The sequence below is a fragment of the Pseudomonas sp. TMW22089 genome (genome assembly GCF_022496645.1).
GTDB lineage: Bacteria > Pseudomonadota > Gammaproteobacteria > Pseudomonadales > Pseudomonadaceae > Aquipseudomonas > Aquipseudomonas paraversuta.
This window is the reverse complement of the sequence record NZ_SCFG01000004.1, coordinates 115,344-230,686: the sequence shown is the minus strand read 5'-3', so window position 1 is coordinate 230,686 and position 115,343 is coordinate 115,344. Positions and strand designations below refer to the sequence as shown.

The 115,343-nt window shown below is 60.3% G+C and carries 88 protein-coding genes and 1 riboswitch (2 of these 89 cut by a window edge); of the genes, 48 read left to right on the top strand and 40 right to left on the bottom strand.

The window, feature by feature from the left end; all coding sequences use genetic code 11:
• From EQV90_RS06505 to EQV90_RS06470, 8 genes are all read left to right on the top strand, one after another.
• Window positions 1–707, top strand: the 3' portion of a protein-coding gene (locus tag EQV90_RS06505; RefSeq protein WP_240877907.1) for a coniferyl aldehyde dehydrogenase. 730 nt of this gene lie to the left of the window's left edge; 707 of the gene's 1,437 nt are visible here — the last part of the coding sequence; its start codon lies off the left edge, out of view; its stop codon occupies window positions 705–707.
• A gap of 156 nt (window positions 708–863) precedes the next feature.
• Window positions 864–2,438, top strand: a complete 1,575-nt coding sequence (locus EQV90_RS06500) for an amidase (protein WP_240877906.1) — start codon at window positions 864–866, stop codon at window positions 2,436–2,438.
• A 244-nt stretch (window positions 2,439–2,682) separates the two neighbouring features.
• Entirely contained in the window at window positions 2,683–3,870 is a 1,188-nt protein-coding gene (locus tag EQV90_RS06495; RefSeq protein WP_003447746.1) for an acyl-CoA dehydrogenase family protein, read from the top strand.
• Window positions 3,871–3,912: 42 nt separating this feature from the next.
• On the top strand, window positions 3,913–5,661 hold the full coding sequence (locus tag EQV90_RS06490) for an FAD-binding protein (RefSeq protein WP_240877905.1): 1,749 nt from the start codon (window positions 3,913–3,915) through the stop codon (window positions 5,659–5,661).
• Window positions 5,658–7,403 carry an FAD-binding protein gene (locus EQV90_RS06485; RefSeq protein ID WP_240877904.1) on the top strand — a complete coding sequence of 582 codons (1,746 nt, stop codon included), beginning with the start codon at window positions 5,658–5,660 and terminating at the stop codon, window positions 7,401–7,403. Before EQV90_RS06490 ends, EQV90_RS06485 begins: the two co-directional genes overlap by 4 nt.
• Window positions 7,387–8,148: an SDR family oxidoreductase gene (locus EQV90_RS06480; protein WP_003447740.1), complete on the top strand. Its 762-nt coding sequence runs from the start codon at window positions 7,387–7,389 to the stop codon at window positions 8,146–8,148. The genes EQV90_RS06485 and EQV90_RS06480 overlap by 17 nt, the downstream gene beginning before the upstream one ends.
• 1 nt (window position 8,149) lies before the next feature.
• Window positions 8,150–9,181, top strand: a complete 1,032-nt coding sequence (locus EQV90_RS06475; protein ID WP_010657404.1) for a ferredoxin--NADP reductase — start codon at window positions 8,150–8,152, stop codon at window positions 9,179–9,181.
• 19 nt (window positions 9,182–9,200) lie between these two features.
• A complete protein-coding gene (locus tag EQV90_RS06470; RefSeq protein ID WP_127195626.1) occupies window positions 9,201–10,751 on the top strand; it encodes a FadD3 family acyl-CoA ligase in 1,551 nt (516 codons plus the stop codon).
• Window positions 10,752–10,952: 201 nt separating this feature from the next.
• Here EQV90_RS06470 and EQV90_RS06465 read toward each other — a convergent pair whose 3' ends face one another.
• Window positions 10,953–11,531 (bottom strand): putative adhesin, encoded by a 579-nt coding sequence (locus EQV90_RS06465; protein ID WP_127195625.1) that lies wholly within the window; start codon window positions 11,529–11,531, stop codon window positions 10,953–10,955.
• 358 nt (window positions 11,532–11,889) lie between these two features.
• On the opposite strand from EQV90_RS06465, the gene EQV90_RS06460 reads away from it, so the two are divergent.
• On the top strand, window positions 11,890–16,983 hold the full coding sequence (locus tag EQV90_RS06460) for an RHS repeat-associated core domain-containing protein (protein WP_240877903.1): 5,094 nt from the start codon (window positions 11,890–11,892) through the stop codon (window positions 16,981–16,983).
• A 137-nt stretch (window positions 16,984–17,120) separates the two neighbouring features.
• On the opposite strand, the gene EQV90_RS06455 is transcribed toward EQV90_RS06460, so the two are convergent.
• Window positions 17,121–17,906, bottom strand: a complete 786-nt coding sequence (locus tag EQV90_RS06455; RefSeq protein ID WP_003445069.1) for an enoyl-CoA hydratase — start codon at window positions 17,904–17,906, stop codon at window positions 17,121–17,123.
• A 144-nt stretch (window positions 17,907–18,050) separates the two neighbouring features.
• Between EQV90_RS06455 and EQV90_RS06450 the strand changes: the two genes are divergently transcribed.
• The 10 genes from EQV90_RS06450 (at window position 18,051) to EQV90_RS06405 (ending at window position 29,414) form a co-directional block, all read left to right on the top strand.
• Window positions 18,051–18,836, top strand: coding sequence for an SDR family oxidoreductase (locus EQV90_RS06450; RefSeq protein WP_010656632.1), 786 nt, complete (start codon window positions 18,051–18,053; stop codon window positions 18,834–18,836).
• 54 nt (window positions 18,837–18,890) lie between these two features.
• On the top strand, window positions 18,891–19,880 hold the full coding sequence (locus EQV90_RS06445) for an OB-fold domain-containing protein (protein WP_003445073.1): 990 nt from the start codon (window positions 18,891–18,893) through the stop codon (window positions 19,878–19,880).
• A 9-nt stretch (window positions 19,881–19,889) separates the two neighbouring features.
• Window positions 19,890–21,023 (top strand): acyl-CoA dehydrogenase family protein, encoded by a 1,134-nt coding sequence (locus EQV90_RS06440; protein ID WP_160627472.1) that lies wholly within the window; start codon window positions 19,890–19,892, stop codon window positions 21,021–21,023.
• Window positions 20,995–21,414, top strand: coding sequence for a MaoC family dehydratase (locus EQV90_RS06435; protein WP_003445078.1), 420 nt, complete (start codon window positions 20,995–20,997; stop codon window positions 21,412–21,414). The genes EQV90_RS06440 and EQV90_RS06435 overlap by 29 nt, the downstream gene beginning before the upstream one ends.
• Before the next feature lie 18 nt (window positions 21,415–21,432).
• Entirely contained in the window at window positions 21,433–22,611 is a 1,179-nt protein-coding gene (locus EQV90_RS06430; protein ID WP_003445091.1) for a lipid-transfer protein, read from the top strand.
• Between the two features lie 9 nt (window positions 22,612–22,620).
• Window positions 22,621–23,790 (top strand): acyl-CoA dehydrogenase family protein, encoded by a 1,170-nt coding sequence (locus EQV90_RS06425; RefSeq protein ID WP_003445092.1) that lies wholly within the window; start codon window positions 22,621–22,623, stop codon window positions 23,788–23,790.
• Window positions 23,791–23,885: 95 nt separating this feature from the next.
• Window positions 23,886–25,076, top strand: a complete 1,191-nt coding sequence (locus tag EQV90_RS06420) for an acyl-CoA dehydrogenase family protein (RefSeq protein WP_003445093.1) — start codon at window positions 23,886–23,888, stop codon at window positions 25,074–25,076.
• A gap of 10 nt (window positions 25,077–25,086) precedes the next feature.
• Window positions 25,087–26,226: an acyl-CoA dehydrogenase family protein gene (locus EQV90_RS06415; protein WP_003445094.1), complete on the top strand. Its 1,140-nt coding sequence runs from the start codon at window positions 25,087–25,089 to the stop codon at window positions 26,224–26,226.
• Between the two features lie 28 nt (window positions 26,227–26,254).
• Window positions 26,255–27,943: a class I adenylate-forming enzyme family protein gene (locus EQV90_RS06410; RefSeq protein ID WP_240877902.1), complete on the top strand. Its 1,689-nt coding sequence runs from the start codon at window positions 26,255–26,257 to the stop codon at window positions 27,941–27,943.
• A gap of 112 nt (window positions 27,944–28,055) precedes the next feature.
• The gene (locus EQV90_RS06405) at window positions 28,056–29,414 is read left to right on the top strand and encodes a DUF1329 domain-containing protein (RefSeq protein WP_003445096.1); all 1,359 of its coding nucleotides are present in this window, start codon (window positions 28,056–28,058) and stop codon (window positions 29,412–29,414) included.
• A 565-nt stretch (window positions 29,415–29,979) separates the two neighbouring features.
• Here the strand turns inward: EQV90_RS06405 and EQV90_RS06400 are convergent.
• The 4 genes from EQV90_RS06400 to EQV90_RS06385 all read right to left on the bottom strand — a co-directional run bounded on the left by EQV90_RS06400 (window position 29,980) and on the right by EQV90_RS06385 (window position 34,796).
• Window positions 29,980–30,333: a VOC family protein gene (locus tag EQV90_RS06400; RefSeq protein ID WP_160627478.1), complete on the bottom strand. Its 354-nt coding sequence runs from the start codon at window positions 30,331–30,333 to the stop codon at window positions 29,980–29,982.
• Window positions 30,334–30,420: 87 nt separating this feature from the next.
• Window positions 30,421–32,550 (bottom strand): FAD-dependent oxidoreductase, encoded by a 2,130-nt coding sequence (locus EQV90_RS06395; protein WP_240877901.1) that lies wholly within the window; start codon window positions 32,548–32,550, stop codon window positions 30,421–30,423.
• Between the two features lie 71 nt (window positions 32,551–32,621).
• On the bottom strand, window positions 32,622–33,449 hold the full coding sequence (locus EQV90_RS06390; protein ID WP_003445107.1) for an alpha/beta hydrolase: 828 nt from the start codon (window positions 33,447–33,449) through the stop codon (window positions 32,622–32,624).
• Window positions 33,450–33,467: 18 nt separating this feature from the next.
• Window positions 33,468–34,796 carry an MFS transporter gene (locus tag EQV90_RS06385; RefSeq protein ID WP_240877900.1) on the bottom strand — a complete coding sequence of 443 codons (1,329 nt, stop codon included), beginning with the start codon at window positions 34,794–34,796 and terminating at the stop codon, window positions 33,468–33,470.
• Window positions 34,797–35,071: 275 nt separating this feature from the next.
• On the opposite strand from EQV90_RS06385, the gene EQV90_RS06380 reads away from it, so the two are divergent.
• The 14 genes from EQV90_RS06380 to EQV90_RS06315 all read left to right on the top strand — a co-directional run bounded on the left by EQV90_RS06380 (window position 35,072) and on the right by EQV90_RS06315 (window position 50,136).
• Complete coding sequence (locus tag EQV90_RS06380) at window positions 35,072–35,806, top strand: 3-oxoacyl-ACP reductase family protein (RefSeq protein WP_003445112.1); 735 nt, start codon at window positions 35,072–35,074, stop codon at window positions 35,804–35,806.
• 30 nt (window positions 35,807–35,836) lie between these two features.
• Window positions 35,837–36,610 (top strand): SDR family NAD(P)-dependent oxidoreductase, encoded by a 774-nt coding sequence (locus EQV90_RS06375; protein WP_003445115.1) that lies wholly within the window; start codon window positions 35,837–35,839, stop codon window positions 36,608–36,610.
• Window positions 36,611–36,619: 9 nt separating this feature from the next.
• Window positions 36,620–37,249, top strand: coding sequence for a nuclear transport factor 2 family protein (locus EQV90_RS06370; protein ID WP_003445116.1), 630 nt, complete (start codon window positions 36,620–36,622; stop codon window positions 37,247–37,249).
• A 10-nt stretch (window positions 37,250–37,259) separates the two neighbouring features.
• Window positions 37,260–38,333, top strand: coding sequence for an alkene reductase (locus EQV90_RS06365; protein WP_003445118.1), 1,074 nt, complete (start codon window positions 37,260–37,262; stop codon window positions 38,331–38,333).
• Entirely contained in the window at window positions 38,330–40,192 is a 1,863-nt protein-coding gene (locus tag EQV90_RS06360) for a long-chain-acyl-CoA synthetase (protein WP_003445121.1), read from the top strand. Before EQV90_RS06365 ends, EQV90_RS06360 begins: the two co-directional genes overlap by 4 nt.
• Complete coding sequence (locus EQV90_RS06355) at window positions 40,185–41,270, top strand: MBL fold metallo-hydrolase (RefSeq protein WP_240877899.1); 1,086 nt, start codon at window positions 40,185–40,187, stop codon at window positions 41,268–41,270. The genes EQV90_RS06360 and EQV90_RS06355 overlap by 8 nt, the downstream gene beginning before the upstream one ends.
• Before the next feature lie 80 nt (window positions 41,271–41,350).
• Window positions 41,351–43,012 carry a DUF1302 family protein gene (locus tag EQV90_RS06350; protein WP_010656625.1) on the top strand — a complete coding sequence of 554 codons (1,662 nt, stop codon included), beginning with the start codon at window positions 41,351–41,353 and terminating at the stop codon, window positions 43,010–43,012.
• Between the two features lie 137 nt (window positions 43,013–43,149).
• Window positions 43,150–44,361: a thiolase family protein gene (locus EQV90_RS06345; protein WP_010656624.1), complete on the top strand. Its 1,212-nt coding sequence runs from the start codon at window positions 43,150–43,152 to the stop codon at window positions 44,359–44,361.
• A 5-nt stretch (window positions 44,362–44,366) separates the two neighbouring features.
• Entirely contained in the window at window positions 44,367–45,305 is a 939-nt protein-coding gene (locus EQV90_RS06340; RefSeq protein WP_003445128.1) for an OB-fold domain-containing protein, read from the top strand.
• A gap of 248 nt (window positions 45,306–45,553) precedes the next feature.
• Window positions 45,554–46,444 carry a VOC family protein gene (locus tag EQV90_RS06335; protein WP_003445129.1) on the top strand — a complete coding sequence of 297 codons (891 nt, stop codon included), beginning with the start codon at window positions 45,554–45,556 and terminating at the stop codon, window positions 46,442–46,444.
• Window positions 46,445–46,466: 22 nt separating this feature from the next.
• Window positions 46,467–47,342 (top strand): CoA-transferase, encoded by an 876-nt coding sequence (locus tag EQV90_RS06330; protein ID WP_003445131.1) that lies wholly within the window; start codon window positions 46,467–46,469, stop codon window positions 47,340–47,342.
• A gap of 11 nt (window positions 47,343–47,353) precedes the next feature.
• Window positions 47,354–48,151: a ketoacid CoA transferase gene (locus tag EQV90_RS06325; RefSeq protein WP_160627486.1), complete on the top strand. Its 798-nt coding sequence runs from the start codon at window positions 47,354–47,356 to the stop codon at window positions 48,149–48,151.
• A 15-nt stretch (window positions 48,152–48,166) separates the two neighbouring features.
• On the top strand, window positions 48,167–49,072 hold the full coding sequence (locus EQV90_RS06320) for an enoyl-CoA hydratase (RefSeq protein WP_240877898.1): 906 nt from the start codon (window positions 48,167–48,169) through the stop codon (window positions 49,070–49,072).
• On the top strand, window positions 49,069–50,136 hold the full coding sequence (locus EQV90_RS06315) for a nitronate monooxygenase (protein ID WP_003445134.1): 1,068 nt from the start codon (window positions 49,069–49,071) through the stop codon (window positions 50,134–50,136). Before EQV90_RS06320 ends, EQV90_RS06315 begins: the two co-directional genes overlap by 4 nt.
• A 93-nt stretch (window positions 50,137–50,229) precedes the next feature.
• Here the strand turns inward: EQV90_RS06315 and EQV90_RS06310 are convergent, their stop codons facing one another.
• The 5 genes from EQV90_RS06310 to EQV90_RS06290 form a co-directional block, all read right to left on the bottom strand.
• On the bottom strand, window positions 50,230–51,336 hold the full coding sequence (locus tag EQV90_RS06310; protein ID WP_240877897.1) for a Gfo/Idh/MocA family oxidoreductase: 1,107 nt from the start codon (window positions 51,334–51,336) through the stop codon (window positions 50,230–50,232).
• A 186-nt stretch (window positions 51,337–51,522) separates the two neighbouring features.
• Window positions 51,523–52,290, bottom strand: a complete 768-nt coding sequence (locus EQV90_RS06305) for an SDR family oxidoreductase (protein WP_240877896.1) — start codon at window positions 52,288–52,290, stop codon at window positions 51,523–51,525.
• A 24-nt stretch (window positions 52,291–52,314) separates the two neighbouring features.
• Entirely contained in the window at window positions 52,315–53,382 is a 1,068-nt protein-coding gene (locus tag EQV90_RS06300) for a phosphotransferase family protein (RefSeq protein WP_240877895.1), read from the bottom strand.
• A gap of 198 nt (window positions 53,383–53,580) precedes the next feature.
• Window positions 53,581–53,895, bottom strand: a complete 315-nt coding sequence (locus EQV90_RS06295; protein WP_003445138.1) for an SCP2 sterol-binding domain-containing protein — start codon at window positions 53,893–53,895, stop codon at window positions 53,581–53,583.
• 55 nt (window positions 53,896–53,950) lie between these two features.
• The gene (locus tag EQV90_RS06290) at window positions 53,951–54,661 is read right to left on the bottom strand and encodes a histidine phosphatase family protein (protein ID WP_127195612.1); all 711 of its coding nucleotides are present in this window, start codon (window positions 54,659–54,661) and stop codon (window positions 53,951–53,953) included.
• Between the two features lie 207 nt (window positions 54,662–54,868).
• Here EQV90_RS06290 and sohB point away from each other — a divergent pair, with 207 nt between their 5' ends.
• Entirely contained in the window at window positions 54,869–55,891 is a 1,023-nt protein-coding gene (gene sohB, locus EQV90_RS06285) for a protease SohB (RefSeq protein WP_003445142.1), read from the top strand.
• 92 nt (window positions 55,892–55,983) lie between these two features.
• On the opposite strand, the gene EQV90_RS06280 is transcribed toward sohB, so the two are convergent.
• The 4 genes from EQV90_RS06280 to metH form a co-directional block, all read right to left on the bottom strand.
• Window positions 55,984–56,478 carry a DUF934 domain-containing protein gene (locus EQV90_RS06280; protein WP_003445144.1) on the bottom strand — a complete coding sequence of 165 codons (495 nt, stop codon included), beginning with the start codon at window positions 56,476–56,478 and terminating at the stop codon, window positions 55,984–55,986.
• The gene (locus tag EQV90_RS06275) at window positions 56,462–58,120 is read right to left on the bottom strand and encodes a nitrite/sulfite reductase (RefSeq protein ID WP_003445145.1); all 1,659 of its coding nucleotides are present in this window, start codon (window positions 58,118–58,120) and stop codon (window positions 56,462–56,464) included. Before EQV90_RS06275 ends, EQV90_RS06280 begins: the two co-directional genes overlap by 17 nt.
• A gap of 355 nt (window positions 58,121–58,475) precedes the next feature.
• On the bottom strand, window positions 58,476–58,694 hold the full coding sequence (locus EQV90_RS06270; protein WP_003445148.1) for a DUF2970 domain-containing protein: 219 nt from the start codon (window positions 58,692–58,694) through the stop codon (window positions 58,476–58,478).
• A gap of 134 nt (window positions 58,695–58,828) precedes the next feature.
• Complete coding sequence (gene metH / locus EQV90_RS06265) at window positions 58,829–62,539, bottom strand: methionine synthase (RefSeq protein ID WP_060781776.1); 3,711 nt, start codon at window positions 62,537–62,539, stop codon at window positions 58,829–58,831.
• 153 nt (window positions 62,540–62,692) lie between these two features.
• Between metH and EQV90_RS06260 the strand changes: the two genes are divergently transcribed.
• Both EQV90_RS06260 and nfuA read left to right on the top strand, forming a co-directional pair.
• Window positions 62,693–64,990, top strand: a complete 2,298-nt coding sequence (locus EQV90_RS06260) for a fatty acid cis/trans isomerase (RefSeq protein ID WP_003445152.1) — start codon at window positions 62,693–62,695, stop codon at window positions 64,988–64,990.
• A gap of 111 nt (window positions 64,991–65,101) precedes the next feature.
• Complete coding sequence (nfuA, locus tag EQV90_RS06255; protein ID WP_003445154.1) at window positions 65,102–65,686, top strand: Fe-S biogenesis protein NfuA; 585 nt, start codon at window positions 65,102–65,104, stop codon at window positions 65,684–65,686.
• 96 nt (window positions 65,687–65,782) lie between these two features.
• Here nfuA and cobM read toward each other — a convergent pair whose 3' ends face one another.
• The 5 genes from cobM to EQV90_RS06230 all read right to left on the bottom strand — a co-directional run bounded on the left by cobM (window position 65,783) and on the right by EQV90_RS06230 (window position 68,657).
• Window positions 65,783–66,529, bottom strand: a complete 747-nt coding sequence (cobM, locus tag EQV90_RS06250) for a precorrin-4 C(11)-methyltransferase (protein ID WP_003445156.1) — start codon at window positions 66,527–66,529, stop codon at window positions 65,783–65,785.
• Window positions 66,530–66,605: 76 nt separating this feature from the next.
• Window positions 66,606–67,019, bottom strand: a complete 414-nt coding sequence (locus EQV90_RS06245; RefSeq protein ID WP_240877894.1) for a cobalamin biosynthesis protein — start codon at window positions 67,017–67,019, stop codon at window positions 66,606–66,608.
• Window positions 67,016–67,717 (bottom strand): CbtA family protein, encoded by a 702-nt coding sequence (locus tag EQV90_RS06240; RefSeq protein ID WP_003445160.1) that lies wholly within the window; start codon window positions 67,715–67,717, stop codon window positions 67,016–67,018. The genes EQV90_RS06245 and EQV90_RS06240 overlap by 4 nt, the downstream gene beginning before the upstream one ends.
• An 11-nt stretch (window positions 67,718–67,728) precedes the next feature.
• Window positions 67,729–67,917 carry a CbtB domain-containing protein gene (locus tag EQV90_RS06235; RefSeq protein ID WP_003445163.1) on the bottom strand — a complete coding sequence of 63 codons (189 nt, stop codon included), beginning with the start codon at window positions 67,915–67,917 and terminating at the stop codon, window positions 67,729–67,731.
• Between the two features lie 95 nt (window positions 67,918–68,012).
• Window positions 68,013–68,228: riboswitch (cobalamin riboswitch) on the bottom strand.
• A 66-nt stretch (window positions 68,229–68,294) separates the two neighbouring features.
• Window positions 68,295–68,657 (bottom strand): response regulator, encoded by a 363-nt coding sequence (locus EQV90_RS06230; RefSeq protein ID WP_003445165.1) that lies wholly within the window; start codon window positions 68,655–68,657, stop codon window positions 68,295–68,297.
• Between the two features lie 257 nt (window positions 68,658–68,914).
• Here EQV90_RS06230 and EQV90_RS06225 point away from each other — a divergent pair, with 257 nt between their 5' ends.
• The 5 genes from EQV90_RS06225 (at window position 68,915) to EQV90_RS06205 (ending at window position 75,473) form a co-directional block, all read left to right on the top strand.
• A complete protein-coding gene (locus tag EQV90_RS06225) occupies window positions 68,915–72,412 on the top strand; it encodes a response regulator (RefSeq protein ID WP_240877893.1) in 3,498 nt (1,165 codons plus the stop codon).
• A complete protein-coding gene (locus EQV90_RS06220) occupies window positions 72,413–73,237 on the top strand; it encodes a protein-glutamate O-methyltransferase CheR (protein ID WP_003445169.1) in 825 nt (274 codons plus the stop codon).
• Window positions 73,234–73,839 (top strand): chemotaxis protein CheB, encoded by a 606-nt coding sequence (locus EQV90_RS06215; protein ID WP_029612660.1) that lies wholly within the window; start codon window positions 73,234–73,236, stop codon window positions 73,837–73,839. The genes EQV90_RS06220 and EQV90_RS06215 overlap by 4 nt, the downstream gene beginning before the upstream one ends.
• The gene (locus EQV90_RS06210) at window positions 73,836–75,017 is read left to right on the top strand and encodes a hybrid sensor histidine kinase/response regulator (RefSeq protein WP_240877915.1); all 1,182 of its coding nucleotides are present in this window, start codon (window positions 73,836–73,838) and stop codon (window positions 75,015–75,017) included. Before EQV90_RS06215 ends, EQV90_RS06210 begins: the two co-directional genes overlap by 4 nt.
• 78 nt (window positions 75,018–75,095) lie before the next feature.
• Window positions 75,096–75,473: a response regulator gene (locus EQV90_RS06205; RefSeq protein WP_240877892.1), complete on the top strand. Its 378-nt coding sequence runs from the start codon at window positions 75,096–75,098 to the stop codon at window positions 75,471–75,473.
• An 80-nt stretch (window positions 75,474–75,553) separates the two neighbouring features.
• On the opposite strand, the gene EQV90_RS06200 is transcribed toward EQV90_RS06205, so the two are convergent.
• The 5 genes from EQV90_RS06200 to EQV90_RS06180 form a co-directional block, all read right to left on the bottom strand.
• Window positions 75,554–76,609: a tetratricopeptide repeat protein gene (locus EQV90_RS06200; RefSeq protein ID WP_010656613.1), complete on the bottom strand. Its 1,056-nt coding sequence runs from the start codon at window positions 76,607–76,609 to the stop codon at window positions 75,554–75,556.
• A 239-nt stretch (window positions 76,610–76,848) separates the two neighbouring features.
• On the bottom strand, window positions 76,849–78,258 hold the full coding sequence (locus EQV90_RS06195) for a TolC family protein (protein WP_240877891.1): 1,410 nt from the start codon (window positions 78,256–78,258) through the stop codon (window positions 76,849–76,851).
• A complete protein-coding gene (locus tag EQV90_RS06190; protein WP_003445180.1) occupies window positions 78,255–81,434 on the bottom strand; it encodes an efflux RND transporter permease subunit in 3,180 nt (1,059 codons plus the stop codon). Before EQV90_RS06190 ends, EQV90_RS06195 begins: the two co-directional genes overlap by 4 nt.
• A gap of 15 nt (window positions 81,435–81,449) precedes the next feature.
• A complete protein-coding gene (gene mexE / locus EQV90_RS06185; protein ID WP_010656612.1) occupies window positions 81,450–82,694 on the bottom strand; it encodes a multidrug efflux RND transporter periplasmic adaptor subunit MexE in 1,245 nt (414 codons plus the stop codon).
• 267 nt (window positions 82,695–82,961) lie between these two features.
• Window positions 82,962–85,154 (bottom strand): TonB-dependent siderophore receptor, encoded by a 2,193-nt coding sequence (locus EQV90_RS06180; RefSeq protein ID WP_240877890.1) that lies wholly within the window; start codon window positions 85,152–85,154, stop codon window positions 82,962–82,964.
• A 127-nt stretch (window positions 85,155–85,281) separates the two neighbouring features.
• On the opposite strand from EQV90_RS06180, the gene EQV90_RS06175 reads away from it, so the two are divergent.
• From EQV90_RS06175 to EQV90_RS06165, 3 genes are all read left to right on the top strand, one after another.
• Window positions 85,282–86,301 carry an alpha/beta hydrolase gene (locus tag EQV90_RS06175; RefSeq protein WP_003445185.1) on the top strand — a complete coding sequence of 340 codons (1,020 nt, stop codon included), beginning with the start codon at window positions 85,282–85,284 and terminating at the stop codon, window positions 86,299–86,301.
• A 568-nt stretch (window positions 86,302–86,869) separates the two neighbouring features.
• Window positions 86,870–89,011 carry an HAD family hydrolase gene (locus tag EQV90_RS06170; protein WP_003445187.1) on the top strand — a complete coding sequence of 714 codons (2,142 nt, stop codon included), beginning with the start codon at window positions 86,870–86,872 and terminating at the stop codon, window positions 89,009–89,011.
• Window positions 89,012–89,073: 62 nt separating this feature from the next.
• Window positions 89,074–90,081: an Ldh family oxidoreductase gene (locus EQV90_RS06165; protein ID WP_010656608.1), complete on the top strand. Its 1,008-nt coding sequence runs from the start codon at window positions 89,074–89,076 to the stop codon at window positions 90,079–90,081.
• Between the two features lie 775 nt (window positions 90,082–90,856).
• On the opposite strand, the gene abaF is transcribed toward EQV90_RS06165, so the two are convergent.
• The 13 genes from abaF to EQV90_RS06100 all read right to left on the bottom strand — a co-directional run bounded on the left by abaF (window position 90,857) and on the right by EQV90_RS06100 (window position 109,006).
• On the bottom strand, window positions 90,857–92,251 hold the full coding sequence (gene abaF / locus EQV90_RS06160; RefSeq protein ID WP_240877889.1) for a fosfomycin efflux MFS transporter AbaF: 1,395 nt from the start codon (window positions 92,249–92,251) through the stop codon (window positions 90,857–90,859).
• Between the two features lie 68 nt (window positions 92,252–92,319).
• The gene (locus tag EQV90_RS06155; protein ID WP_003445196.1) at window positions 92,320–93,237 is read right to left on the bottom strand and encodes a dihydrodipicolinate synthase family protein; all 918 of its coding nucleotides are present in this window, start codon (window positions 93,235–93,237) and stop codon (window positions 92,320–92,322) included.
• Window positions 93,238–93,372: 135 nt separating this feature from the next.
• Window positions 93,373–94,401, bottom strand: a complete 1,029-nt coding sequence (locus tag EQV90_RS06150) for a proline racemase family protein (protein WP_010656606.1) — start codon at window positions 94,399–94,401, stop codon at window positions 93,373–93,375.
• Window positions 94,402–94,410: 9 nt separating this feature from the next.
• Window positions 94,411–95,133 (bottom strand): amino acid ABC transporter ATP-binding protein, encoded by a 723-nt coding sequence (locus EQV90_RS06145; RefSeq protein ID WP_240877888.1) that lies wholly within the window; start codon window positions 95,131–95,133, stop codon window positions 94,411–94,413.
• Complete coding sequence (locus tag EQV90_RS06140; protein WP_003445205.1) at window positions 95,126–95,776, bottom strand: amino acid ABC transporter permease; 651 nt, start codon at window positions 95,774–95,776, stop codon at window positions 95,126–95,128. The genes EQV90_RS06145 and EQV90_RS06140 overlap by 8 nt, the downstream gene beginning before the upstream one ends.
• 10 nt (window positions 95,777–95,786) lie before the next feature.
• Window positions 95,787–96,452, bottom strand: a complete 666-nt coding sequence (locus EQV90_RS06135; protein WP_003445208.1) for an amino acid ABC transporter permease — start codon at window positions 96,450–96,452, stop codon at window positions 95,787–95,789.
• Window positions 96,445–98,217, bottom strand: coding sequence for an aconitase family protein (locus EQV90_RS06130; RefSeq protein ID WP_240877887.1), 1,773 nt, complete (start codon window positions 98,215–98,217; stop codon window positions 96,445–96,447). The genes EQV90_RS06135 and EQV90_RS06130 overlap by 8 nt, the downstream gene beginning before the upstream one ends.
• Window positions 98,218–98,228: 11 nt before the next feature.
• The gene (locus EQV90_RS06125; RefSeq protein ID WP_003445213.1) at window positions 98,229–99,047 is read right to left on the bottom strand and encodes a transporter substrate-binding domain-containing protein; all 819 of its coding nucleotides are present in this window, start codon (window positions 99,045–99,047) and stop codon (window positions 98,229–98,231) included.
• Window positions 99,048–99,465: 418 nt separating this feature from the next.
• The gene (locus EQV90_RS21740; RefSeq protein ID WP_240877886.1) at window positions 99,466–104,535 is read right to left on the bottom strand and encodes an RHS repeat-associated core domain-containing protein; all 5,070 of its coding nucleotides are present in this window, start codon (window positions 104,533–104,535) and stop codon (window positions 99,466–99,468) included.
• A gap of 83 nt (window positions 104,536–104,618) precedes the next feature.
• Window positions 104,619–105,602, bottom strand: a complete 984-nt coding sequence (locus EQV90_RS06115) for a hypothetical protein (RefSeq protein WP_240877885.1) — start codon at window positions 105,600–105,602, stop codon at window positions 104,619–104,621.
• 696 nt (window positions 105,603–106,298) lie between these two features.
• Complete coding sequence (locus EQV90_RS06110; RefSeq protein ID WP_003445228.1) at window positions 106,299–106,979, bottom strand: GntR family transcriptional regulator; 681 nt, start codon at window positions 106,977–106,979, stop codon at window positions 106,299–106,301.
• 150 nt (window positions 106,980–107,129) lie between these two features.
• On the bottom strand, window positions 107,130–107,549 hold the full coding sequence (locus tag EQV90_RS06105; protein ID WP_010656600.1) for a hypothetical protein: 420 nt from the start codon (window positions 107,547–107,549) through the stop codon (window positions 107,130–107,132).
• 191 nt (window positions 107,550–107,740) lie between these two features.
• Window positions 107,741–109,006 (bottom strand): MFS transporter, encoded by a 1,266-nt coding sequence (locus tag EQV90_RS06100; RefSeq protein ID WP_240877884.1) that lies wholly within the window; start codon window positions 109,004–109,006, stop codon window positions 107,741–107,743.
• 116 nt (window positions 109,007–109,122) lie between these two features.
• On the opposite strand from EQV90_RS06100, the gene EQV90_RS06095 reads away from it, so the two are divergent.
• Window positions 109,123–109,569, top strand: a complete 447-nt coding sequence (locus tag EQV90_RS06095) for a helix-turn-helix domain-containing protein (protein ID WP_003445233.1) — start codon at window positions 109,123–109,125, stop codon at window positions 109,567–109,569.
• A 33-nt stretch (window positions 109,570–109,602) separates the two neighbouring features.
• On the opposite strand, the gene EQV90_RS06090 is transcribed toward EQV90_RS06095, so the two are convergent.
• Complete coding sequence (locus EQV90_RS06090; RefSeq protein ID WP_240877883.1) at window positions 109,603–110,103, bottom strand: GNAT family N-acetyltransferase; 501 nt, start codon at window positions 110,101–110,103, stop codon at window positions 109,603–109,605.
• Window positions 110,104–110,197: 94 nt separating this feature from the next.
• Complete coding sequence (locus EQV90_RS06085; RefSeq protein WP_003445237.1) at window positions 110,198–110,839, bottom strand: TetR/AcrR family transcriptional regulator; 642 nt, start codon at window positions 110,837–110,839, stop codon at window positions 110,198–110,200.
• Window positions 110,840–111,029: 190 nt separating this feature from the next.
• On the opposite strand from EQV90_RS06085, the gene EQV90_RS06080 reads away from it, so the two are divergent.
• The 3 genes in view from EQV90_RS06080 to EQV90_RS06070 are tightly spaced (each overlapping or abutting the next) and all read left to right on the top strand, a layout consistent with a single transcriptional unit that may run on beyond the window.
• Window positions 111,030–112,817, top strand: a complete 1,788-nt coding sequence (locus tag EQV90_RS06080; protein WP_240877882.1) for an ABC transporter ATP-binding protein — start codon at window positions 111,030–111,032, stop codon at window positions 112,815–112,817.
• The gene (locus EQV90_RS06075) at window positions 112,811–114,577 is read left to right on the top strand and encodes an ABC transporter ATP-binding protein (protein ID WP_240877881.1); all 1,767 of its coding nucleotides are present in this window, start codon (window positions 112,811–112,813) and stop codon (window positions 114,575–114,577) included. Before EQV90_RS06080 ends, EQV90_RS06075 begins: the two co-directional genes overlap by 7 nt.
• Window positions 114,577–115,343: the 5' portion of an iron chelate uptake ABC transporter family permease subunit gene (locus EQV90_RS06070; protein WP_160627522.1), read on the top strand. It continues 175 nt past the right edge of the window; only the first 767 of its 942 coding nucleotides appear in the window; its start codon is at window positions 114,577–114,579; its stop codon lies off the right edge, out of view. Before EQV90_RS06075 ends, EQV90_RS06070 begins: the two co-directional genes overlap by 1 nt.

Genomic DNA, 115,343 nt, shown 5'->3' with positions numbered 1-115,343 from the left:
TGGCCAAAGCCAACAACGGCGGGCAGATTTGTATCAATCCGGACGTGGTGTACGTGCCCCGAGAGCAATTGGGGGACTTTATCGGCGCCCTTGGTGCGGCTTACAACGAGCTGTTGCCGACCGTGGCCGACAATCCGGATGTGGTGGCCGTGGTCAATGCCCGGCACTTGCAGCGCATAGAAAGCTACGTGCAGGACGCCCGACAGCGGGGCGCCCGGGTGGAGAGCTTCCCGCGGGAGCTGGAGGCTGATCCCAAGGCGCGGCGTCGCCCCCTGCAAGTGGTGATCGATCCGCCCCGTGACAGCCTGATCATGCAGGAAGAAATCTTTGGGCCGGCGCTGGTGGTGCTGCCCTACGATGAGATCGACCGGGCGCTGGCGGACATCAATTCACGGGATCGACCGTTGGCCCTGTATTACTTTGGCCAGAGCGAAGAAGAGCGGCGTCATGTACTGCAGCGCACTATCTCGGGCGGCGTGACCATCAACGACGTGATGATGCACGCGGCCATGCACGACGCGCCGTTTGGTGGCATTGGTGCCTCCGGCATGGGGCATTACCACGGCCGTGAAGGCTTCCTCGAGTTCAGCCACATGCGCACCGTTTTCAAGGCTGCGGCCCATGATCCGCGCCGCGAGTGGGGCATGTTGCCGCCCTATGGCGAACACTTCCAGGCGACCATGCAGTCGATGGTCACCCCTGACTGATTCCACCCAGAAATAAATCAACCCTGCAGGAGCGTGCTTGCTCGCGATGCCGGCAACCCGGCGGTTCAGACCGGTCGGGGTGTCGCAATCGCGGGCAATCCAGTGTCGAGCGGTTGCTCCTGCCCATAACAACAAGATGTGATCCGGAGAGATATTTTGCCAATCCCTGCTGCTACCCCAGAAGACACCCAGACCCCGGCCGGCTGGCAACGCCGCCACGTACTCAAGGCCGGTGTCCTGGCCGCAGGCGCCGGTCTGCTCGGCCGCTATGCCGGTGCGGCGGGTTCGAGCGCCGTATCATCCAACGAATATCTGGCGATGGACGCCACCGACATGGCCCGGGCCGTGCAAAAGGGTGAGCTCACTCCCGAGCACCTGCTGGCTGCGGCCATGGCCCGTTGTGATGCGGTCAACCCCAAGGTCAATGCGGTCAACATGCGTCACGACGAGTACGCCCGGGCGCTGCTCCAGACCCGTCGCGCCGCAGGGGCATCTGCCACCGGCGCGCTGGCTGGCGTGCCCATCCTGATCAAGGACCTCAACACCTACCTTGAAGGCACCCGCACCACCAATGGTTGCCGTCTGTTCAAGGATGCACCGCCGGCGCCACAAACCAGCACCCTGATTGCCCGCTATCAGGCGGCTGGCGCTGTACCCTTCGGCAAAACCGCGTGCCCGGAGTTTGGTCTTACCACCACCACCGAATCCCTGCTCTGGGGGCAAACCCGCAACCCGTGGAACCTGGGCAGAAGCGCAGGGGGCTCCTCCGGTGGTGCGGCTTCGGCAGTGGCGGCCGGCATTGTGCCGGTGGCCCATGCCACTGACGGCGGTGGCTCGATCCGTATTCCGGCCTCCTATTGCGGTGTGGTTGGCCTCAAGCCCACCCGTTACCGTACCCCCAGCGGCCCGGGCAAATATGAAGGGTGGTTCGGTGCCAGCGTCGGCAACGTGGTGTCGCGCAATATCCGCGACATGGCATTGTTTATGGATGTCGGCCAGGGTCATGAACCAGGCAGCCCGTACTGGGCAAAGCCGCTGGTACGCCCGTATATCGAAGAGCTGCGCACCGCCCCCGGGCGTTTGCGCATCGGCCTGGTACGGGATTCACTGACCGGTTCGCCACTGGACCCTGCAGTTGCAAAGGTGCTGGACGATACGGCCAGACGCCTGAGCGCGATGGGGCACAACGTTGAAGAGTTGCGTTTGAATATCGACCCGCGCCAGTTGTTCGGAGCCCACGGATCGGTGATCGGCGACGCCTTGCTGACCCTGGTTCACGACCGCGAACAGGCGATGGGCCGGCCGGCCACTGCCGATGACTTTGAACGCATCACCCAGGTGGTACTGGACAATGGCAAGAAAGTCACGGGCGAGGGCCTGTACCGGGCCCGGCAGTCGTTTGAAAGCATTGGTGGCTACATGGAGCAGCAGTTCGACACCTACGACGTGATCCTGTCGCCGGTCACCGCCAACGTCACCCCGGAACTGGGCCTGCTCAGCCTCAACCAGCCCTGGGAAAGCTACGCCCACAACGCCATGGGCAGCGCGGCGTTTACCGTACTGGCCAACGTCAGCGGGCAGCCGGCGATCTCGTTGCCGGTGGGCATGAGCGACAACGGCTTGCCGATCGGCATGATGTTTACCGGGCCATTGGGCGGCGAAGACGTGCTGTTGCGTCTGAGCGCACAAATCGAGCAGGACCGGCCGTGGGCGAAATTGCCCACTGTTTGATAACCCATTGCAGTGTCTGTAGTCGCTGACAAGCAGCGCGAGGCTGCGATCGGTAACCCCGGCTGGCAGGGTCCGCCATCGCTGCGCAATCGATCGCAGCCTCGCGCAGTTCTTCAACCCCTGCGGGGGTTGGTGGCGTAACGCCTAGTCCGCTTTGACGATGATCAGCAGCGCGCCAGGCCGGATTATTCGTCATACAGCGCCCGCGCATTCGCGCAGCGAGAGACTGACGGAGAACAGACGGATGGATCAGATACGAGAGAAAAGTCCGATAGAGCTTGAGCTGCTGGAACGGGCGCGCAATCTGATACCTGCGCTAAAAAGCCGTTCAGCCCAGGCGGACAAGGATTGCAAACTGCCCGACGATACCGTTCGCGACATGCAGGAGGCCGGCTTGTTTCGTGCCCTGCAGCCGAAGATGTGGGGCGGTCATGAAGTGGATCTGCGCACCTTCTTTGAAATTCAGATGATCCTGGCCGAGGGCTGCATGTCCACTGCCTGGGTCTTTGGTGTGGTCGGTGTTCACCCGTGGCAACTGGCGCGTTACCCGGTAGAAGCACAACGCGATGTCTGGGGCGAAGACAGCTCCACGCTGGTGGCTTCGACCTATATGCCTGTGGCCAAAGTGACTCCGGTCAAGGGCGGATACCGGGTCAGCGGGCGCTGGGGTTTCTCCAGTGGCAGCCAGCATGCGCAATGGTGCCTGCTGGGCGGCATCGTGCCGCAAGATGAAACCGGACCGACCGAGCACGGCACCTTCCTGATCCCGGCTTCTGACTATCGGATTGAACAGAACTGGGACGTACTGGGCCTGCGCGGCAGCGGCAGTCACGACATCATCGTTGAAGATGCCTTTGTCCCTGCACACCGGGTGCAACGCACCAACAACTACAGCATCGAAGCCACCCCGGGACGGCTGGTCAACACCAACCCGATGTACTCCATCCCGTTTGCCCAGGTATTTGCCCGCGCGGTATCCACCTCGGCGCTGGGTGCATTGCAAGGGGCGATCAACGAGTTCCGGACCAACGCCGCTGCGCATATCGGCAAGCATGGCGCCAAAACCGCCGAAGACCCGGCAGCCCAGGCGGCAGTCGCCGAGGCCACCATCACCGTTGATTCGCTCAAGCTGGTGCTGATGCGCAATTACGCACACCTCATGGCGCTGGCCGCTGCAGGCGAGTATCCGGACGTTGAAACCCGCCTGTTGTATCGCTACCAGTCATCCCATGTGACCAATGTCTGCGCCGACCGGGTCAGCGACCTGCTGCGTTGCATGGCAGCCTCGGGTTTGTACAACACCAACCCGGTGGCCCGTTATTTCCGCGACCTGCATCAGGCGCGCGGGCATATCGCCAACAACGAGGCGGCCTATCGCCGCAGCTATGGCGTGGTGCAATTGGGTTTACCCAACTCGGACCCTTTTGTTTGATCGAGTAATGACTTTCTGACCTCAGCGGATGGCATAACAATAATGACGGCTCAAGTTCAGTCTCAGTCCAGCTATGACGTAATCGTGGTCGGCTCCGGTGCGGGGGCGATGACCTCGGCCCTGTTTGCTGCCGATCAGGGCCTTTCAGTTCTGATTGTCGAGAAGAGCGACAAATACGGCGGTACTTCGGCAATTTCCGGCGGCGGTATCTGGATTCCGAACAACCATTACTTCGCTGCCATCGGCGGGCGGGACAGCGCTGAGCTGTCAATGCAATACCTCAAGGCCGCTACCGGCGAACACGGCGATCCGGTGCGCCTGCAGGCGTATCTGGATAACGCTGCGCCGATGATCAAAAAGCTCACCGCCAATAGCCGGGTGCGCTATGCCGTGGCCGACAAATATCCGGATTATTACCCGCAACTGCCCGGCGCCTTGCCGGGCGGGCGGACCCTTGACCCCGAGCTGTTCGACACCAGTTTGCTCGAAGAAGAACTGCCCAACCTGCGCAAGCCTTCGCCCTCGACCCTGCTGATGGGGCGTATTGCCTGGACTGCCCGCGATGCGCACAAGGCCATGGCCCGCAGCTTCGGTTGGCAATGGCTGATCTTCAGGCTGATGGCCCGCTACAAGATGGACTTCAAGTGGCGGCGCAAGAGCAAGTACGACCGTCGTGCGGCACTGGGCAGTTCCCTGGTGGCGTCCCTGCGCCGCTCGCTGATGGATCGCAATGTGCCGTTGTGGCTCAACACCGATTTCCAGGACGTGCTGCTGGACGGTGATCGCGTTTGCGGGATCAAGGTGGCCACGGGGGGCAAGATTCTCGAACTCAAGGCCCGGCGCGGGGTGATCTTTGGCTCGGGCGGTTTCGAGCAGAATCAGACCCTGCGGGAAAAATTCCTGCCGCAACCCACCAAGGCCGGCTGGAGTGCCACGCCACCGGGCAACAACACCGGTGCCGCACTGGAAGCGGGGCTCAATATCGGCGCGGCCACGGCGTTGATGGACTGGGCGTGGTGGGCGCCGACCATTGCCGTGCCCGGTGAAGAAAAACCCCGCGGCGTGTTTGCCGAGCGTGCGTTTCCGGGGGCCATTGTGGTCAACAGCCTGGGCCATCGCTTTGTGAACGAAGCTGCGCCGTATCTTGAATTCGTTGATGCCATGTACAAGGACAACCAGAAAACCGGCGGCCGCACGGTGCCGTCATGGGTGATCTTTGATGGCCATTTCCGTTTCCATTACGCCATGGGCCCGCTGATGCCGGCCCAGGTGATGCCAGACAGCCGTCTGCGCAAAGAATGGCTCAATACCCTGTACTGGAAGGCCGACAGCCTTGAGCAACTGGCCTTGCAGATTGGCGTTGATGATGCCGGCTTGACCAGCACCGTAAACAAGGTCAATGAATACGCAAAAACCGGTGTCGACCTTGACTTCGAGCGCGGCGCCAATGTGTTTGACCGTTACTACGGTGACAGCAATATCAAGCCCAATCCGTGCCTGGCGCCGCTGCGCAAAGGTCCGTATTACGCCATGCGCCTGGATGCCGGAGACATTGGCACCAAGGGCGGATTGCTGACCAACCGCTACGCCCAGGTGGTACGTGAAGACGGCCAGCCCATCAGCGGCCTGTATGCCATTGGCAACTGCTCCGCTTCGGTCATGGGTACCAGCTACCCCGGTGCCGGCGGCACCCTTGGCCCGGCCATGACCTTTGGCTATATCGCCGCCAACCATATTGCCAGCAGCAACGTACCGGTGGCGGCGGGCGCCATCGCCGAGGCGCTGTCATGAGCCGGCCCCGTTCCGGCAGCAATACCAAAATCCTGGCCCCGTTACAGGCCGACCGCCTGGATGGCCGGGGCTGGGACTACAGCTGCGATGTCCTGGTTATCGGTTGGGGCGCCGCCGGTGCCTGTGCTGCGCTGGAAGCGCGCAGCCAGGGGGCTGAAGTGATTGTTGCCGACCGTTTTACCGGCGGCGGTGCCAGCGCCAAAAGTGGCGGGGTGGTGTATGCCGGTGGCGGTACCCGCCAACAGCAGGACGCCGGGTTCAGCGATACCCCGCAAGCGATGTTTGACTACCTCAAGCACGAAACCCGGGGCGTGATCAGCGACGACACCCTGCGCAAGTTTTGCGATGACAGTGCCGACAACCTGCGCTGGCTCGAAAGCCATGGCGCACGCTATGCCCACAGCCTGCCTCCGGGTGGCAAAACCTCATATCCGACCGATGGCTATTTTCTGTATTACTCCGGCAACGAACTGGTGCCGTCCCATAGTGGCGAGCATCCCGCGGCACCCCGCGGGCATCGCACCGTTGGCAAGGGGCAATGCGGTGCCGTGCTCTATGGCCATTTGCAAGCCGCCTGCCTGCGCGCCGGGGTACAACCCTTGTTGCAATCGGCGGCGCGCCGCCTGGTGGTGGATGACAACGGGCGCGTGCTGGGTGCCGAGCTTTGGCGTTTGCCCGAGGGCACCCGCGAAGCCCGTGTACATGCGCGTCTGGCAGCCCGCGCCGAGCGCTGGCAAAACTTTGCCCCCGGTTATTGCGATCGCCTGCGGCAAAAGATCAGCCGCCTTGAACGTGACCATGGGCAACCTGTGCTGGTCCGGGCCCGGCGCGGAGTGATTCTGAGCACCGGCGGTTTTATCTTCAATCGCGATTTGATCCGTGAACATGCCCCCAAATTCCGCCGTAATTTCAAGGTCGGTGCCACCGGTTGCGATGGTAGCGGCCTGCGCCTCGGACAGTCAGTGGGGGGCAAAAGCGAACGCCTGAGCCGGGTATCGGCCTGGCGCTTTATCAACCCGCCGTTTTGCTGGCCCAAGGGGATTGTGGTCAACGCCCAGGGGCAGCGTTTCTGCAATGAGGAAGTTTATGGCGCCACCCTGGGCCAGCCGTTGTGCGAAGAGCAGGGCGGTCAGGCATGGCTGGTGCTGGATGCGCGCTTGCGCAAGCAGGCGATCCGCCAGGCCCTGTTCGGTGGTTACTGGTGGTTTCAGAGCCTGCCGGCACTGGCCCTGATGCTGCTGCGCGTGCGCAAGGGCGATAACCCTGACCGGCTGGCCCAGGTCTGCGGCATGCAGTCCGGTGAATTGAGCAGCTCGCTGCGGGGGTATAACGCCGCTGCCCGGGGCGAAGTGGCGGACCCCTTCGGCAAGTCTGAAGGCAGTCGCCAGGTGCTGGATAAAGGCCCCTTCTACGCCTGCAATATCAGCGTCGACAACCCGGTATTTCCGCTGGGGGCCTTGACCCTGGGCGGGCTTAAAGTCGATGAAAACACGGGCGCGGTGCTGGATGACAACAGCCAGCCGATTGCCGGGTTGTACAGCGCCGGGCGTACCGCAATAGGCGTGGCCTCACACCTGTATATCAGTGGCCTGTCCCTTGCCGACTGCGTGTTTTCGGGACGCCGGGCAGGGCGGGCCAGCACCGCTGGCAGTGATCTCGAACGCGATGAACCGGTGGCGGGCCAGCGGGCGTCCACCGGCACTTCTATCCAACAAGGACTGCAGCATGAGCACACGAGTTGAAGGCAAGGTTGCCCTGATCACTGGCGGCGCCAGTGGCGTGGGCAGGGCCAGCGCGCTGCTCCTGGCCCGCGAAGGCGCGCGCGTGGTGATCAGTGATATCGATGTGGCGTCAGGCCTGGCCCTGGCTGAAGAAATCGGCCCCCAGGCGCTGTTCATCGAGCACGATGCGGCCTGTGAAGCGCAGTGGACGCGGGTCATCGAAACCATTGGCCAGCGCCATGGCCAGCTGGACATCCTGTTCAACAATGCCGGAATCCTGCTCAAGGGCGACATTGAAAACACCAGCCTGAGCGACTGGCAGCGGGTGCAGCGGATCAACTCCGACAGCGTATTTCTGGGGTGTCGCGCCGCCATTGGCCTGATGAAACAGGGGGCCGGCGGTTCGATCATCAATATGTCCTCCATCGCCGGTGTGGCCGGGCGTGATGACTACGCCGCCTATAGCGCCTCCAAAGGTGCCGTAGCAGCGCTGTCGCGCACCGTGGCGGTGATGTGCCGGCGTCGCAAATATCGCATCCGCTGCAACTCCCTGCACCCGGACGGCATTCTCACCCCCATGACCACGGCCACCCTGCCGGCGGGCCTGGATCCCTGGAGCCTGACCATCGATGCCGACCCCATGGGACGCATGTGCCTGCCTGAAGATGTCGCTGCCAGTGTGCTGTTTCTTGCCAGCGACGAGTCACGTGCAATCAACGGTATCGAACTGCGGATCGACAGTGGCCAGTTTGTAATGAGTATTTGATATGAATTCACCTGCCTATATTTCTCTGCGCGTGGCACAAATCGTCACTGAAACCGCGGACTCCAGATCGCTGGTGTTTGAGGTGCCCCAGGACTTGCGCGAGCAGTTTGCCTATAAGAGCGGCCAGTTTCTGACCCTGCGGGTGCCGTTTGAAGGCGGCTGGTTGCCGCGCTGCTATTCGTTGTCGAGCACGCCGCTGGTGGATGAACCGCTGCGGGTCACGATCAAGCAGGTGCGTGACGGTCGCGCTTCCAACTGGTTATGCCAGCAGTTGCGCGAAGGCGACCAACTGCAGGTGCTGGTTCCGGCCGGGGTCTTTGTGCCGCGCCATTTCGATGATGATTTCCTGTTGTTTGGCGGCGGTAGCGGGGTAACCCCGGTGCTGTCGATTTTGCGTTCGGCGTTGATCGCCGGCAGCGGTCGGGTCCTGCTGATCTATGCCAACCGCGACGAGGCCTCGGTGATTTTTGCCGACGAACTCAAGGCCTTGGCCAGCGCCTACCCGCAGCGCCTGCAGGTGATCCACTGGCTGGACTCGGTACAAGGGATTCCTTCGGTTGCGCAACTGGCGCAAATGGCCAGGCCGTTTGTGCATGCCCAGGCCTTTATCTGTGGTCCGGGGCCGTTCATGGATGCCGCTGTCAGTGCTTTGCATGACATCGGCATGGAACATGGGCGCATCCACGTCGAACGTTTTGTTTCGTTGCCGCAAGAGGGCAGCATCGCAGCCCCGGCCCCGGTCAACACTGATGTAATCGGCAGCCAGCTCTCGGTGCGCCTGGATGGCGAGGAGTTCGAAGTGCCCTGCGCCGAAGGCGAAACGGTGCTCAATGCCATGCTGCGCGCCGGGTTGAAACCCCCCAGTTCCTGTCTGGTGGGGTCCTGCGCCACCTGCATGTGCACCGTGGAGCGGGGCAGTGTCGAGATGCTGCGCAACGATGCCCTTGACCAACAGGAACTCAATGACGGCTGGGTCCTGGCATGCCAGTCCGTGCCCAACAGCGAACACCTGCGGGTGTGCTTCCCCGAATAATCAGCCGGACGAGTGATCGATGACTTTCAGCCCTACGACTATTCCCGAGTTACTGCTTGGCGCCGCGCAGCAACACGCAGGACGCACCGCCATTGAAGAAAACGGCGTGTGCACCGACTACCGCGATTTGCCGCGCCTGGCCCTGGCCGTGACCCGCAGCCTGATGGCCCGGGGCATCGGCAAGGGTGACCGGGTGGCCATCTGGGCCCCCAATGGCCGGGACTGGATCATTGCGGCACTGGGCATTCATTGCGCAGGGGCGGTAATGGTGCCGGTCAACACCCGGATGAAAGGCAACGAGGCAGCGGATATTCTGCAGCGCAGTTCCAGCCGGTTGTTATTCGTCCAGCCGAAGTTTTTAGGCACCGACTACCTGGCCTTGCTCGCCCCGCATCGCCCGGATAGCCTTGAGGGGCTGGTGCTGCTGGGAGATGCCCCGGCCTGGAATGAATTTCTGGCATCGGGGGCCGGCGTCAGCGAAACCGACGCCAGGCAGCGGGCCGCCGGGGTCAGTGCCGATGATTTGAGCGACCTGCTGTTTACCTCGGGCACCACCGGTAAACCCAAAGGGGTAATGAGTGCCCACGGGCAGAACATCCGGGCATTCAGCGAATACGTGAAGGTGATTGGTTTGCGGGCCGGTGACCGTTATTTGGTGATCAATCCGTTTTTCCATGCTTTCGGCTACAAGGCGGGCTGGTTGACGTGCCTGCTGGCCGGGGCAACCATTTTGCCGCACCCGGTGTTTGACGCCGAAGCCGTCTTCCAGCGCATTGCGGCCGAGAATATCAACGTACTGCCGGGGCCGCCGACCCTGTATCTGTCGATGCTGGCGCACCCCAAACTGGCGCAAACCGACCTCTCGAGCTTGCGCATTGCCGTCACAGGGGCGGCGACCATTGCCCCGAGCCTGATCGAACGGATGCGTCGCGAACTGGGCTTTGCGGTGGTCACCACGGCCTACGGCCTCACCGAGTGCGGCGGCCTGGCCACCATTTGCAACCCGGATGACCCGGCGCAGACCATTGCCAGCACCAGCGGGCGGGCCATTGCCGGCACCGAAGTGAGCATCCGTGATCCGCAAAACCGGGCCCTGGCAGCGGGGGATACCGGAGAAATCTGCCTGCGAGGTTTTCACGTGATGCAGGGTTACTTTGAAGATCCCCGGGCCACAGCCGAAACCATCGACAGTGAAGGCTGGTTGCACACCGGCGACATTGGCCAGCTGGATACTGCGGGCAACTTGCGCATCACCGATCGCCTCAAGGACATGTTTATCGTCGGGGGTTTCAACTGCTACCCGGCGGAAATTGAAGCGGGCCTGATCGAACACCCGGCCATCGCCCAGGTGGCGGTGATTGGCGTGCCGGACGAGCGCATGGGCGAAGTGGGCTGTGCCTGTGTGGTGCTGCGCCATGAACAGCGGCTGGACGAAGCGGGTCTGATTCTGTGGGCCCGGGAACATATGGCCAACTACAAAGTGCCGCGCATGGTGAGGTTCTACGAGGCGTTGCCGGTCAATGCATCGAACAAGGTGGCGAAGAATGAGCTGCGGTCCCTGATTGTTTAGGAACCGCATTTCGATTGCCCGTTACGCTGTTGCGTGCAACTGCCGGGCCGGTTGGCAGGCAGGTGTTTGGGGCTAACCACCACAGCACCTGCGCTCTGCTCCCAAGCGCCTGTCCCCCCGCTTGAAACCGCAGGGTCAATAATCAGCTCTGGCAGAAATACATGTCCGGGTCATGGCAGCAGAACCTTCGATCGGTTTTTATTAACCGAACAGGTACTCCCAGGCTCGGTCGTAATACCCTTTTTGCGTTTGAGTACTTCGAACCACCTCGTCATAAATCTGAGGTTGTTCGAAATACAGTCGCTCACTGCCACGGTGCCTGTAAACGGCCCTGCAATGTATGCAGTGAATATATTTAATGGCTGGCCGGTAAATTGATATCGCTTCAAAAACCTCTTGCATATAGGTTCTTGTGATGACACCGATCACATCATGATGAGCAGTGGGTAATGCCAGCTCTGATTCGAATGCGTTGCTCAGTGTGTAGTTAAACGTGGTGTTGTCTGCGTGGATGAATTCTTTAGGATTAATGTTTTTAGGTTCGCGTGCGGGGTTGTAAGTACTGTTATTCAATAGCAGGCGCCACCCCACGTCGGTGTTTGTATCTTCAGAGTGGTAGGCGTAATAAACCAGTTTTCTTCCTTTAGGCACAATCACCGGTGTCGCATAGGCCTTCTGAGAGCGTCTGATGCCTCCGTGAGCGAAGAGAATGGCATGCTCCGCCGCAGGGTTGATCGACTTGATGAAAACAAATTTATGCCTGTAAATGATGCCGCCCATCCCCGTCTCCCTGGGTAATATATCGGTCATTGTTTAGTTGTGGTGAGTGGCAGGTGGCCGTTCATTGGATGCCATGGGCAAATTTCAATAGGGTTATTGGCAAGTCTATAAATGAACGGTTGCTGTTCAATGTAGCAAGTCTGCAGCCTGGTAAGTTAGCGAGTAAGGAAATGTGCTTATATAGGATTACTCTCAAAGTTTGTGTGGGTGCAGCGTTCTGAACTCTGCTGTCGTTGAGGAACTGATCCGGCTCTCATTTCTTTCTGTAGCGGCATCACTTACAGCCCTTGCTCATTGTTACCCTCAAGTCAGAGATTCTATTTTGCGACTCCTTTCAGCGAACCAAGGAGTAGCGAACATGCCTGATTTATCTGAGCACACCCCCGATATCCAGTCCGCCGCCAGCCTGCTCAGCAGTGGCGACGTATATTCCGGGGCCTACAACTTTATGAGCAGCATCAGTGCCGGCGTCGATCCGCGCACCGGTGCGTTCTCGGCCTCGATAACCCTGCCCACCGGCGCCGCCAACGATTTGCGCGGGCCCATCAGCCAGTTGCGCCTGAGCCATAGCCCGCTGATGGGCGAAGATCAGGGCTTCGGTCTGGGCTGGATGCTCGGCACCACCTCCTGGGATGGCGCCAGCCAGCAGTTGCAACTCAATTCCGGCGAGCGTTTTCGCGGTGAGATTGTTGGCCAGAACATGCGCTTTCCCGATGTGCGTTTGCCGGTAGTCGCAGTGGCCGTTCAGCGTCAGGAAATGTGGGTCCGGCATAACGACGGCAGCTGTGAGCGCCTGATTCCTTTGCCGGGGCATGCCAGCCTGTGGGTGGTCAGCACTTTGGTGGGGGCCGATGGCAGCGCCCTGAATTTTGACTGGCGCTCGGTTGGCAATGGGGCGTACCTGCAAAAGGTCAGCGATGCCCGGGGCCGTACGGTGCTGGCGCTTTCCTACGAAGGCCAGCAAACCCGTCTGACCTTACAGCCGGACACCCCCGCACAGGTGGTGATGTCATTTCACCGGGTCTCCGGGCAGTTGCGCCGGGTGACGGTGGACGGACTTCCCGACAGTGGCTGGCAGTTTGAATACAGCCGCAGTGATTCAGGTCTGTTGCTGCTGAGCAAATGCACCCAGCCCACCGGCAGCACCGAAGAGGTGACCTATAGCGACGCCAACGGGCTCAACCTGCCTGCAGGGGCGCCGTTTGCGCGGATGCCGGTGGTCAGTCAGACCCGCAAAGACCCGGGGGACGGCCAACCGGTGCAGCTGGTGCGTTATGACTACGGCCTGTACGGCAGCAATAACTATTTTGGTTGGCCGGCAGTGCGCCAGTGGCGCAACCGCGAGGACAATCTCTACCACCTGACCGGGGGCGGCGATTTCCTTTATGGCTCCACCGAAACCCTGATGGATGCCCGGGGTACTGTTTTGCAAACAGTGTCCCGCACCTTTAACCGCTTTCACCTGCTGACCCGTGAACGCACGCTACAGGGCCAGACCCTGCAAGAAACTGAAACCACCTATTACGACGAGCCGTGGCTGCCCATTGCCCGGCAACTGCCGTATTTCCAGTTCCCGCACAAGGTCATTACCCGTAAGGCGCAGCTGGATGGCCAACGGGTACTGCGAGAACTTGTTACCGAGGAAGAAACCCGCTACGACGAACTGGGTAACCCGGTGTGGCATCGCAATGCCCTGGGTGGAATAGAAGAGTCAGAGTACTACCCGGTAACCGGTGAGACCGGCAACTGCCCGGCCGACCCACTGGGCCGCATCACCCGCCTGAAAAGTCGTACCGTCAGTCCGCCACCCGGCACCGAAGGCCCGGTCAAGCAGACCCGCTACCGTTATCAGGCGCTGCCGGTACGTCAGGATGCTCCGGGGTTTGCATTGCCTACCTTTGTTCAAAGCAGCGAGGAACAGCTACTGCTGGTCGAAGGTGAAAAATTTAGTGAGCTGGGCCGCTCGACGCAAAATTTCATTAACGATCCGACCTCGCCCCATCACGCTCGCATGCTTAGCGAAACCAGAACCGTAGAGGGTAAAGGCACCACCCGGGCCTACAGCTACACCCTGAATCTGGCCCGCAACGCTCGATCAAAGGAGCGGGCGGTGCTGCAGGAAAACGTCACGATCACCAGCCACGACGGACATAAATCCAGCTCCCAATCCTCCCAGGATCTGTACTCGGGCCTGATGGTCACCGAGCAGACCGACGAGCAGCTGCGCCTGGCCTTTGCCCACGATCCCCTGGGCCGTGTGACTCAGGAAGTCGCGGCTCCGGATTCAGCCTTCGAGGCCAAGGTCAACTGGGTCTATTCGTTGTCAGCGAACGAGCGCTGCCAGACCCGAATCGGCGCTTCCGGGCGTAAGGAAACTGTCTGGCTCGATGGCATGGCCAGGGAAATCCGCCGTGAAAAACAAACCGACAGCGGTGAGACCTATACCGCCTGGACCGCCGAATATGACGTGCTGGGCCGGGTGTTCCGTGAAACGACTTACGATCCCGGTAACGAAGACGTCCCGGCCCTGAGCCTGACCACCGAACGCACCTTTGATGACTGGGGCAATGTGCTGACCGAAACCGGCGCGGACGGTGTCACCCAGCACACCCTGGCCGACCCGGTAGCCCTGACCGGCAGCAGTTGGCAGACCGATGCCAAGGGTGTGGCCGGGGCCAAAACCGTGACCAGCCATAGCCTCGATGGACGCCCCCTTAAAGAACAACTCTATTGCGCCGATGGCGTACTTCAGCACGAACTGAGCTGGACCTATGACGGCCTTGGCCGCTGCATCAGCCAGTCCGATGCCATGGGCCTGGAGACCCGACAGCAGTGGGATGCGCGGGACCGACTACTGTCCACCACCCTGCCCGACGGCAGTGTCATCAAGCGCACCTACGCCGAAGGCCATGACGGTGATTTACCGGCCACGGTCTCGATCACTCATCCGTCGTTGGGCACTAATGAAGTACTGCTGGGCGAGCGTAAATATGACGGCCTGGGCCGACTGGTGTGGGAAAAGGTCGGGCAGGGTGTCTCCAAATGGGAATATGCCGAAGGACAAATCCACGCCCATACCCGGATTCTGCCAGATGGAACCCGAGTGCAGAGTGAGCGCCAACCGGAACTGGGCGACGCATTGCTGTCGCTGCAAGCGCCCGGGATCAGCGTATTCAATAAATACGATCCGCTAAGCGGCCGTTTGCTGGAATCCCGGGGCAATCTGGGTCTGCAAAAAGATCACTGGTCGCCCTCAGGCCAACTGAGCAAAGCCGACTACGCCTGGCACGGCGACCAGCCGCGCTCGCAACAGCAAAGCACTACACCGGCGGGCAAAGTCACGCGCCTGACCGATGCCGACGGTGCCGAACAACGCTGCCAGTACGATGAATTCGGGCGTTTGAGCGTGCAGCAAGGTCCCGACGTCACTATTAGCGTCACCTACGATGCAGCCTCGCGGATTCACCAGCAACGCACGCAATCTATAGACGGCTCGCGAGACATGACCGTAACCCTTGGCTATGACAGCCTGGGCCGCCCGGCCCGCCGAGAAACGGCTACCCGCACGCCCACCCGACAGTCCCTTGAAATCCAGACCCAGCAATGGCGCAAAGACGGCGAGCTGACCCAGCGCGAACTGACCCGTGACGGTGTTCTGGTGCGTAGTGAAAGCTTCGACTACGACCTGCGCGGACGGGTGATTGCCCATCGCCTTGCAGGCCCGTCGTTGCCCGACGATGCCCACGGCAAAACCTACCGCGAGCAACACTTCCAGTACGACGCCCTCGATAATATTCGTCGACTGGAAACGGTGTTTGCCGACGCCAGCGCCAGCAATATCAGTACATTTACCTATAACCCCGCCGATCTCACCCAGCTGCTTAGCCTCAGCCACAGCCGAAGCGATTACCCGGCACCGGTAACCCTGGAGTACGACGCGCTGGGCAATCTCAAACGCGACGAGCGCGGCAATCCACTGCGCTACGACGCCCTGGGCCGACTGATCGGGGTTACTCTGCCTACAGGCCTGCGTCGTTGGTACTACGGCCCGGCGGGCAACATCATCAAGACCGAAGACTCTACCGGCCCGCGTTGGCGTTACCACACCGGCGGTCAACTCAGTTGCGAGGTGGGTGAAAACACCCAGATCCGCTGGGTGCGGGCCGGTGACGTCCCGGTGGCTGAAAGCCGTCTTGCATCGGCGGTGCGCGAAGTGATGCTCTTGGGCACCGACGCCCAGGGTTCGATAACCACTGAGGCCAATGACGGGATTAACACCCCGGTCTACGGCGCCTACGGCCAAAGCCAGCCCGGTGCCAGCCGACTGGGTTACGCCGGCACCTTGCGCGAGCAAGACAGCGGCTGGTATTTCCTCGGTGATTACCGCATCTACAACCCCGCACTGATGCGCTTCCACAGCCGTGACAGCCTCAGCCCCTTCGGCGAAGGCGGCCTCAATGGCTATGCCTACTGCGCCGGGGATCCAGTCAACCGCATCGATCCGTCGGGCCACTCGTGGCTGGACTGGCTGTTGCCGGCGGCCGGTCTCGCGCTGGCACTGGTCGGCACCGTGGCCTCCCTGGGTGCGTTGGCGGCGCCTACGGCGGCGCTGACCGCCAGCTATGTAACGGCCGTCACCACCGCGACCTTGAGTGTGGTGTCACTGGCAGCGGACGTGGCCTCGATAGCCTTGCTGGCTAGTGGCAATGAAAACGCCGGACGGATTCTGGGCTGGGTGGGCATGGCAACCGGGCTGGCCTCGGCGGCTCCATCGATGGCCGGGGCTGCGGCCAAGGGAGTCAAAAAGGCCGGCAAGTTCGTGGGCAGCTGGCAGTACAAACTGCAACATGCAGGGGGCAGGGGCCAGGGGTTTCCACCCGGTAGATTCCAGCCCTTGAGCCTGCGAACTCTGGCTTTCCAGGCCGTGGATCAGGGCGAGGCATGGCGCGCAATTCGCCATATGGACATTGCCGGATCAGCAGACCCATTGAGCCGTGCGGCTCCTGTTTCGGCCTATAACCACAGTATCAGCAGCATGGAGGCATTCAACGAAGTGCGAGCCTATTATCAAGGCGCACATCCAAGGCCAACATTACCCTTGCCACTCAATACTGTACCCGGTCACACCGTTACCAGCGGCGGTGTCAATTTCCCTGTGTTCGCCAACAATCCATCTTATGTCCGTGAGGTCAGGGTAATCGCAACCCATGGCCGGGCCAGAAACCTGCCGGTGGATTTGCACCTCAACGGGATCGATCCTGAGAGATTGAGAACCTTCACCCCGGAATTCAGAAGGCATGCAGCAGGTATCAGTTTTCAAACTATGCAGAATCCGGTCAACAGGGCGTTTTTTGATTATGTGGTTCCTGTTGCTGCAGACGAAGTCGCCTGGACCATAGGCGGAGCGTTCAGGACAAATTACTTTAATAATTTCATGAATGTACGACGTTAGGTCAGCTCTGGAATAAAGCGGCTGGTGCGTGCCGGGCTAACCTGCCGCAGTTCATGAGACTGCGGCGGGTTTCCTGCAGCGACCTGGCTGATTGCGTGGATCATCGCCAGCATTGTCTTCGAAGCGCGCGCGCGCCCTTACTTGCCTTCAAACACCGCCGCACGTTTTTCAATAAACGCCTGCATGCCTTCCTTCTGGTCCCGCGAAGCAAACAGCAACGCATTGGCTTTACGCTCCAGGGCCAGGCCGGTCTCCAGCGGGGCATCGACCCCGGCCAGAATCACTTCCTTGATTTGCTCGGCAGCCAGTGGCGGCATCGCAGCGATCAACGTCGCCATCTTCAGTGCCTGGGCCTGCACCTGGTCATCATCCACGAGGTCGCTGACCAGCCCGGAGATCCAGGCTTCCTCGGCGGTGATCGGCTGCCCGGTCAATGCCATGCGCATGGCTTTGGCCTTGCCCACGGCGCGCACCAGACGCTGGGTGCCACCGATTCCCGGCATGATCCCGATGCGGATTTCCGGCTGGCAAAATTTCGCGCTGCGCCCGGCCACAATAATGTCGGCCAGCATCGCCAGTTCACAGCCGCCGCCGTAGGCGTAACCGCACACCGCCGCGATCACCGGCTTGGGGCAGTGCTGGATGGGGGCCCAGACCCGCTCGGTATGGCGCTGGTAAATATCGATCGGGCCGACACCGGCCATGCTGTTGATATCGCCGCCCGCAGCAAACACCTTGTCGCCGCCAGTCAGCAGGATGCAGCGCACTTCGGGGTTTTCGGCCAGCTCTGTGAAATAGCGTGACAGCAAGGCTTGCAGCTCAAGGCTCAGGGCGTTAGTGGCCTGGGGGCGATTAAGCCGCAGCAAAGCGACGCCCGGGGCCGGGAATTCAAGCAGTACCGGCGCGGCAGATGGGTCTGACATGGGGTTCCTCATTAACAGGGGCTGTCACCACAGCGTGCGCTGGATTGTTGCGTTCGCAAGAGGGCGCTTCATCGTCCGTTCAGACGACGAGCAGCCCCCGGATTGCCCCTAGAGTGGCTCCATCAGTAGAAAAAGGAGCTCGTCATGGGCCAACTCTCAGGGCTGGACTACAGCGGCAAAGTGGTGCTGGTCACCGGCGGTACCAAAGGCATCGGTGCAGGCATTGCCCGCAGCTTTCTGGAGGCCGGGGCGCAGGTGATCGTGTGCGGCAGGACTGCACCTGAGGCGTTGCCGCAGGCAGGTTCTGCGCAAGCGCTGTTCATGGCTTGCGACGTGCGTGATGTGGATTCGCTTAAAGCCATGTTTGCGGGGATTGCTGCCGACTTCGGTCGCCTCGATGTGGTCATCAACAACGCCGGTGGCAGTCCGTCCGCCGATGCCGGCAGCGCTTCGCCACGTTTTCACGAAGGCATTATCCGCCTCAACCTGATCGCCCCGCTGAATGTCGCGCAACAGGCCAATGCCTTGATGCAGCAACAGGATGGCGGCGGTTGCATTGTGTTTATCGGCAGTATCAGCGCCTTGCGCGCTTCCCCGGGGACCGCGGCCTATGGCGCGGCCAAGGCCGGGATACTGGCACTGGTGCAATCGCTGGCGGTGGAGTGGGCGCCCAAAGTGCGCGTGGTGGCGGTCAGCCCGGGGCTGGTACGCACCGAGCAGGCGCATCTGCATTACGGCGATGAACACGGCATTGCCGCAGTCAGCGCCGGGATCCCGGCAGGGCGCATGGCGCTGCCCGAGGACATCGGTAACGCCTGTCTGTTTATCGCCTCGCCCATGGCGGGGTATGCCAGCGGCTGCAATCTGCTGCTGCACGGCGGCGGCGAACGTCCGGCATTTTTGGGTGCGGCGCAAAGCGCTGCTCACTGATCGACCTTCAGCGGCGGCCAGTGGGTTGCCGCTCTCAATTTGCAGGAGACGAACTTGGCTGATTCTCAATTGCTAACCGACGTGCGCGCCCTGGTGGGGCGTGAATATGGTCGCGTCTACGCCTGGGACGAAGTCAACGCCCCGATGATCCGCCAGTGGTGCGAGATCATGGGCGTGGACAACCCGCTTTATACCGACCCGTTGTTTGCCGCCAACAGCGTGCAGGACGGGCTGGTGGCGCCACCTGCAATGCTGCAGGTGTGGTGCATGGAAGGCTTTCACCTGAACAACTATGCACCGGGCTCGACCACCGAAAACCCCTACGAAGTGCTCAAGCTGATTGAGTCGTATGGCTATGGCTCGGTGGTGGCGGTCAACTCCGAACTGACGTTCAAGCGCAACGTCCGTCCGGGGGAAAAGCTCTACTACACCACCCGGCTGGACTCGGTGGGCGACGAAAAAACCACCGGTCTTGGTACCGGATTTTTTGTCACCCTGGTGATGAGCTACTTCGTTGAGCACAAAAGCGGTGACGAGGAAGTCGGCGAGTTGCTGTTCCGGGTATTCAAATTCCGTCCGGCCAACCCCAAGGCGGCTGAAGCGGCCCCGGCAAAAGTTGAAACCGCCCCTGTGGTCAAGCGCCCCAAGCCGGGCATGAGCGATGACACGCGGTTTTTCTGGGAAGGCTGCGATGCGGGCAAGTTGTTGATCCAGCGCTGTACCCAGTGCCAGACCCTGCGCCATCCACCGGCGCCGGTATGCATCGAGTGCCATTCGTTCGACTGGGACAGCGTGCAGGCCAGCGGCCGCGCCAGCCTGTATTCGTTCGTGATCATGCATTACCCCGAAGTCGCGCCGTTCGACCATCCCAACCCGATCGGCTTGATCGAGCTGGAAGAGGGCGTACGCCTGGTGGCCGGACTGGTGGGGGTCAAGCGCGAAGAGCTGAGCATCGGCATGCCCTTGCAACTTGAGTTCAAGACCTTCGACGGCGAACTGACGTTGCCGTTGTTCCGGGCACTTTCTTTACCGGCAGCCGAGTAAGGAGCGAGCATGGATTTCGAATTCACCGAAGATCAACACGCTATCGCCGAAATGGCCGGTAGCGTATTTGCCGACTACTGCACCGATGACCGCTTGCGTCAGTTCGACACCAGCGAACATGCCTTTATGGAGCCGCTGTGGCAACTGTGCACAGAGACCGGGCTGCAGGCCCTGGCCATCCCTGAAAGCCATGGCGGCAGCGGGCTGGGCATGACCGAGTTGCTGACGGTGCTCGAGGCCCAGGGCAGGGCTCTGGGGCAAGTGCCGTTGTGGCGCCATCAACTGGCCGCAGCAACCCTGGCCGCTTGGGCTGATCCGGTCTTGCAGGCATGGGCCACGGATGCGGCTGCCGGTCGCGTCTTGTTGACCCTCGACCTTGGGGGCTTGAGCGGTGCCCGGGGCCTGCAATTACAGGCCACTGCGCAGGGCCAGGGCTGGAGCCTTGACGGTCGGGTGGCCGGCCTGGCTCTGGCCGGACAGTCACAGGCGGCCTTGCTGCTGGTGAGCGTCGAGGGTCAGCCGCGGCTGGCATTTGTCGAGCTGGGCGCTGCGGCGATCAGCCATGTGCCGGGCCGTATGACCCATGGCGAAGCGGTGGCTGACTTGTCCATCGACGGGCTGTTTATCACTTCGCAACAGTTGCTGCCGGCCTGCGCCCTGGACTGGCTGGAACCACGCAGCATCGCGGCACTGGCGGCATTGCAGCTGGGGGTCAGCGCCGAGCAGATCCGTCGCACCGTGGAGTATGTCAGCGAGCGACGTCAGTTCGAACGCAGCATCGGCAGTTTTCAGGCGGTGCAAATGAGCATGGCCAACGCGCACATCGCCCTTGAGGCATTGCGCAGCAATCTGTGGCAGTTGTGCTATCGCCTGGATGCCGGCTTGCCCGCGCCGTCCGAGGCCCTGGCCACCGCCTGGCATGCCTGCGAAGCAGGTCATCTGATCGGGCACAACGCCCAGCACGTACACGGCGGCATTGGCGTCGATCTGACGTACCCGATGCATCGCTTTCTCTACTGGAGCCGCGCTTTGGGCTGTGCCCTGGGTGGATCGGCAGCATGCCTGGAACGCCTCGGCGACTGGCTGAGCCATAACGACAAGCTGGGATGGAAATATGACCTTGCAGAACACCAAGCGCTTTGACGATGTGCGCCCCGGCGAAACCTTGCCGGCCCTGGCGATCCCGATCACCGTGGGTCTGGTTACCGGCGGCGCCATTGCCACCCGTGACTACTTCCCGGGTCACCATGATTTGAACGCTGCCCAGGCCCTGGGCTCGCCGCACATTTTTATGAACATCCTTACCACCAACGGTCTGGTGCAGCGTTATGTCGAAGAGTGGGCGGGCCCCGAGGCGCGTTTTGCCTCGCTGAAGATCAAGCTCGGCGCGCCGAATTACCCCGGCGACAGCATGACCTTCAATGGCGCAGTCACCGGACTGGATGCTGCCACCCGCACGGTGGAAATAACCCTTGGCGGCAAAAATTCGATGGGCAACCACGTGACCGGTACGGTCACGCTGGTTCTGCCCTGATAGCGGGAGACAGCACACATGACGCAATCGTCACTTTCCGGTAGCGCCGCCATTGTTGGCCTGGGTGCGACCGAATTCTCGAAAAATTCAGGGCGCACCGAGCTGCGCCTGGCACTTGAAGCGACCCTGGCCGCCCTTAAAGACGCCGGAATCGACCCGTCCGAAGTTGAAGGTTTCAGCTCTTACTCGGTGGATAAAGTCCCTGAATACGAAATCGCCCGCTTGCTGGGCTGCAAGGACGTCAAGTTCTTCTCCCAGGTGCCCCATGGCGGGGGGGCCGCCTGTGCGCCGATCATGCACGCGGCCATGGCCGTGGCCACCGGTGTGGCCAAGGTTGTGGTGGTGTACCGCGCCATGAACGAGCGTTCGTGGTATCGCTTCGGCAGCGGCAGCTATGGTTTCGCCTCGACGCCGATTTTCGAAAACGTCAACTACGGCTGGTACATGCCCCACGGCCTGCATACCCCGGCGTCATGGGTGGGCATGTTTGCCCAGCGCTACATGCACACCTATGGCGCCACCTCCGAAGACTTCGGTCGGGTTGCGGTGGCGGTACGTGATTTTGCCGCGACCAACCCGGCCGCATTCTTTTACGGCAAGCCGATCACCCTTGAAGAACACCAGGCTTCACGCTGGATTTGCGAGCCGCTGCATTTGCTCGACTGCTGCCAGGAATCCGACGGTGCCGTGGCCATGGTGATCACCTCGGCCGAGCGGGCCAAAGACCTGCGCCAGAAGCCGGTGACGATCAAGGCCGGTTCGCAGGGGATTACCTCGGGCCAGCAAATCATGACCTCGTTCTACCGCGACGACATTACCGGCCTGCCGGAAATGGGCGTGGTTGCCAAAGAGTTGTATCGCCAGTCGGGTCTTGGGCCCGAGGCGCTGCAAACGGCGATCATTTACGACCATTTCACGCCGTTTGTACTGCCCCAGCTCGAAGAGTTCGGCCTGTGCGAACGCGGTGAAGCCAAGGAATTCATCCGCGCCGGGCACCATGCCCGCGGCGGCAAGTTTCCGATCAATACCCACGGCGGACAATTGGGCGAGGCCTACATCCACGGCATGAACGGCGTGGCTGAAGCCGTACGCCAGGTGCGTGGCACTGCGGTCAACCAGGTCGACAGCGTGGAGAACGTGCTGGTGACCGCCGGTACCGGCGTACCCACCAGCGGCCTGATTCTTGGTACGGCCTAAGGAGCTCACATGTTCGTCGACCTCACACCCGAACAACACGCCCTGCGCCTCAAGGTGCGGGACTATTTCCAGAACCTGATGACCCCGCAGCTGCGTGAACAATTGCGCGGCAAAGAGGGCGGCGAGCTATACCGCGACACCATCCGCCAGATGGGCCGTGACGGCTGGCTGGCGGTGGGCTGGCCCAAGGAACACGGCGGCCAGGGTTATGGTCCTACCGAGCAATTCATCTTCTTTGAAGAAGCCAATATTGCCGGTGCGCCGCTGCCGTTCGTGACCATCAGCACCGTGGGGCCGGCGCTGATGGCCCACGGTACCGAGCTGCAAAAAGCCAAATTCCTGCCGGGCATCGCCGCGGGCGAAATCATTTTTGCCATCGGCTATTCCGAGCCGGATGCCGGCAGCGACCTGGCGGTGCTGAAAACCACCGCCCGGCTGCAAGGCGACGAGTTTGTGGTCAATGGCACCAAGCTCTGGACCTCGGGCGCCGAGTCGGCCGATTACATCTGGCTGGCGGCCCGTACCGACCCTGAGCGCCCACGGCACAAGGGCGTATCGATCCTGATTCTGGACACAGCGGCTGAAGGTTTTACGACCACTGTGATCCCGACCACCAGCAACCCGACCGCCGCCACTTACTACGACAACGTGCAGGTGCCCCGGGACATGCTGGTGGGCGAGTTGCACGGTGGCTGGAAGTTGATCACGGCGCAGCTCAACCATGAGCGGCTGGGGCTGGGGGCATGGTCCGACAAGGTGGCAGGGCTGTTTCGCAAGGTCTTCATGTGGGCCCGTGAGGCCGACGAGCAAGGTGTTCGCGCCACCGACAAAGCGTGGGTGCGGGCCGGTCTGGCGCAATGTTATGCGCGGCTTGAAGCCATGCGCCTGATCAACCTGCGGATTGCCGCTGACCTGGAGCGTGAGCGCATGGACGTTGCGCTGGCGTCGACCACCAAGGTTTACGGCTCGGAGTCGGCGATCGAGATTCTGCGGCTGCTGAGCAACATCGTCGGGGCCAACGGACTGATTCAAGGCGGCTCGGCGGCGTCGTTGTTGCAAGGCGAGCTGGAGTACGAAGTACGTGCCTCGGTGACCCTGACCTTTGGTGGCGGCACCAACGAGATTCAGCGCGAGTTGATTGCCCAGTTCGGCCTGGGCATGCCGCGTACCCAACGCTGACCCCCATCACCTAACCGCAGGAGCGAGCTGTTCTCGACAAATAGCTCGTTCCTGCAGGTGTTGTGTCAGCAGGTGACCATTTACAGGTGAAACCCATGAACGCCATTGATCAGTTCAGAGAGCAAACCCGCAGCTGGCTTGAGGCCAACTGTCCGCCCTCGCAGCGTAAAGCCATTCCTGAAGGCGAGCTGGTGTGGGGTGCGAACGAGGTCGAGTTTCCCAATGCCGACGCCCGGCTGTGGTTCGAACGCATGCGCGACAAGGGCTGGTTCTGTCCGGACTGGCCACAGGCGTATGGCGGCGCCGGGCTGAGCGAGGAATACAACGCGGTGCTGGAAAGCGAGCTGCGCCGTCTTAAATGCCGGCCGCCGCAAATCAATCTGGGCATCTGGATGCTTGGCCCGGTATTGCTGGAATTCGGCACTGAAGAACAAAAGAAAAACCTCCTGACCCCGATGACCCGTGGCGAAGTGCGCTGGTGTCAGGGTTTTTCCGAGCCCAATGCCGGCTCGGATCTGGCGAGCCTGAAAACCTCGGCCCGGGATGCCGGCGATCACTTCGTGGTGGATGGCAGCAAGATCTGGACCTCCTATGGTGACAAGTCGGACTGGATGTACGCCCTGGTGCGCACTGATCCTGCGGCCAGCAAGCACACGGGGATCAGCCTGATTGTTCTGGACATGAAGAGCCCCGGGGTCAGCGTTGCGCCCATTGATTTGATCAGTGGCAAATCGGCGTTCTGCCAGGTGTTTTTCGACTCCGTCAAAGTGCCTAAAAGCCAGCTCATCGGTCCGTTGCACGGTGGCTGGAACCTGGCCAAGCGCCTGTTGCAACACGAACGCAAAGCCATGTCCAAATTCGGCGAGTTCAGCCTGCCGACGCATTTCCACTTGCTGCCACTGGTCAACGAGTACTTGCCCGAGCCATCCGGCCAGGGCGAGTTGGCCCTTGCAGCCCGTGCCGTGGCCTGCGCCATGAACGAGCAAAGCTACAACCTGACAGTCCAGCGCATGGGCCAGGAGGCCCGTGCCGGGCAGGACGTCAGCGGGCTGATGTCGATCATGAAACTGGTGCACACCGAACAGGAACGCGACAAGTTCGAGGTGTTGCTGGACGTGATGGGGTATCACGCTCTGGGCTGGGACAAGGGCGCTTTCAGCCCCCAGGAACAGGCCATCACCCGCGGCTGGTTAAACAGCTTTGCCCTGACGATTTCCGGCGGTGCGTCGGAAATCCAGCTCAATGTTATCGCCAAGCGGGTCCTTGGCCTGCCTGACGTGAAGTAAGGAACTCAGCATGAACCTGGTTTATAGCGAAGATCACCGGTTGTTGGCCGACAGCGCCCGAGAGTTCCTGGCCGCGCGCAGCCCCGTATCGCGCCAGCGCGCACTGCGCGATGAGGGCGGTGTCAACGGTTTTGACCCGCAACTGTGGCAGGACGCTGTGGCGCTGGGCTGGAGCGCGATTCCGTTCCCGGAAAATCTCGGCGGCCTGGATTTCGGCTGCATGGGCCTGGGGCCGATATTTGAGTCCATTGGCAGCAACCTCAGTGCCTCGCCGCTGCTTTCAAGCGTGGTGCTCAGCGGCTCGTTGCTGCACCTGCAGGGTAACGCCGGGCAACAGGATCGCTGGTTATCGGCGTCTATCAGCGGCGAGCGCCGCCTGGCCCTGGCCCTGGACGAAGGCTCACGCCACAACCCGGCGAACGTGGCGTTGCAGGCGGTGCCGAATGCAAACGGCTACAGCTTGAGCGGCAACAAATATTTTGTCATCGACGGCGTGGGTGCGGATGCCTACCTGGTGGTCGCCAAGGGCGCAGGAGCGGGCCTTAGTCTGTTTCTGGTGGCCGCTGATGCGCCGGGCCTGAGCGTCCAGGCGCTGCCGCTGATCGACTCGCGCAATCATGCGCGACTGCAGCTGGACCAGGTCCAGGTCGGGCATGACGCGCTGCTGGGTGAGCCCGGATCCGCAGGCCCGGCGCTCGAGATTGCCCTGGACCGCGGCCGCGTGTGCCTGGCTGGCGAAATGCTGGGCATGGCCGAGAAGCTCTTCGCCATGACCCTCGACTACCTGAAAACCCGGGTTCAGTTTGACGTCAAGATCGGCTCCTTTCAGTCACTGCAGCATCGCTCTGCCGAGCTGTACGTGCAGATACAACTGGCGCGCAGTGCGGTGATGGCCGGGCTTGCGGCGCTGGACGACAGCCGTCTGAGCGCCGCCGAGCGCCAGCGCTTTGCCAGTCTGGCGAAGTGGAAAGCGGGGCAGATGGCCCTCAATGTCGCCAATGAAGCGGTGCAAATGCACGGCGGGATTGGCGTAACCGATGAGCTGGACGTGGGGCTGTTTCTGAAACGCATACGGGTAGCCCAGGCGAGTCTGGGGGATGCCGATTACCACTGCGAGCGCTACGCAGATCTGATGCCCGCGCACGCCTAGGCCGATTGCCAGTCAGGAGAATAATAAGATGAAGCTTGAACAGTGGCAGAGCGCCTGGCAGCAATTGACTGGTGCCGGCTCACCTTTTGAAGTGGTCACCCAGCCGGGGAGCGGATCGAAACATTTTCGGCATACCGCTGCCCACGTCTGGGCTGCAATCGACAGTGGCCGGGTGCATGGCGAGCGCGAGTTTCTGGTGTGGGAACAACAGCGTCTGACCTTCAACCAGTTTTTCGATCAGGTGGACAGGCTGGCCGGCCAGCTGGTGCATCGTTTCGGCGTGCGTCAGGGCGACCGGGTGGCGATTGCCATGCGCAATCAGCCCGCGTGGCTGGTGGCGTTTGCGGCCATTCAGCGTTGCGGCGGGGTGTGCGTCCCCCTCAACAGCTGGGGCCTGCGCGATGAGCTGTTTCATGGTCTGCAGGACAGCGGTGCACGGCTGTTGCTGTGTGACGAGCCGCGCCTGCACTTGCTCGATGGCGACTTGCGCGAACAGGGGCTGGCGACGATTGTGGTCGGTCTGTCCGCCGGCCAGTTGCTGGCTGAACACTGCCAGCGTCTGGAAGATCTGCTGGCGGCCCCGGTGCTGACTGCACCGGCCCTGAAAGTGACGGCCGATGACCCGGCCATGATCCTCTATACCTCAGGCACCACCAGCTTGGCCAAGGGCGTGCTGTCGACCCATGGCGCGGTGTGCCAGGCCCTGGTGGCACTGGAGTTTCAGGGGGCGTTCTGTGCCCTGAGCTCGCCGGAGCGTATCAGCGTGGTGATCAACTGCGGCTATGCCCCAACCACCTTGATGGCAGTGCCGTTGTTCCATGTCAGCGGCCTGCATGCGCAATTCCTGCTGGCCTTGCGCAGCGGTCGCCGCTTGTTGCTGATGTACAAGTGGGACGTGGAAAAGGCTCTGGACCTGATCCGCGATGAACATTGCACCCAGTTCAACGGCGCGCCGGTGATGATGCAGCAACTGCTGACCTCGCCACGTTTCGGCACGGCCGACACCAAGAGCCTGTTCGGCCTGGGGCTGGGGGGCGCGGCGCCGTCCAGCAGTCTGTTGGCGCATCTGACCCAGCGCAAACCGGAAGCGGTGGGTGGCAGTGGTTACGGCCTGACCGAAAGCAACGGGATTTGCGCGGCCATCGGCGGTGATCAGTTTGTTTACAAACCGGCTGCTGCCGGCTGGCCATTGCCAATCGTCGATGTGCGTATCGGTGACAGTCCGGACCGGCCACTGCCCAATGGCGTCAGCGGGCTGATCTGGATCCGTTCACCGACCTTGATGAGCGGTTACTGGAACCTGCCCCAGGCCAGCGCCCAGACCTTGCGCGATGGCTGGCTCGACACCGGTGACATCGGCCTGCTGGATGACGAAGGATTTCTCTATATCACCGACCGGGCCAAGGACTTGATCAACCGTGGCGGGGAGAAAATATCCGCAGCCGAAGTGGAGTCCTGTGCCTGTGAAATGCCTGGCGTGATCGAAGCCGCCGCCTTTTCGGTGCCGGACGATGTGCTGGGGGAAGTGGTGTTCCTGGTGGTGCGCGGTGACCCGTCCGACACCCCGGACAGCGAGGCGGTGCGCAGCTTTATCGCCCAGCGTCTGGCGAGTTTCAAAGTGCCGGCGCAGATCCATGTCCAGCACACCCCTTTTGCCCGCAATGCGTCGGGCAAGATGCTCAAAGGTTTGCTTAAAGAGTTGTTGGTAACGCCCTGAGTAGTCTTTGTGGACGATGTAGTCGCCGGCAAATGGCGAAGAATGGACGCATACCCCTTAGCAAGCTTTTACGCGTAGGAGGCAATACATGAAAATAACAAGAACAGGCGTAATGCTCGCAGCCGCCATGTCCGTCAACGTACTGGCCATCGGTCCGGCTTTTGCCCAGGTGTCTGGCGCAGAGGCAGCCAAACTGGGCAAGGAGCTGACCTGTGTCGGTGCTGAGCAGGCCGGTAATGCGGCGGGCACCATCCCGCCGTACACCGGCAAATACCTGGGCGAAGTACCGGGTTGGAACCACGTTAAATTCTCCGGTGACCAGCCAGTGGATCCCTATGCCGCTGAAAAGCCGATTGTGGTGATCACCGCGCAAAACATGGCCCAGTACGAAGACAAACTCACCGAAGGCCAGAAAGCGCTGTTCAAGCGTTATCCGACCACTTACAAGATGAACATCTACCCGGGCCACCGTGATTTCCGCTACCCGGACTACGTGTGCCGGCGCGCCATGAGCAACGCCCTGAACGCCAAGCTGGTGAACGATGGCATGGGCATTGAAGGTTTGGGCCAGGTCCCGTTCCCTATCCCTAAAAGCGGTATGGAAGTGTTGTGGAACCACCAGTTGCCGGCCCGTGCCTGGACCGAAGAAAAAACCAGTGATCTGGCCTCGGTTCTGCCCAATGGCAGCATTGGCTGGGGGCGTGCCTATGCCCGGGGCCTGTCGCAGGCCAACTCACCGATTGTTGAACCCAAAACCGAAGACAAAATTCAGGCCATGGGCAACAACACCACCCTTAAACCGGCGCGTGACAACGGTGTGATCAGCATCTCCCACGAACCCTACGACTTTCAGACCAACCCGCGTCAGGCCTGGAGCTACAGCCCCTCGACCCGCCGCGTGCGCTTGCTGCCCGGCTATGGCTATGACCAGCCGATGATCGGCACCAACGGCACCATGACAGTGGATGAAGACCGTCTGTTCAACGGCTCGCCGGAGCGCTACACCTGGAAGCTGCTGGGCAAGCGTGAAATCTACAGCCCGGCCAACGCCTACAAGCCGAACGCGGGGACGGTGAAATACGCCGACATGCTGACCCCCAACCATCCCAACCCGGACCTGATGCGTTATGAACTGCGTCGTGTGTGGGTGGTGGAAGCCGATCTGAAAGAAGGCTATCGCCACCTGTACGGCAAGCGCGTGCTGTTCATCGACGAAGACACCTGGAACGCGGTGATGGCGGACAACTACGATGCCCGTGGGCAATTGTGGAAGCACGCGATGGTCAACTACTACTACCACCCTGACATGAGTGGCTGGCAGGCGGGTTCCCAGTTCTTCATGGACTTGAACTCGGGGCAATACACCGGCTACGGCATGACCAACGAAGCCAAGAAAGGCCCGATTCTCAATGAAGGCAAATTCACTCCCGACCAATACACCGCCGATGCTGCGCGGGCGATGGGGCGTTAAGCAAGTGGTCATAAGCTAACAGCTGCAAGTAACAGCAAAAGCCCTGTCGGTTAACGACGGGGCTTTTTGTTTTTACCGCTGTAACGGGTTGCCGGGTTGTCTTTATCGCTGGCAAGCCAGCTCCCACAATGGGATGTGATCGGGGTTGCAGAACCTGTGGGAGCGAGCTTGCTCGCTAGCTTTTTATCGGCCTCATACTGAACACCTGGTGACTGTGGACTGCTTGAGAAGCTCGCGAGCAAGCTCGCTCCTACAGATGAAATTATCTGTCTGTCGGGTTGCCTTTATCGCTGGCAAGCCAGCTCCCACAATGGGATGTGATCGGGGTTGCAGAACCTGTGGGAGCGAGCTTGCTCGCGAGCTTTTTAGCGGCCTTATATTGAAAACCGGGTGACTGTGGACTGCTTGAGAAGCTCGCGAGCAAGCTCGCTCCTACAGATGTAATTACCGGTATGTCGGGTTGCCTTTATCGCTGGCAAGCCAGCTCCCACAATGGGATGTGATCGGGGTTACAGAACCTGTGGGAGCTGGCTTGCCAGCGATGGTCATGGCGCAGTTTTATATTCTAGCCCTGGGTCCAGACCGCCAGTTCATAGCCATCCGGGTCGGTGAAATGCAGGCGGCTGCCGCCCGGGAAGGAGAATTCGGGGCGGGAGATGCTGCCTCCGGCCTGGAGGATGGCCTGTCGGGCAAGGGCCAGGTCGTCGGCGTACAGAATGATCAGCGGGCCACCCGGGCGCACCGGCTCGCCAGTGGTGAAGCCGCCGCTCAAACGGCCGTCGCTGAATTCGGTGTAGGCAGGGCCATAGTCAGTGAACGTCCAGCCAAACACGGCGCCATAGAAGGCTTTGCTGCGCGCTATGTCGTGGACGTTGAATTCGATGTTGTCGATTCGATAATGGCGGGGGTCGGTAGTCATGGTTATCTCCTTGAAACTCAGCACTATAGCTGCACTCAGGAAGTAACACAGGTCAACGCCGGGGGCGGGATGCCGCCCCCGGCGGGTTCAGGCCTCGCGTCCTGCTTTGTGGCCGGCGCTGATTGCCCCTTCGATGTAGCCAATGCTCTGACAGTCACCAATGCTGCTGGCCGATAACCCTGCGCGGGTCAGTTCATCCAGCAAACGGGTGTCGGGTTGCGCGCCAATGGCCAGTACCACGGAGTCTGCTTCGCTCTGTCCTGAACTGCCATCTGCCAGTTGATAGCGCACGCGATTGCCTTCAATGGCTATCACACTGGCACCGGTGATCAGCTGTCCGCCATGCACGCGTATTTCATGCAGCACCCGCCAGCGGCGCACGATGGCCAGTTCGCGGCCAAGATGGCTACCGCTTTCCAGTACGGTCACCTGGCGCCCGCGGGCGATCAGGAACTCCGCCAGTTCCAGGCCAACCAGGCCGCCACCGATGATGGTCACGCGCTTGCCCAGGGGCATCCATACCCGTGACAGTTTTTGCATGGCCTCGCTGCTGTCGGTGACCCCCGCCAGGTTGCCGGCTTTCATCAGGGTGCGCTGGGTGAAGGACAATTTACGCTTGGCAATTTCCTCCGCCCGGTCGCCGGTCATCAGGCGCCGCAGTTCATCACCGCTCCAGACATGGTCCTGATCTGCACCGGGGATGTCGGGGGCCGCACGCTCGGCACCGACGGCCACCAGCACCTGGTCTGCGCCCAGGTCGCGGAGCAGGGCAGGGCTGGCCTCAGTATTGAGGCGCAGATCAATCGAAGATTGCTGCACCTGAACCTTGAGGTTGTCCAGCAAGCGGGCGTTTTCGGCATAGGCCAGCCCGGCAAAGAACAGGGTCCCGCCGAGGCGGTCGCTGCGTTCGATCAGGGTCACCCGATGCCCGCGCAGGGCAGCTATTCTTGCGGCCTCCATGCCGGCAGGCCCGGCACCGATGACCGCAATATGTCTGGGGCTGGCGGTGGGGCTGATGACGTATTCGAATTCGTGGCCGGTCATGGGGTTGACCGCACACTTGACCCGCTCGTTGACGAAGATCTGGCTCACGCACACGTAGCAGTAGATGCACGGGCGGATGCTGCTTTCCTGATCGTTGAGCAATTTGTTCGGCAGTTCGGGATCGGCCAGCAGCTTGCGGGCCATGGCGATAAAGTCGCAATCACCACGCTTCAGGGCGGCTTCACCGGCCTGGGGTTCGATACGGCCTACGGCGATTACCGGCACCTGCACGCTGCGCTTGATCGCCGCAGTCCATTCCATGAAGCCGCCGGCTTGATGCACCAGCGGTGCTTCGGTAAACACCACGCCGCTGGTGATCCGCGCACTGGCCGACACACTGACCGCATCCACGCCTGCCGCTTCGGCCATGCGTGCCACCGCCTTGGCGTCGTCCAGGCTGATGCCGCCGGGGGTATGCAGTTCTTCGGCGTCCAGACGCAGCCATACGGCAAATTGCGAGCCGACTTTGGCCCGCACGGCAGCGATGATCTGCAGCAGCAGGCGGGCGCGGTTTTCCAGCGAACCGCCGTACTCATCCTCACGCTGGTTGTAATAGCCGGACAGAAAACCGGCAATGATATAGCCGTGGGCGGCGTGCAGTTCGACACCGTCGAAACCGGCGCGCTGGGTACGCTCGGCGGCGCAGGCAAACCAGTCGATCATTTGCCCGATGTCGGCACTGTCCATCACGCGGATGGGCGAGCCTTCGGCGCGGCGCTTCATGGAACTGACGAAGTTGGCCAGTTCCTCAGGGGTCAGGGCCGCCATCATGTCGCTTTGCAGTACCGGGGGCACTGACGGTACCCACAGTTGCCGTCCTTCAGCCATATCCCGTACCGAGGTCTTGCCCGCGTGTTGCAGCTGCATGGCAATTTTTGCACCGTGGCGGTGAACGCGCTCGGCGAGCTGGCTCAGGCCCGGGATAAAGTCATCGCTGGACACGCCGACCTGGAACGGCTCGGCGGTGCCCGCCGGGAACGCCACTGAACAGACCCCCATGATCAGCAGCCCGGCGCCGCCACGGGCGCGGGCTTCGTAATAGGCTTGAATCCGTTCGCCACAGTGGCCATCGGCTTCGGCAAAGTTGGAGCCCATGGGCGCCATGATGATGCGGTTGCGCAGCTCGATTGAGCCAATGCGACCGGGTGCCAGCAACTGAGAGAATTTTGTCATTGTTGTTTTTCAGTCCGAGCAGGATAAGAAGGGCTGAGGGCGACCCGCAGGCCGCCGTCAATGTTGCCTGTTCAGTTTTTGAGGAAGTCCAGGCACGCCTTGTTGAATAGCTCCCGGTGTTCAACCTGGACCCAGTGGCCGCAGCGGTTGAGCATGATAAAACGCGCATCCGGTGCATGCTTGAGCACTTTGAGGGCGCCGCTGGCCGGGTTGAAGTTGTCGTCGGTGCCCCAGAAACCGAGGATCGGTACTTGCAGCTCTTCAAGGCGCTCGGTCATGTTCGGCACCATCATGGTGGTGAACAGATTGCGCGGTTGGTGCACGGCCACCGCCACTCGCTCGGCCAGCAGGCTGTCTTCGAGCTGGGAGCTGTCGAACAGTTGCAGGCTCATGATCCGGCGCATCTGCTCGATGCCCAGGGGCCCGGCGTTGTACAGCTCGACCATGCGCTGAATGCCAACCATCTTGAAGTAGGTTTCGCGATCTTCAACGCCGCCGGGGGCCATCAGAATCAGCTTCTCCACGCGCTCGGGCTCGGCCAGTGCCAGCCCTAGGGCAATGGCGCCGCCCAGGGAGTTGCCCAGCAGGGTGGCGCGCTTGACCCCCACCGCCTTGAGAAACCCGGACATGGCGTTAACGAAGAAGTCCAGGTTGTACTGCGCGTCTTCGGGTTTGTCGGAGCGGCCGAAGCCCGGCAGATCCACCACCAGATTGCGAAAGCCGGCGGCGACGAACTGCGGGTAGTTGCCTTTGAAGTTGCTGTAGCCGCTGGCACCCGGGCCGCTGCCGTGCAGCCACAGGACTACCGGGCCGCTGCCCTCATCGAGAAAGTGCAGGCGCAGGCCGCAGTCCAGTGTCACGAAATGGCCGACGGGCAGCGGAAGGTCTTGTTCAGTCATCACTCAATCTCCGGAATATCAGGCACTGACCGCTTCAGCCAGGGGCGCTGGGGCAGGGGTGTTGTTCAAATGGTTGCGATAGCGCGGCAAGGCCATGGCCAAAAATACCGAGGCCAGCACCAGCAGCGAGATACAGTACGCCAGTGCGTAGCGCAGGCCTTCGTTACCCAAGGTGTGGGCAAAGCCGTCGCTGAGCATGCCGATCAGCAGCGGGCCGACACCCACCCCGAGCAGGGTCATGGCCATCACGAAAATCGCCGTGGCCTGGGCCAGGCGTGTGGCCGGGAACAGGTGCGAGATGGCGCCCAGGCAGGGTGTTGCCCACCAGGTGCCGAAGAAACTGAACACGCAATAGAACAGGAATGCGCTGGGTACCGGGGTGCTGCCGACATGGAATGCCGTGCCGGTTGGCCAGAGAAAATAGGCCAGGCCAAAGGGGATACTGATCAGGGTGCCGAGCAGCGGCACTCCGATTTGCCAGCCTTTGTCACGACGCGCCAGGCGGTCGCACAGGATGCCGCAGGTCAGGGTGCCCAAGGTAGCCCCGACACCGCCGGCGACGCCCGCCAGCAACCCGGCGTCCTGCAGGCTGAGGCCGTGGGAGCGGATCAGAAAGCTGGGGCTCCAGGTGCCGATGGCGTAGCCGGCAATGGCCGCGGAACCGCCGGTGAGCACGATCCAGAGGAAGGACGGGGTCTGGAACAGTTCGCGTACCGTCACCGCCCAGTGGGCTTGCGCCACTTGATTGGGGCTGACCAGCATTGCAGGTTTCGGTGCCCGTACGGTGAGCAGTAATAGCAGACCGAGAAAAATCCCCGGCGCACCGATCACCACGAATGCAAAACGCCAGCCGTAATGCTGGGCGATCCAGCCGCCCAGGCCGAGGCCGAAAATCGCCCCCAGGCTTGAGCCCAGCATCAGCACCGAGAGTGCGGTGGAGCGGCGTTCCGGTGGGTACAGATCCGAGACCATGGCCATCGACGGGGCAGTGCCGCCGGCTTCGCCGATGGCCACGCCGATCCGGGCCACCACCAGCATCGCAAAGCTGGCCGCGAAACCGCAGAAAATGGTCATCACGCTCCAGGCAATACAACTGAATGCGATGACTTTCTTGCGTCCGATACGGTCAGACAATCGCCCCAAAGGAAAGCCGAACAGGGTGTAGAAAACCGCAAAGGTCACACCTGAAAGCAGGCCGATACCGGTATCGGAAATACCGAATTCAGCCTTTACCGGCTCGATCAGAATTGCCATCAGCAACCGATCGATATAGTTGAAAACATAGATGGCAGCCAGTACGCCTAACGCGTAGTGAGTTCGCCAGGTGGGACGTAAAGTTATCGACACGACGGGTTCTCCCGGTTTTGTTCTAGTGAGCGATTTATTCCACGAACCCTGCGCCATGGACATCGTCCATTCAGACCAGCTTTGGCTCAGGGGGCCTGATCACTGAAGCGGTATTTGTTGCAGTCCATTGCTGCCATCCCGGACAAGCTTGCTGCCTGCGGTTCGGTGCTTAGTCCCATCGGACGATGTTCAGCTTTTTCCTCCAGTCAATGATTGTCCCCATGCACCGCCCACGGCTTACGGGCGGCCGACATCTGGCAGGTGGGAGAAACACCATGAAGTTGCTGAATAAAGTTGCGTTTGTGACCGGTGCAGGGCAAGGCATGGGCCGGGCGATTGTGCGCCATTTCGCCGAGCAGGGCGCAGTGGTAGTGGCGGCCGATATCAACCTCGATGCGGCCAACCAGACCATTGAAGGGCTGGGCGACAAGGCGCTGGCCGTGATCTGCAACGTCGCCGACAGTGATTCGGTGGCGACCGCCATGGCCGCTGTACAGGCGCGCTTCGGCAGCCTCGACATTCTGGTCAACAACGCCGGCATCGGCTCCATTGATGCATTCGCCGAGACACCGGACGAGAACTGGCAGCGGGTGATCGGGGTGAATCTCACCGGCACTTTTTTCTGCAGCCGTGAAGCCGTGAAGTTGATGCTCAAGGCCGCCACCCCGGGTGTGGTGATCAATATTTCCAGCACCTCGGCCCTGACCGGCGAAGGTCCAAGCCACTACTGCGCGGCCAAGGCCGGCGTAATGGGGCTGACCCGCAGCATGGCCCGTGAGCTGGCCGCCAACGGCATTCGCGTCAACACCATTGTTCCGGGCCCGACCAACACTCCGATGATGGCCGACATCCCGGATGACTGGATGCAAAGCATGCTCAAGGCCATCCCTCTGGGACGCATGGGTGAAACCGAAGAAATCGCCCGCGTCGCTGCCTTTCTGGCCAGCGAAGACGCCGGCTTCATCACCGGGCAAAACCTCGCGGTCAACGGCGGCATGGCGTTTATCTGACCCCGGGGCACCGACAGGAGAGAGCAGAGCATGGGTACTCGTTTACAAGGCAAGGTTGCATTTATCACCGGCGCAGGCTCGGGCATTGGCGCGGCTACCGCCCTGCGGTTTGCCCAGGAGGGTGCGTTGGTGGTGCTCTGCGGTCGCCGCATCGAGCCGCTGGAAGCCGTAGCGGCACAGATTCGCGATGCCGGTGGCCGTGCTGAATGTGCGGTGGCCGATGTCAGCAATGAAGCCGCCTATGTCGGTGCCATCGGCGCTGCCGCTGAGCGCAATGGCCGCCTCGACATTCTGGTGAATAACGCCATGGCCTACAGCTGGGGCGCAATTGACAGCACTAGCACCGCCGACTGGCATTCCAACTTTTCAACCACGGTCGACGGCACGTTCTGGGGCACCCGCACGGCAATGGGCCTGATGCGGGTCCAGGGCAGCGGTTCGATCATCAATATTGCCTCGATCTGCGGGCTGTTCGGCACGCCTTGGATGGCCGGATATTCCGCTGCCAAGGCGGCGGTGATCAACTTCAGCCGCGCGGCCGCCAGTGAAGGTGCCAGCCACAACATCCGCTGCAACGTGGTGATCCCCGGCATCGTCGAGACCCCGGCCACCGCCGGCATGCTGACCGACGACAAGACCCGGCTCAATACCGAAAAACTGATCCCGCTCAAGCGCGTCGGCCAGCCCCTGGAAGTGGCCAACGCCATTCTGTTTCTGGCCAGCGACGAAGCCTCGTACATCACCGGTGCCAGCTTGCCGGTAGATGGCGGGCGCAGCAGCGAGTTGTACACGGTACTGGAATAAGGACTTTTTATGGAACAGAACGCCTTGCTTGCCCGGCTTGACCGCCTGGAATCGATTGAAGAAATCCGTCAGCTGGCCGGTAAATATTCGTTGTCGCTGGACATGCGCGACCTCGATGCCCACGTCAATCTGTTTGCCGAAGACATCCGCGTCGGTCGCGAAAAAACCGGACGCGCGCACCTTAAAGCCTGGGTCGATGACACCCTGCGCGACCAGTTCCATGGCACCTCGCACCACCTGGGTCAGCACCTGATCGAGTTCACCGATCCGGACCATGCGGTGGGCGTGGTGTATTCCAAGAACGAGCACGAGACCGGTCCTGAGTGGGTGACCATGCAAATGCTCTATTGGGATGACTACGAGCGCATGCAGGGGCGCTGGTATTTCCGTCGTCGCTTGCCGTGCTACTGGTACGCCAGCGACCTCAACAAGCCGCCGATCGGCACGCAAAAAATGCGTTGGCCGGGGCGCGAACCCTATGCCGGGACCTTCCACGACCTGTTCCCGTCCTGGACCGAATTCTGGGCCAGACGCCCGGACAAGGATCAGTTGCCGCAAGTGGCCAGCGCCGCTCCGGTGGAACACTTTCTTGCCACCCTGCGCCGTGGGGCTGGCGCACCGAAAATACGCGTGCGCTAAGGAGCCCGTTATGAGCATTTTGTTTGAACCCGTACGCCTGGGTGACCTTGAACTGGCCAACCGGATCGTCATGGCGCCCATGACCCGCAGCCGTGCCGATCAGCACGGGGTACCTACCGCGGAAATGGTCGAGTACTACCGTCAACGGGCCTCGGCGGGTCTGATTGTGGCCGAAGGCACTTCACCTTCGGCCAATGGTCTGGGCTATTGCCGGACCCCGGCCATCTACAACGCCGAACAGATTCGCGCCTGGAAGGCCGTGACCGATGCGGTGCACGCCGAAGGCGGCCTGATCGTGCTGCAGTTGATGCACGTAGGCCGTGCTTCCTGCGCCCAGAACAAACCCGCAGGCGCTGCAACCGTTGCTCCTTCGGCGTTGCGCGCGCGCACCCAGTTGTTTACCGATCAGGCCGGGCTGGTGGACAGCGACGAGCCACAGGCTTTGTCGCTGCAAGACATTGCCGGGGTGATCGATGAGTATCGCCAGGCGGCCCTGAATGCCCGTGAAGCGGGTTTTGACGGGGTTGAGTTGCACTGCACCAGCGGTTACCTGCCCATGCAGTTCATGGCTTCGGGCAGCAACCTGCGTGAAGACCGCTATGGCGGCAGTGTCGAAAACCGCGTGCGTTTCCCTGCTGAAGTACTGACCGCCATGGCTGCGGCCATCGGTGCCGGGCGTGTGGCGTTGCGCCTGTGCCCGGGCAACCCGTTCAATGACATCAGCGACGAAGATCCGCTGGCCACCGCCGAAGCCCTGTGCCGGGCCGCCGAGCCGTTGGGTCTGGCCTACGTGCATATCATGCGCTCGCCCCTGGCCGAGCTGGATGCCTTCGCCCTGGCGCAGCGCCATTGCAGCAGCGGACTTATTTTGAACGACGGTTTTGACGGCGCATCGGCCGAGGTTGCCTTGCAGGCCGGTCAGGGCGAGGCAGTGTCGTTCGCCCGGCATTTTATTGCCAACCCGGATCTGGTGGAGCGCCTGCGCCGGGGCTTGCCTCTGGCCCGCTTCGATCGCAAAACCCTGTATTCGCCAGGTCCTGAAGGCTACAGCGATTACCCGCAGAGCGAGACGGTGACGCCATGAACGATATGTCGCGTTTCAGCACGCCCGTGGCACCCCGGCAACAGCCAGTGCCCCGCGAGCAGACTCAGGAGCTGCTGGACCTGCGTTCGGCAGCCAGCGCGCAGATCAAGCCGGCGGACCTGTACACCCTGGCCGATCGTCTTGAGGCGCAGGCCCGCAGCTTTCCCCAACGACCATTTTTGATCTACGGCACTGATGTATATAGCTATGCCCAGGTCGACGCCCAGGCCAATCGCATGGCCCGGGTGTTTTACGACAAGGGTCTGCGCCCCGGTGATGTGTGCGCGATTGCCATGGAAAACCGCCCGCAGTTCTTTTTCTGCTGGTTTGGCCTGGTCAAGCTTGGCGCCGTGGTGGCGTTTATCAATACCCAGGTCAATGGCAAGCCGCTGGTGCACGCACTGCAGACCACTGAGGCCAAGGCCGTGGTGGTCGGTGAGGAATGCCTGGACAACCTGTTGTCCACCGAAGGCTTGCCGGATGTGCCGTGGTGGTTGATTGAAGATCCGGAAAACCCCCACGACCGCGTGTTGCCGGCCTGCGTCGACCAGAGCTTTAGCGAGCAGATTGCCCGCGCTGCGGACACAGCTTTTGCCCGTGAAGTGCGCGCTGCCATTACGGCTGAAAGCACCACTTTGCTGATTTTCACCTCGGGCACCACCGGTTTGCCCAAGGCTGCGCGCTACAGCCATATGCGCTGGATGTCTTCGGGTGACGTGATGGAAGTCACCATGGGGGCCACTGCCCAGGACGTTTTTTATTGCTGCCTGCCGCTGTACCACGGAGCTGCCGCGACTTCGGTGACCTCTACCGCATTGCGTGTCGGTGCCAGCATTGTGGTGCGGCGCAAGTTCAGTGTGCGTGAGTTCTGGCAGGACGTACGCCGCAATAACATCACGGTGTTCCAGTACATCGGTGAAATTTGCCGCTACTTGCTCAACCAGCCCGTAGTGGCCGGGGAGCGGGAGCACAGTTTGCGTTACATGCTCGGCGCCGGCCTGACGTCCGAGTCGTGGCAGCGCTGGCTTGAGCGCTTCGGCCCGATCCAGGTGTTCGAAGGCTGGGGCGCCACCGAGGCCAACGCGAATCTGATCAACGTCGACAACTATGTGGGCTCGTGCGGCCGGGTACCGGACTGGAGCCGGACCAATCTGCGGCTGGTGCGCTACGACGTTGAAAGTGACACCCATCCACGGGACGAACAGGGTTTCTATCAGCTCTGTCAGCCGGGTGAAGTGGGTGAAGCGATGGGTTTCATCGTCAATCATCCGCAGATCGGCGGGGGGCGTTTCGAGGGCTATACCAGCGCCGCTGCCAGCGAAAGCAAGATCCGCCGCAACGTGTTCCAGGCCGGAGATGCGTACTGGAGTTCCGGCGATCTGTTGCGCTATGACGACGACGGTTATTTCTATTTCGTCGACCGTATCGGCGATACCTTTCGCTGGAAAAGCGAAAACGTTTCCACCCTGGAAGTCGCCGATACCCTCAGTGACTTGCCGGGACTGGAACTGATCAATGTGTATGGCGTGCAAGTGCCGGAACACGAAGGCCGGGCGGGCATGGCGGCGATCCTGATGCAGGCCGGCCACACCTTTGATCCCCAGGCGTTCTATGACCTGACCGAAGCGCGCTTGCCACGTTATGCGGCGCCGATGTTTGTGCGGGTGTCGGCGACGGCTGACATGACCAGCACCTTCAAGTTGCGCAAGGTCGATTTGCAGCGTCAGGGCTACGCCCCGGGCCTGTTTGCCGATCCGCTGTTCGTGCGTGACGAAAGCACCCGTACCTATCAGCCGTACTCGCTGCAAGTACTGGCCCGGGCCGGGCTGGCACCTTTTGTGGGCAGCAGTCATGAGTGAAATCGACGCCCGGGGCCATGAATGGCGTGACGGCCTGCGCTACCCGTGGCCTCAGGCGCCGGCCAGCGGGCAGGTGCAAGAGGTGGCCGAGGGTGTGTTGTGGCTGCGCATGCCGCTGCCCTTTGGCCTGGACCATATCAACCTGTACCTGCTGCGCCATGGCGACGGCTGGGTGGCGGTGGATACGGGCCTCAACAGTGACCAGTGTCGTGAGGTATGGGAGCAGGTATTTGTCGACGTGTTCCAGGGCCTGGCGCTCAAAGCGGTGATCTGTACCCATTTTCACAGCGATCACACCGGTGTGGTGGGGTGGCTGGCCGAGCGTTTTCGGTGTCCGGTGCTGATGACCCATGGTGAGTTTGAAGCTCTGCACCATGGCCCGCCGATGGCGAAGACACCTGATTGGGCTTTTGTCGATTTTTATCAGAAAGCCGGTTTCAGTCCCGAGCGCACGGCAGCCTTGTTGCCGCTGATCCAGGGTGAGCATTTTCGGCCGCAGTTGGTGGCCGGGTTTATCCGGTTGCAGCATGGCAGCGAGCTGACCATTGGCGGCAGGCGCTGGCAGGTGGTGATGGGCAATGGTCATTCACCCGAGCATGCATGTCTGTATGCCGCTGATGACGGCTTGCTGATTTCTGGCGATCAAGTGTTGCCGTGCATCACTTCAACCATCGCCGTCTATGTCACGGAGCCCGAGGCCAATCCATTGCGCGACTGGCTGGCATCCATCGAGCGGCTGCGGGTCATTCCCGACAGCGTGTTGGTGCTGCCGGCCCATGAACGGCCGTTCTGCAATTTGCATCTGCGCCTGGACCAGTTGCGTGACCACCATCTGAACCATTTGCAGCAACTGCACCAGGCCTGTGCGCAACCGCTCACGGCGCTGGAAATGATGGCGGTGTTGTTTAAAAAACTGTCAGGTCGTTTTGACGAGCTGATGGCGGTTGGGGAGACGTTGGCTCACGCCAATTACCTCATGGCCGAGGGGGCGCTCGTTCGTGAGGTTCAGGGAGGGCTGCATCGCTATTCGCAGGCCGGGACAGGAGTCGTGAAGTTCGACCCGCTTCAGTTGTCATGAGCAGGGTATATGCGCTGCAGAACGCAATGACGCTTGAACCCATCGAGGCGGCCAGAAGGTCGCTAATCAGGAGAGGCAGAGTGATCAATAAAAACAACAATAAATGTCTTGGGCACAACTTTCAGGTCACGGGCCTGGCAGTCGCCGTTGCGCTGGTAACCAGCCCGGTGTGGGCGGGGGACACTATTGAGTTTGATGACGGCACCACCATCGATTGGTCGGTGACCACCAGTTACGGCATCGGTATGCGCCTGGGTGACCCCAGTAACAGGTTGATGGGCATCAACGTCGATGATCCGAACCGCAACTTCGATCAGCACAGTCTCACCACCAACCGCGTGGGTGCCCTGGGCGAAATGATTTTGCGCAAGGACAACTACGGCGCTGTGGTCCGTGCCAGTACCTTCTATGACGATGTTTACCACCGCTCAAACGACAACAACTCGCCGTCGACGGTCAACAAGACCGGGAGCAACGATGAGTTCACCAGCGACACCAAGTATTACAGCGGTGGCCGCACCCGCTTGCTCGACGCCTATGTGTTTGGCGGCTGGCGCTTTGACAATGACACCATGCTCGACGTCAAGGCCGGTCGGCATATCGAGTCCTGGGGCGAAAGCCTTTACTACCCGGGCGTGAACGGGGTACAGAACCCGTCCGATGCGGTCAAGGCTGCGCAGCCCGGGGTTGAGGTCAAGGAAGTGCTGTTGCCGGTGGGCCAGTTCTCGGCGTCTTACCGCATCAACCCGGAAATTACCCTGGGCGGCTACGTGCAGTACGAGTGGAAGGGCACCGAGCTGCCGCCAGTGGGCAGCTATCTGTCGACCTCTGACGTGATCGGCCCTGGACGCGAATTCATTCTCGGGGCCAACGGCTCGCGGATCAATTACATGGGCACCGACGAACCCCGTGACAGCGGCCAGTGGGGTGCGCAAATCCGCTACCGCCCGACTACCGACCTGGAACTGTCGCTGTTCCATGTGGTGTACCACGATAAAAACCCAGCCACAGCGCTGGTTGGCTATCAACCCCTGGCCCTGGGCAATGGGCAGTATGCCTACACCACCAACGGCTACAAGGTTGAGTATTTCGAAGATATCAAGCTGACCGGTATCAGTGCCGCCACCAAGTTGGGTGAATACCAGCTGGGGGCTGAATGGTCTTACCGCGACGGAGCCCCGGTGATGGTCAATACCGGTCTGGGTCCGGTGCCGACCCGCGGCAAAGGCCAGCAATTGCAGCTCTCGGCCATGCGAATCCTGGGTGACAGGCCATGGGCCAGCCAGACCACGCTGACCGGTGAGATCGTCACCGTACGCGTGGATGATGTGGACGATGTGTCAGGTGCGCCGAATCTGTTGGGCCTGCCTGTTGCTCCTCCGTATGCAGGGGCGATTCAGCCGTCCAATGATTACACCTACAAAACCTCCTCGGCCTGGAGAACCCGTTCTTCAAGCGCTTATACCGTGGGTGCATCGTTCAGTTACCCGGGTGTGTTTCAGGGCTGGGACCTTGAGGTGCCGTTTACCTTCTCCAACGTGTTCAGCGGTGCTGCACCGATGTCCGGGACCATCGCCGGGGTGGCCGGTGACCGCCGTCTGAGTGCGGGCACTACGTTCAAGTACCTGAGCAACCTGGAAATGTCGTTCAAGTACATCGCGTACCTGGGCTCGCCGGACCCGATCTACCGTCCGCTGGCAGACCGTGACTACGCCACGTTCTCGATGAAGTACACGTTCTAATCAAGGTATGCCCCTGTGGGAGCGGGCTTGCCCGCGATTGGATCGCTGCAGCATGTATGGTTGGGCGCAGGGTCTGCATCGCTGGCAAGCCGGCTCCCCCAACGGGGCAAATGTGAACCGATAAAAGAGAGAAACCTATGGGTCTTAAAGGTCACGCGGCCATTGTCGGCAGCGCTCAGTACAAACCGGAAAAATACGCAACGGCGCCGCGCATGTTCCATCTGGAGCAGGTTGCAGATCTGGCCGCGCAAGCTTTGCGCGATGCCGGTTTGCAAGCCTCGGACCTGGACGGGCTGGTAATCAACGGCCCGCAATTTCATGAAGCTTCGGTGTTCGTGCCTGCCATGGCCGCCGAATACCTGGGCTTGCGCCTGAACTTTGCCGAAGTGGTCGACCTTGGCGGCTGTACCTCGGTGGGCATGGTCTGGCGCGCGGCGGCAGCCATCGAGCTGGGTCTGTGCCAGGCGGTGCTCTGCGTATTGCCTGCACGCATGGCGCCGCTGGGGCCGGACGAAGACCCGAGCTGGATGGCCCGGGCCATGCGCTTCGGTGGCCACAGCACCGCCTTCGGGGCACCCGAAGCCGAATTCGATTTGCCCTACGGCCACATGGGCCAGAACACCGGCTACGCCATGATTGCCCAGCGTTACGCTGCGCAATATGGCTATGACCCGCGGGCACTGGCAAAAATCGCTGTGGATCAGCGCACTAACGCGCAGTACAACCCCCAAGCGATGTTTTACGGCCAGCCGTTGACCATCGAGCAAGTGCTGGCGAGCAAGAAAGTTGCCGATCCGTTGCATGTACTGGAGATCGTGATGCCGGTGGCCGGCGGTGCAGCGCTGATTATTGCTTCGAAGGAAGTGGCTGCCCGTGCCCGCAAGCGGCCGTCGTATATCACCGGTTTCGGTGAGCATCTGGCGTTCAAGTCGCCGTCCTATGCCGCCGACATGGTGCAAACCCCGATTGGTCCTGCTTCGCGCCGGGCGTTCGACATGGCCGGGCTCAAGCCCGGGGATGTGGATGCTGCACAAATCTACGATTGCTACACCATTACTGCCTTGCTGACCCTGGAAGACGCAGGCTTCTGCGCCAAGGGTGAAGGCATGAGTTTTGTCCGTGAACACGACCTGACCTGGCGTGGCGATTTCCCGATGAACACCCATGGCGGCCAGCTCAGCTTTGGCCAGGCCGGTTCCGCCGGCGGCATGTCGCAGGTGATCGAGGCAGTAACCCAGATCGCCGGCGAGGCGGGCGAGCGTCAGCTTGCGCAGTGCGACACGGTGTATGTCTCAGGCACCGGTGGGGTGATGAGTGAGCAGGGCGCATTGATACTTCAGGGAGCATGAATCCGATGTCGAACAACAAACCAATGCCGGTCCCGACCGAGATTTCTGCACCGTTCTGGGAAGGCCTGAAGGCCGAGCGCCTGCTGATCCAGCAGTGCAATCAATGCAGTCACTGGGTGTTTTACCCGCGTCGGCATTGCCCCGGCTGCCTGGCCCACGAGCTTGCCTGGCGTGAAGTCAGCGGCGGGGCGAGCTTGTACAGCTTCACTGTGACCCGGATTGCCACCATGCCGGATTTTGCCGATGAAATGCCGCAGATGCTGGCGGTGATCGAGCTGGATCAAGGGGTACGGATCAACAGCAATCTGGTGGGCCTGGACGAGTCCGAGGTCAAGGTCGGGATGCGCCTGCAGCCGGTGTTTGCCGAGGTGGACGCAAAGGGTACGCGGCTGTTGCGTTTTACCGGGATGGACAAGGACCCGCAGGCTTTGAAGAGCTTGCCGGCAGCAGTGCAGCAGCCGGCGGTTGCAGCGCCCCGGGTACGCCAGATTGCACTGGATGACGAGGCCGCGTTGCAGTCGCTGGTCAGCGACACGTTCAGCCCCTGGAGCAACCGGATTGTGGTTGATCAGGGCCTGATCGACGCTTTTGCCGCGTTGTCGGGGGATGATTACTGGATTCACACCGATCCGGAACGGGCCCGTAAACAAAGCCCCTTTGGCGGCACCATTGCCCATGGTGCGCTGGTGCAGATCCTGCAGTCGCGCATGCAGTTGAACCTGGATTACGAGATCACCGGTTTCAGCAATATGGTCAATTACGGTTCGGACCGTTTGCGCTTTCCGGCGCCGGTACCGGCCGGTTCGACCATCCATTCGCGGGCCCGGGTAAAGCGTGTGGAACGGGTTAAAAGCGGTACCCAGCTGACCCTGGAGCTCAACATCCACGTGCTGGGCAGCGAGCGGCCTTCAGTGATCAATGAGCTGGTGATTCTCTATATGTAATCCTCGCGTTACCTGTGACCTGTGACCTGTCATCTGTAGGAGCGAGCTTGCCTCGCGAGCTTTTCTATCGCTAAAAGCTCGCGAGGCAAGCTCGCTCCTACAGAAGCTCGCTCCTACAGTTATGAGGTATGAAGCGTTGAGGTTATTCAGTGTCCTCAAGGGCTTTAGTCTCAACGGACGATGAGCCCGGCAACCTTCCTTCCCATACTGCCCCAAGCCAATAAATACAGGCATTGAGGAGCAGGCACATGATCGACATTCGTGGTTTGAGCTACTTCGTTGCAGAGTCCGCCGACCCGGTGCAGTGGCAGCGTTACGCCGAAGATGTACTCGGGATGATGGTCACTGCGGCACCCGCCGGCGGGTTGTATGTGAAGATGGACCAACGCCCGTTCCGGATGTTGATCGTGCCTGGCGGTGAGTCACGCTATCTGGCATCGGGCTGGGAGCTGGCCAGTGAGAAGGCGTTCAATGCCGCCATCGAAACCCTGGATCAGGCCGATGTCAGCTGGCGCCCGGGTACTCCCGAGCAGTGCGATCAGCGCGGTGTACAGGCGTTGCTGCACGTCACCGATCCTTCGGGCAACCGCCATGAACTGAGCTGGGGCCATCGCTCCGATTGCCAGCCCTTTGTTTCCCCGCAAGGTGTTCCGGGGTTCGTCACCGGTGAGATGGGCCTGGGGCACACCGTTCTGCCCGCTCCCAACTTCGATGCCACCCTGGCCTTTGCCAAGGACGTACTGGGCTTCGAGTTGTCGGACATATTCAATTTCCGGCCCGACCCGTCGGCCGCACCGATCCGCATTCACTTCCTGCATTGCAAAAACAGCCGTCACCACAGCCTGGCCCTGGCTGAGTACCCGGTGCCGTCCGGCTGTGTGCATGTGATGGTCGAGGTCGAAACGATGACCGAAGTGGGCCGCGCCCATGACCGGCGCCTGGCGCATAACGTGCCGTTGTCGGCCACTTTGGGCCAGCACTTGAACGACCAGATGACCTCTTTCTATATGAAAACCCCTTCGGGCTTTGACCTGGAGTACGGCTATGGCGGCTTGCTGGTGGATTGGCAAGACCACAGCGCTTTTGAATTCACCCGGGTCAGCCTGTGGGGCCACGATTTTTCAGTCGGCCAGCAGTAACAGACCGGTAAAGGAGTAACCCATGAACAAGCAAATGACAGCGGCAGACGTGGTCGGCCAATTGCGTGACGGCATGACCATAGGTTTTGGCGGCTGGGGGCCACGGCGCAAGCCGATGGCGATCGTGCGCGAGATCCTGCGCTCGGAGGTCAAGGACCTGACCGTGGTGGCGTATGGCGGCCCTGAAGTCGGCATGCTTTGCGCGGCCGGCAAGGTCAAGAAACTGGTGTTCGGTTTTGCCACCCTCGATGCGATCCCGCTGGAAGCCTACTTTCGCAAGGCGCGGGAGGCCGGTGAGCTGGAATTGATGGAGCTGGATGAGGGCATGTTGCAATGGGGCCTGCGCGCCGCCGGTATGCGGTTGCCGTTTTTGCCGACCCGCTGCGGCCTGGCAACCGATGTCAGCCGTCTGAACCCGGACATCAAGCAGGTGCAGTCGCCCTATGACGACGGTGAAGTGTTGCTGGCGATGCCTGCGCTGAACCTGGATATGGCCTTTTTGCATGTCAACGTCGCTGACCGCCTGGGTAACACCCTGATCACCGGTCCCGATCCGTATTTTGATCATCTGTTCGCCCGTGCCGCCAAGCAGTGCTTTGTGTCTTGCGAGCGGATCGAAGAGCGCCTGAGCCTGGATGCCGCCCAGGCCCGCTTCAATACCTTTGAGCGCTATCTGGTCAGTGGCGTGGTGCACGCCCCCTTTGGTGCACACCCGACCTCGTGCCCGTCCGATTACGGCTGGGACATGAGCCATCTCAAGCGTTATAGCGCCAGTGCCGGCGAAGCCGACGGCTGGCAAGGCTATGTAGCAGAGTTTGTGACACCGGGCGAATCAGCCTACCAGGCCAGCAATGGCGGTGCCGACCGGCTGGGCGCTTTGCCGCTGCCAGTGTTTTGAGGAGTATGGACATGACTGCGACTTGCGAATTTACCCTGGCCGAACTGTTGATCGTGGCTGCTTGCGAAGCCTGGCGCGATAACGGCGAAGTGATTGCTTCCGGCCTGGGGGTGATCCCGCGCCTGGGCGCGAGCCTGGCCAAACTGAGCCACAGCCCGGAACTGTTGATGACCGACAGCGAGGCCTTTCTGGTGGAAGAGCCGATCCCTTTGGGGCCGCGCGGTGACTATGAGCCGCGTTACTCGGGTTACCTGTCGTTTGAACGGGTGTTTGAGTGCGTGTGGGGCGGCCGTCGTCACGCGATGATCGGCCCGACCCAGATCGACCGCTGGGGCCAGACCAATCTGTCGTGCATTGGCGACTATCACAAGCCCAAGGTGGCAATGCTGGGGGTGCGCGGTTTGCCGGGCAACAGCATCAACCATATCAACTCGTTCTTTGTGCCGAGCCATAACACCCGGGCATTTGTGTCCGGTGAAGTGGACATGGTTTCAGGTGTCGGGTTCAAGTCAGAGCGTTGGGAAGAAGGCATGCGCCGCGACCTGATGGACATCCGCCTGATCGTCACCGATCTGTGTGTGATGGACTTCGGCGGCCCGGACCGCGCGGTTCAGGTGCGCTCGCTGCACCCGGGTGTGAGCTTTGAACAGGTGCAGGACAATACGGGCTTCCCGCTGCTCAAGGCAGCCGATATCAAGCAGACCGTGGCGCCTACTGCGCAGCAATTGGAGCTGATCCGTCGTCTGGACCCGCATGACTATCGCGCAGCCGCGCTGAAGGGCAATCCACCCGGCATTCGCCAGGCCTGAAGGCAAGGAATCCAGATGAACAGCGACAGCGAATTTGTGCAGCGGGCTGATACCGCTGTGTATGAAACCGAAGAACCGGTGCTGTACGGGGTGGCGGACGGGATTGCCACCCTGACCCTGAATCGGCCGACAGTCAACAACGCGCAAAACTCGCAGATGACCTATGCCCTGGACGATGCGTTTCGTCGGGCGGTGAATGATGACCTGGTGAAAGTCATAGTGTTGCGCGCTAACGGCAAGCATTTCTCGGCCGGGCATGACATTGGCACCCCCGGGCGCGACATCAACAAGTCGTTTGAGCGTGCGCACCTGTGGTGGGATCACACCAACAAGCCTGGCGGCGAATATCTGTACGCCCGGGAGCAGGAGGTGTATCTGGGCATGTGCCGGCGCTGGCGCGAGCTGCCCAAGCCGACCATCGCGATGGTGCAGGGCGCGTGCATTGCCGGCGGGCTGATGCTGGCCTGGGTGTGTGACTTGATCGTGGCCAGTGATGATGCGTTTTTCCAGGACCCGGTGGTGCGCATGGGCATTCCGGGGGTGGAGTACTTTGCCCACCCTTACGAATTGAACCCGCGCATTGCCAAGGAATTTCTGTTTACCGGCGACCGTATGAGTGCCGAGCGCGCCTATCAGATGGGCATGGTCAATCGCCTGTTCAGTCGCGAAGAACTGGAGAGCGGTACTTATGCGCTGGCAGCGGCCATTGCCAAACAGCCGCGCATGGGGCTGGCGCTGACCAAGCAGGCGATCAATCACGTTGAAGATTTGCAGGGTAAGCGCACAGCCATGGACGCGGTGTTTGCCTGGCATCACTTCGCCCATAGTCATAACGAACTGCTGTCGGGCGACAAGCTCGGTGGTTATGACGCCAAGGCCATGATTCAGGCAAACAAGACGGCTGCGGGAGAGCGTGGATGAGTGGCTATCTGCAAACGGCGCTGACCGATGCATTGGGCTGTCGTTACCCCATAGTGCAGACCGCGATGGGCTGGGTGGCGGATGCCAATCTGGTGATTGCCAGCACCCGGGCCGGGGCGTTCGGATTTCTCGCCGGGGCGACCATCGCCGCGGACCAGCTTGAGGCTGAAATCCAGCGGGTGATCGAGGCCACCGGCGGCAGTAATTTCGGCCTCAACTTTCATATGTTCCAGGAGAACGCTGCGCAGTGCGTGGACCTGGCGATCGAGTACCGCTTGCGTGCCGTCAGTTATGGTCGCGGGCCGGATCGCCAGACCATCGAGCGCTTCAAGCGGGCCGGGGTGCTGTGTATACCCACGGTGGGCGCACTCAAGCATGCGCTCAAGGCGGTGGAGCTGGGCGCTGACATGGTCACGGTACAGGGTGGTGAAGGCGGCGGGCATACCGGCGGGGTGCCGAGCACCATTTTGCTGCCCCAGGTGCTGGATGCGGTACAGGTCCCGGTGATTGCCGCCGGTGGCTATTCCACCGGTCGCGGTCTGGCCGGAGCGTTGGCCAGCGGGGCGGCCGGGATTGCCATGGGCACGCGGTTTTTGATGACCCGGGAATCGCCCACCCCTTTGGCGACCCTGGAACGCTATGTGAAAGTCAAAGATCCGCAGCAGATTCGCGTGACCCTGGCGGTGGACGGGATGCGCCACCGGATGATCGAAAATGCCTTTATCAATCGTCTGGAAAAGGCCGGTGCCTTTGGCCGCTTGCGCATTGCCCTGGGCAGTGCCTGGCAGTGGAAGCAACAGACCGGCATGAGCCTGGGGCATATGTTCAGTGTGTTCGCCCAGTCGGTGAAGGAAGACCCGGGTGCCTTGTCGCAAACCGTAATGGCGGCCAACCAGCCGGTGCTGCTGCAGCGCTCCATGGTGGACGGCATTCCGGATGAAGGGATTTTGCCCAGCGGGCAAGTTGCAGCAGCGATCAGCGAGCTGAAAAGTTGCGAGGAGCTGATTCAGGAGATGGTGCTCGAGGCAGAGCGGTGTTTGGGCCGATTGCATAGAACTGTGTAGGAGGGAGCTTGTCTCGCGAGCTGTTGGCGGTTGAAAGAGCTCGCGAGCAAGCTCGCTCCTACAGACAAGCTCGCTCCTACAGGTATGGGGGGGTCAGAGGGTTATCCAGCGCTGTTGTTCGGCGGCTTCGCGAATGGCCGCAGCCAGACGTTCTACCTGCCAGGCTTCTTCGAAGTCGGGGCCCGGCGCAGGGTTGCCGGCGCAGGCCTGGATCAGCCCGTGTACCTCCAGGGTTTTCAGTTCGTTGTACCCCAGCTGATGCCCGCCCGCAGGGCTGAACGCGGCGTAGCCGGGTAGTTCCGGGCCCGCCAGCAGGCGTTCGAAGCCGGCCTGGCCGGCTTTGCACAGGTGCAGTTCATTCAGCCGCTCCTGATCGAATTTAAGGGTGCCGCCGGTACCGCTGATCTCGAAGCTGAGGCGGTTTTTATAACCGTGCTTGAGCCAGCTGCTGCTCAGGGTGCCCCGGGCGCCATTGCTGAAACGCACCAGGGCGTGGGTCTGGTCGTCGATCAGGATGTCGCGCAGCTCGCTGCTGTTGCGGCTGGCCGGGCGTTGTGGGTGAACGGTCTGGCTGTCGGCGCACACGGCTTGGACATCCCCCACCAGATAGCGCGCCATGGCCAGCAGATGGCTGCCCAGATCGGCCAGGGCACCGCCGGCATGCCCGGGTTCGCAGCGCCATGACCAGGGCAGCGCCGGATCGGCCATGAAGTCTTCGCTGAACTCGCCCTGGAAACTGATGATGCGTCCCAGGTCACCACGCTCAATCATCTGTTTGGCCAACACCAGCATCGGGTTGTGTTGATAGTTGTAACCCACCCGCGTGACCACGCCGGCGACCCTGGCAGCGAGATGCATTTGCTCGGCCTGTTGCAGGCTGACGGCCAGGGGTTTTTCGCAATACACCGCTTTACCCGCTGCGATGGCGGCCATGGCCATGGGGAAGTGCAAGTGGTTGGGGGTGGTAATGGCGACCACATCCACTGCCGGGTCGCTGATCAGCTGTTGCCAGTCGCCATGGGCGCGGGCAAAGCCCCAGGCGTTTGCACAGTGCTGCGCGCGCTCGGCGTCGGCATCAGCCAGTGCTGCAAGGTGCAAGTGCACCGGCAGTTCAAACGCAGAACTGACATTACGAAACGCCAGCGCATGGGCCCGGCCCATGAATCCGGTGCCAATCAAACCAATACCAAGTGCACGCATAGCCTGGATCCTTTGAATTGTTATTTTCAGGGAGGGCTATTAATGGAATAAATATTCCGAAATATCAACTATTGGAATTAACTTATTGGTCTGTGAGCCAGGTTCTGTAGGAGCGAGCTTTTTAAAACCGCCAACAGCTCGCGAGACGAGCTCGCTCCTACAGGGGGGGCTGGGCTTTGGTCTGGGTTATGAGAGGTATCCGCCGTCGACGTTTAACGAAACGCCAGTGGTGTAGGTCGAGGCGTCGCTGGCCAAATACAGCACGGCACCGGCCATTTCTTCGGGCCGGGCCACGCGTTTCAACGGGATCTGTTGCAGTGCGGTCTTGAGGATGGCGTCGTTGCCGACCAGCGCCGATGCAAATTTGGTGTCGGTCAGGCCCGGGAGCAGGGCGTTGCAGCGTATCCCGTACTGGGCGCACTCCTTGGCAAATACCTTGGTCATGTTGATCACGGCGGCCTTGGTCATCGAGTAGACCCCCTGGAACACGCCGGGCGATACGCCGTTGATCGAAGCCACGTTGATAATGCTGCCGCCGCCGTGGTCGCGCATCAGTTTGCCGGCTTCTACCGACATGAAGAAGTAACCGCGAATGTTCACGTCCACGGTTTTCTGGAACGCACTCAGGTCCGTGTCCAGGACGTTGCAGAACTGCGGGTTGGTCGCCGCGTTATTGACCAGGACATCGATGTGGCCAAATTCTTCGCGGATGCGGGCAAAAGTCCGGGTGATCTGCTCCATTTCGCCGATATGACAGGCGATGGCAGTGGCCTTGCCGCCTTCGGCGATGATCCCGTCAACCACCGGCTGGCAGCCTTCAAGCCTGCGGCTGGACACAATTACATGGGCGCCCTGTTGGGCCAGCAGCCTGGCGATGGCTTCACCAATGCCGCGACTGGCACCGGAAACAAAGGCAATTTTTCCATCAAGGTTGAACAGTTGAGTCCTGGACATGTTGATTCCCTGGTTGTCGCGGGTTTAGAGGCTGGATGTGCGGATGAGCTTGAGGCTCATCCGCTCGAGCAGCGCATTCATCTGCACAAAGGATGCGAAGCGCTTGTCCTGCGTCTGGCCGTGGTAATAGCGGTAATAGATCTGCTGGACAATACCCGCCAGACGGAACAGTCCGTAGGCGTAGTAAAAATCGTAATTGTCTATCTGAATGCCCGAACGCTCGGCGTAGTAATCGACGAATTGGCGGCGGGTCAACATGCCCGGGGCGTTGCTGGGCTGGCGCCGCATCAGTTGTACCGGTGCCGGGTCGTTGGCTTCAATCCAGTAGGCCAGGGTGTTGCCCAGATCCATCAGGGGGTCACCGAGGGTGGTCAGTTCCCAGTCCAGGACGCCGATGATTTGCATCGGGTTGGAGGGGGCGAGGATCACATTGTCGAAGCGGTAGTCGTTATGCACGATGGCCGGGGTCGGGTGGTCAGCCGGCATTTTGTTCTGCAGCCACTGTTTTACTGCTTCCCAGCGCGGGGCATCCGGGGTCAGGGCCTTTTCGTAACGTTCACTCCAGCCGCTGATCTGGCGTTGCACATAGCCTTGGGGCTTGCCCAGGTCGCCCAGCCCGCAGGCGTTGTAGTCGACCTGATGCAGTTGCACCAGCTTGTCGATAAAGCTGTGGCACAGGGTTTGTGTGGTGGCGGCAGTCAGCCCCAGTTCGTCGGGTATGTCCGAGCGCAGGATGATGCCCCTGACCCGCTCCATCACGTAGAACTCCGAGCCGATCAGGCTTTGGTCGGTGCAGTGGGCATAGGCTTTGGGGCAGTAAGCAAAGGCGTCCTTGAGCTGATTGAGAATGCGGAACTCGCGGCCCATGTCGTGGGCTGATTTGGCTTTGTGGCCAAAGGGCGGGCGGCGCAGTACCAGCTCCCGGTCGGGGTATTCAATCAAATAGGTGAGGTTGGACGCGCCGCCCGGGAACTGGCTGACCACGGGGTGCCCCGCAAGCCCGGGGACATGAGCCTTGAGGTAAGGATCGATGCGGCTGATGTCGAGTTCTTCACCCGCGCGGATGCGGGTCGACGAGTCGGTAAGCGCCATGTTTATCTCTTCTGCTTATATTTGTGGCTGGGCAACATTCGCTAATCTAATGGGCGCCCGGACCCGGGACAAGGCGGGGATGGCCTTAATAGGTGCGGGTGTTAGTGAGCGATCAGCGTGATGGATAAGCGTTGAGTGAAGCACAGGCGAAAAAAAACCGAAGCGCGTGGTCTTCGGTTTTTCGGTGTTGCGTGTGGCTTACGAAGGGAACAGTTCGCTCAGCTTCATGGCCAGCATCATGTCGCCTTCAGCGCGCAGTTTGCCGCCCATGAACGCCTGCATGCCATCGGTTTCGCCGCTGACGATGCCTTCCAGGGTTTCGCCGTCCATGACCAGCGTTACCTGTGCGTCCGGGTTCTCGCCTTCCTGGAGTTCGCAAGTGCTGTCTTTAATGATCAGCGAGAAGTTTTTGGTGTCATCAATGCGAAAACCGAATACCAGGTCCAGGCCGGCAGCAGCGGCTGGGTTGAATTTGGCTTTCATTGCTTGAACGGCATCAGCTACAGAAGTCATGGTTCGATCCTTTTAGGTTGGGTTACTGCGACCCTCAGGTCGCGGTTGCCGACGCTCAACGATAGGTGATGAGTGACGGCGTCTTCAACAGTTGCAGATGCACCTGGCTGTTGAAGGAAGCCAGAATGACCTCGCGGCCATGGAACTTGAGCTGGCTGAGCGAGGTGTTAGCAATTTGCCAGGTCAGCTTGAAGGCGTCGCTGGCCGGAATCTGGGTCAGTATGTGCAGCAAGGCAGTGATGGTGCCGCCGGAGGTGAACACGGCGATGCTCTGGTCGTTGCGGGCCAGGTCGAGAATCCGGTTCAGGCCTGCCTGAACCCGTTCAACGAAACCCAGCCAGGTTTCCAGCCCGGGAGTGTCGTAGGTACCGCTGAGCCAGCGCGCGATGATCAGTTCAAAGATACGCTGGAACTCTGCCGGGTTGTGGGCGGCATTGTTCATGGCTGTTATGGCGTCAGGTTCGTCTGGCAACAGGCCAGGAAGCAGGGCGCCGAGCACGGCGAAAGCATCAAATTCGTTGAAGGCAGAGTCAATGTCATGGGCGGGAACGGGCAACCCGGCAGCCGTGAACTGTGCCAGTGCATGGCGAGCGGTGTCTTGCTGGCGCAGCAGGTCGCCGGAGATGCAGCGATCAAAGCGCAGATCCAGATCAACCAGATGCTGGCCCACGATCTCTGCCTGGCGCACACCCAGGGACGACAGCATGTCGTAGTCGTCGGCGCCAAACGAGGCCTGGCCATGTCTTATCAAGTAGATGCTGCCCACTTTCGCGTCATCCCGCTCGGTTGAAAGTCTGGCGAGGTTAGGAGGAAGGCAGGAACCTGTCAATGAAAAAACATACGCTCGTTTGAATCGCCTGTATAGGCCTGCCGACAAGGCTGTATCGCGGCTGGCAGGGCGAGGGTCACGCCGGTATGCTGGGGGCATTACGCGGCCCTGACCCGAGGGTCGCATGCTAATTAAGGAGAGTCTGTGGAATTTTTTGCCGATTACGCCAGTTTTCTGGCCAAGACCGTGACCCTGGTGATTGCCATTGTGGTAGTGCTGGTGGTGATTGCGGCATTGCGCGGCAAAGGTCGCCGCCGCTCTGCAGGGCAGTTGCAGGTCAACAAGATGAACGAGTTTTATAAAGGACTGCGGGACACGCTGGAGCAGTCGTTGTTGCCCAAGGATCAGCTCAAGTCGCTGCGTAAACAGCAGGCCAAAACCGACAAGAAGTTGAAAAAGCAGCCTGAAGAAAAACCTCGGGTGTTCGTGCTGGATTTCGACGGCGATATCAAGGCATCGGCCACTGAAAGCCTGCGTCACGAAATCACTGCTCTGCTGGCCCTGGCTACCCCTGCCGATGAGGTGGTACTGCGTCTGGAAAGTGGTGGCGGCATGGTTCACAGCTACGGCCTGGCGTCGTCGCAACTGGCGCGTATTCGTCAGGCGGGGATTCCGCTGACCATCTGTATCGACAAGGTCGCGGCAAGCGGCGGCTATATGATGGCGTGTATCGGTCAGAAAATTATCAGCGCGCCCTTTGCGATTTTGGGTTCGATCGGGGTTGTGGCGCAGTTGCCCAACGTCAATCGCCTGCTGAAAAAGCACGATATCGATTACGAAGTGCTGACCGCCGGCGAGTACAAACGCACCCTGACCGTGTTTGGCGAAAACACTGAAAAAGGCCGGGAGAAGTTCCAGCAGGATCTGGACATCACCCATCAGCTGTTCAAGAACTTTGTCGCCAAGTACCGCCCGCAGCTGGCGATCGATGAAGTGGCCACCGGTGAAGTCTGGCTGGGGGTTGCTGCAGTCGACAAGCTGCTGGTGGATGAACTTAAAACCAGCGACGAGTATTTGTCGGAGCGTGCCAGGGACGCTCATCTTTACCACTTGCACTATGCACAGCGTAAAAGCTTGCAGGAGCGCGTTGGCCTGGCGGCCAGCAGTTCGGCAGAGCGGGTGGTTGACTCTCTGTGGAGCCGTTTGACGCAGCAGCGTTTCTGGTAAAGCTGCTGTCTTTGGGCACTCTTTGAGCCACGCAAGGGCTCAGGAGTGGCCCGTGTCACAGGCATGCCATGTGACACGGGTTCCTCAGATGATTAACGACGTCGGAACAGCGGCATCGGTTCATCTGTAGAAGACTGATAGGTGACTGAAAAATCTTTCAGGCCCTGCAGTGCTTCATAGGGGTCTTTGTCGGCACGGATGGCAAATGCATCGAAGCCACAGCGGTGCAGGTAAAACAGCTGGTCGCGCAGAACATCGCCGATCGCGCGCAATTCGCCTTTGTAACCATAACGGTCACGCAGCAAGCGGGCGTTGGAATAGCTGCGACCATCGGTGAAAGCGGGGAAGTTCAGGGCAATGACCTGGAAATTCGCCGCGTCATCGCCCAGTTCCTCGGCTTCCTCATCGCTGTCCAGCCACACACCCAGGCCGCCATCACGGGCCTTGAGTGCCGGGCCATGTTCGCGCCACAGCGCCAGCGGCACGATCAGGTCGTCGCAGTTGGAGATGTCATCAAAGCTGACGTCCTTTGGCAGCAAGTGCCAGGTTTCGTCGATCACTTCGTTGTTTTTAATTATTCGCTGCATAGACGCGCTCCTTGAAAGGGTCGATGCCGATACGTTGGTAGGTGTCGATGAAGCGCTCATCTTCGGTACGTCTTTCAACGTACACATCGATCAGCTTTTCGATCACGTCCGGCATGGCGTCCTGGGCGAACGAGGGGCCGAGAATCTTGCCCAGGCTGGCATCGCGGCTGGCGCTGCCACCCAGGGAGACCTGGTAGAACTCGGCGCCTTTTTTGTCGACGCCCAGAATCCCGATGTGACCGACGTGGTGGTGACCACAGGCGTTCATGCAACCGGAGATGTTGAGGTCAAGCTCGCCGATGTCGAACAGGTAATCCAGGTTGTCAAAGCGACGCTGGATCGATTCGGCAATCGGGATCGACTTGGCGTTGGCCAGGGAGCAGAAGTCGCCGCCCGGGCAGCAGATCATGTCGGTCAGCAAGCCAATGTTAGGGGTGGCGAAGCCTTGTTCACGCAGCTCGCCCCACATGGCGAACAACTGGTTTTCTTCGACGTCGGCCAGGATGATGTTCTGTTCGTGGGAAGTACGCAGTTGACCGAAGCTGTAGCGATCAGCCATGTCGGCGATGCCATCCCACTGCTTGTCCGTCACGTCGCCCGGCGCTACGCCTGTAGGCTTGAGCGACAGGGTAACGGCGACATAGCCCGGCTTCTTGTGGGCCAGGGTGTTGCGGGTACGCCAGCGGGCGAAACCCGGGTGCTGCTGGTCGAGTTCAGCCAGTTCGGCGCTGAAGTCGGGCAGTACTTTGTAGTCAGGGTCGACGAAGTGCCTGGCGATGCGCTGGACTTCAGCCTCGGTCAGGGTATTGGAACCACCGCGCAGGTGAACCATCTCGGCTTCAACGCGTTCGGCGAACACTTCCGGGGTCAGGGCTTTGACCAGGATCTTGATCCGGGCCTTGTACTTGTTGTCACGACGGCCGTAGCGGTTGTAAACCCGCAGGATGGCTTCGAGGTAGCTCAGCAAGTCTTGCCACGGCAGGAATTCATTGATGAAGGCGCCGATCACCGGAGTACGGCCCAGACCGCCGCCCACCAGCACGCGGAAGCCCAGTTCACCGGCGTCGTTGAACACCGGCTCGAGGCCGATATCGTGGACTTCAATGGCGGCACGGTCAGAGGCCGAACCATTGATGGCGATTTTGAATTTGCGCGGCAGGTAAGCGAATTCCGGGTGGAACGTGGTCCATTGACGAACGATCTCGCACCAAGGGCGCGAATCGATCAGTTCATCGGCAGCCACACCGGCAAACTGGTCGGTGGTGACGTTGCGCAGGCAGTTGCCGCTGGTTTGAATGGCGTGCATTTGCACTGTCGCCAGTTCTTGCAGAATGTCCGGCACGTCTTCCAGCGCCGGCCAGTTGAATTGCACGTTCTGGCGGGTACTGATGTGGGCATAGCCCTTGTCATAGTCGCGGGCAATCTTGGCCATCATTCGCGCTTGACGCGAAGTCAGCTGGCCATAGGGCACGGCGACCCGCAACATCGGGGCAAAACGCTGGACATAAAGGCCATTTTGCAGGCGCAGGGGGCGGAACTCTTCTTCGCTCAGCTCACCTGCCAGATAGCGTCGGGTCTGATCCCGGAACTGCTTGACGCGGTCCTCGATGATCCGCTGATCGTACTCGTCATATACGTACATATAGGTCCTGTTCTCAGGCTGCTAACAGCTTATCTGCGCGCACGGCCGCGCACTCCCCAAGGAGCAAGGCACGATACCAGCTTGTAGTTATGCGCAAAAGTGATGTTTAAGCATATGCAAAGAACCAAAACGACTATAAGAGTCTGATTCTCAATGCCTTACTTGTGGGAAGGGCATTACTGAACTTAACTGAGCCCAAGTCTTCAAGCATTCACCCATAAAACCGAAAAAAGGCGATGCGATGAGTACTCCAGTCAAAGTGCGTAAAAGCGACAGCAAGGTCGATGCATGGGCCATTTTCTTTCTTGTCATCCTGGTGGTCTCAACGGCCGTCTTCTGGGTGAGTCACCAGTAATCAAACCCCGGCCAGATACAGCACCAGCTTGACGATGCCGAACAGGGTGAGCGCAAAACACAGGGTAAACAGCAGGCCCAGGATCAGAAACTGAGCGGGTTTGCCGTGGGTGAAATCGCGAGAGCGGTTTTTTGCGCTTTGTACGCCAAAGGCTGCAGCCAATACGCTGTGCAACACTTGCCATAAGGTAGGCGGCTTGTTGTTGGCTGGATCGTCCATATATCCCCCCACTATTGAGTTGCTGTGAACACAGCATAGTTCAAGGGATGCATTCCACTTGACTGCAGGAGCGAGCTTGCTCGCGAGCTTTAACGGCTCGCGAGCAAGCTCGCTCCTGTAGAGGCAGAGGTTGTTTAGTTGTCGTAGCCCAGGTTCGGCGCCAGCCAGCGCTCCGTCACGCTCAGGTCCTGACCTTTACGCGCCGTATAGCTTTCAATCTGGTCCTTGTCGACCTTGCCCACGGCAAAGTACTGCGCCTGCGGGTGAGCAAAGTACCAGCCGCTGACCGCCGCCGCCGGGAACATGGCGTAGTGCTCGGTCAGGAATACACCGCTCTGGCCTGCGCGCATCTCTTGTGCTTCAGGGTCCAGCAGGGCGAACAGGGTGCCTTTTTCTGTGTGATCAGGGCAGGCCGGATAGCCCGGGGCAGGGCGGATACCGCTGTACTGCTCCTTGATCAGTTCGTCATTGGCCAGTTGTTCGTCCTTGGCATACCCCCAGTATTTGGTCCGTACCTGCTGGTGCAGCCATTCGGCGCAGGCTTCGGCCAGACGGTCAGCCAGGGCCTTGACCATGATCGAGTTATAATCGTCGCCCGCATCCTGATAGGCCTTGGCCACTTCTTCGGCACCAATACCGGCGGTGGTGATGAAGCCCCCCACGTAATCGGTTACGCCGCTGTCTTTGGGCGCGACAAAGTCGGCCAGCGAGAAGTTCGGCTTGCCGTCGGTCTTGATGATTTGCTGGCGCAGGTGATGCAGTTTTGCCAATGGCTGGCCATCGTCGCCGTAGAGCTCCAGATCATCATCGTTGACCTGGTTGGCCGGCCAGAAACCAAACACCGCACGGGCGCTGATCAGCTTTTCATCGATCAGCTTGGCCAGCATTTCCTGAGCGTCGGCATACAGCGCGGTGGCCGCTTCGCCGACCACTTCGTCGGTCAGGATGCGCGGAAACTTGCCCGCCAGATCCCAGGAAATAAAGAACGGCGTCCAGTCGATGTATTCGGCCAGCACTTTGAGGTCGATGTTGTCCAGCACCTTGGCCCCGGTAAACGTCGGCTTGACCGGCTGGTAGTCGCTCCAGTCGAACTGTGGCTTCTTGGCAATTGCAGCGGGGTAGCTCAGGCGCTCGGTACGGGCGCTGCGGTTCGCGGTGCGTTCACGCACTTCAATGTATTCGAGGCGGGTTTTCTCAACGAAACCGGGCTTCAGTTCCTTGGACAGCAACTGTGTCGCGACACCTACGGCGCGGGAGGCGTCGGTGACGTAAATCACCGCATCATTCTGATACTTGGGCTCGATCTTGACCGCCGTGTGAGCCTTGGAGGTGGTCGCGCCGCCAATCATCAGCGGCAGATGGAAGTCCTGGCGCTGCATCTCACGGGCCACGTGGACCATTTCATCCAGCGACGGTGTAATCAGGCCCGACAGGCCGATGATGTCGCATTTCTGCTCCTTGGCCACCTGCAGGATTTTCTCTGCCGGCACCATCACCCCGAGGTCAACGATGTCGTAGCCATTACAGCCCAGCACCACGCCGACGATATTCTTGCCGATGTCGTGCACGTCGCCTTTAACCGTGGCCATCAGGATCTTGCCCTTGGCTTCCGGTTTGTCGCCCTTTTCCAGTTCAATAAAGGGAATCAGGTGCGCCACCGCCTGTTTCATCACGCGGGCGGATTTCACCACCTGGGGCAGGAACATTTTGCCGGCGCCAAACAGATCGCCAACGATATTCATGCCGGACATCAGCGGCCCTTCGATGACTTCGATCGGACGCTTGAACGATTGGCGCGACTCCTCGGTGTCTTCGACGATATGGGTGGTGATGCCCTTGACCAGCGCGTGCTCAAGACGCTTGTTGACTTCCCAGCCACGCCACTCTTCGGTTTCGGCCTCTTTGACGCTGCCGTCGCCCTTGTACTTGTCGGCAATGGCCAGCAGGTTGTCGGTGCCATCCGGGGTGCGGTTGAGCACCACGTCTTCCACGGCGTCGCGCAATTCAGCCGGGATCTGGTCGTAGATCTCCAGCTGTCCGGCGTTGACGATACCCATGGTCAGGCCGTTGCGGATCGCATACAGCAAAAACACCGAGTGGATGGCTTCACGCACCGGGTTGTTGCCGCGGAACGAGAAGGACACGTTGGACACACCGCCGGAAGTCAGTGCATACGGCAGCTCGTCGCGGATGTAGGCACAGGCGTTGATAAAGTCCACAGCGTAGTTGTTGTGTTCTTCGATACCGGTGGCCACGGCAAAGATGTTCGGGTCGAAAATGATGTCTTGTGGCGGGAAGCCGACTTCATTGACCAGGATGTCGTAGGAGCGTTTGCAGATTTCTTTTTTGCGCGCTTCGGTGTCGGCCTGGCCGGCTTCGTCAAACGCCATCACCACCACGGCGGCGCCGTAGCGTTTGCACAGTTTGGCGTGATGGATGAACTGCTCCACGCCTTCTTTCATGCTGATGGAGTTGACGATGCCCTTGCCCTGAATGCACTTGAGGCCCGCTTCGATGACTTCCCACTTGGAGGAGTCGATCATGATCGGCACCCGGGAGATGTCCGGTTCACCGGCAATCAGGTTGAGGAAGGTCACCATCGCCTTCTTCGAGTCCAGCATCCCCTCGTCCATGTTGATGTCGATGATTTGCGCACCGGCTTCAACCTGCTGCAGCGCCACTTCCAGGGCTTCGGTGTAATTGTCTTCACGGATCAGTCGGGCGAAGCGCGCAGAGCCGGTGATGTTGGTACGTTCGCCGACGTTGACGAACAGCGAGCTGCGATCGATGGTGAAGGGCTCAAGACCCGAGAGGCGGCAGGCTTTGGGAATGTCCGGAATCTGGCGCGGGGCGTAACCGGCCACGGCTTTGGCGATGGCTTCGATATGGCCCGGGGTGGTGCCGCAGCAGCCACCGACAATGTTCAGGAAGCCGCTCTGGGCAAACTCTTCAATGACCTTGGCGGTTTCGGCCGGCAGTTCGTCGTATTCACCGAACTCGTTGGGCAGGCCTGCGTTGGGGTGAGCGGAAACATAGGTGTCGGCCTTGTTCGACAGCTCTTCGAGATACGGGCGCAACTCGCGGGCACCCAGGGCGCAGTTCAAACCGACCGAAATCGGCTTGGCATGGCTGATGGAGTTCCAGAATGCCTCGGTGGTCTGGCCGGACAGGGTACGCCCGGAAGCATCGGTGATGGTGCCGGAAATCATGATCGGCAGTTCGACACCCAGCTCTTCAAACACGCCCTGTACGGCAAAGATCGCGGCTTTGGCGTTGAGGGTGTCGAAAATGGTCTCGATCAGGATCAGGTCGGCACCGCCTTCGATCAGGCCTTTGGTGGCCTCGGTGTAGTTTTCCACCAGTTCATCGAAGGTCACGTTGCGATAGCCGGGGTTGTTCACGTCTGGCGACAGGGAGCAGGTACGGCTGGTAGGGCCGAGCACGCCCGCGACAAAACGTGGTTTGTCCGGGGTTTCCAGGGTTTTGGCGTCGGCCACTTTGCGCGCCAGGCGTGCGCCTTCTACGTTCAGCTCGTAGGCCAGGGCCTGCATGCCGTAGTCGGCCTGGGATACCTGGGTGGCGTTGAAGGTGTTGGTTTCGAGAATATCGGCACCGGCATCCAGATACGCCTTCTCAATGGCCCCGATCACATCGGGGCGGCTGAGGATCAAAAGGTCGTTGTTGCCTTTGACATCACTCGGCCAGTCGGCGAAGCGTGTGCCACGATAGTCGTGTTCCTCTAGGCGGTAGCTTTGGATCATAGTGCCCATGCCGCCATCGAGAATCAGAATGCGCTCTTTGAGGGCTTGCTGAAGTGCTTGGAGACGAGCGCTGCGGTCAGACATAGGACTACCTGTAAGAGCCATGCAAAAGATGCGAAATCATAACAAACCTGCGTGGGATTTGAGCGTTCGCTAATTTACATGAATTTGATTCATGTTGGTGCGGGTGTTCCATGGGTAGAATTGCGACATCTATTGATATCAGGACAATGGCACATGTTTTTTCGCCTACTCGCCGGCGCCGTGACGCTGGTGGTCTGCAGTACAGCGCTGGGACAAACCCCGCTGGTAAGTCCGGCTATTTCCTATACCCGGGACATACAGCCGATCCTCACTGAGAAATGCGTTGCCTGTCACGCCTGCAACGATGCCGCCTGCCAGCTGAACCTTGGCAGCGCCGAAGGCTCGACCCGCGGAGCAAGCAAAGTCCCGGTGTACCAGGGCGACAGAACCACCGCCGTAGCCCCGACCCGGATCTTCTACGATGCCAGTGGCCCTATTGAATGGCGCAACAAGGGCTTTTACTCGGTTCTCGATGCCCAGGGCGCGCAAGCAGCATTAATGGCGCGGATGCTGGAACTGGGCCACAGCGCACCGCTGACCCCCAATGCCAAGTTGCCTGAAGAGATTGTGCTGGGCCTAAACCGTCAAAACGCCTGCCCGGCCCCGGGGGAGTTCAATGCCTATGCGCAAAAGCACCCCAAGGAAGGGATGCCGTTGGCCGTGACCGGGCTTACCGATCAGCAATATCAAACCGTGCAAACCTGGCTGGCCCAGGGCGCGCCGGTGGATCAAAACGCAATCCGGCCGAGCGTCGAGGAAGCGCAACAGATCGCCGAATGGGAAGAGTTGCTCAATCGCCCGGGTTCAACCGAAGCCCTGGTCGCGCGCTGGTTGTATGAGCATTTGTTTTTGGCCCACGCCTATTTCGATAACGGTGTGCCGGGGCATTACTTTCAATGGGTGCGCTCGCGTACGCCCAGCGGCGTGCCGGTTGACCTGATTGCCACACGCCGGCCGAATGACGATCCGGGCACCGAGTTTTTCTATCGCTTGATGCCGGTCCAGGGCGTGATCGTGCACAAGACCCACATCACCTACCCGATGGGCGCGCACAAGCTGGCACGGGTCAAACAGCTGTTCTACAGCGGTGACTGGCACGCCACCTCATTGCCGGGTTACGGGCCGCGCGGCCGGGCCAATCCGTTTGAAACCTTCGAGGCCATACCGGCAGTTGCGCGTTACCAGTTCATGCTCGATAACTCGGAATATTTCGTGCGCACCTTTATCCGCGGCCCGGTGTGCCGTGGGCAAATTGCCACGGACGTGATTCGCGACAACTTCTGGACCGTGTTCCAGGAGCCTGCCCACGATCGCTATGTCACCGATGCCGCTTATCGGGGCAAGGCCACGCCGTTGCTGGCGATGCCGGGGCAAATCGATGATGTGGGCAGTGTGATTTCGCTGTGGCACAACTATCGCGACAAGCGCAACGACTATGAGAAGTTGCGCCAACAAGCCTATGCCGAAATGACACCGCCCAGCTGGTCGACCCTGTGGGCGGGCAACGACAACGCGTTGCTGACCATTTTCCGGCACTTTGACAGCGCCAGCGTGAGCAAGGGCCTGATCGGTGACGTGCCGCAAACCCTGTGGTTGTTCGACTACCCGTTGCTGGAGCGCACCTACTACCAGCTGGCAGTCAACTTCGATGTGTTCGGCAACGTCTCCCATCAGGCGCAGACGCGTTTGTACTTCGACCTCATCCGCAATGGTGCCGAGGTCAACTTCCTGCGTTTGATGCCGGCCGATTCCCGGGCGGGCATCTTGAGTGACTGGTACCAGAACAGCGGCAAGCTGAAGATGTGGCTCGACTATCAAAAAATCGATGCCGACACCCCGACGGGCATCAAGCTGGACCCGGTCGACCCCAAGCGCGATTTCGCGCTCAAATTGATCGAGCGCACAGGCACCCTCAATGCGCGGCCAGACCCGATCAACCGCTGCACCGGGGCGTACTGCTCACGGCCCGGCATCGCCCGGGAGTTCCAGTACGCAGAGCAATCCCTGAGCAGTTTGACCTCACGTCCTGCAGCGGGGCTGGCGGTGATCAACCAGTTGCCCGAAGCCACCATGCTGCGTATCGAGGGCGCCGACGGCAAGCGCGAGATGTACAGCATGCTGCGCAACCGCGCGCACACCAACGTGGCGTTCATGCTCGGTGAGGAATACCGGCTGCAACCGGGCCTGGATACCCTGACCATTTACCCCGGGGTACTCAGCAGCTATCCGAACTTTATGTTCAACATCCCGGCGGATGAGGTGCCAGCCTTTGTCAAGGCGATGGAGCAATGCAAGGATCAGTCGACCTTCGACACCATTGTCGAGCGCTGGGGGATACGTCGCAGCAATCCGCAGTTCTGGCATTACTTCCACGATATTGGCCAGTACATCAATGAAACCGACCCGGTAGAGGCGGGCGTGCTGGATATGAACCGTTACGAGAACCTGTAGTCGTACCGATTATTTTGAACTGGACGGGGCTGCTTTCCTGACAAAAATACTAGGACTTTGTCAGGCGCGCCGATTGGCGTAAACTGCCCCACATGTCTGCGAGGAGATTCCATGAGCGCCATAACGATTACCGACGCCGCCCACGATTACCTGGCTGATCTGCTATCCAAGCAGAACACCCCGGGTATCGGCATCCGCGTCTTCATCACCCAGCCCGGCACCCAGTACGCTGAAACCTGCATTGCCTACTGCAAGCCCAATGAAGTGAAACCCGAAGATACCGCACTGGGCCTGAAAACCTTCACGGCCTGGATTGACTCGGTCAGCGAACCGTTTCTTGACGATGCCGTGGTGGACTACGCCACCGATCGCATGGGCGGCCAGCTGACCATCAAGGCGCCAAACGCCAAGGTGCCAACAGTTAACGCCGATAGCCCGATCAACGAGCGTATCAACTACTACCTGCAGACCGAGATCAATCCCGGTCTGGCCAGCCACGGCGGTCAGGTCAGCCTGATTGAAGTGGTTGAAGACGGTATTGCGGTTCTCAAGTTCGGTGGCGGTTGCCAGGGCTGCGGCCAGGCTGACGTCACCCTGCGTGAAGGCATCGAGCGCACGCTGCTGGAGCGAGTGCCCGAGCTCAAAGGCGTACGTGATGTGACCGACCACTCGCAGAAAGAAAACGCCTACTACTGAGTCATCGGTAACAGGGTGTTCGCTGCGTAGCTGATGAAAAAACGGTGCCCCGTGAGCACCGTTTTTTTATGTCCGGAATCTGTGGCAGCCAGATACTTATGGACGATACAGATGCGCATGCCCGGCACGGTACAGCGATGAATCGGAAAAACTGTCACTGGCCAGTACCCGGCCCACCAGAATCAGTGCCGTACGCTTGAAGCCCTTGGCCCGGACCTTGTCCAGAATGTCATCCAGGGTGCCTTGCACCCAGTCCTGGTCCGGCCAGCTGGCCCGGTGAATGACTGCAACAGGGCAGTCACTGCCGTAATGGGGGCGTAGCTCCTCGATGATTCGCTCAAGGTTCTTGACCCCCAGATGAATCGCCATGGTCGCCTTGTGTTGCGCCAGGCTCTCCAGCTCTTCGCCTGCAGGCATCCGGGTCTTGTCCGCGTAACGGGTCAGGATCACGGTCTGCGAGATGTCCGGCAGGGTCAGTTCTGCGCCTAAAATGGCAGCGCAGGCGGCTGTGGCGGTCACCCCCGGAATGATTTCAAATGCAATGCCCAGCTCGCGCAAACAGCGGATTTGCTCGCCAATGGCGCCATACAGGCTCGGATCACCCGAGTGCACGCGGGCCACATCCTGGCCTTTGGCATCGGCGGTCTTGATCAGGCTGATAATTTGCTCAAGGTGCAGCTCTGCACTGTTGATCACTTGCTCAGCCTGATGGCCTTCAAGGACTGCCTCCGGCACCAGTGAACCGGCGTAAATAATCACCGGGCAGCTGCGGATCAAGCGCTGGCCCTTGACGGTAATCAACTCTGGATCGCCGGGCCCGGCACCGATGAAATAAACAGTCATGGCAGTCTCTTGAAAGGGTCTGGATAGAGCTGTTCGTGAACAACGCTCATAGTGAAGCAGGGGATTATCGCGGGTTTTACCCGGCACAGGCCAATGCAAAGGTGGCCACAGACGAGTTCTGGCGGGTAATCAGCAGTCTGGCCGGCGCGCCACCCAGCTGTTCGGCCAGGGCCAGTGCAGCACTTTCGGCCACGCCAAAGCAGCCGGTGAGGGCAAACGCCCGGGCTGACCGCTGACTCAATTGCGGCGCAAACGGGGCCAGTTGCTGCGCGCTTAGAGCCTCATACGCAAGATTCAACTGCGCCGCCAACCGGATGAGTCCCGCCTCATCACGCTTGAGATCAATACTGGCCAGGGCGTGAACCGCCTGCAGAGCGATTCCCGCCTGGCTCAGGGATTGTTCAATCAGGGCCAGCAGGTCATCGACACTGCAACCCTGACGGCAGCCCAGGCCAATCACCAGGATTGGCGCGGTGCCCGCAGCAATCATGCCGAGTACTGAGCTTCAGGCTTGCGGCGGAACAACCAGGCGCTGATCACGCCCAATGCCAGCCAGAAGGCGAAGTTGGTCAGTTGCGAAGCGATCTTGAACTGCGCTTCCAGCTCTTGCGGAGCCAGGCTGGAATGCACCAGGGGCTGGGGCGCACCAAAAATATGCGGTACCAGCACAATCGCAACCCCCAGCACTTTCAGGGCCCAGTGCTTGCCAAACACTAACAGCGCGATGGCCACTGCAGTGGATGCGGCAGTGGTGACCCACCAGAGCTGGCGTTGCAGCAAATCGGCGGCGGCAGTGCCCGGCAACTCGGGCGGCAGGCCAAGGGTTGGCGCCAGGCAGAACACCGCATAGCCGGCCAGCCCCCACAGCAGGCCCTGGGAGGTGCGGGTCGGTGCGCGCAGGGTATACAGGCCCGCCAGCATCAGGGCAAAACCGACCGCCACCACAAGATTACCGCCGGTGGTCGACAGCACCCGCTGCCAACCGTCTTCTGGCTCCCAGGCTTCGTCGTCGTGACTATGGCCGGCCATGCTGCCTGCGTCGTGCTCGTGCACTTCACTGGCGGCGGGTTTTTCGTAGGTTTCCGCCTGCAGAATCAGCGGGGCGACCCAAAAGCTTTGCAGCAGGGTGAGCAGCAAAGCGCCCAGCAAGCCGGTGAAGCCTGCGGTCTGAGCTATACGCTTAATCATGGCAGGCAACCTCAATGGCACGGAAAGGCTGAGCTATGACGGGTGTCATGGGCTGCATTGTGTACGGCTGCAATATGCGAGAAACCGGCGAAGTAGACGAGCAAAGCCCCCAGCACCGCAGCGCCGACGGCAGCAACGATACGTTGGCTTCGTGTGGCGCTGGTGGCAGCGGAGTGAGTACGGCTGGTGCTGATGGACATGGCGCTTCCCTCTGGTCAGACAGCGGGCACAAGAGCGCAAGAAAACCCCGCGAACGAAGCTCGCAGGGTTTAACAGCGCCCGCCCACCGCGGGTTTGTTATTGGTAATGACCAGGCCGGTCTCCGGGCTTGCGAGGGGCTCACGTGGTGTGGGCCTGCAAACATCTCCTTCCCATGCAGGGTGCACAGTGGTTGTGATGTTTCTCTCGCTTACCGTTGCGGGGGCAGCACCGGACTGGTCGGACAATTAACGCCTGACGCACCGGTTTCCCGTTTCACCCTGTGAAGGGCACCTGATACAAGATGTGTAGGAGAGCACAGCTACGCGGGAGCCGTCAAATCAGCTGCCCATGCAATGGATTGCCTGCAGAGTCAACTTCAGACGGCGAGGATGCTTTTGACCTTGTTGCGCAGTTGGTCGATGGAAAAGGGTTTGCCGATCACAAACATGCCGGCTGGTACATCGATGTTCTCGGCATAGCCGCTGGCAAACAGCACAGGTAACTGTGGTCGCAGCTCGCGGGCTTTATTGGCAAGGGTCTTGCCATCCATCCCCGGCATCCCCACATCGCTCATCAGCAAATCGATCCTGTTGCCCCGGTCTTCGAGCAGTTCCATGGCGCTCTCGCCATCCTCGGCTTCGAGCACGTTGAATTTCAACTCTTCCAGTACGTCAACGATCAACATACGAACAATGGCGTCGTCTTCGACCACCAGAATGGTAGAGGGTGTTGCAGACATAATGGTTATCCCGAATGAAATTGAGCGCGGGTGGGGGCAAACCTGAATTTGCTTGCTCTATCAGTAAGCTGGAACCCCAACCTAGTTCCGCCGTTGTACAAAAAAAATGCCTGTACAAGTTTTGTTAGGATAGCTGTTGCAAGCAGCTAAATCCTTTTTCACTGTAGGAATTGGCTACCACTTCATAAGAAAAATAGAATTTTTACTCGAGAATCCGTCAAACTCTCAATTTTGACCACCGTACACGGGACTGAAATATGAATGCACCAGCTTCGGTAGATGAGCAGAGCTTTCGCAAGCTCCTGAGCCGCAACGTCGGTTTGCCCTTGGGTGTGGGTGTGCTCAGCGCCGTGTTGTTTGTAGCCATGATCAGCTACCTGCTGTCGGTCATTCAGTGGGTCGAGCACACCGACCGGGTGATTAACAACGCCAACGAGGCGGTGAAGCTGTCAGTGGATCTTGAAACCGGCATGCGCGGCTTCCTGATTACCGGTGATGAGCATTTTCTTGACCCCTATGAAGTGGCAAAGCCTCAAATCATGGCCCAACTCAACGGGCTGAAAGAGCTGGTCGGCGACAACCCGCAGCAAATTGATCGCCTCAAGCGTCTCGAAGCCCTGCAATCCGACTGGAGTAACTATGCCCAGTCGATGATCGATATGCGCCGCCAGAGCGGCGACTACAGGGCGGCAGTGCAGGCCGGACGTGGCAAGCGCCTGAGCGATGAAATCCGCAAGGAATTCGAAGACTTCGTTGCCATGGAGCAGCAACTGCGAGTTGCCCGCAATGAAGATGTGAGTAAAACCACCCTCGTCAGTATTGGCCTTTACCTGGTGTTTGTACTCGGCTTGAGTGGTTTTCTGGCCTACAGAGGTCGTCGCGATTTGCTCGATCTTTCAAAGAGTTACAGCGACAACCTCGAGCTACAAATTAAGACTGCGCAGCGCCTGGAACAGCAGGCCTGGTTGCGTAACGGTCAAACCGAACTGGCGGAGCAGGTGTTGGGCCGGCTGACCCTGAATATGCTGGGGCGCAACATTCTGCAATTTTGCGCCCAGTACCTCGGCACAGTGGTTGCCGCCGTGTATGTGCGGGAAGACCACGGCGGCCTCAAACGGGTGGCCAGTTATGGTTTTTCCCGAGAGGAAGAAGCCCGGGATCAGTTGATACACAATGACGAAGGCCTGGTCGGGCAGGCGGCCCGGCAAGACCAGCTGATACGCCTGGACGATGTGCCCGAGGACTACTTCCTGAAAGTCAGCTCAGGTCTTGGGCAAGGCACCCCGCGCAGCGTGCTGGTGGTGCCTACCAGCGACGATGACCGGGTCAATGGCGTCATTGAACTGGGCTTCCTGCGGCCACTGACGGAGCGTGATGTCGAACTGTTTGAGTTGATTGCCGACAATATCGGCATGTCGATTGAAGCCGCCCGTTACCGTCAGCGCCTGCAGGAAGTGCTGGCCGAAACCCAGCAGCTCAACGAAGAGCTGCAAGTGCAGCAGGAAGAGCTGAAGACCGCGAACGAAGAGCTCGAAGAGCAATCGCAGATTCTCAAGGAATCCCAGACGCATCTTGAAACCCAGCAGGCGGAGCTTGAGCAAACTAACGAACAGCTGGCGGAACAGGCACTGGCCCTGGCCGGTCAGCGCGACGCGATGGACCTCAAGAATACCGAACTGAATCAGGCCCAGGTGCAGCTTGAAGAGCGCGCTCTGGAGCTGCAGCGCTCCAGCAAGTACAAGTCCGAGTTCCTCGCCAACATGTCCCATGAACTGCGGACCCCGCTCAACAGCTCGTTAATTCTGGCCAAGCTGCTCGCGGAAAACCCCCAGGAGAACCTGAGCGCCGAACAGGTCAAGTTTGCCGAGTCTATCTACTCGGCGGGCAATGACTTGCTCAACCTGATCAACGACATTCTGGATATCTCCAAAGTTGAGGCCGGCAAGCTCGAAGTGCGTCCCGAAAACACCAGTGTCAGCCGTGTAGTCGAAGGTTTGCGCGGTATGTTCGAGCCGCTGGCGGGGGATAAGTCCCTGCAGTTCCGGGTTGAGGTACAGCCCGGCACGCCGGCCATGATCTACACCGACAGCCAGCGTCTGGAGCAAGTGCTCAAAAACCTGTTGTCCAACGCGATCAAGTTCACCGCCAAGGGTCAGGTCAGCCTGACCGTGTCGGCTCTGCCGGATGCCGCCATAGCGTTCAGCGTCGCGGATTCCGGTATCGGGATCGCCGCCGAAGAGCTGGAAAGCATTTTCGAAGCCTTCCGCCAGGCCGATGGCACCACCAACCGCAGTTATGGCGGGACGGGGCTGGGCCTGTCGATTTCCCGGGATCTGGCGACATTGCTCGGTGGCTCCATCAGTGTCAGTAGCGTGCCGGGGCAGGGCAGCGTATTTACCCTGGTCATGCCCGAACAGTTTGTGGAAAACGCCGAGCCACCAGCCCGGGTGCCTGTCAGCGCTGTGGTGCCAGTGGTTGCTGTCGTACCCAAGCCAGCAGCGCCCGCGGCTATTGTTGCGCCCCTGCACATCCCGCGGTTCATGGATGACCGGGAAAAAGGTCCCTTTACCGGACGTTGTATCCTGGTGATCGAAGATGAGCCCAACTTTGCCAGTATCCTCTTCGATCTGGCGCATGAATTGGGGTATCACTGCCTGGTGGCCCACGGCGCAGATGAAGGCTTCAGCCTGGCGACACAATTTATTCCTGATGCGATTTTGCTGGATATGCGCCTGCCTGATCATTCCGGGCTGACGGTGCTGCAGCGCCTGAAGGCGCTGGCGCCGACCCGGCATATCCCGGTTCACGTCATATCCGTGGAAGATCGGGTCGAAGCTGCGATGCACATGGGCGCCGTGGGCTATGCGGTCAAGCCGACCAGCCGCGAAGAGCTCAAAAACGTATTCGCGCGCCTGGAAGCCAAGCTTACGCAGAAGGTGAAAAAGGTTCTGCTGGTGGAAGATGATGATTTGCAGCGCCACAGCATTGCCCGCCTGATCGGCGACGATGACATCGAAATCACCGCCGTAGGCTTCGCCCATGAGGCGCTTGAACTGCTGCGCAGCAACATCTATGACTGCATGATCATCGACCTCAAATTACCGGACATGCTGGGCAACGACCTGCTCAAGCGCATGTCTACCGAGGACATCTGCTCGTTCCCGCCGGTCATCGTCTATACCGGGCGCAACCTGACCCGGGATGAAGAGGCAGAGCTGCGCAAGTATTCCCGCTCGATCATCATCAAGGGCGCGCGTTCGCCGGAGCGTTTGCTCGATGAAGTGACATTGTTTTTGCACAAAGTTGAATCGCAGTTGTCCCATGAGCGGCAAAGCATGCTCAAGACCGCCCGTAGCCGCGACAGGGTGTTCGAAGGGCGCAAGATTTTGCTGGTGGATGACGATGTGCGCAACATCTTCGCCCTGACCAGTGCCCTTGAGCATAAGGGCGCTATCGTGGTCATTGGCCGTAATGGCCGTGAAGCCATCGAGCGTCTTAACGAGACCGATGATATCGATCTGGTATTGATGGACGTGATGATGCCGGAGATGGACGGCTACGAAGCCACCGTAGAAATTCGCAAGGACCCGCGCTGGCGCAAGCTGCCGATCATTGCAGTGACGGCCAAGGCAATGAAAGACGATCAGGATCGGTGCCTGCAGGCAGGCTCCAATGATTACCTGGCCAAACCTATTGATCTGGACCGACTCTTTTCGTTGATCCGTGTCTGGCTACCGAAAATGGAACGACTCTAAGTGCCACAAACGCAACGAAACGACGACATAGAGTTACGCCTTCTGATCGAAGCGATCTATCTCAAATACAGCTATGACTTCCGCGACTACTCCGGCGCGTCCATCAAGCGCCGGGTACATCATGCGTTGCGTCAGTTCGAATGCAAGACCATATCGGCCCTGCAGGAACGGGTACTGCATGACCCGACGGCCTTTATGCAGTTGCTGCAGTTCCTGACCATTCCGGTGAGCGAGATGTTTCGCGACCCGGAGCACTTTCTGGCCATTCGCCAGGAAGTGGTGCCGGTGCTCAAGACCTATCCCTCACTGAAAATCTGGATTGCAGGTTGCAGTACCGGAGAAGAGGTTTACTCGATGGCCATCTTGCTGCGTGAAGAGGGCCTGCTGGATCGCACCATCATCTACGCCACCGATATCAATCCGCGCTCCCTGGAAAAGGCCCGACAAGGGATTTTCTCGTTGGAGAACGTTCGCGCCTATACCCAGAATTACCAAAAATCCGGGGGGCAGCGTTCGTTTGCCGAGTACTACACTGCCGCCTACGACTATGCGATTTTTGACAAGACACTGCGTGAAAACGTGACCTTTGCCGATCACAGCCTGGCGACCGATAGCGTATTTTCCGAAACCCATTTGATTTCGTGTCGCAACGTACTGATCTACTTTAATAAGAATCTTCAAAACAGAGCATTCGGATTGTTTCATGAGTCGCTGTGCCACCGTGGTTTCCTGATGTTGGGCAGCAAGGAAACCCTGGATTTTTCGGACTACAGCAAACAGTTTGCGCCCCTGCTCAAACAAGAACGGATCTACCGCAAGCTATGAATGACATAACCGTAGCGTCTTCGCCCTTGAGACCTGTGGATGCCGTGGTAGTCGGGGCATCGGCCGGGGGTGTTGAAGCCTTGTTGGCTATTTTTGAAGGCCTGGGCCCCGACTTCGGCCTGCCCATCATTGTGGTCCTGCACTTGCCCGATGCCCACCGTAGCCAGCTGGCCGAGGTGTTTGCCCGGCGTCTGGCGCTCAGGGTCAAGGAAGCGACCGACAAGGAACCGATCAGCCCGGGAACCGTGTATTTCGCGGCTCCCGGCTATCACCTGTCGGTGGAGGGCGACTATAGCTTCTCGTTCAGCCAGGAGGCGCGGGTGCATTACTCGCGGCCGGCGATCGATTACCTGTTTGAGTCGGCGGCCGATGCGTATCAACACCGGCTGGCCGCCATCTTACTGACGGGTGCCAATCAGGACGGCGCTCAGGGGCTGTACACCGTCAAACAGCGCGGCGGCGTGACCATTGTCCAGGACCCGCAAGAGGCCCTGGTTGCGACCATGCCCCAAGCGGCACTGGACCGGATAAAACCTGACTACATCCTCCCTTTGCGCGGCATCGGCCGTTTGCTATGCGAGCTGGAACGAATCGAATGCTGAAAAGTGATATTCAAGCCAAGTTGCTGATCGTTGATGATCTGCCGGAAAATTTGCTGGCGCTGGAAGCGTTGATCAAAGGCGAGGATCGCACCGTCTACAAAGCGTTGTCTGCGGACGAAGCATTGTCATTGTTGCTGCAGCATGAATTCGCCATCGCCATTCTGGATGTGCAAATGCCCGGCATGAACGGTTTTGAACTGGCCGAGTTGATGCGCGGTACGGAGAAAACCAAAAGTATCCCGATCGTCTTTGTCAGTGCCGCCGGGCGCGAGATGAACTACGCCTTCAAGGGCTATGAAAGCGGGGCCGTGGACTTTTTGCACAAACCGCTGGATATCCATGCGGTGAAGAGCAAGGTCAATGTGTTTGTCGACCTTTATCGCCAGCGCAAAGCGGTCAAGCAGCAGGTCGAAGCCCTTGAGCAAAGCCGCCGCGAGCAGGAAGTATTGCTGGCACAGTTGCAACTGACCCAGGTCGAGCTCGAACATGCAGTGCGCATGCGCGACGACTTCATGTCGATTGTCTCCCATGAGGTACGCACGCCGCTTAACGGGCTGATCCTGGAAACCCAGCTGCGCAAGATGCACCTGGCCCGCGACAACGCGTCAGCCTTTACGCTGGACAAGATGAAGGCCATGGTCGAGCGCGATGAGCGTCAGATCCAGAGCCTGATCCGTCTCATCGAGGACATGCTTGACGTGTCGCGCATCCGCACCGGAAAACTGTCGATCCGGCCGTCAGAATTTGATTTGTCAGCCGCGGTGGGCAATTTGCTGGAGAGCTTTGCTGCGCAAATCAGCGCGGCGGGTTCGAGCGTCAACTACAGCTCAGAGCAGCCGGTGGTCGGGCAGTGGGACGAGTTCAGAATTGAACAGGTGGTCTCCAATTTACTGACCAATGCCCTGCGTTATGGGGCCAAAAAACCGATTGATGTATCTGTGTATACCCGCAGTGCCTGGGCCGTGATCGAAGTCAGTGACCAGGGCATTGGCATCAGCGAAGAAAACCAGCAGCGGATTTTCCACCAGTTTGAGCGCATAGCCGGCAGTCACGTGGTTACCGGCCTTGGCTTGGGGCTGTACATCTCGGAGCAGATCGTTGCCGCCCACGACGGGCAAATCTCGGTTCACAGTGCATTGGGTGAAGGTGCCACGTTCAGGGTTTGTCTGCCTCTGTAACAAAAGACTTGAATTAGCCGCAACCTATGGCGTGGCCTGCGGTCGAAATTGCAGCAATTGCCCGGAATAAGGTTTCCCATGAGTGAAGATGCGCAAGATGTAGTTCTGATTGTCGAAGACGATCCCTCGATCCTGATGGTTCTCAGCGCCTACCTGTCCGGTGAAGGTTATAGAGTGCTGCAGGCTGAAAACGGCGAGCAGGCGTTCGAGATTCTGGCGAGCAAACCGCATCTGGACCTGATGGTGACTGATTTTCGTCTGCCCGGTGGTATATCGGGGGTTCAGATTGCCGAGCCAGCCCTCAAGCTGCGGCCGGACCTCAAGGTCATTTTTATCAGTGGTTACCCGGCAGAAATCCGCGACACCGGTAGCCCGATAACCCTGACGGCGCCGATCCTGGCCAAGCCGTTCGACCTCGACACCCTGCAGAAACAGATCCAGGAACTGCTGGCCTGACTGTAGGAACGAGCTTGCTCGCGAGCGGTTAAAAGCTCGCGAGCAAGCTCGTTCCTACAGGTACAGACAGGCAAAGGGGGTCAAAGCCCCTGCTGCAGCGCCGGGTCATCCGGGTTCAACTGTTCCATCTGCGCCAGCAATACCTGAACGTTCTGTATTTGCCCGGACTCTTTCCAGTAGCGAATCAACAGCACGCGCGCCTTGCGATTGGCCGGCTGGCGTTGCAACAGCTCCTCAAGCTGGCGTTGCGCGGCTTCCAGTTGATCAAGATCGTGCAGGGCAATCGCCAGTTTGTAACGGTAATCACTGTTATCAGGCTCCAGCTCTACGGCTTTGGCCAGACCCAGCAGGGCGTATTCAGTCTGCCCGTGGTTAAGCAGCCAGATACCCAGCGCATGCTGCAAATAAGCAGACTCGGGATGCTCCTCCAGCTGCCTGGCCAGCAATTCACGCGCCCGGTCGGTTTGCCCGCGCTTATCCAGCAACTCCACCTGAGCAACCACGGCCTTGAGATTTTCCGGGTCCAGGGCGGTGACTTTTTCCAGAGCGGCCTGGGCTTCATCCAGCTGACCTTCATGCAGATACAGACGGGCGAGCTGGCCCTGGGCCTGGGGATCGTCGGGGCGGGTTTTGAGATCGCGTTCGTATTCGTCGATTACCTGCTGCAAGGGGGCGAAATACAGGCCTTGCTCATCAGGAGACAAGCCCAGCAGTGCACTGGCGGCGGTAAAGCGTACGCTTTGTTCGGGATCATCCAGCAACGGCCCCAGCAATAGCGTGCGCTGGGCGTTGGGCACCAGCCCGGCAATACTCTGGATCGCCGCCTGACGGACCAGCGGTGAAGGGTGCAGCAAGTCGGCGTCCGCCAGTTTCAGTGCCTGGGGGCTGGGGTAGTTAGGCAATTCTGCATGCAGGCTGGCACGGCGGATGTCCGACAGGTCGGTGCGGGCCAATTGCTGATAGAGCACCCGGGCCGCACCGGGTTGACCGTTGTGCGCCTGGGCAAGGGCAACCGAATAACTGCTGCTTGTAGAAGGCGCTTTTGTGGCTGGCGCGGGGCGCATCCAATACCAGAGACCGGCTGCGATAAGCGCTGACAGAAGACTGATAGCGAGGTAACGGCGAGGCTGGGTCATGCAATATCCAGAAACAGGCGTGCGGTTGAGGGACAAGATTGGGACAGTAGCCGGTTGGAGTCAAACCCTGATCCGGCAAGCCGCGCTGGCGCTACGCTGCAGATCGCAGCCCCGGGCAGCGACTACGAAGTCGCGAACAGTAAAAACCAGAACCAAAAAAAGCCCCGTGACCGAATGACCACGGGGCTAAAAATGGCTGGATGCGACCAACCAAAGGAGCTCTTGAAACTGCTGTTAAATCAATGGGCGCTGGCGACGGTCTCTGCTTGCCAGCCGCCGCCCAGGGCTTTGTAAATGGCCACTACACCGCGATACAACTCAACCTCGGCCTGGGCCTGGCTGTCTTCGGCCGCCAGACGCTCGCGCTGGGCATCGAGCAACACCAGAAAGTCCACCGTCCCTTCGCGATAACGTATCGCCGCCAGGTCGGCCGCCGCGCGGCTGGACTCGCTTTGGCGAATCAGCGAAACCAGGCGCTGCTGACGTTTGCCATAGTCGCTGAAGGCATTCTCTGACTCTTCCAGCGCCAGCAGCACTTGCTGCTCGTAACTGGCCAGTGCGCCATCGGCCTCAGCATCGGCCCCGCGCAGACGAGCCCGCACGCTGCCCAGATCAAACGCCGGCCAGGTGATGCGCGGGCCCAGTGCCCAGGCATTGGCCGCCGCCGAACCGATCTGCGAACCACGCCCGGCGGTGAAACCGAGGAAACCGCTGAGGCTGACCCGAGGGAACAAATCAGCCTTGGCCACGCCGATCCGGGCAGTGGCCGCCGCCAGCTTGCGCTCGGCACTCATGATGTCGGGCCGACGCTGCAGCAGGTCGCCGGGGTTGCCGATATTCAGCGCCTTGGCAATGGCCGGCAGCTGCTTGGGCCCCAGGTCCACGCTCAGTTGCTCGGGCCGTTGGCCCAGCAAGGTGGCGATACGGTTGCGCTCGCGCACCTGCTCGGCCTGCAGTTGCGGCACGCTGGCCTCAACTGCGGCCAGACGCGCATCAGCCCGCATCACGTCCAGTTCATCACCGACCCCGGCATCACGCAGGCTTTGGGTGATGGCTTTGGAGTCTTGCTGGTTTTTCAGGTTGTCCAGGGCGATCCGCTCACGCAGTTGCGCGCCGCGCAGTTCACCGTAGGCATCCACCAGCTCGGCAATCATGGTCACTTGCAGTTGATACAAGTCCGCCGCTGCGGCCTGTTCGTCGGCGTCACTGGCTTCCAGTTCGCGCTGGATACGGCCAAACAGGTCGATCTCCCAGGCCATGTCCAGCCCCAGGTCATACCGCTCACTGTTGACCCGTTTTTCGGTCTGGCCAGGTATCTGGCCTTTGCCCACATCGCTGCTGGCGCGGCTGGTAATGGTCGGCATGGCGTCATTGCTGACGTCATCGCGAATGGCCCGGGCCGCGCGCAGGCGGGCAAAAGCCACGCGCAGCTCGCGGTTACCGTTGAGCGACTGCGTCACCAACTGGTTGAGGGTCGGATCGTCGAATTGCTGCCACCAGATGCCTTCATAATGGGCCCGGTCAAACCCCTTGAGGTTGTCGGCACTGATCTGTGTCGGCTCGGTGACCGGGGTTTTGTAGTCCGGGCCTACGGCGCAGGCACTCAAGGCCAGCACCAGCAGACTTGGCATAAAGACTTTCAGGCTCATTGTTGCGACTCCAGCTTGAGGTGCCTGGCCGCCTTGCGCGCTTCACTGCGCTCCACATAGCGGCGGATCAATACATAAAACACCGGCGTCAGCAGCAGGCCGAAGAAGGTCACACCCAACATCCCGGAGAACACCGCGACACCCATGGCGTGGCGCATTTCAGCACCGGCACCGCTGGAGAACACCAGTGGCACCACACCCATGATGAAGGCGAAGGAGGTCATCAGGATCGGCCGCAACCGCAGACGGCAGGCTTCCAGTACCGCATCCAGCGGGCTCATGCCTTCTTCCTGCTTGTCCTTGGCAAACTCGACAATCAGAATCGCGTTTTTGCACGCCAGCCCCACCAGTACGATCAATCCGATCTGGGTGAAGATGTTGTTGTCACCCCCCGAAGCAATCACCCCGGTAATGGCCGACAACAGGGTCATGGGCACGATCAGGATCACCGCCAGCGGCAGGCTCCAGCTTTCGTACTGGGCCGCGAGTACCAGGAACGCCAGCAATACGCAGAGCGGGAACACGAACAGCGCTGTGTTGCCGGACAGAATCTGCTGGTAGGTCAGGTCGGTCCATTCGTAGGTCATGCCGTTGGGCAGTTCTTCCTTGAGCAGTTTCTCGATGGCTTTTTCGGCCTGGCCGGAGCTGTAGCCGGGTGCCGCGGCACCGTTGATTTCAGCGGTGATAAAGCCGTTGTAGTGCATCACCCGATCCGGGCCCGAGGTGTCGCTGACCTTGATAAAGGTGGCCAGCGGGATCATCTCGCCCTTGTTGTTACGCACTTTCAACTGACCGATCTGATCCGGCTCCAGGCGGAACTGCTGCTCGGCCTGAACGTTGACCTGATAAGTACGGCCGAAACGGTTGAAGTCGTTGGCATACAGCGAGCCCAGGTAGATCTGCAGGGTATCGAAGATGTCGCTGACGGCCACGCCGTGGGTCTTGGCTTTTTCCCGGTCGATGGCGGCATCGACCTGTGGCACGTTCACCGTGTAGCTGGTGAACAGCCCGGCCAGTTCCGGCACGTTGTGGCTTTTGTTGATGATGTTCATGGTTTCTTTGTACAGCTCGTCATAGCCCAGGTTGCCCCGGTCTTCGATTTGCAGGCGGAAACCACCGATGGTGCCCAGGCCCTGTACCGGCGGCGGCGGGAAGATCGCCATATAGGCTTCTTCAATGCCGCTGAACTTGCCGTTCAGTGCACCGGCAATGGCACCGGCAGACATGCTCGGGTCTTTGCGTTCGTTGAACGGTTTAAGGGTTACGAAGACGATGCCGGCATTGGGGCTGTTGGTGAAACCGTTGATCGACAGGCCCGGGAACGCCACTGCGCTTTCTACCCCGGGCTGTTTCAGGGCCAGGTCGGACATGCGTTTGATCACGTCTTCGGTGCGGTCCAGGCTCGCCGCATCCGGCAGTTGGGCGAAGGCCACCAGGTATTGCTTGTCCTGGCCGGGGACGAACCCGGTCGGGGTGTTGGAGAAACCGAAGAAGGTCAGCACCATCAAACCGGCGTACAGGATCAGGGCAATGCCACTGCTGCGGATCACCCGTGCCACGGTGCCGACATAGGTATGGCTGGCACGGTCAAAGAAGCGGTTGAACGGGCGGAACAGCCAGCCGCCGAACAGCGTGTCGAGCACTCTGGAGAAGCGGTCTTTCGGCGCGTCGTGGCTCTTGAGCAATACCGCGGCAAGGGCTGGCGACAGGGTCAACGAGTTGAAGGCCGAGATCACCGTCGAAATCGCGATGGTCAGGGCGAACTGCTTGTAGAACTGCCCGGTCAGCCCGGAGATAAAGGCGGCCGGGATAAACACCGCACACAGCACCAGCGCAGTGGCGATGATGGGCCCGGTCACTTCACGCATGGCGCGCTTGGTGGCTTCCACCGGGGTCAGCCCCAGGCCGATATTTCGCTCGACGTTCTCCACCACCACAATCGCATCGTCGACCACGATCCCGATCGCCAGCACCAGTCCGAACAGCGACAGGGCGTTGAGTGAGAAGCCGAACATGTGCATCACGGCAAAGGTACCGATCAGCGATACCGGCACCGCCACCAGCGGAATGATCGACGCCCGCCAGGTCTGCAGGAACAGGATCACCACCAGCACCACCAGAATCAGTGCTTCGAACAGGGTGTGAACCACCGCCTCGATGGAGCCGCGAACAAAGATCGTCGGGTCATAAACGATGCTGAAGTCCATGCCTTGCGGGAAGTTCTTCTTCAGCTCGGCCATCTTGGCCCGAACTTCATTGGAAATATCGATGGCGTTGGAACCCGGACGCTGGAAAATCGGGATCGCCACCGCCGGTTGATTGTTCAGCAGGGAGCGCAGGGCGTATTGGCTGGAGCCCAGTTCAACCCGGGCAATGTCCTTGAGACGAGTGATTTCACCGTCATCGCCAGCGCGAATGATGATGTTCTCGAACTCTTCTTCGGACACCAGACGGCCCTGGGTATTGACCGACAGCTGGAAGCTGGTGGCATTCGGGGCAGGGGGGGCACCCAGGGCGCCGGCAGCCACCTGACGGTTTTGCTCGCGGATCGCGTTGACCACATCGGTGGCTGTCAGATTGCGCGAAGCGGTCTTGTTCGGATCGAGCCACACCCGCAACGAGTAATCGCCCATGCCGAACAACTGCACGTCGCCAACCCCGCCGAGGCGGGCCAGTTCATCCTTGATGTTGAGGATGGCGTAGTTGGACAGGTACAGCATGTCGTAGCGCTGGTCCGGCGAGGTCAAGTGCACAACCATGGTCAGGTCGGGCGAAGCCTTGTCCACCGTGATCCCGATGCGTGTCACTTCTTCGGGAAGCTTGGGCTCGGTACGGGTCACACGGTTCTGCACCTGCACCTGAGCGTTGTCCAGGTCGGTACCCAGGGCAAAGGTGATGGTCAGGGTGATCTTGCCGTCAGCGGTGGACTGAGACGACATGTAGAGCATGTTCTCGACACCGGTAATCGCCTGTTCCAGCGGCGCGGCGACGGTTTCACCTATCACTTTGGGGTTGGCCCCGGGGAAGTTGGCCCGTACCACAACGGTCGGCGGCACCACTTCGGGGTATTCACTGATGGGCAACTGGAACAGCGAAATGCTGCCCGCAATCAGGATCAGCAAGGAAAGCACGGCGGCGAAAATCGGCCGCTGAATGAAGAACTGGGAAAAATTCATCGGAGTTATCGTCCCTTAACCGCGAGGAGTCGCGACGCTGGCCAGCTTCGGCGCGCCATTGGCGGGCTTGGCTGGGGACAGGTTGCTGGCTTCCAGGGCTTGTCGTTGTTGTGCCAGTGCGGCGAGGGTCTGTTCGCTGGCCATCGGAATCACTTCAGGGGTGACCGGTGAACCCGGGCGCACCCGTTGCAGGCCCTTGACGATGATGGTGTCGCCCTTGTTCAGGCCGCTGCGAACAATGCGCAGGCCTTCGATTTTCGGTCCCAGGTCAACGGAGCGGTACGTAGTGTTATTGGCGCCGTCCATGACCAGCACGAATTTCTTGCCCAGGTCGGTACCGACGGCTTCGTCATTGATCAACACCGCTTCGTAGGTGCCGCTGCCCACCAGTTTGAGGCGCGCATACAGGCCCGGGGTGAAGCTGCCGTCGGCGTTATCGAACACGGCACGGCCGCGGATGGTGCCGGTCTTCGGGTTGACCTGGTTGTCGACGAAGTTCATCTGGCCCAGGTGCGGGTTGCCGTCTTCGTTGGACAGGCCCAGGTAAACCGGGGTGCTCTGACCGCGCTGGCCCTGGCGGGCAAGTTGCGCGTATTTGAGGAATACCCGTTCGTCAGCGTCGAAGTAGGCATACACCTTGTCGGTGGAGACCACGCTGGTCAGCGGCGTGACATCAGCGGTGACGATGTTGCCCGCAGTGATTTCGGCACGGCTGACCCGGCCACTGATTGGCGAAGTCACACGGGTGAAGCTGAGGTTGAGTTTGGCCAGGTCCAGTTGTGCCTGAATGGCCGAGACCCCGGCGCGGGCGGCCTGGGAGGCGGTGGTGCGCGAGTCGGCCAGTTCTGCGGAAATCGCATTGCTCTGGCGCAGGCGTTCGCCGCGCTGGGCTTCGTTGTCGGTACGGGTGGCGTTGGCGCGGGCCTGTTGCACCTCGGCTTCAAGACGACGCACTTCGGCCTGGAACGGACGCGGATCGATCTGGAACAACAGGTCGCCCTTTTTCACCAGGGCGCCCTCAGTGAAGGCGACCTGATCAATCTGGCCCGACACCCGTGGACGAATTTCAACGGTCTCCGGAGCTTCAAGGCGCCCGGTGAACTCGTCCCATTCATTGACCGGCTGTTCCAGCACTTTGGCCACACTGACTTTGGCAGCGGGAGCAGGAGCAGTCGCTTGTGGAGTTTTGCCGCATGCGCTCATCACCACGATGGCCAGGGCCGCGAGTGGGAAGCGCAAATGTTTAAGTGACTGTTCCATGGGGGGAGTCCGCCAATCTATTGAGATGGGCGGATAATGCTGGCGCGAGGGCCGGGGAACGAATCGAACCCAGCGAAGATCAATATCATTCAGAATGATACAAAGCCCGGCCAAGCCCTCTAGCTTGCGCCTTTTGTTAGGGAGCTATCAATTAAATTCTTCGTCATGGGCCTGAACCATCTGTAGGAGCGAGCTTGCTCGCGAGCTCTTCAAATTACCAGCGAAGAGCTCGCGAGCAGGCTCGCTCCTACAGGTGCGGTCAATGCTTCAGAAGTTGATCGAAGCACTCAGGCGGGCGGTCAGCGGCGCGCCCTGGAATACATAGTTGTCGCCCATGTACTCACCCACATCGCGCCAGTAGCGCTTGTCGAACAGGTTGTCGACGGTGAGCCGGAACACGGTGTCATAACCCTCGATACGGGTGCTGTAGCGGCTGCCGATATTGAAGATGGCGTAACTGCCAGCCTGCACACCGCCCTGTTGGCTGGCGTATTTTTTGCCGCTGTATTGCATCCCGCCGAGCAGGGCCAGGCCATCGACCCAGGGCAGGGCGTAATCACCATAAAGACTGGCGCGCAGGGTCGGCACGTTGATGGTTTGATGGCCTTCATACTCGGGCGTACCGCTGCCTGTCACCCGGGCGCGGATCGCCGTCACACTGGCCGATACCTGCAAGCGCTCACTGGCCCAACCGTTGGCCGCCAGCTCCAGGCCGGTATTTTTCTGTTCGCCCTGCTGCACATAGGTGAATGCACCCGCAGTGGCGTCGGGGCGGGCATATTGGTAGTCCTGACGGATCTGGAACAGCGTCGCGCTCAGGCTGATGCGCCTCCAGTCGTACTTGACCCCTGCTTCAATCTGCCGTGACAGGGTGGGGGCGAGGGTGTCAAAAGCATTGCTGGCTAACCAGGGTGCCGTGCCACCCAGGGCCAGGCCCTTGCTGTAACGGGTATACAACGACAGGTTCGGCACGGGTTTATAGATCAGTGCGGCCTGGGGCAGGAATTCATAGCGCCGGGTATGGCGGCTGGTGTCGCCCTGGTCGTCGAAGGTGCGTTCGTCCAGCAGCACTTCACGGCCACCGAGCACGGTCTGCCATTGTTGGTTAAAGCTGATCCGGTCGTTGAAGAACAGCCCGTACTGGCGGCTGTCCAGACGTCGATAGCTGTCCTCGACCGGCCCGTCATAGCGCGCAAAGTTCTCGGGTTCACTGTCGATATTGCCGATGCCGATCATCTCGTTGATCAGCTCGCGCTGATCCACCACACGGCGGAACGCGCTGCTGCCCACTGTCAGTTCATGGCCGATGCCGCCGGTATCAAACACACCGCTGAGTGCTGCCTGCACTTCATCATTGCGCCGGGTGTCGTCGGGGCTGCGGAAGTCATAGATATCGTAATTGCCTTCGGGGCTGAAGTAGTTGGGTACTGCGCTGCCGGCACAACTGGCGGCGCCATAACAACCCCAGGCAAATGAACTGTAATCATCGATCACCACTTTGCTGCGTGAGGCGCTCAGGCTGCCTTTCCAGTTATCGGTGAAGCGGTACTCAAAGTTGCCGTTGATGTTCAGCGAATCAATGGTTACAGGTTTGGAGCCGCTCTGGTGAGCCAGCAGCTTTTTCGGTGAAGCGTGGTGCGGCAGTTCGGTGCCGCCGAGCAATTGATAGCCCGGCACCGAACGCTGCTCCTTGTTTTGGTACTCCACATCCAGTTGCAGCAGGGCGTCGGGGCTGATGTTCCAGTCGAAAGCCACAGCGGCGAAATCACGCTGGCCATTGGCATGTTCGACGTAGGAGTGGATGTCCTCATGGGCGAAATTGGCACGCAGTCCGAACTGCTGCTCGCTGCCGAACCAGCCCCCCACATCGGTGGCCAGATAACCACTGCCGCGATCATCGGTGGAGACCGTGACGGAGCGTACATCCGCGGCACGCTTGGTCACGTAATTGACTACGCCACCTGGCTCGGACACGCCGCTTTGCAGGCCGGACAGACCCTTGAGCAATTCCACCTGCTGCTTGTTTTCCAAGCCGACGTTTTGCTCGCCGGTGATGGTGCGGCCATTGATCTTGTAGCTGCTGGCCGAATTCAACGAGAAGCCGCGGACCACGAAATTCTGGTAATAACCAATGGGCGCATAGCTTTCACCCACCGAAGCGTCGTTGCTCAATACATCGCTGAGCAGGCGGGCTTGTTGATCCTTGATCAGCGCGTCGGTAAAGACTGAAATCGCCGCCGGGGTATCCAGCAGGGGTGCCGCTTCGAAACCGCCGACCCAGGCGCTGTCGGCCTGATAGCCGGCGTTGTCTTCAGCGGTCACGGCGGTCGCCGGCAACTCGGTGTTGGCGCCGTGGGCCACCGGCACTGCGCTGGACAGTAACAGGCCAAGGGTCAGCAGGTTGAGCGTGAACCGCGGGGCGGACTCTCCCTGGTTGAAAGTCCGGTGAAGCCTGTTCATGCAAAACTCCTGAATGATGGGCGGCCTTGAGTGCAGGGCCTGTTCACAGGCGCGCCATCATACAGACGCTACTTAACCTTGGGTTAATGGTGCAATGTGACGCTCCGGTCTTTTTGAGGAATTGCGCATGCCATTTTTTCTACGCTCATGCCTGGTACTGGCCTGCAGCTTGCCCTTGCAGGCGCTGGCGGCGCCTTCCGCTTCCGCCCCGGTTTATGGCGAGCAACTGCAAGGCTTCGAGTACCCGTACCCGCTGCATCACTTCAACTTTGATTCCCAGGGCCAGACCCTGCAGATGGGCTACATGGACGTTGCCCCCACGGGGCCTGCCAATGGCCATACAGCGGTGCTGCTGCACGGCAAAAACTTCTGCGCAGCCACCTGGGGCGACAGCATCAAGGCCCTGAGCGCGGCGGGTTACCGGGTCGTGGCGCCGGACCAGATCGGTTTTTGCACCTCGAGCAAACCGGCCAGTTATCAATACAGCTTTCAGCAATTGTCGGCTAATACCCATGCCTTGCTCGACAGCCTCGGGGTGGACAAGGCCAGCATCATCGGCCACTCCACCGGCGGCATGCTGGGTACCCGCTATGCACTGCAGTACGCCCCGCAAACCGAGCAGCTGGTGCTGGTCAATCCAATCGGTCTGGAGGACTGGAAAGCCCTCGGCGTGCCATGGCGCAGTGTTGACCAGTGGTACGCACGGGAACTGAAACTCAGTGCCGAAGGTATTCGCCAGTACGAGCAAAGTACCTATTACGCAGGGCACTGGAAGCCCGAGTACGATCGTTGGGTGGACATGCTGGCGGGTCTGAACAAGGGGCCGGGGCACAAACGGGTGGCGTGGAACTCGGCGTTGATCTACGACATGATTTTCACCCAGCCGGTGTTTTACGAACTGCCGGAACTCAAGGTGCCAACCCTGTTATTGATCGGCGATGCTGACACCACCGCCATCGGCAGTGATATTGCCTCAGCGCAAGTGAAGGCCAGAATCGGTGACTACAAAGTGCTGGGCAAACAGGCGGCCAAACTGATTCCCGGGGCCAGGCTGATTGAATTCCCGGGCATGGGCCACGCCCCGCAAATGGAAGACCCGGCGGCCTTCAACAAGGTGCTGGTGGAGCAGTTGAACCTCCAGGGTTGACCCCAAACCCGGCGCTGTGCCAAAGGCTCGCAGCCTTCGTGCCTGGTTAGCGACTGCCCATGATCAAACGAGGACCAAATCAGGATCAAGCGAGTGATCAATCCAGGATCACTCCTTGATTTAGAGCCTCCAAGTGCGTTATAGCTAAAAGGGTATCCAATCGTATTACAGGAAATTACAGCTCCCTATGGATGGAATCACACGTATCAATCGCCAGTCCGGCTCACATTACGCATCCCTGATTGCGCAGTGTGGGCCTCACGTCAAAGGCTGCATTCTTGCAGCGACAGGGTTTGTCTCCCGCCTCTATGCACTCTTGATTCCACCCCGTTGTTTGCCCGCCAGCTGTGCTGACTGGCGCCACTGCTACGTCCCCCCTCCAGATTTTTTCTGATCGCCAGCCGACCCGGCGTGTTTGCATCCGTTTTTAACGGTATGCGCTGTTGCCCGGCATTTTTATCTGATCCCCTCACTTTCTGACCCGACATCCCTGGCACCAGCCAGCTGCAGGTCACGACAGCGTTTGGTTACCCATGACCAGGCGCCGCGCTACAAGGACTCACGAGCCATGATTTATTTCCAGGGTAAAAGAATTTTCAGTGCCATCTTCGATATGGACGGCACCATGTTTGACACCGAACGCCTGCGCTTCAAGACCCTCAAACAGGCCGCGCTCGAGATTTACGGCACGCCATTGAGCGAAGAAACCCTGATCGGTTCTCTGGGCCTGAGTGCCCGCAAGGCCGAAGCGCTGGCCAAGGCCAATCATGGTGAAGATTTCCCTTACGCTGCGGTCCGCCAGCGCGCCGATGAACTTGAACTGGCCCATGTGCGTAACCATGGCGTGCCGATCAAGGACGGTTTGCTCGAAGTGCTCGAGCGCTTGCGCAAGTATGGCCTGACCATGGCCGTGGCCACCTCGAGCCGCCGCGCCATCGCCGAGGAATACCTGATCAATGCCAACGTACTGAAGTACTTCGACGTCACCGTTTGCGGCGATGAAGTGGAGCAGGGCAAGCCCCACCCCGAGATTTTCCTCAAGGCCGCCAGTGCGCTCAATTGCCTGCCGGGCCACTGCCTGATGCTCGAAGACTCCGAGAACGGCCTGTTGTCGGCGATTCGTGCCGAAGGGCAGCCGATCCTGATCGAAGACATCAAGCCTCCGGCAGCCGAAGTGAAGGCCGGTGCGCTGAAGGCGTACCAGAACATGCACGGGTTTCTGGGCGACCTCAACCAATGCATGCCGGATCTGGGCACCCCCGAACTGAACGAGAGTTTCCCCCAGGCCCTCAATCAATTCAGTGTCGGCATCCACGGTTTCGGGGCCATGGGCGGTGGCTACCTGACGCAGATTTTCTCCCACTGGGATGGCTACACCCGGCCTTGCGAGATTATCGCGGCCACCCGTTCGCGGATGCTGCGCGACACCATCCAGGCCTTTGGCCGCTTCAGCGTGCGCTATGGTGCGACCTCGTTCGACCAGACCATTGAAAACCTCAGAATGATCGACATGGATGACGCCCAAGAGGTGATCCGCATGTACGACGAAGCTGAAATAGTCGGGCTGAGCCTGCCGGAAACCGCGATCCGCAAACAGGCGGACGTCATTGCCAGGGGTTTGATCCGGCGCTTTGAGCGACGCGGGCGTGAGTTGACGATTCTGATTGTGTTGAACAAGGTCGGCGGCGCGGACTTTGTCCGCCGCCATGTGCGAGCCCAGCTCGAACTGCTGGTTGCACCGCACCTGTGCCAGAAAATTCTGGATAACACCCACTTTGCAGAAACCGTGGTCAGTCGCATTGTCTCCAAGCTGTCCAACGAGTCGCTGGTGCGCCAGTTGCGTATCAAGTCGAAAATCTTCCAGAACAGCCTGACTGACGACACCGTCGTACCCACGGCAAGCCCGAAAACCCCGGTGCCGGAATACGAACGCCTGATCAGCCGCTTTCGGCCATTTGCCCAGTCCAGCAATGCACTGAGCCAGTTGCATTTGATCCTGTTCAACAGCGAGTCGGACATGCCGTTGTATGCCGAACGCTGCAGTAACCTGCTGGAGCGTCTGCGCCAGGTCAGGACAGTTGACGACATCACCCAGACCCAGGTGATGAAAAACCTGTTGTGGAACGGGCCCCACGCCATCATTGCCTGGTACGCCAGCCGCCTGGGCTATTCGTGGTTGGGGCAGGCCATGGGCGACCCGCGGGTCAGTGCTCTGGCCGAGCGCTTGATTCGTCAGGAAGTGGGCCCGGCCCTGGTGGCCGAATACCCGCACATGGCGCAAGCTGTCGAGAGTTTCTCGAACACATTTCTCGCGCGCTGCAACACCTCGTTCAAGGACCCCTGTACCCGCGTCGGCCGTGATCCGCTGCGTAAACTGCAGCGCAACGAGCGGATTTTCCGCAGCATCGATCTGGCCAAGAAACATGGCATCGACTGCAGCGCCCTGGAGTTTGGCAGCGCCCTGGCGCTTCATTACGCGCTGCGTTCCACAGACAGCAAGGATCAGGAAAGCCAGTTGATGCGCACCCTGTATCAAGACAGCGGCAGTGTCGAGACGGTGCTGACCTACAGTGCAAATTACAACGGCCGACCGTATCCGGGGCTGGATCCGGTCAAGGACGGCGAACTGATCGAGGCCATCTCCGGGCATTTCCGGAGCCTGGCGGCCATGGAACCGGACTGTGCTGAATTCGTCATGGCCCAGGCCTAAAGCAATCAAGCGCGAAACCCCTTGAATGGGCCAGTCTGGTGGGTCTGTTCAAGGAGATGATCATGATCCGACTGTCCCTGGTCCAAGCCAAAGAGCTGGCCGAATCCATCCTGTTGCATAACGGTTTCAATCCGGCCCATGCCCGCGCAGTGAGTGACACGGTACTTGCCGGGGAGCGCGATGGTTGCGCTTCCCACGGCCTGTATCGGGTGCTGGGCTGTGTCAATTCACTGCGTGCGGGCAAGGTCTCGGCCGATGCCGAACCCCGGGTGATCGACCAGGCACCTTCCATTGTTCGGGTGGATGCAGCGGGCGGTTTTTCCCAGCTGGCGTTTCAGGCGGGTTTGCCGTTACTGCAAGAGAAGACCCGGGCCAACGGGATTGCCGCACTGGCGATCAATCGTTGTGTGCATTTTTCCGCATTGTGGGTGGAGATCGAACAATTGACCGCTGCCGGTCTGGTGGCGCTGGCCTGTAACCCGAGCCATGCCTGGGTTGCGCCGGCGGGCGGGAGCCAGCCGGTATTCGGCACCAACCCGATTGCCTTCGGCTGGCCACGTGCGGGCAAGGATCCGTTTGTATTCGACTTCGCCACCAGCGCCATCGCCCGTGGCGATATCGAGTTGCACCGGCGGGCAGGCAAGGCAATTCCCGAGGGCTGGGGGGTTGATGCCCATGGCCAGTCCAGCACTGATGCCAATGTGGTACTGGACTCGGGAGCGATGCTCACGTTTGGCGGGCACAAGGGCTCGGCGCTGGCGGCGATGGTGGAACTGATCGCCGGGCCCTTGATCGGTGACCTGACCAGTGCCGAGTCACTGGCCTGGGACGCGGGGAGCAAGTCGTCGCCGTACCATGGTGAATTGATCATCGCATTCGATCCGCAGCGTTTTCTGGGGGCCGCCACCGAGCAGCATCTGGCCCGGGCCGAGGTGTTGTTCGAAAGTATCGAAGGGCAGGGAGCACGATTGCCGTCGCAGCGCCGTTATGAAGCCCGGGCGCGCAGCCTGGTGGAAGGGGTACAGATTCCCGAAGCCCTGTACCACGACCTGCTGGCGCTGAAATCCTGAGCCATCACTCCAAACGAGCTCGTCTTCTGCAGGAGCGAGCTTGTCTGTAGGAGCGAGCCTGTCTGTAGGAGCGAGCCTGTCTGTAGGAGCGAGCCTGTCTGTAGGAGCGAGCTTGTCTCGCGAGCTTTTGGTCATTTCGATAAAAAGCTCGCGAGACAAGCTCGCTCCTACAGTTCAAGGTTTCAAATGTTTCAGGATTTCAAAGGTTTCACCGCAGTACTTCAGGCCAGTGAGTCTCCACGACGGGCTGTGGTCTGTGCATTGCCATCCAGCGCGGATATGCGTGCAGCCGATTCCGCATCTACCTGATGCAGCGACTTGCCCAATCAACCCAAACGAGCTCGTCTTCTGCAGGAGCGAGCTTGTCTGTAGGAGCGAGCTTGTCTCGCGAGCTTTTTGTCATTTCGATGAAAAGCTCGCGAGACAAGCTCGCTCCTACAGTTCAAGGTTTCAAATGTTTCAGGATTTCAAAGGTTTCACCGCAGTACTTCAGGCCAGTGAGTCTCCACGACGGGCTGCGGTCTGTGCATTGCCATCCAGCGCGGATATGCGTGCAGCCGATTCCGCATCCACCTGATGCAGCGACTTGCCCAATCAACCCAAACGAGCTCGTCTTCTGCAGGAGCGAGCTTGTCTGTAGGAGCGAGCTTGCCTGTAGGAGCGAGCTTGCCTCGCGAGCTTTTTGTCATTGCGATGAAAAGCTCGCGAGACAAGCTCGCTCCTACAGTTCAAGGTTTCAAATGTTTCAGGGTTTCAAAGGTTTCAACGCAGTACTTCAGGCCAGTGAGTCTCCACGACGGGCTGCGGTCTGTGCATTGCCATCCAGCGCGGATATGCGCGCCGCCGATTCCGCATCCACTTGATGCAGGGACTTGCCCCGGGTTTCACGGGTCAGGCCCACAGCCACAATCGAGATCAGCGCCGCTCCCACCAGATACCAGGCGATCGGCGTCGAGCTGTGGTACTTGTTGAGCAGGGTGATCGCGATCAGCGGTGCCAGTAAACCGGCGAAAATCGGCGCCACCTGATAGCACAGCGAAAGCGCGGTGTAGCGCACATGGGTCGGGAACATCTCGGCCATCAACGCCGAATAGGGGGCATAGGTCATCGACTCTATCGCCAGGCCCAATGTGATGGCCGCCATGATCAGCCAGTTATTGCCGGTGTCCATCATCGGAAATCCGACAAAGCCCCAGAACCCGGTGAGCACCGCCCCGACCAGATACACCGGTTTACGTCCCACCAGGTCAGACAGGTAACCCATCAGCGGGATCATGAAAAAGTGCAGCAGGTGCGCGCCGAACATCAAAAACAGAATCTCGGAGGTGTCCTTGTGCACCACCAGCTTGAGGTAGGTGATCGAGAAGGTCACGACGGTGTAGTACAGAATGTTTTCTGCAAACCGCGCACCGATACCCACCAGCACGGAGCGCCAGTGGTGACGCAGTACTTCAATCACCCCGAGCTCCTGCTGTTTGTTTTGGGCCTGACGGGCCTGGGCTTCCTTGAAGATGGGCGCATCGTCGACGCTGGTACGAATCCAGTAGCCGATCAGCACCACCACCGCCGAGAACCAGAAGGCTACACGCCAGCCCCAGGAGAGGAATTGCTCCTCCGAAAGCGTGGTCGACAACAGCAGCAACGCCACGGTAGCCACCAGGTTGCCGGCGGGAACTCCGGCTTGCGGCCAACTGGCCCAAAAGCCCCGGCGGTTATCCGGGCAGTGCTCTGAAACCAGCAGAATGGCGCCGCCCCATTCCCCGCCAAAGGCGAAGCCCTGGATCAGCCGCAGCAACACCAGCAGCACCGGTGCGGCGTAGCCAATGGTATCGAAGCCGGGCAGGCAGCCCATCAGGAAGGTGGTGATGCCGACCACCACCAGGCTCAGTTGCAACAGGCGTTTGCGGCCGAACTTGTCACCATAGTGACCGAACACCAGGCCGCCGATCGGCCGGGCGAGAAAGCCCACTGCATACAGGGCAAAGGCCGCGATGATGCCGTCGATCGGGCTGTCGGTCTGGCGGAAAAACAACTGGCCGAAGACCAGTGCCGAGGCGGTGCCATACAGAAAAAATTCATACCATTCGGCGACGGTACCGGCCATGGCTGCGGCCACGACACGTTTGAGTCCCGCAGGGCTGGTGGTTGCGTGAGAGGATTGAGTGGACATGCTGGCACTTCCTGTAGGTGCGCTAAAACGGGCAGCCGGGCGGGCAGTCAGAGCCCCCCGGCGATCACTTAAAGACCGACGTCCGGCAGATGCGGACGGTTGGCCAGGGCCTTGGCCATGATCTGTTCCACATACTCGCGATCAGCCTGTGGCAGGGCCAGACGCGGCGGGCGGGTCAGCGCACTGCCGCGCCCGGCAATCGCTTCGCACAGCTTGATGCACTGCACCAGATCGGCACGGGCATCCAGGTGCAGAATCGGCATCAGCCACTCATAGATCGGCATGGCTTCGGCAAAGCGTCCGGCCTTGGCCAGGCGGAAAATCGTCTCGCCTTCCTTGGGGAACACGTTGGACATCCCCGAGACCCAGCCTTCAGCCCCCACGGCCAGGCTTTCCAGTACCACGTCATCAAGACCGGCGAACAACACAAAGCGGTCGCCCACCTGATTGCGGATGTCGATAAAACGACGGGTGTCGCCGGACGAGTCCTTGAAGCACACCACGTTGTCGCAGTCGGACAGGGAGATAAGAATTTCCGGGGTCACGTCGTTTTTGTAGATGGGCGGGTTGTTGTACACCATCAGCGGGATGTCGGCGTTTTTGGCCACGTAGCGATAATGCTCGGCGGTTTCAAACGGCTTGGAACCGTAGACCAGGGCCGGCATCAACATCACACCGTCAACGCCGACCTTGCGCACAGCGTTGGCCACTTTGGCGGCTTGCACGCTTGTGAACTCGGCAACGCCACAGATAACCGGCACCCGACCGCCGGAGGCGGCCACTGCAACCTCGGTCACGGCGATTTTTTCTTCGGCGCTCAGCGAGGTGTTTTCCCCCACCGAGCCGCACACCACCAGACCAGATACGCCGTCACGGATGACGTTGGAAATCACCTGGTGGGTCTTGTCCAGGTTGATTGTGAAGTCATCGTTGAATTGAGTGGTTACCGCTGGAAAGACACCACTCCAGTTTATGGGTTTGCTCATTGTCTGTTGCCTCTGCTGTTGTAATTGTATTTCGTATACGATTTTAAACGTCGGTACTTTTTGCTCTCTGCAGGCGCTCGCTCGGGCGCTGTGCTGTGAAAAGCTTGCGCCTACAGAAGGGTTACCGGGGGAGGGTCAGGCGCCTGGCCAGGTATCGGACAGACGATAGCCCTGTGGCCAAGGGTCGCTCGGGTCCAGCAGATGCTGGTGGGTGCCGGTAATCCAGGCCCGCCCGGAAATGCACGGATAGATCGCTGCACGCCCGGCGACTTCGGTCATGGAGTCGATACGGCAATGAAATTCGGAACCTATGAGCGAGCGCCCGATAAAACGCTCCCCGACCTGCAACAGCCCTTTGGCCTGCAATACCGCCATGCGTGCCGAGCACCCGGTGCCGCAGGGCGAACGGTCGATCTTGCCGGGACGGATGACCACGGCGTTGGCGCCAGTGGCGATGCCTTGCTCGTACACCACAGGTGCGGCGATCTGGCAAAAAGAAATATGCGACCAGTCAGGGTTCAGCGGGTGCACGAAGCCCAATTGCTCATTGGCCGCATGGGTGATTTTCAGCCCCACCGCCACCAGCTCCGCCGCTTCGTCCGGGGTGATGGAGAAGCCCAGCTCCCGGGCATCGGCGATGACAAAACTGTCGCCACCATAGGCGGTGTCGACCTTGATCGAACCCAGCCCCGGAACTTCGATCCAGGCATCCAGCCGGTCGGCGAAGGAGGGCACGTTTTTGATTTCGACCCGCTCAACCTTGCCGTCGCGGCAATCGGCCACGGCTTCGATCAGCCCGCCCGGGGCTTCGAGTATCAGCCTGGTCTGGGGTTCGGTCATGGGCAAAATGCCGCTGTCGAGCAACACCGTGGACACGCAGATCGAGTTGGAGCCCGACATCGGCGGGGTGTCGGCAGGCTCCATGATAATCCAGGCCATTTGCGCCCGCGGGTCTTTGGCCGGGACCAGCAGATTGACGTGGCGGAACACCCCGCCGCGGGGCTCATTGAGGACAAAATTGCGCAGTGTCTGATCCTGGGCGATCCAGCGTGACTGTTCCCACACCGTGGCACCGGGTGGCGGCGCGACGCCGCCGACAATCACGTCCCCGACCTCGCCCTCGGCGTGACAGCTGACCACATGAATGACTTTGGATGAGCGCATGGTTTTCTCCTATTTCACAGATTTGAGGAATGCTGCAGTTTCAGGATGCAGGGGGTTGCCGATGACTTGATCGGGGGAGCCGATCTCGTGCACCAGGCCATTGCGAAAGAACGCCACCCGGTCGGAGACATCACGGGCAAAGCGGATTTCGTGAGTCACCAGGACCATGGTCATGCCGTCTTCGGCCAGCATGCGCATGGTGTCCAGCACCTCGCCCACCAGTTGCGGATCGAGGGCCGAGGTCGCTTCGTCGAACAACATATAGTGCGGAGACATGGCCAGGGCGCGGGCGATGGCCATGCGCTGCTGCTGGCCGCCGGACAGTTTGCCGGGGAAGGTCTTGAGCTTGTCGCCAAGGCCGACATGGGTCAGTTGTTGCACCGCCAGGGCTTCGGCTTCAGCCTTGCTTTTACCCAGTACCTTGCGCGGGGCCAGCATCACATTCTCCAGCACGGTCAGATGCGGGAAGGCGTTCCATTGCTGGAACACGATGCCGATTTTTTGCCGCAGCCGGTTGAGGTCGGTGGCCTTGTCGTGCACCTCGATCCCGTCTACGCGAATATGGCCTTTCTGGATCGGCTCCAGGCCGTTGATGCACATCAACAGGGTCGACTTGCCGGAGCCGGAGCCGCCGATTATCGAAACCACTTCGCCCTTGTTGACCGTCAGGCTGACGCCCTTGACCACTTCCAGATCGCCGAAGGATTTGTAGACGTTGTCGATCTCAATCATTTTCTTGCCACCTTCTTTCCACACGAGCGCCAAGGCGGGCGACCACCAGGCTCATGACGTAATAGATAAGCCCCGCGATGCACAACACCAGCATCGGTTCCTGGATACGGGTAACGATGGTTTGCGAGGCGCGCAGCAGTTCAACGATGCCGATCCACATCACCAGCGCGGTGTCTTTCATCACGCTGAGTACCAGATTGAGCCAGCCGGGAAACGCTACCCGCATGGCGATCGGCAGCACGATGTAGCGCAGGTCCTGCAGGTAACTCAGCCCCAGCGAGCGGCTGGCCCGGCGCGTGGTGAAGGGCACCGCCAGGACGCCGCTGCGCACGATTTCGGTGAAGTACGCAGCGGCGTATACCCCCAGCACAATGCAGCCGACGCTGAAGGCACTGATGTTCAGGCCGATGATGCTCTTGAGCGAGTTGAACAATACGAACTGGATCAGCAATGGCACGCTGCGAAACACGTCCAGGACCCAGGCCAGCGGCAGGCTGGCCCTTGGCAACAGGGCCCGCAACAGGCCGAAGAGCAGCCCGGCGAGGGTGCCCAGCAGGATCGCCCAGGCGGTCAGTTGCAAGGTGACCCAGGCGCCCTCCAGCAAAAATAAAAAGTCATTCCAGGTAAAGCTGGTGGAAAACATGCTCACGTCCTCAGTAACGGAACAGACGCCAGGCCATCAGCCGGGCTACCGCAACGATCGCCTTGGCAATCAGGTAATACAGCACCGCAGCAATGGCGAAGTATTCGAAGGTGCGAAAGGTTTTGACGTTGTAGTCCTGGGTGACGCCGGTGAGGTCGTTGTTCAATCCGACGATGACCCCCAGCGAGGTCATCAGCACCGCCCACACCATCTGGTTGGTCAGCGGGTAGAACACGATGCGCAACAGCTGCGGGACCACGATCATGCGGTAGGTCTGGAAGGCACTCATGCCCAGCGAGCGCGCAGCCCGCACCTGGGTTTCGGGCACGGCCTTGAGACCGCCGCGAAAGTTTTCGGCCAGGTAACCGGCATTGTTGAAAGTGATCCCGGCCAGCAGCGCGATCCATGAGCTGACATGCAGGCCGAGGGAGCCGAGCCCGAAGTACAGGACATAGATCTGGAACAGCGACGGAGTGTTGCGTGCGATGGAGACCCAGCCGTTGCCGATGCCGCGCAACAGCGGGTTTTTGGTTTCGCGCATGACCGTCAGCGCGAGGGCGATCAACACCCCGAAGATCATCGACAGTGCTGCGGTCTCAAAGGTCACCAGGGCCCCGGCCAGCATGTCCGGCAAGGCGCGCAGGGCTGAGCGCCATTGAAAAGTGTAATCAAACATGGGCGGGTATCTCCTGTGAGGCCGCCGCTGGCAGCCATTGCGGCAGACCGCCGTCGGCCCTGGCGCTGCAGGCGGCATTCACGCATTCGGCGAGGCTGGCGAAGTGCACCTTGCGCCCCACCAGTCCCGGTGCGTAGTGGGCGTACTTGGCTGAATTGGTCATCAGGGTGGTGGCCGCGCAGGGAATCACCGGTTCACCCAGCATGCACCAGCAGGTATCGCTGATCAGGGTCGCGCCGAAGCCTTCGATCACCGCGATATGCCCGGCTGCGCGGGCCTGCTCCAGCACCGCGCGGCCACAGGTGATGACCACGGCTACCTCGGGGTGTTTGTGCCGCCCCTGGCACAGGCCGGCCAGACGCGCGAACTCGCTGAGGGAGAAGTGCGGATTGCCCAGGGACACCACGTCCACCCCGGGGTCACTGGCACTGTTGAGTTCGTGCCAGCTGTGCAACAGGTCCGTCAGGCTGATGGTGACCACCGGCACCGGGCCATCCAGTACCTGTGCCGGGTCGAGGGCCTCGGGTGTGACCCCGGCGATATGAAACAGCGGGGCGGCGCTGGTGGTGGCAAAGGCCGCACCGAACGCCTTGAGATCGTCCAGATCCGGCTGCCTGTCTTCCAGCCCGAGGATCAAGGGAATACGGCTGCCGGCCAGGGCGCCGATGTGGTAGCCCAGCAGCGGGTAGAAGGCATCGTCCAGCTCGCCCAGGGCGGGCAGCTCGACTTGCAGCCGGGCTTTGCGCTGATCCTCCAGGTGGCAGCCAATCAAGGGCGCGCGGCCGGTGAGGGCGATGCAAATGTCCAGATAATCGGGGTATTTAAGGGTGCGCGCGCCTAGCACGCTGTTGGCGTAGACCACTGCGTTGGATTCGGCCCAGACGATCTGTTCGCCGACCTTGGGTGCGCTGTCCAGCAGATAGGGGGCGCAGGTAAAACTCAATTGTGCGCCCATGGCCATATAGGCATCGCCCAAGGCACTGGCGGGCACACCCAGAGCCGGGTCGACCCCCAGTTCGCGCCAGCGGCGCTGGTCGACAGAGATTGAGTTGAGGGTAGTGGGCACCCGTACTTTGGCGCCCCATTCCACCAGTTGTCGGGCAAAGCGCAGACTGGCAGGCCCGGTATAAATGCAGCCGTCGATATGCGCCTGGCTAATGTCCAGCAGCTGTTCAGCGCCCTGTAGCTGTGCCATGCGCAGCACAATCTGCATGGCCACCTGAGCGGCCTTGCCATGCTCACCGTCGAGCAGGGCGCGGTCGTGTCGGGTCAGCTCGATCGAGCAGACCGGTTCCTGGTGTTGTGCCTCGTTGAGCGCTGGCGACCAGCCATCGTCCGGCGGAGCATCGAACAGGCTGACCCGGTCTCCCTCGACCCGGGCAAATGCCCCGGCGCGCAAGCGGGCGAAGGCCTCGTTGCCGATGCACAGCACCGGCAGGGAGCGTTCGAACAGGGTCTGCGCCACCAGCACGCCAAGGGTCAGAATCTCATCGGCCTCGGCCAGCACCAGAGCCGCGGGGGCGTGGCCATTGCTGATCAGCTCCATCAGCACACTGCTGCCGGTACAGGAGCCGCGACCACTGGGAATCGCCAGTATCTGCCCGCCCAGGTGCTCGCCGCTGAGGGGGTGGTGACGGTCAATCACCTCCCCGGTGAACGGCTCGACCCCGCCCCAGAAGCTCAGCCCCACATCAGCGAACAACAATGGGCCCTGGGCCGCGCCGCTGATCAGATTGCGGCCGTTGAGAGAAGTGATCCTCGACATGCTGGCCGACCTCAGTAGTACACGTCAGGTACGGTCAGGTTCGCCGGCGGGATCTCGGTGCCGACCCATTTCACCCACAGCTCCTTGTAACGCCCGGTGCGCACTTGCTGGTTGACGAACAGGTTGAGGTAGTTGAGCAGGCCGTACTCGTTGCGCTTGGCCCCCAGGGACACGTAATCGACCACGTAGGGTGCGTTACCCGCGACTTTCAGATTTTTGTATTTGCCTGACTTGAGGGTGGCGGCGGCCACAGTGTTAGTGACCACAGTGGCTTCGATATGGCCCTGGGCAACGGCCAGCAGGGTGTCGTTCTGCGACTGGTAGGCCCGGAACGAGCCGCTGCCCCAGCTTTTCACGTCTTTTTCCAGGGCAATGGCTTCATAGGTGCCACTGGTATTGCCCAGGGCCTTGCCCTTGAGGTCGGCGAAACTGTTGATCCCGGTGTCGTCGCGGGTCAGCACCACCATCTGGAAGGCAAAGTAAGGAATGCTCAGGCCGACGGTTTTAGCCCGCTCCAGGGTGTCGGAGGTAGAGGCCACGATGATGTCGGCGCGCCCGGAGACCAGCGCCGGAATCCGGTCCGGAAACGGGGTTTCGACAATTTCGGCATCCACGCCCAGCACTTTCGCCAGATCGTTGCAGTAGTCCACGTCAAAGCCCACCGGCTTGTTGGCTTCATCCCGGGAGCCCATGGGCGGGAAGTCCAGGGTTACGGCGCAGCGCAGTTTGCCCGAGCCAATAATGTCGTCGAGTTTGTCGGCCTGGGCGGTGGCGATGAAGGAACTACTGATAACAGCGCTGAGAGCTACGGCAAATACGGGGTTTTTCATGGACGCCTCGCAAGTGTAGGAATGCTGTTGAATAATGGATTATGGATTTCGTATACGATATTTATTTAGCAATTCGTGTGCCGATTTTTCCTGGGTGTCACAATTAAGTGCCGCGTCCGGTTTTTGATGGCGTGCGTGATTGCACTGGGCAGTGGTGCAGGGCGTGTGGGGTGGGAGAGGTGTTACAGAAGGGAGCAACAGTGGGGGGATTGCCCCATAAAGGAACACCTGCCTCCCGATGGCACGGGCTTTTGCCTTGTATCCGGCAAAAGCCCGTGGATGTCAGTCATACCAAGCGCTGCAAACCATCTGTGGGAGCCTGGTTAGCCGGCAAGGTTTCGCTCGGGCTTTTTCTGTGGGAGCTGGCTAGCCAGCGATTGCTTGTGTCTGACCTGTTCAATGTGCACTACACATGGGGTTATTCCAGTCGGATCGAGCGCAGCGCCGCCTCCCATTCCCGCTGTTGTGCCTGGGCATTTCTGACCCGCAGCAGATTCTTGTATTGAATGCTGCTCTGGATGTCAGGAATTTCGGCGTATCCATTATTTGAGATACGACTGATATGAGTGGTTGCGAAAGGTGAAATACCTGCCTGGGGGATTTGCTCCGGCAACACGCCATTAGTCCTGCCCAGCCATGTCTCTTGTACGTAGTTGACGTAGGCTCGATTGGCCTCCTGGGGGGTACTGTGGAGAGTGGGTAGCTGGCGCTGGATGGCTTGCGTATTGCTTTGCACCGATGCGCGCATAGTACTGGATGTCTGTGACAACGAGACCAGGTCCGAGCCAGGCAAGCGGCCGATAATATTTTGCATCACCAGGTCCGGCATTTCGTTCAGACGTACGCCTGTCAACTCCTGGGGCATATCAAAGTGCTGTCGGACATATCGCAAGTCATCCGCAGTTAACGCATGACGAGCCTCTTGACCCAGTCGTGGACTTGCACTGGCTCCTCCTTGAAGTGCTCGGTTCCCCCCGGGAACGCCCCCTGCATGCTGCAATTTATGCTGCCAGCTGCCCACGAACTTGCCGGCACTTTTAACCACCTTGGCCGCAGCCCCGGCCATGGACGGGGCCGCCGAAGCCAGCCCCGTTGCCATGCCCACCCAGCCCAGAATCCGTCCGGCGTTTTCATTGCCACTGGCCAGCAAGGCTATCGAGGCCACGTCCGCTGCCAGCGATACCACGCTCAGGGTCGCGGTGGTGACCGCCGTTACATAGCTGGCGGTCAGCGCCGCAGTGGGCGCTGCCAACGCACCCAGGGAGGCCACGGTGCCGATCACGGCCAGGGCGATGCCGGCCGCCGGCAACAGCCAGTCCAGCCACGAATGGCCCGATGGATCGATGCGGTTGACCGGATCCCCGGCGCAATAGGCATAGCCATTGAGGCCGCCTTCGCCGAAGGGGCTGAGGCTGTCACGGCTGTGGAAGCGCATCAGCACCGGGTTATAGATGCGGTAATCACCCAGGAAGTACCAGCCGCTGTCCTGTTCGCGCAAGGCGCCGGCGTAGCCGAGGCTGCCAATGCCCGGTGCGCTCGCGCCGTAGGCACTGTAGACGGGGGTGTGGATAGCGTCCTGGGCTTCTGTGGTCACTGAACCTTGGGCGTCGGTGCCCAGCAGCATGACTTCGCGCACTGCCGATGCCAGTCGACTTTCTGCCACGGGAACAGCGCCGGCCCGTACCCAGCGGGTTTGAGTGTCTTCACCCAGCTCGCAGCTGAGCTGGCCGCCGGCGTGGTAGCGCCAGCGCGGGCCGCGCAGATCCTCGGTCTTGATGATGTTGCCCGCCGGGCCGTAGTGCCAGCGGCGTTCGCCGGTAGGCAGAGTTACCCCGATCAGTCGGCCCAGGGCATCGTAGTGCAGCGGATTACCGCGCTCGTCGCGTTTGAGATTGCCCAGCGCGTCGTACTCCAGGGTTACCGGTGCCGGATAATCGGCGCGACTGTGGCTGAGGCTAAGCAACTGGGTGAGGTCGGCGGGGTTATAGGTAAATGTACTGACATTGCTGGCGCTGGCGTCGGCAAACACCGTTTCCAGGCGTCGTACATTGTCGAGGGCGTCGTACTGGAAATGCTGCTCGCGGTAAGGGTGGCCGTGGGCATCCTTCGGTAAGTCATGACCGCTCAGACGATGGGTAATCATCCGTGCGCGGTTGTCGTAGTCGAAGCTTTCACCGCGCACCAGTGTGCCGTCACGGGTCAGTTCGCGCCGGGTCAGCTTGCCGTCTTTGCGCCATTGCTGGGTTTGCACTTCTACATGCTGTGCATTCGGCGTTCGGGTAGCCGTTTCACGACGGGCCGGACGGCCCAGGCTGTCGTAGCCCAGGGTTACGGTCATGTCCCGCGAGCCATCGTTTGACTGGGTTCGCTGCTGGTGAATCCGCGAGGCCGCATCGTAGGTCACGCTGACCGTGACGTCAGGGCCTTGCTGTTGAATCAAGCGACCCAATTCGTCGTACTGGCAGCGCTGTTCTGCACCGTCGGCATCGGTCAGGCGCGTGACTTTGCCCGCCGGTGTGGTGCTTTGCTGTTGCGAGCGCGGCTGATCGCCTTGCCAGGCGTAGTCGGCTTTGCTCAGTTGGCCTGAGGGCGACCAGTGATCTTTTTGCAGACCCAGATTGCCCCGGGATTCCAGCAAACGGCCGCTTAGCGGATCGTATTTATTGAATACGCTGATCCCGGGCGCTTGCAGCGACAGCAATGCGTCGCCCAGTTCCGGTTGGCGCTCACTCTGCACTCGGGTTCCATCTGGCAGAATCCGGGTATGGGCGTGGATTTGTCCTTCGGCATATTCCCATTCAGAAACACTCTGCCCGACCTTTTCCCACACCAGTCGGCCCAGGCCGTCATATTTGCGCTCGCCCAGCAGGACTTCATTAGTGCCCAACGACGGATGAGTGATCGAGACCGTGGCCGGTAATTCACCATCGTGCCCTTCAGCATAGGTGCGCTTGATGACACTGCCGTCGGGCAGGGTGGTGGACAGCAGTCGGTCCAGGACATCCCACTGCTGTCGGGTCTCCAGGCCCATGGCATCGGACTGGCTGATGCAGCGGCCAAGGCCGTCATAGGTCCAGCTCAGTTCGTGCTGAAGTACGCCATCGGCGCAATAGAGTTGTTCTTTAAGGGGGCGTCCATCGAGGCTATGGCTGGTCACGGTTTTGGCCCCGGGCACACCCTTGGCATCGGTCTGCCAACTGCTGCCGGTCAGGGCTACCGGGTCGGCGAGGGTGTGCTGGGTGACACCGTTCGCGCCGGTTTCGGTCAGCACATTGCCCCAGTCATCAAAGGTGCGTTCAGTGGTCAGGCTCAGGGCCGGGACGTCTTCGTTACCGGGATCGTAAGTCGTTTCACGGAACACCCGGCCCAGCACGTCATATTCGGCGGTCCAGGCGGTATAGGTCTCACCGCTGTCGGTTTGTTTTTCACGGCGGATTTCCCTGGCCATACCATCGAGCCAGACAGTTTCCTTACGTCCGGAAGCGCCGATTCGGGTCTGGCAGCGCTCGTTCGCTGACAACGAATAGACCCAGTTGACCTTGGCCTCGAAGGCTGAATCCGGAGCCGCGACTTCCTGAGTCACACGGCCCAGGGGATCGTGGGCAAAGGCCAGGCGCGTCAGCTCATCGGTCTGCTCGGTGACCATCAGGCCGGAGTTCAGATCCTGCGACGATTGCGCAACAGTTGACTGGCCATCGTGACCTGTAATGGTGACCTTTTCCTGCAGGACTGCGCGCTCAAGTGCGCGGGCGTTTGGGGCTTGGGTCAGGCTGTAGCTGTAAACCCGGGTAGTGCTTTTACCCTCTACCGTCTGGGTTTCGCTGAGCATGCGAGCGTGATGGGGCGAGGCCGGATCGTTAATGAAATTTTGCGTCGAGCGGCCCAGTTCGGTGGACTGATTGCCCTCAACCAGCAACAAACGTTCTTCACTGCTCTGGACAAAAGTCGGCAATGCAAACCCTGGAGCATCCCCACGCACGGGCAGGGATTGATAGCGATATCGGGTCTGTTTGACCGGGCCTTCGGTGCCGGGTGGCGGGCTGACCGTACGACTTTTCAGACGGGAGATGCGGCCCAGAGGGTCGGCCGGGCAGTTGTCGGTCTCGCCGCTCACCGGGTAGTACTCGGACTCTTCTATTCCACCCAGGGCATTGCGGTGCCACACCGGGTTGCCCAGCTCGTCGTAGCGGGTTTCTTCCTCGGTAACAAGCTCTCGCAGCACCCGTTGGCCATCCAGCTGCGCCTTGCGGGTAATGACTTTATGCGGGAACTGGAAGTAAGGCAGTTGCCGGGCAATGGGCAGCCAGGGCTCGTCGTAATAGGTGGTTTCGGTTTCCTGCAGGGTCTGGCCCTGCAAGGTGCGTTCGCGGGTCAGCAGGTGGAAGCGGTTAAAGGTGCGGCTGATGGTTTGCAGGGGCGTGCCCCGGGCATCCATCAGGGTTTCGGTGGAGCCGTAGAGAAAATCGCCGGCACCGGTCAGGTGATAGAGGTTGTCTTCGCGGTTGCGCCACTGACGTACTGCCGGCCAGCCGAAGTAATTGTTGCTGCCATACAGCCCATAGTCATAGCGAACCAGCTGCACCGGCTGGCCGTCCCCCGGGTCTTTGCGGGTCTGACTGACCACCGGCATCCGCGCAAACGGCGCCCCTGCAGGCAGGTTGAGGCCGTTTGCCTCGCTATAGGTCACTTCCTCGGTGCTGCCGGTGGGCTGGGTGCATTTGCTCAGCAGCAACAGGCCTGAATCACTGCGGGTGTACTCAAACTGCCAGCCACTGTTGGGCAGGCCGTCCACCGTTACCCGGCGCAACTGCCCGGAGACCCGGTGAAAAGACATCACCACCTGTGCGGGGGTATCCGGCTGCAACGTCAGACGGGTTGTCACGCCCTCGTAGGCCAGAGCCAGCACAGTTCGGCCACGAGCATCGCTGACCTTTTGCAGGTAAGCCGCGTTGCCGACTGAACGCCAGTCAAAATTCAGGGCGCTGCCATCGGCCCCCACCAGGGTGCTGACCACCCACAGGCTGGCATGCCCCGGCAAAGGAATCAGGCGTTCACAGCTGCCATCGTTATGCCGGACCCACATTTCCTGACGCTGAACGGTCACGGCGATTACCGGCAAACGCACATCGGGAAAGCGCATGCTCTGGCCGACAATTTCACCGCGTAAGCGCTCGCCGGAATTGAGTTGCAGTTGTTGGCTGGCGCCGTCCCAGGAGGTGGTACCAAGCATCCAGCCCAGACCGAAGCCCTGATCTTCGGCCATCAGCGGACTATGGCTCAGGCGCAACTGGCTGATGGGCCCGCGCAAATCGTTGGCGGCGCCGGTGGGCAGGGTTATCGAGGCAGAGAACGCACCGGTGCGCGGATCGACGCCGGCACTGATGCTGCTCATAAAGTTGTAGGCACCGGAATACAGGTCACCGGCGTTGAGCAGGCTGACGGCGGATTTGATCTGGGGGGTGGAAATTTTGTTAGAAGGGTCGATCACTATGGCTATCTCTTGTTATTGGCAACTTACAAGAAGGAGCTGAAAAAGCCCCATCCAGAAAGGTGGGGCCTTTTCAGTGCTTATCAGGCCAGCGTCAATTCCAGACGCTCACGGTCCTTGGGGTCGAAACGCAGGGTCAAGTGGTGCTCATTGCCATAAACATCCACCAGACTCATATCGCACGGGCCGCGAAAGCCGCCCTGGGATTGTTTGATGTCGACCCGGCCACAGAGCACCAGGCTGCCCTTGTCCCGAACGGCAGCCGGTAGGGTCGGCAACGGGATCACACTTTGCGGGAGCGCGGAGTTCCACTGAACCTGGGTCTTGCCTGGCTCGACATAGCCGACAAAGCTGCTCATCTGGTCATCGGGCAGATTGCTCTCCCACATGATCATGCCCTTGGGCAGCATGCTCATACTCTTGAGTGCAATGGTCTGGCTCGGGGCCGTTTGCAGGGTCAATGTGCAACGGCGATTGAAAATCCCGGCTTTCAAATGCATGGAGGGCAGGTCAAAAAACTCGGAGAGGATGAAGTTATCCTGTGAATAGCGGGGCGGACGATGAACCGTGATATTGGCATCCGGTTTATCGTGGCTGGTCCCACGATCCGGCGTGCCGTCCTCGTACCAGCTCGAGCCATTGGAGCAGAAACGCCGACCATTATCGCCCGTCACCATAAAGGCCAGTCCGATGGTCTGCCCGGCAGCGGCCAAAGACTGACACGACACATAAAACTCAAAGTATTCAAAGCCGGCCTTTGGCCCGATCGAAGCCTTGACCTGGGTATTGGGAAAGTACTCGTAACCTTTGTACCGAGAGGAGGCAGACCAGCCCAGGGAATCGAATTCATCAAAGGGAAGTACCTGGTTGGCATTGCGGTACATAACAATCCGCAGATTGTCTTTTTCACTCTGGGTCAGGCCAACTTCAGCACCACGACCATCCAGTGCCTTGACGCCCAAAGTTACCTTTACCTGTTGCAGGCCATTGGCGTAGATATGTGGCGTGGTGTCGGTGTGCACCTCCATATCATTGATATACCAGTACGGGTCCATATAAGTAGTCATGCTTTATATTCCTGATAAGTGCACCTGACGCGCAGGCGCTATTGAATAAAGCAGCGTCCTCGAAAGAGGGCGCGCTCCAGGGGGCAAGTTATGGCGGTTAAAGCCTGTGTGTTTGTAAATGGGTAGAACCGTCAGAACGCTGTACGGACAGTGTTTACAGTGAGTAGTCCGGGCGTTTGACAGACGGTGCCAGCCATTAAAACCCCTCTTTAACTGGAGATAAGCAAGGGGGGTAAACGGCGTTAAAACAAACCAGTAAGCCTCGTCATCTATTGCTGTTAGATGCGGTCTAAAAAATAAGCGCTATTGTTCGATGGAACAATCTGCGGGGGATGTAAGTCGGGGCTTTACAATAAAGTCACTGGAATGGCGAGTTGCCTGTACCCCCCCACACCTTGTTCGCACTCGGTACGTGCGCTCTTGATAACAAGAGTTGAAGTGGACGGTTGGGCAGAGACTGCCGAAATCACCGATAGCGACGATGACTTGTATGAAACAGGTTGCTGCACCCGGCTTTACGCCAGTCAGGCGTGCCGTTGGGTCATGCAGTCGTGATGCTTGCCGGGGCGCAGATTGCGCAGGGCGCGCAATTGCCGGTCATGGAGGGGCCAGGCCGGTTCAGCCGGGTGAATCCGGGGGAGGTCTTAAGCGGGGCACCCTGCGCCAATGACCAGATCGGTACAGGGCTGTTGCCGGTCAGTGGCTTTGCGGCAGGTGCTCGAACAGGGTCTTGCAGACCCCGGCAATGTGCTCGTCCAGCAGTTTGACCGCCAGTTCCACGTCGCCGCCGCGGCAGGCCTCGATGATTTCCCGGTGCTCATGATCGGCGCGGTCCTTGCCCGCCGACAGGCTCATCTGCATGCGCAGGTAACGCTCCAGCTTGTCGTTGACCGAGCGCACCATGCTGATCAGGAAGGGCCGTTGCGCCGGTTCGTAGAGGCAGGCATGCAACTCCCAGTTGAGCTCGGCCCAGCGGCCAACATCGTCCTCGCCAACAAACTCCTGACAAATCAGCTCGGCGCGGGCGAAGGTGGCTTCGGTCATGTTGGGGATGGCCAGGCGCAGCAACTTGTCTTCCAGAAGCATGCGCACCTCGAACATCTGTGCCAGTTCTGCATCGGAAATACGCGTGACCATGGCCCCGCGATTGCGCTGGAACATCACCAGGCCTTCGGCTTCGAGACGCTTGAGGGCTTCGCGTACCGGGATTTTGCTGACGTTGAACTGGCGGGCAATATCGTCCTGGCGAATCGGTTCATCTTCAGCGAAATGCCCGGCGACAATAGCGTCACGCAAATGCAGGGTGATGATTTCCGAAGTGGAAGGCGAATTGCCCAGGTCGGGGACATTGAGTTTAGGGTGGGCCACGGTGGTCATCGTTTTCTGGAGAAGCAGATATGGTATACGAATTTGCCTGAGCACTCGCTGTGCCGATGGTCGGCTCAGGAGCTTTTAGCCGATTGCAGGGAGCTCTGCGGCACGGGTGCCAGCCGGGCAGGGCGCCCGATGGCGCAACCTTGCTGCCTTTCATTCGTCCACCGGGTACAGGGTGATGGACAGGTCAATCCCCCAAACCTGCATTCGGGCCAGGGTCTGCAGGGATAGCTGATGAGAAAGACTGCCGGGTGCAATCGCGCTGCGATAACCGATATCCAGGGTCTTTCTGGAACATGCCTGCCACAGGGCGTGGCATTGCGGGTCAAGCTGCTCGATGGCGCTGAGCAAGGCATCGATACTTTGTTCCGGAGTTCCGTAGCTCCCCTCAGGGGCAAAGGCTTCAAACCTGGCGTGATAGCCAAGCGGATCCATGTAGCCCACATGTAAACAGCAGATTGGCGCAGTCGTAATGTGCGCAGGGGCCAGGGCTTGTGCGAGTAAAGTCAGGTCGATCGGGGCAATGAGTTCCAGATCGGTATTGAGGTATTGCACGGTTTGTTGATTATCCATATACCCAGGGCTCACTGGTTGGTAAGTGACAGGCAGCGAACCGAAGATACGCGGATTGGTCGACCGCAATCCGGCAAGAATATTTCAAGAAACAACAGTGGCATGTTTAACCGCTGGTAACCCCTGGACCAGCACAGGCGCCTTTTAGCCATGGATATTCTGAGTCTGTCAGCAGCGCCTGATCGCTGCGATCAGTTGGAGGGCGCGGCCGATGTACCCTCAGCACATGCCCGCGAACCAGGCATTTGTTGCAGTGTGCCGGCCCAGAACCCCAGGGCCAGCACACTGACGGCGGCGCCCAGCAGGCACACGCCCGACCAGCCGGACGTGGCATAAACCCAGGTTGATGCGAGCGCCCCCAGGCCGCTGCCTGTTGCGTAAAACAGCATGTAGCAGCCCACCACCCGACTATGGGAGTCGGGGTGCGCACTGAAGATCATGCTTTGATTGGTGACATGAATGGCCTGGGCGCCAAGATCCAGAAGCACGACGCCGAGTATCAGCCACAGCATCGAACTGCTGGTGAACCACAGTGCCAGCCAGGCCATGATTAACAGCCCCAGTGCCAGGCCGGTGGTCCACTGGCCCAGCCCTTTATCGGCCCAGGCCCCGGCCCTCGCGGCAGCGAGTGCGCCCACCACGCCGACCAGGCCGAAGGTGCCGATAGTGGTGTGCGAAAAGGAATAAGGCGGGCTGATCAGGAGAAACACCAGCGCACTCCAGAAAATGCTCAGCACGGCAAACATCAGCAAGGCGAGCATGCCGCGCACTTGCAGCACCCGGTCCTGCCTGAGCAGGGTAAACATCGACAGCACCAGCCTTGGATAGGGTATGGGCGCCGTAGCCGGTTGCTGTGGTGGAAGGACGCGCCACAGAATCAACCCCAGGGCCAGCATCACCAGCGACGAGCCCAGGTACACCCAGCGCCAGCCACCCAGGTCCGAGATCAGTCCGGCGGCCAGACGTGACAGCAACAGGCCGATGACAACCCCGCCCTGCACGGTACCCACCACCCGGCCACGCTCTTGCGGCAAACAGGCGGTGGCTGCATAGGCGATCAGGCCCTGGGTCATGGCGGTACCCAGCAGACCGATGGCCAGCATGCCGGAGAGCATCATTGCCGGGGAGCGGGTGAGGCCGACGCAGACCAGACCGGCGATCAGTACCGCCAGTTGGGCGAGCATCAAGCGGCGGCGATCCAGTTGATCGCCCAGTGGCACGATCAGCAGCAATGCCAGCACGCTGCCGATCTGCGTCGCAGTGATCACGGCACCGACCCTGGCATGACTGATTGCAAAGTCGGTGGCCAGTTGATCCAGCAGCGGTTGGGCATAATAAACATTGGCCACGCTCAGCCCGCTGGCACAGGCGAATAACCCGACCAGCGCCCGCGGCATGCGCCTGCCGGTGGTCGCTGGCGCTGCTGGATCGGGCCGGGAAACTTGATCAATGGCCATGGACGGATCTCCGCTGAATGTAGTTTCAAATCAAGACTGGTTTGATTCTAGGGTAACGAGTCTTAAAATGAAACTTGTTGCACGGAGAAAACCCGAAACTGTACGGAGCAGCCTGTATGACCAAGCATCAAATGAGCCAGGCCACCACGTGCCCGGTTGCCCGCTCTGTGGAGGTAATCGCAGATCGCTGGGCGTTGTTGATTGTGCGTGACGCCTTTGACGGCGTGCGGCGCTTTGGCGATTTCCAGCAGGGTCTGGGGGTGGCGCGCAGCGTCTTGGCCAACCGCCTCAAGAGCCTGGTCGAGGCCGGTATTTTTCAAGTGCAACCGGCTTCTGACGGCACCTCGTATCAGGAATACGTGCTTACCCCGCAAGGTCAAAGCCTGTTCCCGGTGGTGGTGGCGTTAAGGCAATGGGGCGAGCGCTACCTGTTCGGGCCGCACGAAGCGCATTCGCAACTGGTGGACACGGCCACCGGGCAGCCCTTGCCTTTGATGCAGCCCGTGGCAGCCGATGGACGGGCGATCGCGCCTGAACAAGCCCGGGTCAATAAAGTTGTGTGAGTCATGGCGGCTGGCGGGTGACCTGCACCGCGCCTAGCCGATATAAGAAAAAACCGCGTACTCAAAACCGTTGAACTCGAACGAGGCGACTTTTTTCATGCCCATTTTCAAATGCGCCCGCAGCGACGGCTGGTTGTCATTGCGGATGAAAAGTATCCCCTCGCGCCCGGGTTCAAGACGCCGCAGTTCAGCGAACATTATTTGCGCCAGGCCCTTGCCGCGTTCCTCTTCCCCGACACAGACCGGACCATATACATAGGCATCGGGCGTGCCGTGATAGGCGCTGAACATAGCCTTTACAACGGGGATGTCCGCGTTCACCTCCCGGGAGGAGGTTAACAGGAAGCCGGTGACGCGCCCGTCACGGCGGGCAACGATCAGTGGCATGTCCTGCATCATTTTTGCCAGGCGCTCCGCTGACAGACTTGCCGCCAGTGCTCCGCCCCGTGCTGTCTGATTGGCGGCCTGAAGTTCGAGAATGTCGTCCATATCGGCGATGTCGGCTCTGCTTACACCGGTGTCATGTCCGCTCATACCGATATCCCTGTGGGTTGAAGTGGCGGGGCGCTGTGTAGTGTTGCGCATCAGGCTAGCAGGTCAAGAAACCGTGCAAGTCCCGGAACCCGGCCTATGACCGGGGCTGGACGATCAGGCAATCACCGTGAGCGTCTTGCTCAAGCAAAACCAGCGCTCCGACGATGAGTGCGTGCATGCCCTGGGCCAGCTCGGCCTCCATCTCGGCTTCTTCCGCTGCACGTTCAGCCTCTTCGGCCCCCCGGCCGGTAACCGAGTACACGGTGTCGGCCACGGCAATACCGTGGAAGGCCACCGTCGCCAGCAACCAGCGCGCGTGTTGCTTTGAAATGCCATAGACCTGAGCGATATGGCTCTGATGCTCTTCGATCTTGGCGAGCATCGGTTGTGTCGCGGCCAGCCTGCGGATGACGTAAGGCGTCAGCCCGGGGTGGGCCTTGACGAACACCCGCACCGAGGTGGCAAACACAATCATGTATTCCTTCAAGCCGCTACGCCGCTCAGCGTCGGCCCGGGGGATCTGCCAGCGGGTGAAGATCTCCTCGGCGACCATGCTTTTGAGTGCATCCAGGTTGGCAACGTGCTTGTAGAGCGCCATATGGCTGATCCCCAATGCGGCAGCAACGCCGACAAAGGTAATGCTCGGCAAGCCGATCTCAATGCCTGCTTCGACAATACGTTCCCGGGTGATGGTGCGGGGACGCCCGCGGGTAGCAGGTGGTTGTGGCGCTGTCATGACGGATCCTTGAACGGTGGTGACAGTCTTGTAGCTGTCTTGCCAGCATTTCGCAAATTAGTTTATAGTCATGCAACTAATTAAGTTTCTGATTCAGGAGGCCGTTTCATGTGATCAAGCGCTCCTTACATTCCCCCCAAGGCAGGCGTGAACCATCCCTCTCTTCTGAATTTCCGGACATTTGAACTCTATGGACACTCATGACACGGCCCCGGCCAAAACCAGGGTGCGCGGCCCGATCAGCCAGATACTGCATCCTGTGCGTGGACGCCTGATCGTTGCCGGCCTGCTCGCGGCAGCGGGCGCGATGCTCACGCTGGTGCCGCTGGCCGGTATCGCCCATATCGGCAAAATGGCGTTGTCTGATAACGGGCTTGACCCGGCACAGGTGTGGTGGGCGCTGATTGCAGGAGTGGCCAGCCTGTGCGCCGGGATGCTGCTGATATCCGGCGCAGAACTGCTCGCCCACCTGGCGGACAACCGCATTACCCATCACCTGCGCCGGGCGCTTGTGCAGCGACTCAGCAGCGTGCCCCTGGGCTGGTTCACCAGTCGGGCGTCGGGCGAGGTCAAGCAGGCGATGCAGGACGACATCAACACATTGCACAGCCTTACCGCGCATTTCTTCACGACAACGGGGCGTGCGGCCGGCGCGGTTCTGATCTCGCTGATCTACCTGTTCACCATGGACTGGCGCATGGCCATTGTCTCGATCCTGCCGTTCCCCGGATTCTTCCTGTTTTTTGCCCGGGCGATGAAGGCCAGCCAGACCAACATGCAGGCGTTCACCGCCGGTATGGGGCGCATCGATAACTCGGTGGTCGAGTTCGTCAACGGCATCGCGGTGGTCAAGTCATTCAGTACCGGTACCAGGGCACACAGCAGCTACCGCGAAGCAATTGATGCCTTCGCCCTGGCCTTTATCGGATTCACCCGGCCTCTGGTGGCTCCGATGGCCAATGCCAACGCAATGATTGCCCCGGTTACGGTTCTCGGCGTAGTGCTGGTGTCCGGTACGGTGTTCGTGGGCCTGGGCTGGATCGCGGCGCCGGATGTGCTGCCGTTTGCCCTGGTGACGCCGGGGCTGTGCGGGCCGCTGCTGTTGCTGCACTACATCACCCATGACCTTAACCACGCAGCCGGTGCTGCCCGGCGTGTTCAGGCCCTGCTGGATACCCCCGTGCTGGAGCAACCGGCCCCCGGCATGCAGCAGTCGCCAAAGGGAAACGAGATCCGCTTCGAAGGTGTCAGCTACGGCTATGACAGCGCACGCCAGGTCCTGGCCGATGTCAGCTTCACGCTCAAGCCCGGCACCACCACAGCCATCGTCGGGCGCTCGGGCTCCGGCAAGTCGACCCTGGCGCGGCTGCTGCTGCGCTTCTTCGACCCCACGCAAGGGCGCATCACTCTGGGCGGCGTGGATCTGCGCGAGATTGAAACCTGCAACCTCTACCGGCATATCGGTTTTGTCTTGCAGGAGGTGCGCCTGATCCATGCCAGCGTGCGCGACAACATTGCGCTGGGCAGACCATCGGCCAGCCAGCAACAGATCGAGGACGCCGCGCGCATCGCCAACATCCACCAGCGCATTCTGGATTTACCCCGCGGCTATGACTCGGTGATCGGTGAAGATGCGCAGTTTTCCGGCGGCGAGCAGCAGCGTGTGAGCATCGCCCGCGCCGTGCTGCTCGATCCCCCCGTTCTGGTGCTCGACGAACCCACGGCAGCAGCCGACGCTGAAAGCGAAGTCGCAATCCAGGAAGCGTTGTCGCGCTTTGCCCGCGGCCGAACCCTGCTGGTCATTGCCCACCGGCTCGACAGCATCATGCTTGCCGACCAGATCATCGTGCTCGACAACGGCATTGTTCATGAACAGGGCCGCCATGAAGAACTGCTCGCAGGCAAGGGGCTCTATGCCCACTTGTGGGCGCAGGGTGGCTATTCACAATCTGCAGATCTGGCGGTGTCGTCATGCTGAATCCCCTTGTTCAACTACTGGATAAAGATGCGCCGGTCTTGCACCGCTACGTCTGGATGGCAGTGTTACATGGCCTGCTAAGCGGCTTGACCCTCACCACTCTGGTGCCGGTGCTGGATCACTTGCTGGCCGGGGATGTGCGAGGGGCTGCGCTGTGGCTCGGCCTGATGCTGGCCGGCGTGGCCATTTGCTGGGCGTGGCGGCTTCAGCTGGACAGGGCGGGGGTGGCAGTCGGCGTGGCCATACTGCAGGGGGCGCGGCAGCGCATCGGCGAGCATGTCGCGCGTCTGCCCGTGGGCTGGTTTACCGCGCAAAACACCAGTCGCCTCGGGCATGTGATTACCCAGGGCATGATGGCGGTAGCTCAGTTGCCGGCGCATGTATTAACCCCAGTGATCAGCGGCGCCGTGACGCCGCTGGTGGTTGTGGTCGCACTATTTTTACTGCACTGGTCGCTGGGCCTGATTGCGTTGCTCGGCCTGCCCGTTCTGTGCGTGGCATTGTGGTTGACCGCTCGCCTGGGACAACGCGCCGACCGTACGTACCAGCACCATTTTGCCGACGCCAGCCAGCGCATGGTCGAGTTTGCCCAGGCCCAGTCGGTACTGCGCGCCTTCAATGGCGAGGGCGCCAGTACGCAACTTCTGGAACAGGCCCTTGACCAGCAGCGCCGCTCCGGCATGCGCCTGATCTATCAGTCCACTCTTTCGGTGGTGCTCAACGCCTGGGTGGTGCAGGCCGTTTTCGCGGCCCTGCTGATCGCCGCAGCCCTGTGGCTCAACGCGAATCAGGACATCGCACAGCAAAGCGGTACGGTGATTGCGGTGGTTGTCGCGTTGTTATTGACCAGCCGCTTCATCGATCCGCTGCTGGAGGTGGCCAGCTATGCCGAGATCCTGCGGGGGGCGTACGGCCAGCTTGCAGAGGTGCAGAGCATTTTCGCGGTCGAGCCCTTGCCGGAGCCGGATCAGCCATTGGCCCCGGCGGACAGTTCTGTCGAGTTTCGCCAGGTGAGCCTGCGTTATGCCCATGATCAGCCGGATGTGCTGAGTGGCATCAGCCTGCGCATCGAGCCCGGCAGCATGACCGCATTGGTGGGCGCTTCGGGCTCTGGCAAGACCACCCTGGTGCGTTTGATCGCGCGGTTCTTCGATGCAACCCAGGGCAGCGTACTGATCGGCGGCGTGGACGTGCGACAGATGTCCAGTTCACAACTGTCCGCCCGGATCAGTCAGATTTTCCAGGACACCTATCTGTTTCAGGGCAGCATTGCCGACAACATCCGCATCGGCAGTCCGGCTGCCAGTTTTGGTGAAATCCTCGACGCTGCACAGCAGGCCGGTCTGGGTGACCTTATCGAACGTTTGCCCCTGGGCATCGACACACCGGTCGGCGAGGGCGGTGCAAGGCTGTCGGGTGGCGAACGCCAGCGCATCACCATTGCCCGTGCGCTGATCAAGAATGCGCCCATTCTGCTGGTGGACGAGGCCACCGCCGCCCTGGATGCGCAGAATCAGTCAGTAATTGCCCGGACGCTCTCCAGTCTGCGCGGTCGACACACGGTGGTGGTGATTGCCCACCAGCTATCTACGGTGTCGATGGCAGACCAGATTGTGGTGCTCGACAAAGGCCAACTGGTCGAGCAGGGCACGCCTGCGGCATTGCGCGCCAGTGGCGGGCGTTATGCGCATTTTCTGGAACAGCGTCGGGCTGCCAGAGGCTGGCGGATCGCCGTGCCGTCCAACAGCGAGCAAGCCTGATGACCGCACGCTGGCTATGGTGGTTTGCCATCTTGTGCGGGGCGTCACTGCTGGTCGGGGCTCGACAGCTGGAGTGGGGGCAGTTGTTGTCGTTGTCGGGCGATGCCTGGCTGACACTGACGGCCAGCCGCCTGCCACGCCTGGCGGCGCTGGTGCTGACGGGGGTTGGCCTGGCTGTGTGCGGGGTGATCCTGCAGCACATTGTGCGTAACAAGTTCGTCGAACCCGGTACCACGGGCGGGCTGGACGCGGCCAGGCTCGGCATCCTGGTGTCGCTGGTGCTCGCCCCTGGCGCGGGTGCCCCGGCCCGAATGCTGTTCGCGTTGCTGTTGAGCTTCGCCGCGGGTCTGATTTTTGTCCTGATCATACGGCGCATCCAGTTCAAGGGCTCGGTACTGGTTCCGGTTATCGGCCTGATGTATGGCGGCGTGCTGAGCGCCATTGCCGAGTTCTACGCCTATCGCAACAACATCATGCAAAGCATGCAGGGCTGGCTGCTGGGGGACTTTTCCCGGGTCGTGCAGGGCAGTTACGAAATCATCTACCTGATCTTGCCGATTGTCGGGTTGACCTACCTGTATGCCCGGCGTTTCACCCTGTTGGGCATGGGGGAGGGCATGGCCACGAGTCTGGGTCTCAACTATCTGGCCTGGGTGGCGCTGGGCTTGCTGCTGGTGGCCGTCACCGTATCGGCCACTGTCATCACTGTCGGTTCGATCCCCTTTGTCGGGCTGGTCATTCCCAATCTGGTGGCGCTGCGTTATGG

Coding starts and splice junctions, on each gene's coding strand:
- EQV90_RS06495 (WP_003447746.1), top strand. CDS start 2,683: ATGGATCAGATACGAGAGAAAAGTCCGATAGAGCTTGAGCTGCTGGAA.
- EQV90_RS06490 (WP_240877905.1), top strand. CDS start 3,913: ATGACGGCTCAAGTTCAGTCTCAGTCCAGCTATGACGTAATCGTGGTC.
- EQV90_RS06485 (WP_240877904.1), top strand. CDS start 5,658: ATGAGCCGGCCCCGTTCCGGCAGCAATACCAAAATCCTGGCCCCGTTA.
- EQV90_RS06480 (WP_003447740.1), top strand. CDS start 7,387: ATGAGCACACGAGTTGAAGGCAAGGTTGCCCTGATCACTGGCGGCGCC.
- EQV90_RS06475 (WP_010657404.1), top strand. CDS start 8,150: ATGAATTCACCTGCCTATATTTCTCTGCGCGTGGCACAAATCGTCACT.
- EQV90_RS06470 (WP_127195626.1), top strand. CDS start 9,201: ATGACTTTCAGCCCTACGACTATTCCCGAGTTACTGCTTGGCGCCGCG.
- EQV90_RS06465 (WP_127195625.1), bottom strand. CDS start 11,531: ATGGGCGGCATCATTTACAGGCATAAATTTGTTTTCATCAAGTCGATC.
- EQV90_RS06460 (WP_240877903.1), top strand. CDS start 11,890: ATGCCTGATTTATCTGAGCACACCCCCGATATCCAGTCCGCCGCCAGC.
- EQV90_RS06455 (WP_003445069.1), bottom strand. CDS start 17,906: ATGTCAGACCCATCTGCCGCGCCGGTACTGCTTGAATTCCCGGCCCCG.
- EQV90_RS06450 (WP_010656632.1), top strand. CDS start 18,051: ATGGGCCAACTCTCAGGGCTGGACTACAGCGGCAAAGTGGTGCTGGTC.
- EQV90_RS06440 (WP_160627472.1), top strand. CDS start 19,890: ATGGATTTCGAATTCACCGAAGATCAACACGCTATCGCCGAAATGGCC.
- EQV90_RS06435 (WP_003445078.1), top strand. CDS start 20,995: ATGACCTTGCAGAACACCAAGCGCTTTGACGATGTGCGCCCCGGCGAA.
- EQV90_RS06430 (WP_003445091.1), top strand. CDS start 21,433: ATGACGCAATCGTCACTTTCCGGTAGCGCCGCCATTGTTGGCCTGGGT.
- EQV90_RS06425 (WP_003445092.1), top strand. CDS start 22,621: ATGTTCGTCGACCTCACACCCGAACAACACGCCCTGCGCCTCAAGGTG.
- EQV90_RS06420 (WP_003445093.1), top strand. CDS start 23,886: ATGAACGCCATTGATCAGTTCAGAGAGCAAACCCGCAGCTGGCTTGAG.
- EQV90_RS06415 (WP_003445094.1), top strand. CDS start 25,087: ATGAACCTGGTTTATAGCGAAGATCACCGGTTGTTGGCCGACAGCGCC.
- EQV90_RS06410 (WP_240877902.1), top strand. CDS start 26,255: ATGAAGCTTGAACAGTGGCAGAGCGCCTGGCAGCAATTGACTGGTGCC.
- EQV90_RS06405 (WP_003445096.1), top strand. CDS start 28,056: ATGCTCGCAGCCGCCATGTCCGTCAACGTACTGGCCATCGGTCCGGCT.
- EQV90_RS06400 (WP_160627478.1), bottom strand. CDS start 30,333: ATGACTACCGACCCCCGCCATTATCGAATCGACAACATCGAATTCAAC.
- EQV90_RS06395 (WP_240877901.1), bottom strand. CDS start 32,550: ATGACAAAATTCTCTCAGTTGCTGGCACCCGGTCGCATTGGCTCAATC.
- EQV90_RS06390 (WP_003445107.1), bottom strand. CDS start 33,449: ATGACTGAACAAGACCTTCCGCTGCCCGTCGGCCATTTCGTGACACTG.
- EQV90_RS06380 (WP_003445112.1), top strand. CDS start 35,072: ATGAAGTTGCTGAATAAAGTTGCGTTTGTGACCGGTGCAGGGCAAGGC.
- EQV90_RS06375 (WP_003445115.1), top strand. CDS start 35,837: ATGGGTACTCGTTTACAAGGCAAGGTTGCATTTATCACCGGCGCAGGC.
- EQV90_RS06370 (WP_003445116.1), top strand. CDS start 36,620: ATGGAACAGAACGCCTTGCTTGCCCGGCTTGACCGCCTGGAATCGATT.
- EQV90_RS06365 (WP_003445118.1), top strand. CDS start 37,260: ATGAGCATTTTGTTTGAACCCGTACGCCTGGGTGACCTTGAACTGGCC.
- EQV90_RS06360 (WP_003445121.1), top strand. CDS start 38,330: ATGAACGATATGTCGCGTTTCAGCACGCCCGTGGCACCCCGGCAACAG.
- EQV90_RS06355 (WP_240877899.1), top strand. CDS start 40,185: ATGAGTGAAATCGACGCCCGGGGCCATGAATGGCGTGACGGCCTGCGC.
- EQV90_RS06345 (WP_010656624.1), top strand. CDS start 43,150: ATGGGTCTTAAAGGTCACGCGGCCATTGTCGGCAGCGCTCAGTACAAA.
- EQV90_RS06340 (WP_003445128.1), top strand. CDS start 44,367: ATGTCGAACAACAAACCAATGCCGGTCCCGACCGAGATTTCTGCACCG.
- EQV90_RS06335 (WP_003445129.1), top strand. CDS start 45,554: ATGATCGACATTCGTGGTTTGAGCTACTTCGTTGCAGAGTCCGCCGAC.
- EQV90_RS06330 (WP_003445131.1), top strand. CDS start 46,467: ATGAACAAGCAAATGACAGCGGCAGACGTGGTCGGCCAATTGCGTGAC.
- EQV90_RS06325 (WP_160627486.1), top strand. CDS start 47,354: ATGACTGCGACTTGCGAATTTACCCTGGCCGAACTGTTGATCGTGGCT.
- EQV90_RS06320 (WP_240877898.1), top strand. CDS start 48,167: ATGAACAGCGACAGCGAATTTGTGCAGCGGGCTGATACCGCTGTGTAT.
- EQV90_RS06315 (WP_003445134.1), top strand. CDS start 49,069: ATGAGTGGCTATCTGCAAACGGCGCTGACCGATGCATTGGGCTGTCGT.
- EQV90_RS06310 (WP_240877897.1), bottom strand. CDS start 51,336: ATGCGTGCACTTGGTATTGGTTTGATTGGCACCGGATTCATGGGCCGG.
- EQV90_RS06305 (WP_240877896.1), bottom strand. CDS start 52,290: ATGTCCAGGACTCAACTGTTCAACCTTGATGGAAAAATTGCCTTTGTT.
- EQV90_RS06300 (WP_240877895.1), bottom strand. CDS start 53,382: ATGGCGCTTACCGACTCGTCGACCCGCATCCGCGCGGGTGAAGAACTC.
- EQV90_RS06295 (WP_003445138.1), bottom strand. CDS start 53,895: ATGACTTCTGTAGCTGATGCCGTTCAAGCAATGAAAGCCAAATTCAAC.
- EQV90_RS06280 (WP_003445144.1), bottom strand. CDS start 56,478: ATGCAGCGAATAATTAAAAACAACGAAGTGATCGACGAAACCTGGCAC.
- EQV90_RS06275 (WP_003445145.1), bottom strand. CDS start 58,120: ATGTACGTATATGACGAGTACGATCAGCGGATCATCGAGGACCGCGTC.
- EQV90_RS06270 (WP_003445148.1), bottom strand. CDS start 58,694: ATGGACGATCCAGCCAACAACAAGCCGCCTACCTTATGGCAAGTGTTG.
- metH (WP_060781776.1), bottom strand. CDS start 62,539: ATGTCTGACCGCAGCGCTCGTCTCCAAGCACTTCAGCAAGCCCTCAAA.
- EQV90_RS06260 (WP_003445152.1), top strand. CDS start 62,693: ATGTTTTTTCGCCTACTCGCCGGCGCCGTGACGCTGGTGGTCTGCAGT.
- nfuA (WP_003445154.1), top strand. CDS start 65,102: ATGAGCGCCATAACGATTACCGACGCCGCCCACGATTACCTGGCTGAT.
- cobM (WP_003445156.1), bottom strand. CDS start 66,529: ATGACTGTTTATTTCATCGGTGCCGGGCCCGGCGATCCAGAGTTGATT.
- EQV90_RS06245 (WP_240877894.1), bottom strand. CDS start 67,019: ATGATTGCTGCGGGCACCGCGCCAATCCTGGTGATTGGCCTGGGCTGC.
- EQV90_RS06240 (WP_003445160.1), bottom strand. CDS start 67,717: ATGATTAAGCGTATAGCTCAGACCGCAGGCTTCACCGGCTTGCTGGGC.
- EQV90_RS06235 (WP_003445163.1), bottom strand. CDS start 67,917: ATGTCCATCAGCACCAGCCGTACTCACTCCGCTGCCACCAGCGCCACA.
- EQV90_RS06230 (WP_003445165.1), bottom strand. CDS start 68,657: ATGTCTGCAACACCCTCTACCATTCTGGTGGTCGAAGACGACGCCATT.
- EQV90_RS06225 (WP_240877893.1), top strand. CDS start 68,915: ATGAATGCACCAGCTTCGGTAGATGAGCAGAGCTTTCGCAAGCTCCTG.
- EQV90_RS06215 (WP_029612660.1), top strand. CDS start 73,234: ATGAATGACATAACCGTAGCGTCTTCGCCCTTGAGACCTGTGGATGCC.
- EQV90_RS06205 (WP_240877892.1), top strand. CDS start 75,096: ATGAGTGAAGATGCGCAAGATGTAGTTCTGATTGTCGAAGACGATCCC.
- EQV90_RS06200 (WP_010656613.1), bottom strand. CDS start 76,609: ATGACCCAGCCTCGCCGTTACCTCGCTATCAGTCTTCTGTCAGCGCTT.
- EQV90_RS06195 (WP_240877891.1), bottom strand. CDS start 78,258: ATGAGCCTGAAAGTCTTTATGCCAAGTCTGCTGGTGCTGGCCTTGAGT.
- EQV90_RS06190 (WP_003445180.1), bottom strand. CDS start 81,434: ATGAATTTTTCCCAGTTCTTCATTCAGCGGCCGATTTTCGCCGCCGTG.
- mexE (WP_010656612.1), bottom strand. CDS start 82,694: ATGGAACAGTCACTTAAACATTTGCGCTTCCCACTCGCGGCCCTGGCC.
- EQV90_RS06180 (WP_240877890.1), bottom strand. CDS start 85,154: ATGAACAGGCTTCACCGGACTTTCAACCAGGGAGAGTCCGCCCCGCGG.
- EQV90_RS06175 (WP_003445185.1), top strand. CDS start 85,282: ATGCCATTTTTTCTACGCTCATGCCTGGTACTGGCCTGCAGCTTGCCC.
- EQV90_RS06170 (WP_003445187.1), top strand. CDS start 86,870: ATGATTTATTTCCAGGGTAAAAGAATTTTCAGTGCCATCTTCGATATG.
- EQV90_RS06165 (WP_010656608.1), top strand. CDS start 89,074: ATGATCCGACTGTCCCTGGTCCAAGCCAAAGAGCTGGCCGAATCCATC.
- abaF (WP_240877889.1), bottom strand. CDS start 92,251: ATGTCCACTCAATCCTCTCACGCAACCACCAGCCCTGCGGGACTCAAA.
- EQV90_RS06155 (WP_003445196.1), bottom strand. CDS start 93,237: ATGAGCAAACCCATAAACTGGAGTGGTGTCTTTCCAGCGGTAACCACT.
- EQV90_RS06150 (WP_010656606.1), bottom strand. CDS start 94,401: ATGCGCTCATCCAAAGTCATTCATGTGGTCAGCTGTCACGCCGAGGGC.
- EQV90_RS06145 (WP_240877888.1), bottom strand. CDS start 95,133: ATGATTGAGATCGACAACGTCTACAAATCCTTCGGCGATCTGGAAGTG.
- EQV90_RS06140 (WP_003445205.1), bottom strand. CDS start 95,776: ATGTTTTCCACCAGCTTTACCTGGAATGACTTTTTATTTTTGCTGGAG.
- EQV90_RS06135 (WP_003445208.1), bottom strand. CDS start 96,452: ATGTTTGATTACACTTTTCAATGGCGCTCAGCCCTGCGCGCCTTGCCG.
- EQV90_RS06130 (WP_240877887.1), bottom strand. CDS start 98,217: ATGTCGAGGATCACTTCTCTCAACGGCCGCAATCTGATCAGCGGCGCG.
- EQV90_RS06125 (WP_003445213.1), bottom strand. CDS start 99,047: ATGAAAAACCCCGTATTTGCCGTAGCTCTCAGCGCTGTTATCAGTAGT.
- EQV90_RS06115 (WP_240877885.1), bottom strand. CDS start 105,602: ATGACTACTTATATGGACCCGTACTGGTATATCAATGATATGGAGGTG.
- EQV90_RS06110 (WP_003445228.1), bottom strand. CDS start 106,979: ATGACCACCGTGGCCCACCCTAAACTCAATGTCCCCGACCTGGGCAAT.
- EQV90_RS06105 (WP_010656600.1), bottom strand. CDS start 107,549: ATGGATAATCAACAAACCGTGCAATACCTCAATACCGATCTGGAACTC.
- EQV90_RS06100 (WP_240877884.1), bottom strand. CDS start 109,006: ATGGCCATTGATCAAGTTTCCCGGCCCGATCCAGCAGCGCCAGCGACC.
- EQV90_RS06095 (WP_003445233.1), top strand. CDS start 109,123: ATGACCAAGCATCAAATGAGCCAGGCCACCACGTGCCCGGTTGCCCGC.
- EQV90_RS06090 (WP_240877883.1), bottom strand. CDS start 110,103: ATGAGCGGACATGACACCGGTGTAAGCAGAGCCGACATCGCCGATATG.
- EQV90_RS06085 (WP_003445237.1), bottom strand. CDS start 110,839: ATGACAGCGCCACAACCACCTGCTACCCGCGGGCGTCCCCGCACCATC.
- EQV90_RS06080 (WP_240877882.1), top strand. CDS start 111,030: ATGGACACTCATGACACGGCCCCGGCCAAAACCAGGGTGCGCGGCCCG.
- EQV90_RS06075 (WP_240877881.1), top strand. CDS start 112,811: ATGCTGAATCCCCTTGTTCAACTACTGGATAAAGATGCGCCGGTCTTG.